The 115,343-nt window shown below is 38.4% G+C and carries 115 protein-coding genes, 2 pseudogenes and 2 riboswitches; of the genes and pseudogenes, 90 read left to right on the top strand and 27 right to left on the bottom strand.

Going from position 1 to position 115,343, the window contains the following annotated elements:
* The first annotated feature begins 188 nt into the window (after positions 1-188).
* The 6 genes from MKX82_RS06190 to MKX82_RS06215 all read left to right on the top strand — a co-directional run bounded on the left by MKX82_RS06190 (position 189) and on the right by MKX82_RS06215 (position 6,284).
* On the top strand, positions 189-1,259 hold the full coding sequence (locus MKX82_RS06190; protein ID WP_233314660.1) for an amino acid ABC transporter substrate-binding protein: 1,071 nt from the start codon (positions 189-191) through the stop codon (positions 1,257-1,259).
* Between the two features lie 87 nt (positions 1,260-1,346).
* Positions 1,347-2,519, top strand: a complete 1,173-nt coding sequence (locus MKX82_RS06195) for an amino acid ABC transporter permease (protein WP_233314659.1) — start codon at positions 1,347-1,349, stop codon at positions 2,517-2,519.
* Positions 2,520-2,528: 9 nt separating this feature from the next.
* Complete coding sequence (locus MKX82_RS06200; RefSeq protein WP_233314658.1) at positions 2,529-3,731, top strand: amino acid ABC transporter permease; 1,203 nt, start codon at positions 2,529-2,531, stop codon at positions 3,729-3,731.
* 16 nt (positions 3,732-3,747) lie between these two features.
* Complete coding sequence (locus tag MKX82_RS06205) at positions 3,748-4,527, top strand: amino acid ABC transporter ATP-binding protein (RefSeq protein ID WP_245399848.1); 780 nt, start codon at positions 3,748-3,750, stop codon at positions 4,525-4,527.
* Between the two features lie 171 nt (positions 4,528-4,698).
* Positions 4,699-5,181, top strand: a complete 483-nt coding sequence (locus MKX82_RS06210; protein ID WP_233314657.1) for a hypothetical protein — start codon at positions 4,699-4,701, stop codon at positions 5,179-5,181.
* Between the two features lie 112 nt (positions 5,182-5,293).
* A riboswitch (yybP-ykoY riboswitch) is annotated at positions 5,294-5,462 on the top strand.
* Between the two features lie 54 nt (positions 5,463-5,516).
* Positions 5,517-6,284, top strand: a complete 768-nt coding sequence (locus MKX82_RS06215; protein WP_233314656.1) for a TerC family protein — start codon at positions 5,517-5,519, stop codon at positions 6,282-6,284.
* Between the two features lie 112 nt (positions 6,285-6,396).
* Here MKX82_RS06215 and MKX82_RS06220 read toward each other — a convergent pair whose 3' ends face one another.
* Positions 6,397-6,591: an alpha/beta-type small acid-soluble spore protein gene (locus tag MKX82_RS06220; RefSeq protein WP_233314655.1), complete on the bottom strand. Its 195-nt coding sequence runs from the start codon at positions 6,589-6,591 to the stop codon at positions 6,397-6,399.
* Positions 6,592-6,792: 201 nt separating this feature from the next.
* Between MKX82_RS06220 and MKX82_RS06225 the strand changes: the two genes are divergently transcribed.
* The 3 genes from MKX82_RS06225 (at position 6,793) to MKX82_RS06235 (ending at position 8,562) form a co-directional block, all read left to right on the top strand.
* Positions 6,793-8,148, top strand: a complete 1,356-nt coding sequence (locus MKX82_RS06225; protein WP_237942267.1) for a TrkH family potassium uptake protein — start codon at positions 6,793-6,795, stop codon at positions 8,146-8,148.
* A 112-nt stretch (positions 8,149-8,260) separates the two neighbouring features.
* On the top strand, positions 8,261-8,419 hold the full coding sequence (locus MKX82_RS06230; RefSeq protein ID WP_233314654.1) for a hypothetical protein: 159 nt from the start codon (positions 8,261-8,263) through the stop codon (positions 8,417-8,419).
* A 2-nt stretch (positions 8,420-8,421) separates the two neighbouring features.
* Positions 8,422-8,562 (top strand): hypothetical protein, encoded by a 141-nt coding sequence (locus MKX82_RS06235; protein WP_233314653.1) that lies wholly within the window; start codon positions 8,422-8,424, stop codon positions 8,560-8,562.
* 33 nt (positions 8,563-8,595) lie between these two features.
* On the opposite strand, the gene MKX82_RS06240 is transcribed toward MKX82_RS06235, so the two are convergent.
* Positions 8,596-9,621 (bottom strand): acyltransferase family protein, encoded by a 1,026-nt coding sequence (locus tag MKX82_RS06240; protein ID WP_341075789.1) that lies wholly within the window; start codon positions 9,619-9,621, stop codon positions 8,596-8,598.
* A 359-nt stretch (positions 9,622-9,980) separates the two neighbouring features.
* Here MKX82_RS06240 and MKX82_RS06245 point away from each other — a divergent pair, with 359 nt between their 5' ends.
* Positions 9,981-11,852, top strand: coding sequence for a PAS domain-containing protein (locus tag MKX82_RS06245; protein WP_341075791.1), 1,872 nt, complete (start codon positions 9,981-9,983; stop codon positions 11,850-11,852).
* Between the two features lie 104 nt (positions 11,853-11,956).
* Positions 11,957-12,538 carry a DUF2087 domain-containing protein gene (locus MKX82_RS06250; protein WP_233314650.1) on the top strand — a complete coding sequence of 194 codons (582 nt, stop codon included), beginning with the start codon at positions 11,957-11,959 and terminating at the stop codon, positions 12,536-12,538.
* A 28-nt stretch (positions 12,539-12,566) separates the two neighbouring features.
* Here the strand turns inward: MKX82_RS06250 and MKX82_RS06255 are convergent, their stop codons facing one another.
* Positions 12,567-13,355: a carbon-nitrogen family hydrolase gene (locus tag MKX82_RS06255; RefSeq protein WP_341079420.1), complete on the bottom strand. Its 789-nt coding sequence runs from the start codon at positions 13,353-13,355 to the stop codon at positions 12,567-12,569.
* Positions 13,356-13,541: 186 nt separating this feature from the next.
* On the opposite strand from MKX82_RS06255, the gene MKX82_RS06260 reads away from it, so the two are divergent.
* The gene (locus MKX82_RS06260) at positions 13,542-14,714 is read left to right on the top strand and encodes a pyridoxal phosphate-dependent aminotransferase (RefSeq protein WP_233314648.1); all 1,173 of its coding nucleotides are present in this window, start codon (positions 13,542-13,544) and stop codon (positions 14,712-14,714) included.
* A 375-nt stretch (positions 14,715-15,089) separates the two neighbouring features.
* A complete protein-coding gene (locus tag MKX82_RS06265; RefSeq protein WP_233314647.1) occupies positions 15,090-15,350 on the top strand; it encodes an aspartyl-phosphate phosphatase Spo0E family protein in 261 nt (86 codons plus the stop codon).
* A 446-nt stretch (positions 15,351-15,796) separates the two neighbouring features.
* Here MKX82_RS06265 and MKX82_RS06270 read toward each other — a convergent pair whose 3' ends face one another.
* Positions 15,797-17,284: a PAS domain-containing sensor histidine kinase gene (locus MKX82_RS06270; RefSeq protein WP_233314646.1), complete on the bottom strand. Its 1,488-nt coding sequence runs from the start codon at positions 17,282-17,284 to the stop codon at positions 15,797-15,799.
* A gap of 252 nt (positions 17,285-17,536) precedes the next feature.
* Here MKX82_RS06270 and MKX82_RS06275 point away from each other — a divergent pair, with 252 nt between their 5' ends.
* Complete coding sequence (locus MKX82_RS06275) at positions 17,537-17,980, top strand: MarR family winged helix-turn-helix transcriptional regulator (RefSeq protein ID WP_233314645.1); 444 nt, start codon at positions 17,537-17,539, stop codon at positions 17,978-17,980.
* Between the two features lie 201 nt (positions 17,981-18,181).
* Complete coding sequence (locus MKX82_RS06280; RefSeq protein WP_341075795.1) at positions 18,182-19,879, top strand: M3 family oligoendopeptidase; 1,698 nt, start codon at positions 18,182-18,184, stop codon at positions 19,877-19,879.
* Between the two features lie 29 nt (positions 19,880-19,908).
* Here the strand turns inward: MKX82_RS06280 and MKX82_RS06285 are convergent, their stop codons facing one another.
* Together MKX82_RS06285 and MKX82_RS06290 are read right to left on the bottom strand one after the other, a co-directional pair.
* Positions 19,909-20,118, bottom strand: coding sequence for a DUF2642 domain-containing protein (locus MKX82_RS06285; RefSeq protein WP_233314643.1), 210 nt, complete (start codon positions 20,116-20,118; stop codon positions 19,909-19,911).
* A gap of 126 nt (positions 20,119-20,244) precedes the next feature.
* On the bottom strand, positions 20,245-21,375 hold the full coding sequence (locus tag MKX82_RS06290) for a CamS family sex pheromone protein (RefSeq protein WP_233314642.1): 1,131 nt from the start codon (positions 21,373-21,375) through the stop codon (positions 20,245-20,247).
* Positions 21,376-21,642: 267 nt separating this feature from the next.
* Here MKX82_RS06290 and MKX82_RS06295 point away from each other — a divergent pair.
* Positions 21,643-22,161, top strand: a pseudogene (locus MKX82_RS06295) (SF0329 family protein).
* A 38-nt stretch (positions 22,162-22,199) separates the two neighbouring features.
* On the opposite strand, the gene MKX82_RS06300 reads toward MKX82_RS06295, so the two are convergent.
* Positions 22,200-24,347: an ATP-dependent Clp protease ATP-binding subunit gene (locus MKX82_RS06300; protein WP_251644617.1), complete on the bottom strand. Its 2,148-nt coding sequence runs from the start codon at positions 24,345-24,347 to the stop codon at positions 22,200-22,202.
* Positions 24,348-24,594: 247 nt separating this feature from the next.
* Between MKX82_RS06300 and MKX82_RS06305 the strand changes: the two genes are divergently transcribed.
* Positions 24,595-25,635 (top strand): YkvI family membrane protein, encoded by a 1,041-nt coding sequence (locus MKX82_RS06305; RefSeq protein ID WP_233314636.1) that lies wholly within the window; start codon positions 24,595-24,597, stop codon positions 25,633-25,635.
* A gap of 27 nt (positions 25,636-25,662) precedes the next feature.
* On the opposite strand, the gene MKX82_RS06310 is transcribed toward MKX82_RS06305, so the two are convergent.
* Positions 25,663-27,024 (bottom strand): PFL family protein, encoded by a 1,362-nt coding sequence (locus MKX82_RS06310; RefSeq protein ID WP_341075798.1) that lies wholly within the window; start codon positions 27,022-27,024, stop codon positions 25,663-25,665.
* Positions 27,025-27,041: 17 nt separating this feature from the next.
* Positions 27,042-27,317 carry an ACT domain-containing protein gene (locus MKX82_RS06315; protein ID WP_233314633.1) on the bottom strand — a complete coding sequence of 92 codons (276 nt, stop codon included), beginning with the start codon at positions 27,315-27,317 and terminating at the stop codon, positions 27,042-27,044.
* A 246-nt stretch (positions 27,318-27,563) separates the two neighbouring features.
* A riboswitch (glycine riboswitch) is annotated at positions 27,564-27,639 on the bottom strand.
* Positions 27,640-27,826: 187 nt separating this feature from the next.
* On the opposite strand from MKX82_RS06315, the gene MKX82_RS06320 reads away from it, so the two are divergent.
* Positions 27,827-27,931, top strand: coding sequence for a DUF6254 family protein (locus tag MKX82_RS06320; RefSeq protein ID WP_233314632.1), 105 nt, complete (start codon positions 27,827-27,829; stop codon positions 27,929-27,931).
* Positions 27,932-27,984: 53 nt separating this feature from the next.
* On the opposite strand, the gene MKX82_RS06325 is transcribed toward MKX82_RS06320, so the two are convergent.
* Entirely contained in the window at positions 27,985-28,158 is a 174-nt protein-coding gene (locus MKX82_RS06325; protein WP_233314631.1) for a YkvS family protein, read from the bottom strand.
* A gap of 448 nt (positions 28,159-28,606) precedes the next feature.
* Between MKX82_RS06325 and MKX82_RS06330 the strand changes: the two genes are divergently transcribed.
* The 4 genes from MKX82_RS06330 to MKX82_RS06345 all read left to right on the top strand — a co-directional run bounded on the left by MKX82_RS06330 (position 28,607) and on the right by MKX82_RS06345 (position 32,379).
* Entirely contained in the window at positions 28,607-28,801 is a 195-nt protein-coding gene (locus MKX82_RS06330) for a hypothetical protein (RefSeq protein ID WP_233314792.1), read from the top strand.
* 451 nt (positions 28,802-29,252) lie between these two features.
* Positions 29,253-29,519 (top strand): phosphocarrier protein HPr, encoded by a 267-nt coding sequence (locus MKX82_RS06335; protein WP_127735011.1) that lies wholly within the window; start codon positions 29,253-29,255, stop codon positions 29,517-29,519.
* A complete protein-coding gene (ptsP, locus tag MKX82_RS06340; protein ID WP_341075802.1) occupies positions 29,519-31,237 on the top strand; it encodes a phosphoenolpyruvate--protein phosphotransferase in 1,719 nt (572 codons plus the stop codon). Before MKX82_RS06335 ends, ptsP begins: the two co-directional genes overlap by 1 nt.
* Before the next feature lie 263 nt (positions 31,238-31,500).
* Positions 31,501-32,379 (top strand): NAD(P)-dependent oxidoreductase, encoded by an 879-nt coding sequence (locus tag MKX82_RS06345; RefSeq protein WP_233314628.1) that lies wholly within the window; start codon positions 31,501-31,503, stop codon positions 32,377-32,379.
* A gap of 43 nt (positions 32,380-32,422) precedes the next feature.
* Here the strand turns inward: MKX82_RS06345 and MKX82_RS06350 are convergent, their stop codons facing one another.
* Positions 32,423-33,571 (bottom strand): aminotransferase A, encoded by a 1,149-nt coding sequence (locus tag MKX82_RS06350; protein WP_341075806.1) that lies wholly within the window; start codon positions 33,569-33,571, stop codon positions 32,423-32,425.
* A gap of 129 nt (positions 33,572-33,700) precedes the next feature.
* Positions 33,701-33,868: a hypothetical protein gene (locus MKX82_RS06355; protein ID WP_341075807.1), complete on the bottom strand. Its 168-nt coding sequence runs from the start codon at positions 33,866-33,868 to the stop codon at positions 33,701-33,703.
* Positions 33,869-34,187: 319 nt separating this feature from the next.
* Between MKX82_RS06355 and MKX82_RS06360 the strand changes: the two genes are divergently transcribed.
* Positions 34,188-35,489 carry an MFS transporter gene (locus MKX82_RS06360; RefSeq protein ID WP_233314624.1) on the top strand — a complete coding sequence of 434 codons (1,302 nt, stop codon included), beginning with the start codon at positions 34,188-34,190 and terminating at the stop codon, positions 35,487-35,489.
* Positions 35,490-35,947: 458 nt separating this feature from the next.
* A complete protein-coding gene (locus MKX82_RS06365; RefSeq protein WP_233314623.1) occupies positions 35,948-36,853 on the top strand; it encodes a chemotaxis protein in 906 nt (301 codons plus the stop codon).
* 57 nt (positions 36,854-36,910) lie between these two features.
* Here the strand turns inward: MKX82_RS06365 and MKX82_RS06370 are convergent, their stop codons facing one another.
* On the bottom strand, positions 36,911-37,378 hold the full coding sequence (locus MKX82_RS06370; RefSeq protein ID WP_233314621.1) for a YkyB family protein: 468 nt from the start codon (positions 37,376-37,378) through the stop codon (positions 36,911-36,913).
* A 395-nt stretch (positions 37,379-37,773) separates the two neighbouring features.
* On the opposite strand from MKX82_RS06370, the pseudogene MKX82_RS06375 reads away from it, so the two are divergent.
* Positions 37,774-39,784 (top strand): annotated as a pseudogene (locus tag MKX82_RS06375) (EAL domain-containing protein).
* A 97-nt stretch (positions 39,785-39,881) separates the two neighbouring features.
* On the opposite strand, the gene MKX82_RS06385 reads toward MKX82_RS06375, so the two are convergent.
* Complete coding sequence (locus MKX82_RS06385) at positions 39,882-40,589, bottom strand: C39 family peptidase (RefSeq protein ID WP_233314617.1); 708 nt, start codon at positions 40,587-40,589, stop codon at positions 39,882-39,884.
* Positions 40,590-40,798: 209 nt separating this feature from the next.
* On the opposite strand from MKX82_RS06385, the gene MKX82_RS06390 reads away from it, so the two are divergent.
* Complete coding sequence (locus MKX82_RS06390; RefSeq protein WP_233314616.1) at positions 40,799-42,016, top strand: EAL domain-containing protein; 1,218 nt, start codon at positions 40,799-40,801, stop codon at positions 42,014-42,016.
* Between the two features lie 175 nt (positions 42,017-42,191).
* On the top strand, positions 42,192-42,812 hold the full coding sequence (locus MKX82_RS06395) for a DUF3993 domain-containing protein (RefSeq protein ID WP_341075821.1): 621 nt from the start codon (positions 42,192-42,194) through the stop codon (positions 42,810-42,812).
* Between the two features lie 57 nt (positions 42,813-42,869).
* Here MKX82_RS06395 and MKX82_RS06400 read toward each other — a convergent pair whose 3' ends face one another.
* The gene (locus MKX82_RS06400) at positions 42,870-43,103 is read right to left on the bottom strand and encodes a glutaredoxin family protein (protein WP_251644613.1); all 234 of its coding nucleotides are present in this window, start codon (positions 43,101-43,103) and stop codon (positions 42,870-42,872) included.
* 265 nt (positions 43,104-43,368) lie between these two features.
* Between MKX82_RS06400 and MKX82_RS06405 the strand changes: the two genes are divergently transcribed.
* From MKX82_RS06405 to MKX82_RS06430, 6 genes are all read left to right on the top strand, one after another.
* Complete coding sequence (locus MKX82_RS06405) at positions 43,369-43,605, top strand: YkuJ family protein (RefSeq protein WP_127734982.1); 237 nt, start codon at positions 43,369-43,371, stop codon at positions 43,603-43,605.
* Between the two features lie 121 nt (positions 43,606-43,726).
* Entirely contained in the window at positions 43,727-43,870 is a 144-nt protein-coding gene (locus MKX82_RS06410) for a hypothetical protein (protein ID WP_233314612.1), read from the top strand.
* A gap of 69 nt (positions 43,871-43,939) precedes the next feature.
* Positions 43,940-44,374 (top strand): cyclic-di-AMP-binding protein CbpB, encoded by a 435-nt coding sequence (gene cbpB / locus MKX82_RS06415; protein ID WP_233314611.1) that lies wholly within the window; start codon positions 43,940-43,942, stop codon positions 44,372-44,374.
* Between the two features lie 133 nt (positions 44,375-44,507).
* Positions 44,508-45,422 (top strand): LysR family transcriptional regulator, encoded by a 915-nt coding sequence (locus MKX82_RS06420; RefSeq protein ID WP_233314610.1) that lies wholly within the window; start codon positions 44,508-44,510, stop codon positions 45,420-45,422.
* 114 nt (positions 45,423-45,536) lie between these two features.
* Complete coding sequence (dapD, locus tag MKX82_RS06425; RefSeq protein ID WP_341075835.1) at positions 45,537-46,247, top strand: 2,3,4,5-tetrahydropyridine-2,6-dicarboxylate N-acetyltransferase; 711 nt, start codon at positions 45,537-45,539, stop codon at positions 46,245-46,247.
* 96 nt (positions 46,248-46,343) lie between these two features.
* Positions 46,344-47,477, top strand: a complete 1,134-nt coding sequence (locus MKX82_RS06430) for an N-acetyldiaminopimelate deacetylase (RefSeq protein ID WP_245399849.1) — start codon at positions 46,344-46,346, stop codon at positions 47,475-47,477.
* A gap of 60 nt (positions 47,478-47,537) precedes the next feature.
* On the opposite strand, the gene MKX82_RS06435 is transcribed toward MKX82_RS06430, so the two are convergent.
* The gene (locus tag MKX82_RS06435; protein ID WP_251644612.1) at positions 47,538-48,395 is read right to left on the bottom strand and encodes a mechanosensitive ion channel family protein; all 858 of its coding nucleotides are present in this window, start codon (positions 48,393-48,395) and stop codon (positions 47,538-47,540) included.
* Between the two features lie 275 nt (positions 48,396-48,670).
* Here MKX82_RS06435 and MKX82_RS06440 point away from each other — a divergent pair, with 275 nt between their 5' ends.
* The 5 genes from MKX82_RS06440 (at position 48,671) to MKX82_RS06460 (ending at position 54,297) form a co-directional block, all read left to right on the top strand.
* On the top strand, positions 48,671-49,213 hold the full coding sequence (locus MKX82_RS06440) for a peroxiredoxin (RefSeq protein WP_237941155.1): 543 nt from the start codon (positions 48,671-48,673) through the stop codon (positions 49,211-49,213).
* A 60-nt stretch (positions 49,214-49,273) separates the two neighbouring features.
* Complete coding sequence (locus MKX82_RS06445) at positions 49,274-49,732, top strand: TlpA family protein disulfide reductase (protein ID WP_233314604.1); 459 nt, start codon at positions 49,274-49,276, stop codon at positions 49,730-49,732.
* Positions 49,733-49,931: 199 nt separating this feature from the next.
* Positions 49,932-51,677 carry an ABC transporter ATP-binding protein gene (locus tag MKX82_RS06450; protein WP_237941156.1) on the top strand — a complete coding sequence of 582 codons (1,746 nt, stop codon included), beginning with the start codon at positions 49,932-49,934 and terminating at the stop codon, positions 51,675-51,677.
* 22 nt (positions 51,678-51,699) lie between these two features.
* Entirely contained in the window at positions 51,700-53,526 is a 1,827-nt protein-coding gene (locus MKX82_RS06455; protein ID WP_233314601.1) for an ABC transporter ATP-binding protein, read from the top strand.
* Between the two features lie 111 nt (positions 53,527-53,637).
* Positions 53,638-54,297 (top strand): potassium channel family protein, encoded by a 660-nt coding sequence (locus MKX82_RS06460; RefSeq protein WP_233314599.1) that lies wholly within the window; start codon positions 53,638-53,640, stop codon positions 54,295-54,297.
* Between the two features lie 40 nt (positions 54,298-54,337).
* On the opposite strand, the gene rnjA is transcribed toward MKX82_RS06460, so the two are convergent.
* The 3 genes from rnjA to def form a co-directional block, all read right to left on the bottom strand.
* Entirely contained in the window at positions 54,338-56,005 is a 1,668-nt protein-coding gene (gene rnjA, locus MKX82_RS06465) for a ribonuclease J1 (RefSeq protein ID WP_233314598.1), read from the bottom strand.
* Positions 56,005-56,217 carry a DNA-dependent RNA polymerase subunit epsilon gene (locus tag MKX82_RS06470; RefSeq protein ID WP_233314596.1) on the bottom strand — a complete coding sequence of 71 codons (213 nt, stop codon included), beginning with the start codon at positions 56,215-56,217 and terminating at the stop codon, positions 56,005-56,007. The genes rnjA and MKX82_RS06470 overlap by 1 nt, the downstream gene beginning before the upstream one ends.
* A gap of 669 nt (positions 56,218-56,886) precedes the next feature.
* The gene (def, locus tag MKX82_RS06475; RefSeq protein ID WP_251644610.1) at positions 56,887-57,441 is read right to left on the bottom strand and encodes a peptide deformylase; all 555 of its coding nucleotides are present in this window, start codon (positions 57,439-57,441) and stop codon (positions 56,887-56,889) included.
* Between the two features lie 299 nt (positions 57,442-57,740).
* On the opposite strand from def, the gene MKX82_RS06480 reads away from it, so the two are divergent.
* The 6 genes from MKX82_RS06480 (at position 57,741) to MKX82_RS06505 (ending at position 64,384) form a co-directional block, all read left to right on the top strand.
* On the top strand, positions 57,741-58,427 hold the full coding sequence (locus tag MKX82_RS06480; protein WP_237941157.1) for a YkyA family protein: 687 nt from the start codon (positions 57,741-57,743) through the stop codon (positions 58,425-58,427).
* A gap of 589 nt (positions 58,428-59,016) precedes the next feature.
* Positions 59,017-60,132, top strand: a complete 1,116-nt coding sequence (gene pdhA / locus MKX82_RS06485) for a pyruvate dehydrogenase (acetyl-transferring) E1 component subunit alpha (protein ID WP_233314593.1) — start codon at positions 59,017-59,019, stop codon at positions 60,130-60,132.
* A 3-nt stretch (positions 60,133-60,135) separates the two neighbouring features.
* Positions 60,136-61,113 (top strand): alpha-ketoacid dehydrogenase subunit beta, encoded by a 978-nt coding sequence (locus tag MKX82_RS06490; protein ID WP_233314591.1) that lies wholly within the window; start codon positions 60,136-60,138, stop codon positions 61,111-61,113.
* A 69-nt stretch (positions 61,114-61,182) separates the two neighbouring features.
* Complete coding sequence (locus MKX82_RS06495; RefSeq protein ID WP_233314590.1) at positions 61,183-62,502, top strand: dihydrolipoamide acetyltransferase family protein; 1,320 nt, start codon at positions 61,183-61,185, stop codon at positions 62,500-62,502.
* 4 nt (positions 62,503-62,506) lie between these two features.
* Entirely contained in the window at positions 62,507-63,916 is a 1,410-nt protein-coding gene (gene lpdA / locus MKX82_RS06500) for a dihydrolipoyl dehydrogenase (protein ID WP_233314589.1), read from the top strand.
* A 213-nt stretch (positions 63,917-64,129) separates the two neighbouring features.
* A complete protein-coding gene (locus MKX82_RS06505) occupies positions 64,130-64,384 on the top strand; it encodes a hypothetical protein (RefSeq protein WP_311315869.1) in 255 nt (84 codons plus the stop codon).
* Between the two features lie 139 nt (positions 64,385-64,523).
* Here MKX82_RS06505 and MKX82_RS06510 read toward each other — a convergent pair whose 3' ends face one another.
* Complete coding sequence (locus MKX82_RS06510) at positions 64,524-64,883, bottom strand: hypothetical protein (protein ID WP_233314571.1); 360 nt, start codon at positions 64,881-64,883, stop codon at positions 64,524-64,526.
* Positions 64,884-64,977: 94 nt separating this feature from the next.
* Complete coding sequence (locus tag MKX82_RS06515) at positions 64,978-66,447, bottom strand: aminotransferase class I/II-fold pyridoxal phosphate-dependent enzyme (RefSeq protein WP_233314568.1); 1,470 nt, start codon at positions 66,445-66,447, stop codon at positions 64,978-64,980.
* 407 nt (positions 66,448-66,854) lie between these two features.
* On the opposite strand from MKX82_RS06515, the gene MKX82_RS06520 reads away from it, so the two are divergent.
* Complete coding sequence (locus MKX82_RS06520) at positions 66,855-67,127, top strand: UPF0223 family protein (protein WP_233314565.1); 273 nt, start codon at positions 66,855-66,857, stop codon at positions 67,125-67,127.
* A gap of 41 nt (positions 67,128-67,168) precedes the next feature.
* Here MKX82_RS06520 and MKX82_RS06525 read toward each other — a convergent pair whose 3' ends face one another.
* Positions 67,169-67,783: a YktB family protein gene (locus MKX82_RS06525; protein WP_341075851.1), complete on the bottom strand. Its 615-nt coding sequence runs from the start codon at positions 67,781-67,783 to the stop codon at positions 67,169-67,171.
* Between the two features lie 313 nt (positions 67,784-68,096).
* Here MKX82_RS06525 and MKX82_RS06530 point away from each other — a divergent pair, with 313 nt between their 5' ends.
* The 3 genes from MKX82_RS06530 (at position 68,097) to typA (ending at position 71,301) form a co-directional block, all read left to right on the top strand.
* Positions 68,097-68,291 (top strand): hypothetical protein, encoded by a 195-nt coding sequence (locus tag MKX82_RS06530; RefSeq protein WP_233314562.1) that lies wholly within the window; start codon positions 68,097-68,099, stop codon positions 68,289-68,291.
* Positions 68,292-68,476: 185 nt separating this feature from the next.
* Complete coding sequence (locus MKX82_RS06535) at positions 68,477-69,277, top strand: inositol monophosphatase family protein (protein ID WP_233314560.1); 801 nt, start codon at positions 68,477-68,479, stop codon at positions 69,275-69,277.
* 188 nt (positions 69,278-69,465) lie between these two features.
* A complete protein-coding gene (typA, locus tag MKX82_RS06540) occupies positions 69,466-71,301 on the top strand; it encodes a translational GTPase TypA (protein WP_233314557.1) in 1,836 nt (611 codons plus the stop codon).
* Between the two features lie 211 nt (positions 71,302-71,512).
* On the opposite strand, the gene MKX82_RS06545 is transcribed toward typA, so the two are convergent.
* Together MKX82_RS06545 and MKX82_RS06550 are read right to left on the bottom strand one after the other, a co-directional pair.
* Entirely contained in the window at positions 71,513-71,713 is a 201-nt protein-coding gene (locus MKX82_RS06545) for a YlaI family protein (protein ID WP_233314545.1), read from the bottom strand.
* Between the two features lie 79 nt (positions 71,714-71,792).
* Positions 71,793-72,383, bottom strand: coding sequence for a YhcN/YlaJ family sporulation lipoprotein (locus MKX82_RS06550; RefSeq protein WP_233314542.1), 591 nt, complete (start codon positions 72,381-72,383; stop codon positions 71,793-71,795).
* A gap of 170 nt (positions 72,384-72,553) precedes the next feature.
* Between MKX82_RS06550 and MKX82_RS06555 the strand changes: the two genes are divergently transcribed.
* Positions 72,554-73,894 (top strand): PhoH family protein, encoded by a 1,341-nt coding sequence (locus MKX82_RS06555; protein ID WP_233314536.1) that lies wholly within the window; start codon positions 72,554-72,556, stop codon positions 73,892-73,894.
* A 198-nt stretch (positions 73,895-74,092) separates the two neighbouring features.
* Here the strand turns inward: MKX82_RS06555 and MKX82_RS06560 are convergent, their stop codons facing one another.
* A complete protein-coding gene (locus MKX82_RS06560) occupies positions 74,093-74,584 on the bottom strand; it encodes a peptidyl-prolyl cis-trans isomerase (RefSeq protein ID WP_341075858.1) in 492 nt (163 codons plus the stop codon).
* A gap of 215 nt (positions 74,585-74,799) precedes the next feature.
* Here MKX82_RS06560 and MKX82_RS06565 point away from each other — a divergent pair, with 215 nt between their 5' ends.
* The 12 genes from MKX82_RS06565 (at position 74,800) to coaD (ending at position 83,512) form a co-directional block, all read left to right on the top strand.
* Complete coding sequence (locus MKX82_RS06565) at positions 74,800-75,081, top strand: YlaN family protein (RefSeq protein ID WP_233314534.1); 282 nt, start codon at positions 74,800-74,802, stop codon at positions 75,079-75,081.
* Positions 75,082-75,270: 189 nt separating this feature from the next.
* Complete coding sequence (locus MKX82_RS06570; RefSeq protein ID WP_233314532.1) at positions 75,271-76,494, top strand: FtsW/RodA/SpoVE family cell cycle protein; 1,224 nt, start codon at positions 75,271-75,273, stop codon at positions 76,492-76,494.
* Positions 76,495-76,886: 392 nt separating this feature from the next.
* Complete coding sequence (gene cyoE, locus MKX82_RS06575) at positions 76,887-77,813, top strand: heme o synthase (protein ID WP_233314531.1); 927 nt, start codon at positions 76,887-76,889, stop codon at positions 77,811-77,813.
* Between the two features lie 309 nt (positions 77,814-78,122).
* Entirely contained in the window at positions 78,123-78,590 is a 468-nt protein-coding gene (locus MKX82_RS06580; RefSeq protein ID WP_233314530.1) for a DUF420 domain-containing protein, read from the top strand.
* A 106-nt stretch (positions 78,591-78,696) separates the two neighbouring features.
* Positions 78,697-79,755 carry a CAP domain-containing protein gene (locus MKX82_RS06585; protein WP_445738840.1) on the top strand — a complete coding sequence of 353 codons (1,059 nt, stop codon included), beginning with the start codon at positions 78,697-78,699 and terminating at the stop codon, positions 79,753-79,755.
* Positions 79,756-79,906: 151 nt separating this feature from the next.
* Positions 79,907-80,329: a YlbD family protein gene (locus MKX82_RS06590; protein WP_233314528.1), complete on the top strand. Its 423-nt coding sequence runs from the start codon at positions 79,907-79,909 to the stop codon at positions 80,327-80,329.
* Positions 80,330-80,341: 12 nt separating this feature from the next.
* A complete protein-coding gene (locus tag MKX82_RS06595; protein WP_233314527.1) occupies positions 80,342-80,581 on the top strand; it encodes a YlbE-like family protein in 240 nt (79 codons plus the stop codon).
* Between the two features lie 88 nt (positions 80,582-80,669).
* Positions 80,670-81,083, top strand: coding sequence for a hypothetical protein (locus MKX82_RS06600; RefSeq protein ID WP_341075866.1), 414 nt, complete (start codon positions 80,670-80,672; stop codon positions 81,081-81,083).
* Positions 81,084-81,181: 98 nt separating this feature from the next.
* Positions 81,182-81,628: a YlbF family regulator gene (locus tag MKX82_RS06605; RefSeq protein WP_233314524.1), complete on the top strand. Its 447-nt coding sequence runs from the start codon at positions 81,182-81,184 to the stop codon at positions 81,626-81,628.
* Between the two features lie 139 nt (positions 81,629-81,767).
* A complete protein-coding gene (locus tag MKX82_RS06610; RefSeq protein ID WP_233314523.1) occupies positions 81,768-82,043 on the top strand; it encodes a YlbG family protein in 276 nt (91 codons plus the stop codon).
* A 386-nt stretch (positions 82,044-82,429) separates the two neighbouring features.
* Positions 82,430-83,002 carry a 16S rRNA (guanine(966)-N(2))-methyltransferase RsmD gene (gene rsmD, locus MKX82_RS06615; protein ID WP_233314790.1) on the top strand — a complete coding sequence of 191 codons (573 nt, stop codon included), beginning with the start codon at positions 82,430-82,432 and terminating at the stop codon, positions 83,000-83,002.
* Positions 83,003-83,512 (top strand): pantetheine-phosphate adenylyltransferase, encoded by a 510-nt coding sequence (coaD, locus tag MKX82_RS06620; RefSeq protein ID WP_233314522.1) that lies wholly within the window; start codon positions 83,003-83,005, stop codon positions 83,510-83,512.
* 24 nt (positions 83,513-83,536) lie between these two features.
* Here the strand turns inward: coaD and ylbJ are convergent, their stop codons facing one another.
* Positions 83,537-84,763, bottom strand: a complete 1,227-nt coding sequence (gene ylbJ / locus MKX82_RS06625) for a sporulation integral membrane protein YlbJ (RefSeq protein ID WP_341075869.1) — start codon at positions 84,761-84,763, stop codon at positions 83,537-83,539.
* Between the two features lie 140 nt (positions 84,764-84,903).
* Here ylbJ and MKX82_RS06630 point away from each other — a divergent pair, with 140 nt between their 5' ends.
* Positions 84,904-85,695 (top strand): patatin-like phospholipase family protein, encoded by a 792-nt coding sequence (locus MKX82_RS06630; RefSeq protein ID WP_341075870.1) that lies wholly within the window; start codon positions 84,904-84,906, stop codon positions 85,693-85,695.
* Between the two features lie 28 nt (positions 85,696-85,723).
* Here MKX82_RS06630 and MKX82_RS06635 read toward each other — a convergent pair whose 3' ends face one another.
* Positions 85,724-86,938, bottom strand: a complete 1,215-nt coding sequence (locus tag MKX82_RS06635) for a nucleotidyltransferase (protein ID WP_341075872.1) — start codon at positions 86,936-86,938, stop codon at positions 85,724-85,726.
* Positions 86,939-87,271: 333 nt separating this feature from the next.
* On the opposite strand from MKX82_RS06635, the gene MKX82_RS06640 reads away from it, so the two are divergent.
* The 28 genes from MKX82_RS06640 (at position 87,272) to MKX82_RS06775 (ending at position 115,292) form a co-directional block, all read left to right on the top strand.
* The gene (locus MKX82_RS06640) at positions 87,272-87,781 is read left to right on the top strand and encodes a YceD family protein (protein WP_233314518.1); all 510 of its coding nucleotides are present in this window, start codon (positions 87,272-87,274) and stop codon (positions 87,779-87,781) included.
* Between the two features lie 96 nt (positions 87,782-87,877).
* Positions 87,878-88,051, top strand: a complete 174-nt coding sequence (gene rpmF, locus MKX82_RS06645) for a 50S ribosomal protein L32 (RefSeq protein WP_016200993.1) — start codon at positions 87,878-87,880, stop codon at positions 88,049-88,051.
* A gap of 136 nt (positions 88,052-88,187) precedes the next feature.
* On the top strand, positions 88,188-88,646 hold the full coding sequence (locus tag MKX82_RS06650) for a DUF523 domain-containing protein (protein ID WP_233314517.1): 459 nt from the start codon (positions 88,188-88,190) through the stop codon (positions 88,644-88,646).
* Between the two features lie 198 nt (positions 88,647-88,844).
* Positions 88,845-89,411 carry an RsfA family transcriptional regulator gene (locus tag MKX82_RS06655; protein WP_233314515.1) on the top strand — a complete coding sequence of 189 codons (567 nt, stop codon included), beginning with the start codon at positions 88,845-88,847 and terminating at the stop codon, positions 89,409-89,411.
* Positions 89,412-89,662: 251 nt separating this feature from the next.
* Positions 89,663-90,586, top strand: a complete 924-nt coding sequence (locus tag MKX82_RS06660) for a 2-dehydropantoate 2-reductase (protein WP_341075906.1) — start codon at positions 89,663-89,665, stop codon at positions 90,584-90,586.
* Positions 90,586-90,978, top strand: coding sequence for a DUF3397 domain-containing protein (locus MKX82_RS06665; protein WP_233314513.1), 393 nt, complete (start codon positions 90,586-90,588; stop codon positions 90,976-90,978). Before MKX82_RS06660 ends, MKX82_RS06665 begins: the two co-directional genes overlap by 1 nt.
* Before the next feature lie 187 nt (positions 90,979-91,165).
* On the top strand, positions 91,166-92,800 hold the full coding sequence (gene bshC, locus MKX82_RS06670; protein ID WP_233314512.1) for a bacillithiol biosynthesis cysteine-adding enzyme BshC: 1,635 nt from the start codon (positions 91,166-91,168) through the stop codon (positions 92,798-92,800).
* Between the two features lie 238 nt (positions 92,801-93,038).
* Positions 93,039-93,470, top strand: a complete 432-nt coding sequence (mraZ, locus tag MKX82_RS06675; RefSeq protein ID WP_233314511.1) for a division/cell wall cluster transcriptional repressor MraZ — start codon at positions 93,039-93,041, stop codon at positions 93,468-93,470.
* A 38-nt stretch (positions 93,471-93,508) separates the two neighbouring features.
* Positions 93,509-94,441 carry a 16S rRNA (cytosine(1402)-N(4))-methyltransferase RsmH gene (rsmH, locus tag MKX82_RS06680; protein WP_233314510.1) on the top strand — a complete coding sequence of 311 codons (933 nt, stop codon included), beginning with the start codon at positions 93,509-93,511 and terminating at the stop codon, positions 94,439-94,441.
* Between the two features lie 20 nt (positions 94,442-94,461).
* On the top strand, positions 94,462-94,818 hold the full coding sequence (ftsL, locus tag MKX82_RS06685; protein ID WP_233314509.1) for a cell division protein FtsL: 357 nt from the start codon (positions 94,462-94,464) through the stop codon (positions 94,816-94,818).
* 3 nt (positions 94,819-94,821) lie between these two features.
* Positions 94,822-96,981, top strand: a complete 2,160-nt coding sequence (locus MKX82_RS06690) for a penicillin-binding protein (protein ID WP_237941161.1) — start codon at positions 94,822-94,824, stop codon at positions 96,979-96,981.
* A 140-nt stretch (positions 96,982-97,121) separates the two neighbouring features.
* A complete protein-coding gene (locus tag MKX82_RS06695) occupies positions 97,122-99,035 on the top strand; it encodes a stage V sporulation protein D (RefSeq protein WP_237941162.1) in 1,914 nt (637 codons plus the stop codon).
* Between the two features lie 217 nt (positions 99,036-99,252).
* Positions 99,253-100,725: a UDP-N-acetylmuramoyl-L-alanyl-D-glutamate--2,6-diaminopimelate ligase gene (locus tag MKX82_RS06700; protein WP_233314503.1), complete on the top strand. Its 1,473-nt coding sequence runs from the start codon at positions 99,253-99,255 to the stop codon at positions 100,723-100,725.
* Positions 100,722-101,144 (top strand): hypothetical protein, encoded by a 423-nt coding sequence (locus MKX82_RS06705; protein WP_233314501.1) that lies wholly within the window; start codon positions 100,722-100,724, stop codon positions 101,142-101,144. Before MKX82_RS06700 ends, MKX82_RS06705 begins: the two co-directional genes overlap by 4 nt.
* Before the next feature lie 2 nt (positions 101,145-101,146).
* Positions 101,147-102,121, top strand: coding sequence for a phospho-N-acetylmuramoyl-pentapeptide-transferase (gene mraY / locus MKX82_RS06710; RefSeq protein WP_341075919.1), 975 nt, complete (start codon positions 101,147-101,149; stop codon positions 102,119-102,121).
* A 2-nt stretch (positions 102,122-102,123) separates the two neighbouring features.
* Positions 102,124-103,476: a UDP-N-acetylmuramoyl-L-alanine--D-glutamate ligase gene (gene murD, locus MKX82_RS06715; RefSeq protein ID WP_233314499.1), complete on the top strand. Its 1,353-nt coding sequence runs from the start codon at positions 102,124-102,126 to the stop codon at positions 103,474-103,476.
* 140 nt (positions 103,477-103,616) lie between these two features.
* Positions 103,617-104,717: a stage V sporulation protein E gene (gene spoVE, locus MKX82_RS06720; protein ID WP_233314498.1), complete on the top strand. Its 1,101-nt coding sequence runs from the start codon at positions 103,617-103,619 to the stop codon at positions 104,715-104,717.
* A 465-nt stretch (positions 104,718-105,182) separates the two neighbouring features.
* Positions 105,183-106,274, top strand: a complete 1,092-nt coding sequence (gene murG, locus MKX82_RS06725) for an undecaprenyldiphospho-muramoylpentapeptide beta-N-acetylglucosaminyltransferase (RefSeq protein WP_233314496.1) — start codon at positions 105,183-105,185, stop codon at positions 106,272-106,274.
* A gap of 237 nt (positions 106,275-106,511) precedes the next feature.
* A complete protein-coding gene (locus MKX82_RS06730) occupies positions 106,512-107,309 on the top strand; it encodes a cell division protein FtsQ/DivIB (protein ID WP_341075924.1) in 798 nt (265 codons plus the stop codon).
* The gene (locus MKX82_RS06735; protein ID WP_233314494.1) at positions 107,299-108,000 is read left to right on the top strand and encodes a DUF881 domain-containing protein; all 702 of its coding nucleotides are present in this window, start codon (positions 107,299-107,301) and stop codon (positions 107,998-108,000) included. The genes MKX82_RS06730 and MKX82_RS06735 overlap by 11 nt, the downstream gene beginning before the upstream one ends.
* Before the next feature lie 50 nt (positions 108,001-108,050).
* A complete protein-coding gene (locus MKX82_RS06740; RefSeq protein ID WP_341075925.1) occupies positions 108,051-108,779 on the top strand; it encodes a DUF881 domain-containing protein in 729 nt (242 codons plus the stop codon).
* The gene (locus tag MKX82_RS06745; protein ID WP_233314492.1) at positions 108,779-109,147 is read left to right on the top strand and encodes a small basic family protein; all 369 of its coding nucleotides are present in this window, start codon (positions 108,779-108,781) and stop codon (positions 109,145-109,147) included. The genes MKX82_RS06740 and MKX82_RS06745 overlap by 1 nt, the downstream gene beginning before the upstream one ends.
* A 144-nt stretch (positions 109,148-109,291) precedes the next feature.
* Positions 109,292-110,581 carry a cell division protein FtsA gene (gene ftsA / locus MKX82_RS06750; protein ID WP_233314490.1) on the top strand — a complete coding sequence of 430 codons (1,290 nt, stop codon included), beginning with the start codon at positions 109,292-109,294 and terminating at the stop codon, positions 110,579-110,581.
* Positions 110,582-110,692: 111 nt separating this feature from the next.
* Entirely contained in the window at positions 110,693-111,841 is a 1,149-nt protein-coding gene (gene ftsZ / locus MKX82_RS06755; protein WP_233314489.1) for a cell division protein FtsZ, read from the top strand.
* A gap of 279 nt (positions 111,842-112,120) precedes the next feature.
* A complete protein-coding gene (gene spoIIGA / locus MKX82_RS06760; RefSeq protein WP_233314488.1) occupies positions 112,121-113,062 on the top strand; it encodes a sigma-E processing peptidase SpoIIGA in 942 nt (313 codons plus the stop codon).
* A 43-nt stretch (positions 113,063-113,105) separates the two neighbouring features.
* The gene (gene sigE, locus MKX82_RS06765; protein ID WP_233314486.1) at positions 113,106-113,825 is read left to right on the top strand and encodes an RNA polymerase sporulation sigma factor SigE; all 720 of its coding nucleotides are present in this window, start codon (positions 113,106-113,108) and stop codon (positions 113,823-113,825) included.
* A gap of 257 nt (positions 113,826-114,082) precedes the next feature.
* On the top strand, positions 114,083-114,862 hold the full coding sequence (gene sigG / locus MKX82_RS06770; RefSeq protein ID WP_233314485.1) for an RNA polymerase sporulation sigma factor SigG: 780 nt from the start codon (positions 114,083-114,085) through the stop codon (positions 114,860-114,862).
* A 166-nt stretch (positions 114,863-115,028) separates the two neighbouring features.
* Complete coding sequence (locus MKX82_RS06775) at positions 115,029-115,292, top strand: YlmC/YmxH family sporulation protein (RefSeq protein ID WP_233314484.1); 264 nt, start codon at positions 115,029-115,031, stop codon at positions 115,290-115,292.
* Positions 115,293-115,343: the final 51 nt, after the last annotated feature.

The raw sequence follows: 115,343 nt of genomic DNA on the forward strand, positions 1-115,343 counted from the left end.
ATAATAAAACCATGTTGTAATAAATAGTAACAAACCTATGTTATATATATTAACATTTGAAGAGAAGGACAATTTTGGTATGAGTATCATTTTAATTAAGGGAAAAGTCTCGGATAGTAAGGTTAATTATCTGAATATTCTTTTAAGTTAAGATGATATTTTTATAAAAAAATATAGGGGGAACAAGGATGAAAAAGAATCTATCAGTAATATTCAGCATGCTGTTAGTGCTTATATTAGCATTGGCAGGGTGCTCGGGGAATTCGGAAGAATCCAATACGAATGCAGATGAGAATTCAAAGACGTCAAGCTTGTTAGATACGGTCATTAAGAGGGGAACGCTGAAAGCTGGAGTCAATGACGCCCTTCCTGGATTTGGATACATAGATTCTGATGGGAAAAACACTGGATTTGATGTTGATTTTGCGAGAGCAATTGCAGCAGGTGTCTTAGGAGATGCTAGCAAAATCGAATTCCGTCCATTATCAGCGACGGACCGGTTTACAGCATTACAATCGAAAGAAGTTGATGTGTTAATCCGCAATTCTACTTGGACAACAAACAGAGACGCTGAAGTTGGGTTAAGTTTTGCACCGGTCACCTTCTATGACGGTCAAGGAATTATGGTTCCGAAAGACAGCGGCTGGACTTCTTTAGAAGATTTAGAAGGAAAAACAATCGGTGTTGAAACAGGAACTACAACTGAATTGAATCTTGCGGATCAAATGAAGGCTGCTGGAGTAAGCTATACCCCGCAAACATTTGATAATGCAGATGCAGTCATTGCCGCATACGAATCTGGCTCTATTGATGCGTGGACTACAGATAAATCTGGTCTAGTGTCACGTCAATCAATGCTGCAAGATCCTGATGCACATATCATTTTAGATGCTACTCTTTCGAAAGAGCCTTTAGCACCAGCAGTCCTTGATAATGATGAAAAATGGAAAGATGCTGTAAGCTGGATTGTTTATGCAACAATTCAAGCAGAAGAGTTTGGTATCACTTCTGAAAATGTCGATGAATTCCTGGAGAGTGAAAATCCTGAAATTCAGCGCCTGCTCGGTGTCGGCGGTAATAATTTAGGAGAACAGCTAGGATTATCAAATGATTTTGCGTACCAAGTAATCAAGCAAGTCGGCAACTATGGAGAGATTTATAACAGAAACCTTGGCCCAGACACTGTGTTCAAGCTTGAAAGAGGGCAAAACGCATTATACAGTGATGGCGGACTGTTATATTCTATCCCATTCCGTTAAAAAGATGATGATTTTATAACAGTTTGGAAGGCCTGCTGATATTGCTTTTCTAGCAGGCCTATTCTTTTAGCTAAGGGAGGCATACAAATGGAGAATAAAAGAACTGCAGCAACCCCCCTGTGGAGAAACAAAAAGATGTTACCAATACTTATCCAATTACTATTTGTGGTAATTGTCGGATTTGCTATTGTCTTTATGGTTCGGAATGTTCAATCTGGCTTAGAGCAAATCGGATTGAAGATAGGGTTGGATTTTCTAAATCTGAAAGCTTCTTTTCCGATTGCAGAATCGCTGATTTCCTATACACCTGAGGACCCTTATAGCCGAGCAATTGTTGTTGGCTTGTTAAATACCCTGAAAGTGTCATTTTTTGGAGTAATTATTGCATCTATACTTGGAGTTCTTATGGGAATTGCCCGGCTATCCTCTAACTGGCTTATTCGTAGTCTTGCAACTGTATATGTGGAGGTGTTCCGTAATACACCATTATTAGTGCAAATTTTCATTTGGAACTTTGCAGTATTCTTACCAATGCCCAAAATTGATAACGCAGCGTCAATCGGTTCCTTCTATTTTTCAAATAGAGGTGCAGCTATTCCTTGGTTTACAACCTATGATAATACACTCATATGGATTGGTGTAATTGTCGTATTGGCAGCAGTTTCCATTTTCTTGTTTAAAAAATTGACATCGTTAACTATTAATAATGGTAAAAATACACATCCACTCTTAACTGCTATTGGCTTTTTAATTTTCGGCTTTATCATCTCTTATTTCTTATTAGGCAATGGGCCATTTGGTATTTCCGTTCCGGAATTTGATGGCAATGCTTTTGTCGGAGGTACATCCTTATCTATAGGTTTCTTGTCCATGCTTGTCGCCTTGTCCATTTATACATCAACATATATAGCCGAAATTGTACGTGCCGGTATCCTAGGTGTTCCGAAAGGACAGACAGAGGCAGCCAAAGCCCTTGGCTTTAAGAGCCCTACAGCATTAAGATTAATTATTTTTCCGCAAGCAATTCGCATTATCATTCCTCCGTTGACGAGCCAGTACTTAAACTTAATCAAAAACTCAAGCTTAGCGATGGCTGTTGCTTATCAGGATATTGTTGGAATCGGCAATACAATCATTAATCAGACAGGGCATACATTTGAAATCATCCTTATTATGATTGCTGTTTATTTACTGTTCAGCTTAGGGACTTCACTGTTTATGAACTTCTTTAATAAAAAATTCCAGTTGGTTGAAAGGTAGTGATGCAAATTGGATAATGTACAGCTTAATAACAGTGAAAGAAGAGTAGAATCAACTTCGCTCAGCAGGCTAGTAAAAGTACAGCTTTGGCTGAAATCAAATCTCTTTAAGGATTGGAAAAATGCGATACTCACCATAATTGCTGCGATGTTTACGGGTGCGATCATCGTCAAAGTTGTTGGATTTCTAGCAAGCAGTGACTGGAGTGTAGTAAGTGCAAATCTGCGCCTCTTAATGGTTGGTCAATTTCCGATGGAGGAGATTTGGAGACTTTGGGTCGGAGTAATCCTCATCTCGATATTATTTGGGACATCATGGGGATTATGGCGAGGTGTCATTGGGCATGTAGCCATTACCTTGTCAGTTATCATGCTTATTTTTGCGGTTGTCCCTTACACAGAACCTATTACAAAGGCCTATTTAGGTGCCAGCATCGCTGCCATTTATTTATGCTATGCCCTTGGCAGAAATCTTTCTGTTTTAAAAATACCAGTATTAATTCTTTGGATTCTCATTATACCGATAGCAGTTGGAATTATTAACGGATTTGGCATCCTTGAGCCGGTGAGCACGAATGTTTGGGGCGGGTTTTTGCTTACACTCGTGCTCGCGTCGGTCGCAATCATTTGCTCCTTTCCAATAGGACTTTTACTTGCTGTCGGCCGAAGAAGCAAGTTGCCTGTCATCAAATATACATGCATTGTTTATATTGAAATCATCCGTGGCATGCCGTTGATTATGGTGCTGTTTATTGGGCAATTGCTGCTCCCGATGTTTCTTGGCGGCGAAATCCAAATGGATAATGTTTTACGAGCAATGATTGCCTTCACACTTTTTAGTGCTGCGTATTTGGCAGAAAATATCAGGGGCGGGTTACAGTCTATTCCCCGCGGCCAGTTCGAAGCAGCTCAAGCATTAGGATTAAATAATTTTAAATTGATGGTTTTTGTCATTTTACCGCAAGCCTTAAAGGCGGTAATCCCCGCAATGGTCGGTCAATTCATTTCTATATTTAAAGATACATCATTAGTTGCCGTTATCGGTTTAGCAGATTTTCTTGGTATGGCCAAAAAAGTCGCAGCAAATCCAGAGTACTTAGGTAAGTACATGGAATTATATGTGTTCATTGCATTAATGTATTTCATATTCTGCTACTTAATGTCACATGTCAGCAAAGCTTTGGAAAAATCACTAGGGGCAGGCAGCCGCTAATAGGGGAGGACTAACAATGGAGAGTGTATTTTCTGTAGAAAAGCTTTCGATACCGGTAGAGCAAAGAGAAGATATCATCAAAGTGAAGGGTTTGAATAAATGGTATGGCGACCATCATGTTTTAAAGGATGTTGATCTGCAAGTAAAGCAAGGAGAGGTGATTGTTATCCTCGGACCTTCTGGCTCTGGCAAGTCTACCTTTATCCGGACAATCAATGCGTTAGAAGAGTTTCAGAAGGGTTCTATTATGGTGGATAATATTGCCTTGACAGATGATTTGAAAAATATTGAAGAAATAAGAAAGGAAACAGGCATGGTTTTTCAGTCCTTTAACCTATTTCCTCATATGACAATATTAAAGAATATTTCTCTGGCACCGATATGGGTGCGGAAATGGAAAAAGAAAAAGGCAGAGCAAATTGCGATAGAGCTTCTCGAAAGAGTAGGTATACCAGAGCAGGCACAAAAATATCCTGGTCAGTTATCCGGCGGGCAGCAGCAGCGTGTGGCTATTGCTAGGGCATTAGCGATGCAGCCAAAGATTATGCTGTTTGATGAACCGACATCAGCACTTGATCCAGAGATGGTAAAAGAGGTCCTTGATGTTATGAAGACACTAGCAGAATCTGGGATGACTATGCTTGTCGTTACACATGAGATGGGTTTTGCTCGTCAGGTGGCTGACAGAATCATTCTTTTTGATAAAGGGGAAATCGTCGAAATGGGCAAACCGGAGGATATTTTCGATAATCCACAGCATGACCGCACAAAACTATTTCTTTCACAAATCCTGTAAAAAGAGCCAAATACGGCTCTTTTTTTTCGGTTATTTTTATCGTTTCAGCTGACAGTTTATTGCTCTTGTAAATTTCTTTTCAGCAACATGAACGGATACTGTATAAAAAAATGCAGTTTAGCTAAAAATGAAAAAATGAAAAGGTATATAAGAAGTAGATGGTGATAACCTATGAGGGACCTAAGTAAATTAGAGGCTGTTATGTGGAGCATAGCACTCCCTGGCTTCAGTCAACTATTGATGAAACAGTATTGGAAAGGTACTCTTTTAGTGGTGCTGGAATTTATTATTAATGTGCAAAGTAATTTCAATTATGCAATCATGCAAAGCTTTTTAGGTAATTTTGAATCTTCCATAGAAGCCCTTGATTTTCAATGGATCATGTTTTATCCCTGCTTATATTTGTTCGCAATGTGGGATGCATATAAGTCGACCATGAAAGAACAGGATGAATATGCATTTTTGCCGTTTGTATTTTGTGCTTATTTTGTTACAGTAGGGGTTATGTATTCGACGCGGTTTAAGATATTTGGTATTTTTCCAGGTCCTATATTTACACCGATGCTCTTTTTGATTCCAGGTATTTTAAGCGGTTTTTTAGTGAAGTATGCAATATTGTATTTTAAAGGTCAGTTCAATCCGAATAAAGAATAAACAACGATACTAACTTTCGAAAGTAAAAAATAGTCAGGTCTTGTTTATTTTTTTTCGGTTTTTGATTGTCAAGAAAGAATCTTTCGTATATAATAAGCTTATATCAATCGTATATCTACTCAAAGGGGAGTAGCTTTTAGGATATTTTATCCTAAAACAAAGTCGTCAGTTCGTGGTCTAGTACCATCGGCTTTGTTGGCACTATTAAAAAGTGCTTAGCAAGACCTTTGCCTATTGGCAGAGGTCTTTTTTGCGCTTTTTTGTACATATAAGACAATCCTGTCAATAGGGGGATACCTGTGGGTATACAAAAACTATTGATAGGAGGAGAAAATATGGATTTTGCATTACTGTTAGAGTATGGTTGGGTGCTCCTGATTCTAGTAGGGTTAGAGGGGATACTGGCAGCTGACAATGCGGTTGTTATGGCAGTTATGGTTAAGCATTTACCGCCAGAGCAGCAGAAAAAAGCATTGTTCTATGGTTTGTTCGGTGCATTTATATTCCGTTTCGCGAGTTTGTTCTTAATTTCTGTTCTAGTAGACGTTTGGCAGGTTCAAGCGCTTGGTGCTATTTACTTACTGTATATTTGTATCCACAATTTATATGGAAAGTTCTCACCAAAGGAGAAACAGGAGAAAGAAAAGGAAAGGAAAAAATCTGGCTTCTGGATGACTGTTTTGAAAGTAGAACTTGCTGATATTGCCTTTGCAATTGACTCTATGCTAGCAGCAGTTGCATTAGCAATCACGCTGACACCAACAGGCTGGTTTGATATTGGAGGCATTGACGGAGGACAATTTACAATCATGCTATTAGGTGGGATCATCGGACTAGTTATCATGCGTTTTGCAGCAAACTCGTTCGTAAAACTTCTGCAAACAAGACCTTCCCTGGAGACAGCAGCCTTTTTAATTGTCGGCTGGGTAGGTGTGAAGCTGGCTGTATTTACATTGGCACATCCAGAAGTTGGTCTTCTTGATCAGCATTTTCCTGAGTCGAAAGTTTGGAAATTCTTCTTCTGGTCTGTATTGTTAATCATTGCAGTAGGCGGCTATATTATCTCTGGTCGAAAAGCACAGAAAACGGTGGAAGATAACTAAATGTTAAAAAGGAAATAATGTTTGCTTTAAAACTTTGCAGGTGCCAAAGTGAGCAATCATTATTTCCTTTTTTATTTTTTCTTTGAGCATTGATAATTTTAAGGTATAGTTATTATTGAGTTTTGCCAGACAGCTCTGCTTGAGCTTGCTGAACTAGGCGTTTTGTAATCTCTCCGCCAACAGAACCATTGGATCTGGCAACTGTTTCAGAACCTAAATTAACGCCGAACTCTTGAGCAATTTCATATTTAATACTATCTAAATATTGTTCAATACCAGGAACTAATAATTTGTTTGAACTAGCCATAATGTCAGGGACCTCCTTGATAAATAAAATACAGAACTTATATACCGTTAACAAAAGGCTATTATGCTGATAATAGGTAAGTTGTTTGGCAATATTAATTTCTGTACTTATAATATGCGGGGTTTTCATTCATTTCATGAGTGGTAATGTTTGTGTAATGGGGAGATAAGAGGAAGAGCAATAGAAGGGATTTGTATGGACATGAAAAGAACGGTAAGGGATTTGCTGAATAAATTTACCCCGGCCCAAATTATTACAGGATATTATTTGCTGGCGGTCAGCGTATCTGTCTTGTTGTTAAGCATACCAGCTGTTCATAAAGAAGGTGTGCATGTTTCCTTTATGGACACTGTTTTTACGGCAATAAGTGCAGTGAGTGTCACTGGTCTGACTGTAATAAATATATCCGATACTTATAGCACATTAGGCATTTTCATATTGATGTTTGTCCTTCAATTCGGCGGAATTGGAGTCATGACTTTAGGAACGTTCTTTTGGATGCTGCTCAGGAAAAAAATCGGTTTAAAGGAGCGGCAGCTGATAATGCTTGACCATAACCAATCACATCTTTCTGGACTGGTCCAGCTTATCAGGGAAATCATCAAGCTGATCTTAATTATAGAGCTTGTTGGGGCAATCGTGCTGACACTGCAGTTTCATCAATACTTCCTATCATGGAAGGATGCAATCATTCATGGACTGTTCGCCTCGATTAGTGCAACAACGAACGGGGGATTCGACTTAACAGGGACCTCCCTAATGCCTTATAAAGATGATTATTTTATTCAGTTGGTACATATTATTCTAATCACCCTTGGTGCGATTGGATTTCCAGTTTTAATTGAAGTGAAGAATTATCTATTCCCGAAGAACCCTGGAAAAGTTTTCCGGTTTTCTCTATTTTCGAAATTGACATCTTTAACATTTGGACTGCTGTTATTTTTTGGTACTCTCAGCATTATTTTGATTGAATCAACAAATTATTTTGCAGGAATGACTTGGCATCAAATCTTTTTTAATGCATTTTTTCACTCGGCTTCAACTAGAAGCGGTGGGCTTGCGACAATGGACTTGAATGACTATTCACTCGGAACACTGGTGATTTTTTGTATTCTGATGTTTATCGGTGCATCCCCAAGCTCTGTCGGTGGGGGAATTCGGACAACTACGTTTGCATTAAACTTAATGTTCATTTATCATTACGCGAACGGCAATCGGCATATTAAAATTTTTAAAAGAGAAATCCATGAAGAGGATATTATTAAATCGATGGTCGTCACAATTTTAGCTTTTGCCTTATGCTTTACCGCAACAGTTATTTTGTGCATCACCGAAAGTGCTCCGCTCATAAAAATATTGTTCGAGGTTTGTTCTGCATTTGGAACAACAGGCTTATCACTTGGTTTAACTCCTGATTTGTCCAATGTAGGCAAATGTGTCATCATGGTACTTATGTTTATTGGAAGAATAGGGCTAACTTCCTTTATCTATATTATTGGAGGAAAAGAGAAAAAGGATAATTTCCATTATCCAAAAGAGAGAATAATCATTGGCTAAGGCGTATTCCGCCTTGGCTTTTTTTATGGTTGGATTGTCATATCATGGTACGGATACGTTCCTGTAATTTGCAAAAAATAGGTTTGTACCATCCATTAAAGGAGACGATCATATGGCGAAAAGAAAGGCAGAATTCAATGCTGTTGAAAAATACAGCAAAACTCCTAAAAAGAACATCCAGGAAACAGAGTTCTCCGCTGAATTCATTCGCGGCGAGGACCCGATGAAGAATGCTAATCGAAACTCCAAGCATGGAAGAGAGGGGAGATAATTATGGCAAAAAAAGCGAATAAAAATAAAAAAGAACAAGCTAATGTAGAATTTGGCCAGGAGTTTGGCGATCTTAATGCAAGCAAACTTTATGATACAGGGGCTTTGACTAAAGACAAAGTAAAAAGCGGCAAAAGAAAATAACGGTATTGTCATAAGCTAAAAAGAGAAGCCTCTTTAAAAGAGCTTCTCTTTATAGCTTGTTTTTGTAGACCATTTTTGCATTTTAGTTGTCCTGAATTCTATAAATGGCTGTGCTAGTGATGCTACCAAGTTGGTTGACAGTACTAATGTTAGCAGAAAAGCCATTAGCACGATGAGAAAATAAGATTTCGGTGTAGTGAACGCTTCCTGCAAATCAGTTGACCGAAAAATCCGGATAAAGAAACCGTGTAATAAATAAACATAAAGCGTGTTTTTACCAAATCGAGTAAAGAAATATTGCTTCTGCGGCACACAGGCAAAAAAGCAGAAAATCATTAAAAAGCTCAATAAGTAGAAACCAAGTCTGACTAGTATTGCTTCAAACGAAGAAGAAGCTAACACATCATATGGCTTCGATCCTAATAGCCATTGGTGATTTATGTCTGGGAAATTGTAAAATACAGCAAAACAACTCACGAAAATAAGAATGGATCCTATTTTGAAAGGCTTTGCTCTGACCCACTCAAAATGTTTTTTGTTCATATAATAGCCTAATAAAAACAAGGGAAAGAATACAAATGTTCTTGTAAGGCTCAAGTAGCTGGAAGTCCAATCAACAAATCCGATTGCAAGGCCGAAAAACATTGCTATTGACAAGCCATAAATTGGCTTCAGCTTGGAAAAGCCCAGCAATAGCATATTCCAGAAAAATAAGCTGATTAAAAACCAAAGTGACCAATGCGGACTTAATGGATCAACCGTTAAGCTTGATTTTCCGTAAAGATAAAAATAAAAGATACTGTATATAACCTGAAAGATAATATATGGTAATATCAGCTTCTTTACATACTTTTGTACATAACCTTCCTCGTAAATCCCTTTCGCAAAAAAGCCGGAAACTAAAATAAATGCCGGCATATGGAAAGTGTAAATGACTTTATACAAACTATAAATACTATTGCTGTCACTATTAAAAGATTGAATAAAATGACCGAATACAACGAAAAAAATCAACAGAAACTTTGCATTATCAAAGTAATAATCTCGGGTTTGCTTCATATTGTTCTCCCTTCTTTGCAAGCTAACCTTTTAGCAGCAATGCCATTTCCAAATATAGTCAATCGGAAAACGTTTCAGGCAGATGATTGGCTGTTTAGCCACTATTATTTATAGCACATATAAACAATAGCTAAACTGTTTTTCGCAAGTTGTTAACTAAATATCTACTTATTAATAAAAGTGAAATATTTTTGTAAATAAACTTTTTTAATTGTAAATTTAAGGTTAATACAAGCATCTGAAATTTTCCTTAACTTGGTTGACTAACTTTATGATTAATTTATTTTGTAACTGTAAAGGATTTTCTCGAATTTTGTAGAATAAATAATGCACCAAGTTTTACGAGAGGCGGGAAATCCTTGTCTGGTGAAATCTATACAAAAGAAATGCAGCATATCCAGCAGCTGAAAAAGAAAATCAGCTTTTTGGAACAAGAGAATAAGCGGCTGAAGGATGAAAAGAATTGCAGAGAAATGGTCGAGGAGCTGAAAACAGCGGCCTTTGAGAATTCCAGTGAAGGAATGGTCATACTGGACGAAAAGGGAGTAATCCTGGAAGTAAATTATGCAATAAAAGATATATTTCACATCCACAAAAAAGATATGGTTGGGCGTAACCTTACTCACTATCTTCCGCAAGAGTACAGAGATGATTTGAGGAACTGGATCAGCTTACAGTCTTTCGAAAAAGACGCAAAAACAGCTGTTCTGTCAATGGCAAATCCCGCGAGAGACTCCTTTTCTGAAATCCATATATCCAGAATAACTAAGTATCCATATTTTTTAGCTGTTTTAAAAGATGTCACGTATTTGCGCTATTTAGAAAGAAGGCAACGAAAGGATGCTGCTTTATTTCACGATTTCTTTACAGAAGCACTAGATGGAATCGTTCTATGGAAGGAAAACGGCGAGATTGTCTCAGCAAATAAGGCAGCTTTGGCTATCTTTGAAAGCAGTCTGGAAGAAATGAAACGGAAAAAAATCAGTGATTATGTCTATAAAAAGGACGACAGCTATATTCATATTATTAAAAGCTTATGCAGCAAAAACTCCCATCGGGATGAGCTGATGTTTTTGATGCCGAATGGGCAAAAAAAGCTGCTAGAGTTCACAACAAAGCTTCATTCTGTTGAAGGTCTTCATATGAGTATTTTTCGCAATATTACAGAACGCTATAATATGGAACTGGAGCTGCTTGACAGCAAAAGCATGTTTGAAACAATTTTTGAGGAAGTATTTGATGGTGTTATTCTATGGGACAGGGATTATAACATAAGTGATATTAATAAAGCCGCATTGCGAATGCTTCAAAAGGATAAAGAAAGTTTGCTTGGCTTAAACCTGATTGATTATTTGCCAGAAGGGAAATCAATTGGAGAAGAGATTAAGCCAAAACTTCTTTCATTAAGAGAGGAAGGGCAGAACAGAGGTATCTATACTGCCTCCTTTAACGGAGATGATTGGACACAGCTGGAATTTCGGAACAAGTATAATATATATTCTGGCTTTAGCATAACCGCTCTAAGAGATATAACAGAGAACGCGATACTCGAGGAGCAGATAAGAAAGTCCTCCACCCTTCATGTTATCGGGGAGCTTGCAGCTGGAATTGCCCATGAAATCAGGAATCCAATGACTGCATTAAAAGGATTCATACAATTACTAGAAAGCAGCAATGACAGTGAAAAGCATCCGATGTATTTCACTGTTATTAAATCAGAGCTCAGCAGGATTGAGACGATCATCAATGAATTCCTACTGCTGTCAAAACCGCAAAACGTTAAGTTTGTTAAAGCGGATTTGCAGCAGATTATGAATGAGACACTAGACCTTCTCAATGCACAAGCGGTCTTATATAATGTTCAATTTACAAGAAATTATACAAATTCCCTTACAGAAATGTTTTGTGAACCAAACCAATTAAAAAAAGTCTTTATTAATATTGTCAAAAATGCGATTGAGGTGCTTGAAGTAGGAGGAGAGATCAAGACAAGCATAAAGTCCACTCCGGAATATTTTCATATCACAATTGAAGACAATGGCAATGGGATGAGTAAAGAGAAACTAGCAAAGCTCGGAGAACCATTTTATACAACGAAGGAAAAGGGCACAGGCTTAGGCTTGATGGTTTCCTTCAAAATTATTAAAGAGCATGCTGGGAAAATTGAAGTAGAGTCGGAAGAGGGGGAAGGTACGAAATTTCATATTTATCTTCCGCGTAAAAAGCAATGAAGCTCAAATCAACATAATTTTACGTAATAAAAAGACTTCTTGACAGCACAGAAGTCTTTTTATTATTATCTAATTAGATGATTATCTAATTTAGGAGTGGTTATATGCAGTTAGACAGGCTGGTCGCTTTCCACAAAACAATCGGTGATCCAACAAGAATCAGAATTATTGCTTTACTAGCAGCAAAGCCGTGGAATGGTACTGCTCTTGCAGGCAAATTAGGATTGACAGCACCTACTATCACACACCATTTAAAGAAACTGCGAGAAATAAATGTAGTGTATGAACGAAGAGAAAAAAACACGATTTATTTTTATTTAAATAAATCAGTCATTTCCCAACAGGCAGAAGCGCTTGTTAAATTGTCTCTATTGGAGAAAGGAGAGCAGTCGTTGGATATGAATAGGAATAATGAAGAAGCAGCTAAGATTATCGAGAATTTTATCGGTTCAGACGGAAGGCTCAAGAATATCCCTGCACAAAGAAAGAAGAAATTAATCATCTTTCGCCATATCATAAAGGGGCTTAAAGAAGGCATAAAATACGAAGAGAAAGAATTAAATGAATATATCAAAAGGTTTTTTGATGATTATGCGACGATTCGCAGAGAATTTATCATTAACCATTTCATGTATAGGGAAAATAATATTTATGAATTGAACCCGGAGGAAATGTGGGCAAAATGATAGGGATAGAATCATCTATCCCTATTTCTTATCCATAATATTCTGGTCTTCTATCAGAGAAAATTGGAATCATGTTTCGTACCTCGGATACTTTAGCTAGGTCGATGGTCCGTGCTAGGATTTCACTGTTTTCTCCTGCTTCTCCGACAATTTCTCCCCATGGGTCAATTATCATACTATGGCCTGCGAAAACATTTGCAGGATCAGAACCGCTTCTATTGCATGCGACCACATAGCACTGATTTTCAATAGCTCTGGCAATTAAGAGTGCTCTCCAATGAGCAAGCCTTGCAAGCGGCCATTCTGCTGATACAAACAGCACATTAGCTCCTTTGGAAGTGTGTGTACGGACCCACTCCGGAAATCTAATGTCATAGCAAATCAGACCTGCTGCCGTTTCTCCATTCAGCTGAAAGAGCCCAGTTGCTGTTCCGCTTTGTAAATAAAGATGTTCATCCATGAGTTTAAATAAATGGAGCTTGTCGTAAGTATGTATTAACTCTCCTTCTTTATTAATGACAAGAAGTGTATTAAAAATCCCATCCTCCTTTTTATTGGCAACAGAACCTCCGATAATGTGAACTTTATAGCTCCTAGCGAGATGTTGCAAAAAGCTGATTGCCTTCTCTGCATGTTTATCTGCAATAGTGTCAAGATGTGGCAAATCATAGCCTGTCGTCCACAATTCTGGCAGAATGACAATATCTGTCTGCTTTCCTGCACAGGCTTCTTTAATCCATTTTTCAGCAGCAAGAAAATTCTGCTTTGGATCACCAAAAACAATATCCATTTGAATGATGCTTATGTTCCATTCCAGAAAAATCACCCTCTATTCATCTTGAATTTTATCGCTTATAATGAAAAACAACATTTACGTTTACTTCCCTTGCTTCTTTTATAACATAAATAATTTGAATATTATATATTTTCTAGGTGAAGTGCATCAAGAAAAAAGACGACTGTATTAAAATACGTGTATTAATTTAGAAAGAAGGTAGAAGGAATGAAGGAATATCGTCAATCAGCCTTGTTAGACAGACTCCCAGTTCAATTTTTTGCATCTCTTGTAGAAAAGGTAGCGTCGTACACCGAAAAGGGCTGTGATGTAATTAATTTAGGTCAAGGCAATCCTGACCAACCAACACCTGAGTATATTGTTAAAAGCCTGCAAAATGCTGCAGAAAAGCCAATCAACCATAAATATTCCCCTTTTAGAGGTTATCCTGCCTTAAAAAAAGCGGTTGCTGAATTTTACAAGCGAGAATACGCCGTAGATTTGGACCCGGAAACAGAGGTGGCTGTTTTGTTCGGAGGAAAAGCTGGTTTAGTGGAAATACCTCAATGTCTTCTTAATCCAGGTGATACGGTGCTGCTGCCAGACCCTGGCTATCCTGATTATTTGTCAGGTGTGGCACTTGCACAAGGTGAGATGGTTATGCTGCCTCTTGAAGAGAAGAATCAATTTCTTCCAGATTATAGTAAGCTTTCTAATTCTGTGCTGGAGAAAGCAAAATTGCTGTTCTTAAATTATCCCAATAATCCGACTGGGGCTACGGCGACGAGTGAATTCTTCCAAGAAACAGTATCTCTAAGCCTTGAACATGATATTTGTGTAGTTCATGATTTTGCTTATGGAGCAATTGGATTTGACGGAAAAAAACCAATCAGTTTTCTCTCCACCCCGAAAGCGAAGGATGCCGGCATTGAAATCTACACCTTATCGAAAACATTTAATATGGCAGGATGGAGAGTAGGCTTTGCAGTAGGAAACAAAAGTATAATCTCTGCACTAAACCTTTACCAAGACCATCTGTATGTCAGTTTGTTCGGAGCAGTACAAGAAGCAGCTATCACAGCTCTGACCAGTTCCCTTGAGGAAGTAGACAAGCTAAACAGCATGTATCAACGAAGAAGGGATGTCTTCATCAATGGATTAAAAAGTATCGGCTGGAAGGTGGAGGCGCCGAGCGGCTCGTTTTTTGCATGGCTGAAGGTACCTGACGGCTATACTTCTGAGCAGTTTGCAGACTATTTATTAGAGAAGGCTCATATTGCTGTAGCGCCAGGAACAGGATTTGGAGAATATGGAGAAGGATATGTCAGAGCAGGCTTGCTCACATCAGAAGAACGGCTTTTAGAGGCTGTAGAACGGCTCAGAAAGCTGGCTAATGAATAACTTGCAAAAACCCGTCGTAAAGTAAAGCAGGCGGGTTTTTCCTTTTCTGAAAGAAAACGTCGAAAATAAAGGCTAAATAATGTAAAATTTTGTATGGTGATTTAGCGATAAAAAGCACTTAAACAATAATATTTTTCAAAAATAAAATGAAAGCGCTTCATGTTTTTGGGGGGTTATGGAGGTTTTTGAAGGTTTATTTGTCGAAAATCCAGTTATTTTTTGACTATTCTAATTCCAAATACCTATTTTAAAGAAAAAAATGTCTAATATTGCGATTCTATTTACTTTTATTTATTTTCTTGTAATAATTCATCAAGTAAACGTGAATTTGTCTTTACAAATAATTAATATAAATACGATTAGGAGGAAAAGAAAGTGCAACCGAGGAAACAAGAATTACTGCTTGCTATCCAAAAGAAGAGAGAGGTGATGATTGAGGAAGCACAACGTTCAGGGTATACGAGTGAGGAAACAGTCCGATACAGTCAGGAACTCGATGAGCTGATTTTTCAGTATCAATTGCATGTTCGGCTGCAAAAGACAAAGATGAATTTTGTGAAAAAATCCTATAAATCAATGATCGTATGGCCAAAGCATCTCGTCTACCAGCACAAAAAGATTTCAGAGATACTATGAAACATTTACAACATTGCCTTCCATTTAAAAAAGAATACGTTAATGGCTGAAAGTCAATATCCTTTCTTCTCGCCTCCTTGGGACAATCTGTTATATTCCAAATATAAAAGACAACGAGAGTTTCTTGTAACAAATCAGGTAAAGTCATTTCGATTTTGCGCCATGCATTATTTTATCTGGAAAAGTAACGATGTTTTTGTACATAAGGAAAGTTTTCTTTTATTAAGAAAAACAGCATGAAGGATGATGACAAAACAAAACCTTCGATTAATGCTGAAGGGTTATGGACAGTTTACGCATTTAAGATTAGCATCTATCACTATATCCCTTCTAAGAGTTTTTAATAAAGTATGAAAGCAAGAGCCATCGTCGCCTCGCCTCATTAAGAAATGTAGAAAGCCCTTATATAGATAAGGACTTTTTGCTAAAGGCTCTGATATGTTTTGTTATGAATTTAACGGCAGGATAATATCCACTTTCGTACCTTTGTTTTCCACACTTGAAAGATATATCTCCCCATTGAATGATTGAATAATTCTTCTGCATACGACAAGACCTAAGCCTGTTCCAGATGACTTGGATGTATAAAACGGTTCAAACAGCTTTTTCAGTTCTGTTTCAGGAATACCTACACCAGTGTCATATACCGTAATGCTGACACGATTATTCAATTCTTTTAATTTAATTGTCAGTGTACCGCCGTTTTCCATTGCTTCTAATGCGTTTTTCGTAATGTTTAGAATGACCTGTTTCATTTGATCAGCATTGCAATATACAAACAGCTTTTTTTTGGCAATTTCAAAATGACATTCTACGTTATAAAGATTTGCCTCTGAGAGGATCAGGGGCTTTAATTCTGTAACAATGTTTTCAATGTTTAAAAGCTGTTTTTTAAGTTCTGTCGGTTTGCCCAAAATCAGAAACTGGCTGACTATTTCATTAATTCTATTAATCTCTTTTTGAATAATCGAGAAGTAGAATTGATCTTCCGCATCCTTATGCTTTTCACTTAACAGCTGTACGAGGCCCTTGATGCCAGTTAAAGGATTTCTAATTTCATGTGCAGAACTAGCGGCCATGTTGCCGACCAGTTCGAGCTTATGCAGTTCATTTTCTTTATTTTCTTGGTCTGCTTTCTTTTTGTGATGATAAAGAATGATGACAAAATACAGTAAATGAAAACATATAAAGAAGATGAGCAGTAAAGGCCAGTTCTTTGTTAAGATTTTTTCGGTTTTAATTTCTTTTTGCTCTACAATTATCTTCCAAGGTAAGCTGTTCATAGGCAAGGCAATTGTGGAGCTGCTTAGAGATATTGGTTTATTCATACTTAATATAGTTTCTTTTTCTTCGCTAATAACGGCAATATTGCTTTTGGGTGTGAGCATTTCCATCACATTCGATAAATAATCGACCCTTAAATAAGCAATAATTAAGTTCACCACATGCTGCTGATCATCTAAAACTGGCTTGGCAAGACCGATTACTTTTTGTCCATCGACAAGGTAATCTGTTTTGTTTGAGACGGTTGCAATTTTTGCTTTAATGGCTTCTTTTACATAATCTTCTTGAGGGATAGCCATTTCTTCAATTTTCCTGTCTGTTCCAGCAATTCTATTGCCAGCAGGATCGAGTATGTAAATTCCTCCATACATTTGCTCCTGTAACAGGAGCTTTTTCAGGAAGATATTTTGTTTAGCTTTATCCCAATTACCTGAAGAGGATTCCAGCATGATGCTGACAGTATTCAATGAGTTAATCGTTTTATTAATAAAATTATCCCATTGCCTTTGATGAACAGAAGCAATTCTGTATGCATTTCTCTCATGCTTTGCGACTTCTTCCTTTTCTTTTGTAAACAATAATATCCCTGCTGCCAGAAGAAACGGGAAGATGGCAACAGTTATATATATTAATAATTTTTTAACAATCATACACATCTTCTCCATTAAAAATAACCAATTTATGTTTTAAGTAGATTTGTTTCTAAACTTATAATATACCATAAATTCCAAAAGAAGTAAGCAACTAGATGCCTATCTTTCGATTAAACAAATTGTCTGTAAACAATCCTGTTGATTCATTCGGAAAAAAAGGGTATGGTAAGAAGAGAAATTGACAAATACAAGGAAAAAAAGTATAATTAATTTGAATTCGAGATATTTTTATATAAAGGAAGAATAAATATGGGCAATGAAGAAACAAATCAATCATTAAAATTATTTATTGTGCTGTCAAGAGCATATCGAGCAATTAACGAAAACGTCAATAAACTTATTCACACATATGGATTGAATCCAACAGAATTTGCTGTTTTAGAACTGCTGTATCATAAAGGTGATCAGCCTTTGCAGCAAATTGGTGGAAAAATTTTATTGGCAAGCGGAAGTATCACGTATGTTGTGGATAAACTTGAGGAAAAAGGCTATTTGAAAAGGGTTGCCTGTCCTACTGATAGAAGGGTGACATTTGCATCCATTACCGACAGCGGAAAAGAAATGATCGAAACAATCTTTCCAAGCCATGAACAAAGAATTCATGATCTAATGTCTGAGCTTTCCACTGAAGAAAAGGAAACCGTCATACAGCTTGTAAAAAGATTAGGTCTTTCTGCCAGCGGAAAAAAATAACCAATTTGTTTAAAGAGGGGAGATACCCCTCTTTTTTTTATACTAATAATATATTAGTATAAACAAGTTTTACTAAGAATGCAGGAATATAGAGGCTCGCTGTATAATAAGAATAGTTGGATAAGAAATTAGATTTATTTCCGTTATACAACTATAATTATGAAAGCTTTGCGAAAAATAAAATAGCTTGGAGGAACATACGTGAAATTTTCAGCATTTACATACGAAAGACCAGATGTAACTAGCATAAAAAAAGAGATGGGTGCATTATTAGAAACCTTTAAAACTGCTGAAAATCTCGAACAGCAGATTGCAGTAATTGAAAAAATCAATAAGATCCGCAACAATGTTTCCACACAGTTTAATATTTGCTATATACGCCATTCGGTTGATACTGCTGATGAATTCTATCAACAGGAGCAGGATTATATTGACGAAATCTCTCCTGAAATAGAAGGGTTAGAAACGAAGTATTACGAGGCACTTGTGCAATCGAAATTCAAGGATGAGCTTGAAGCGAAATGGGGCAAACAATTATTCGCTTTAGCAGACGCTCAGCTGAAAGTCTTCTCCGAAGAAGTAATGTCATTGCTGCAGCAGGAAAATAAGCTGTCAACAGAATATACAAAGCTAATGGCTTCTGCAAAGATTCATTTTGAGGGTGAAGAAAGAACATTGGCACAAATGGAGCCTTTTACTGAATCGAAAGACCGTGCTGTCCGGAAGGATGCAAATGAGAAGAAGTTTGCCTTTTTAGCGGAAAATGAAGCACAGCTTGACCGGATTTATGATGATATGGTTAAGGTCCGCACCGAAATCGCAAAGAAATTAGGATACAATAATTTTGTTGAGCTTGCTTACTACCGTATGTATCGCACAGATTATGATGCAGAGATGGTTGCTAAATTCAGAGAGCAGGTAAAGGAGCATATTGTTCCCCTTGCATCTAAGTTAAAAGAAAGACAGAAGAGCCGAATTGGCGTAGAAGAACTAAAATTTTATGATGAGCCGTTCAATTTCTTATCAGGTAATGCAGCGCCTAAAGGTGATTCAGAATGGATCCTTGAAAATGGCCAAAAGATGTACAATGAATTGTCAAAAGAAACAGGCGAGTTTTTTAAACTGTTAAATGAAAATGAACTGATGAATTTAGTCGCTAAAAAAGGAAAAGCCGGCGGAGGGTACTGCACTTTTATTGAGGATTATAAGGCGCCGTTTATCTTTTCTAACTTCAATGGAACTTCCGGTGATATCGATGTATTGACACATGAAGCAGGACACGCATTCCAGGTGTATTCAAGCGGTGCTAATTTTGATATCCCAGAATACTACTGGCCGACATATGAAGCGGCAGAAATACATTCAATGAGCATGGAGTTTTTTACATGGCCGTGGATGGACCTGTTCTTCCAGGAAGATGCAGATAAATATAAATTTTCCCATTTAAGCTCCTCCTTGCTTTTCCTTCCATACGGAGTGTCTGTTGATGAGTTTCAACATTGGGTTTATGAAAATCCGGAAGCAACACCGAAGGAAAGAAAGCAGGCCTGGAGAGAAATTGAACAAAAATACTTGCCGCATAAAGATTATGATGGAAATGACTATCTAGAAGGGGGCGGCTTCTGGCAAAGACAATCCCATATTTACACATCTCCGTTCTATTATATTGATTATACGCTTGCCCAGATTTGTGCCTTCCAATTCTGGAAGCGATCAAGAGAGAATCAGGAGGAAGCTTGGGCTGATTATGTGAAACTATGCCAGCTGGGGGGAAGCCTGCCTTTCACAGAACTGGTGAAGGAAGCAAACCTGATATCTCCATTTGAAGATGGCTGTGTGGAATCAGTAATTGGAGAAATTGATGCATGGCTTCAATCTGTTGATGACAGCAAGCTTTAAAGAGGAAAAGAAGACGTTTTAGAAATAATTTATGGCTTTCCGACAAAGTAAACGATGTGCGGATAGCGAATATGATAATGAGCATCGCCGGCAGTTAATGGAATATGGTCAATCGCGACCCCGCTCCATACTTCATCTAATGCTCCCATTGTTATAATAACGCGCAGGTTTTTGTCTAATAGGTGATCAAGAAACACAGGCTCTGCTGAGACAGTATAAGCAGGGGATAATTGCTTCATTATATCGGGAAATTGTTTAGAAAATGTATAATGGAAAAGGGCAGTTTCGTTTAAAGGTGCTAAAGTCAGAGAATGAAATATAGGCAAAAAAAACCGGCAAGGAATACTCCTTGCCGGTTTTTTCGTTTACTCATATATTTCTGTTTTAATTTCTTTTTCAGAAGGGTCCCATATCATAATTGCTTTTGATTCTTCATTTGTTCCAGACAGTTGAACAGTAATCGGTAAATAATCCGGAAGTATTTGTGATTCAATTTTGCCGCCGACATACTCTATCATGGCTGTTGTTTCAGAAGAGGTGATATTAGGTGCTTCAATATCAAGGGTAATATTGGACAGCTCGTCTTCTTCATAGAGAAGCTTTCCGGTCATGATAATGTTCAATGATTTAAACTGTGTTTGTATATCTTCTTCCAGCGTCGAAAGAACATTCGATAACGAGCGGTCTAAGCTTTCAAATGTACTCGAAGGGAAGGCGATATACTTTCTGTTAATGTCATTCCATTTAGCAATAGTATTGTCGTTTTTGTCAATATAAGAGGAAGCTAAAAACTTACCTGGCACGATATTGCCTTTATTTGTTTCTTCATAAAGAGTTAAAAATATTGGAACATCTGGGATATCGCTGTTCGCTCTTATTCTCTTCAAAATCGTTTCTGCAATTTTTTTCCCTTGTTCTTCGACTTCGTTTTTACCGTTTTCTGTTTGATCTACCTTTATTTCGTCTGTATAAACCAATCCTGCATCATCTGTTGCTCGAATATAATAGATTTTATTTAAGGAAACAGCTAAAGAGATGCCTTGAATCTTTCCTTTGCTATTCACATAATCTTGTTCGAGCACATGTGAAAGCACCTTCGGATTTTTCTTTTCGTCCTTTAATATGTCGCCAGTATCTGTTAACGATGGGTTTAAGCCATTTTTGTCATCTGACTTTCTTGCAATCCAGCTGTTTATCGTTGCTGAATCCAAATATTGCCCTTCTTGCAGATAGTAGTTATCTGTTGGGAATTGGTCTGTTGATAAATCCATCAAGCCCATTTCCAACTCTTTAATGTCGACTAGATTATCGACATTGTTTACTATTGCGCCTCTTGCAATATTTACTTTAACAGGCTCTGCAATTCTGTAAATTTCTTTGTTTTGTATGACAGTAGTTGGAACAGTTTCTTCTGTGCCTCCATTGCCAGTGTCGTTATTACAAGCAGCGAGCAGTGTCACTAAAACCGTACTCAGTAATAATTTCTTGTATTTCATTAAAGTAGCTCCTAACCAAGTAAAAATATGTAGAAAAAATGAATACCATTTATATGGTAACATGTTAATGTCTTATTAAATTACAAAAATATAGAGTGTAAAGCCAATGTTTATTCTACCATGTAGATTTTCTTTAGTAAAATGATGTCTGATTTGTAGGGGAGCTAAATGAAAATAGTATCTCACCTTCTGGATATTACAGCTCTGTTTTTGTTGTATTTGTTAAAATGAAGGAAAAAGATGTAAATTATCCGTTGGAGGTTTAATATGTTTGCACCGAAATGGAGTAAAGTAAAAAAGCATTTACAAAGCTTTATATGTCCATCCTTAATAAACAGAGTCGATTTTTTGATTATCAATTATCGTAAAGTCCATGATAACTTAGGAAGAGCGGTTATTACGGTGGATAAAAAAGAAGTATGGAATATGTGTACAATAACAGCTGAGCGAAAAAAATTAGAGAATGTCAGAACATAAGTTTACGTAGATGATTTAGATGGTTTTGTCAAAACAACAGCGAGAGGGGACTTTGCTCATAAACGCATGTAGGAGGAGAGCTTTGCCCAAGCTGATTTTTTTGATGGGCTGCAACAATACTTCAGTACACAAATTCACGTATCCTTGCAATCAAGCAATATGCTGATAAAAATCTTAGCTCTGCTTGATAGACGTGTCGGTAAAAGGACGTTAATACGCCTTTTTGACTCTATCCAAACAGAATCGGAACTTGTGCAATTCTTTTACAAGCTAAGATGTGAAGCTTGTGGGATAAATGTTTATAAGTAAAAAAAAAACGCTCAGAAATGTTCTGAGCGTTGAAGCATTTATTGGACAACCGTGCTGCTGTTCACTTGTTTAATGATGATGTTATCATCTTCTAATACGGCAGTAAGTTCGCCAGCCTCTGGTTCATCTAAGATAAAGTCAGCAAGGCTGTCTTCAAGATGCTCTTGAATGACTCTTCTTAGCGGGCGTGCACCAAAGTCTGGGTGTGTTCCCAGTTCTACCAGTTTTTCTTTTGCTTCAGCAGTAACAGTTAAAGTGATATGCTGTTCTGCCAGTGCATCTGAAAGGTCTTCTAATAATAAATCAGTAATTTTTAGCAAATGTTCTTTTTCTAATGATTTAAATTCAACGATTGCATCAAAGCGGTTTAAGAATTCCGGTTTAAAGAAATTGCCTAATGACTGAAGCAGAGTGCTTTCTTCTAATGCAGCGTTATTCTCAAAACCAACGACGATGCGTTTATGGCCGATGCCGGCGTTGCTTGTCATGATGATAACACTGTCTTTAAAGCTTACTGTTCTGCCTTGGCTGTCAGTCAATCTGCCATCCTCTAAAATTTGCAGGAAGATTGACTGAACGTCTGGATGTGCTTTTTCAATTTCGTCTAACAGAATGATGCTGTACGGATTGCGACGTACTTGTTCTGTTAACTGACCTGCTTCTTCATGGCCGACATAACCGGGAGGAGAGCCGATGATTTTGCTGATGCTGTGTTTTTCCATGTATTCACTCATATCTAAGCGAATCATGCTGTCTTTGCTTCCGAATAATTCATTCGCTAATGTTTTTGTTAATTCCGTTTTACCAACACCAGTCGGTCCGACGAATAAGAAGCTTCCAATTGGTCTGTTTTTAGATTTCAAACCTGCACGGCTTCGTTTAATTGCTTTCGCCACTTTTAGAACAGCCGCTTTTTGACCGATGACTTTAGCTTCTAAATTATCTGCCAAGTTTTTCATTTTTTGCTGTTCATCCTGTTGCAGCTTGCCGACAGGAATGCCGGTTTTCTTCTCAATCAGCTCTTGAATCAGCGTAACATCTACAACAGGTTTTTCTGTATTTGGATTATTTAATGCTTTTTCAAGCTCCTGTTCCTCTTTGCGCAAGCTTGCAGCTGCTTCATAGTTTTCTTCTTTTAACACAGCCTCTTTTTGTTTAGCAATCTCTGCTAGACGGTTATCAATTTCCTCTGTATTTGTGTAGCTTGAAGCTAAGTTCATTTTAGAGCCGGCTTCATCAAGCAAATCAATTGCTTTATCTGGCAAGAAACGGTCTTGAATGTAGCGGTGTGACAATTCTACACATGCTTTAATTGCTTCATCTGTGTAAGCTACTTCATGGAATTTTTCGTATTTATCTTTAATTCCCTCTAGTATGGCAACAGCTGCCGAAACAGTTGGCTCAGCCACTTGGATCGGCTGGAATCTTCGTTCAAGTGCAGCGTCTTTTTCAATTTGGCGATATTCCTTTAACGTTGTTGCACCAATGATATGCAGTTCGCCCCTAGCAAGAGCCGGCTTAAGGATATTTCCAGCATCCATAGAGCCTTCAGCTGATCCAGCTCCCACCAGCTGATGAATTTCATCAATAAAGACGATAACATTTTTTCTTTCTTGGATTTCCTGAATAATTTGCTTCATACGTTCCTCAAACTGACCGCGTATGCCTGTGTTTGTTACTAAGGAAGCGACATCAAGCAAATAGATTTCTTTGTTTTTTAATTTCTTAGGTACATTGCCTTCTGAAATTTTAAGCGCCAAGCCCTCTGCGATTGCTGTTTTACCAACACCTGGCTCACCAATCAGGACTGGGTTGTTTTTATTTCTTCTATTTAATATTTCAATCACTCTGTCGATTTCATTCTCGCGGCCGATAACTGGATCAATCAGACCTGCATGAGCTAAATGATTTAAGTTTTTTCCGAATTTATCTAAAATACCATTTGTTTTATGAGATGGAGCTTCTTGATTTTCTTTGCTTGCCCCTGATTGTTGAAAGTTTTGATTAAATGATTTAAACAATTCATCAAAAGGGGAAGATTGTTGGAAAAACATTTGGTTAGATGTCATTTTTTGTTTTTCTTTTTGATAGCAGCTGTGGCATAGATTTACATTGTTTTCTTCATTATTTAGAACAAAACGCAGGCTCACATTTGCATGGTTAGTTTGGCATATTTGACATTTCATATAAAAATCCTCCTTTTGGAATTTGATCAATTTTGACCTTTTGTAATTATGATTATACTTTGACCTTTTTTGACTTTCAACTATTTTGCCTGATGAAATTATTGGAAATTTAATGGTCCTTTTAAAAATCCACCTAAGAAAAAGGAAAGATTACAGACACTTTAGCGGAAATAAAAGCAGATTACAAAGAAAATGCTCGTCATTGTTTGTCCATTTTGTCATATAGATTAGATAAGGAGGGAAATATGTGAAAAACAAATGGAGTGGAGCCTTTCAGCTTGCAGCTGTATATGTAGGTACTGTTGTGGGAGCTGGTTTTGCAACAGGTAAAGAAATAGTAGAATTTTTCTCTCAGTTTGGCATGATCGGTTTGTTTGGGATACTTGCCTCTGGTCTAATATTCTCTTATTTAGGCTCAAAACTAATGAGAATATCGGTAAAAATAAAAGCGAGATCATATCAGGAATTTACAATATTTCTGTTCGGCAGAATAGCAGGAAGTCTAGTCAATGTCTTAATGCTTATCATGCTTATTGGAGTATGTGCTGTCATGCTGTCAGGGGCAGGAGCTGTCTTTGAAGAGCAGCTTGGGTTAAGCAAATCTTTTGGAGTTATCTTTACCATAATTCTTTCATTAATTGTTATGCTTGTTGGTATGAAGGGATTATTTGCGGTTAATACATTTGTAGTACCTATAATGATAACTTTCAGCTTCATTTTGTTTTCTTTGTCGATTCAGCTGCCTGGCTTTATGGATCGTATTGATGATTACACAATGGTGGATTGGAAAGGGCTGACATCTCCATTTTCTTATACAGCATTAAATCTTTCTTTGGCGATTGCTGTACTTGTTCCGGCAGCTTCAGAAATAGGGGATGATGAAACAGTAAAATGGGGTGGGATAATCGGTGGTATTGCTTTAATGTTTATCCTTCTTTCGAGTCATTTTACGTTAATTATGCTCGAGAATATCGACAGCTACGCGATTCCGATGGCGTCTATTATGAGAAATCTGGCTCCAAATCTTTCTTGGATATATATTCTTGTCATATATGGGGAAATCTTCACTTCTGTCATAGGCAATGTTTACGGGTTGGAAAGGCAATTGAACCAGTATATAAAAATCCCGGGCATCCTCATTATTGCCTTAATCTTTGCAGTATCTTATTTGATCAGTTTCATTCACTATGGAACACTGCTGTCTTATCTATATCCGCTTTTTGGGTATATAAGCCTTGTTTTTTTACTGCTGTTATGGGCAAAGCCGATTCCACAAAAAAATGTCTGACTCCAAAGAGCCAGACATTTTTACTTGTTAGTTAATAAGCGCTTGCAGTGGGGAAGGGATGCGGCCGCCGCGGTCAACAAGCTTTTGAGAGCTGTACGGATTAACACCCATAACTGGAGCTCTGCCAAGCAAGCCACCGAATTCAACCATTTCGCCTTCTTTTTTACCAGGTACAGGGATTACACGAACAGCAGTTGTTTTTTTGTTAATCATTCCGATTGCTGCCTCATCAGCGATAATTGCCGAAAGGGTGGCAGGTGAAACGTCTCCTGTAAGTGCAATCATATCAAGTCCAACAGAGCAGACACATGTCATTGCTTCTAGTTTTGACAATGTTAAGCTGTCATCAAGAATTCCGCGAATCATACCATTGTCTTCGCTGACAGGAATGAACGCTCCGCTCAAGCCGCCAACATAGGAGCTTGCCATTGCGCCACCTTTTTTCACAGCATCGTTCATAAGTGCAAGTGCTGCAATCGTTCCGTGTGTACCGACACGTTCAAGACCGATTTCTTCCAATATATCAGCAACACTGTCATTAATAGCATTCGTCGGTGCTAAAGACAGGTCCATAATTCCAAATGGAACCCCTAGGCGTTCTGCTACCACTCGACCAATCAGCTCACCAGCACGGGTAATCTTGAAAGTTGTCTTTTTAATAATGTCAGAAACCTCTCCTAAATCTGCATCAGGATATTTTCGCAATGCATTAAGCACAACACCAGGTCCGCTGACGCCAACATTAAGAACAACTTCTCCTTCACCAGCTCCATGGAAAGCACCAGCCATAAATGGATTGTCCTCAACAGGATTACAAAAGACAACTAGTTTTGCACATGCTAATCCGTTTTGGTCTTTCGTCCGTTCCGCTGCGTTTTTAATGATAATTCCCATTTGTTTCACAGCATCCATATTGATTCCAGTCCTTGTAGTAGCAACAGAGATAGATGAGCATACTCTTTCTGTTACAGCAAGCGCTTCAGGCAGTGCATCAAGCAGTGTTTGATCACCTTTTGTGATGCCTTTATGAACCAATGCAGAGTAGCCGCCGATAAAGTCAACATTCAAGTCTTTTGCTGCTTTATCCAAAGTTTTTGCCAGCTCAATTGCTTGTTCTACTGTTGCATTTCCAAGAATTTCAGCAATTGGAGTAATAGAAATCCGTTTGTTGATGATAGGGATTCCATATTCTTTTTCCGCTGCTTGGGCAACCTCTGTAAGCTTGCTTGCATAAGTAGTGATTTTGTTATAAACAGCGCTGTTCATTTTATTGAAATCAGAGTCAGCACAATCATACAGGCTTATCCCCATTGTAACTGTACGGATGTCCAAATTCTCCATTTGGACCATATTAATGGTTTCCATCATTTCATTTAATGCAATTTTCACTTTTTTTCCCTTCTTTCTTAGACACGGTGCATGGATTGGAATATGTCTTCTAATTGGATATTAATTTTTAAACCAAGCTGATTGCCCAATTCATCCAGCTGCTGGCGCAACTCATCGAGATTTTCTTTTTGAGTAATATCGACTATCATCATCATCGTAAAAAAGTCCTGTAAAATCGTTTGGCTAATATCCAAAATGTTGACATTGTTTTCTGATATGATTGTAGTCACCTTGCTGATAATTCCTACTTGATCTTTACCTACTACACTTACAACTGCACGTCGTTGCTGCATGATATCACCTCATTATAATGATGGTCTTTTGTTAAGAACGCCTTACAAAGTTTTAGTTGTTACTGCATATTCTGCTGCTACCCCCTAAAATTATGTAAGCTTAAGGTAGTGGTTCTTATAAAAAAGACAATTACAATTTGTACACGTTAAAAGAGAGAAAACGTTCCTTCCTAAAACAAAAAAGAGATTGGAATTCCTCCAATCTCTAGTCCAAAGAATAACGAATACACTATAAAAGTATAGATCAGTTACTCTCCTGTCCTTTTACCTGAGATTGTGAATCCTTCGGTGCCTTGAAAAAGGTCTCTCCAGAAGCTGCTCCTGCCATAGTGTAATCCATGACATTCAACGCACGCTATTCGTATATAAAATTATATTTGTGATGTTATCAGTTTTTTTTGATTTGGTCAACAACATTTCTTCCAGCAAGAATTACTGGCAAATAGGTTGACGCTGGATAATTTAAAAAACTCCGCTCATGCTAACAATAGCAAGAAAGGAGGTGCACTATGTCTAAGGCAAAACGAGAAGAAGAAAGAGAGTGGACTGTCCGTAAGCAGAAACAGAAGCCGCACGGAAAGGTTAAAACAAAAAAAGAGCTTGCTGAAGAGTAGAAGCTATTTATACTTAGAGTAAATAACAAGAAGCCGGCATAGCCGGCTTCTTGTTATTTAATTATTTTATAATTTTTATGATTAACGACCGTACGTTGTTCCAGCTCAAGGTCGCGATAATTATCCATATATGTCAAATCTACTATTACCGAATTCTCATTTACTTTTTCTACAATTCCTTGCAGGCCTCTAAATTCAATGATATTGCCAACCTCAGCTCTCTTCATTTGTACTCTCTCCTTATACGCCAAATTTATATAATTCTGTATTTTTAGTTTGCACTAAAAAAACTTTCCCGTAAAGAAATATGGATATATGATGAACAAAGAAGGCATTTGTTTATATCCATTTCGTGCAGTTTAAAATTAAACCGCTTACCTTTTGGGGTAATCCATTAATCGATGCAGTTAATCTAGGCTAACTTTTGCATCTTAGAAGTAGGATATTAGGCTTATGCACACGTTCAACAGCTTGGACAAAAGTTTATTCGTATGAATGAAGTTATTATAACATAGTTTTCAGTAATTGGTAATTATATGCACATTCATATCTTATAGACATTGTATGCAAGGATGAACAAATTTGTTTCCAGCAATCATGTGTGATAATAATATTTATATGTGCATTGTTTAAAGAAATGATAGGTAATAATGAAAAGGCAGGTAATTGGATTATATGTTGCAGGAAGAAGTTATACATGTGTTAGAGCAATTAAAATCTGGAGAACTTAAGGAATATAAAGTAAGCAAAGCCGATTTTCTCGCTTTCCGTCTCGAACTCGTTAAGAGGGAGGATTTTAAGCATTACCGGGGAATTGCTCAAAGAGGCGGCGATGTTATTTATCAATACCTCGAAGAACCGAGAAGCTAGTTGGTAGGAAAAGACTAGTTGTAGGTAATTGGTATGAGGTATGTGCGTACAAAGCTTTTTTAAGTTTGTGCGATATTTTTCATTGTCTCATCGGAAAAGAAATGCTATCCTACTTTTGAGATGTCTTTTTTAAAAATAACTTAAATGCCTGATAATTATCATTAATTTACATTTTTTCTTATGCTTTTGGAAAAAACTATAATGGTCAAATAATATATATAAAAATGTTGATTTTACAGTAAACACAACAATCCAGCAAGTCTTGTACGCTTGATGGCTATTCGGACAAGTTTAAAATTTACATCTTTTATACTTTCAGTTTACAATAGTAGCTATTAAATTATATATTAGTTATGGATAAACAATTTTCTTGACTATTATATAGGGTTGTTTAAGTTGAAAAGGCTTAATGCATCTTATTTATTATTTGAATGAAGGAGTTTGATTTTTAATGGTAGAAAAACAATTTAAAGTTATCGCAGATACAGGGATTCATGCCCGTCCAGCAACTCTTTTAGTACAAGCTGCAAGCAAGTTTGACTCTGAAATTAACTTGGAGTTCAAAGAAAAAAAGGTTAACCTTAAATCTATCATGGGTGTTATGTCTCTTGGAATCGGCCAAGGCGCTGACATTAAAATCATTGCAGAAGGCAGTGACGAAACAGAAGCTATTAACGGTTTAGAAGAAACATTGAAAAAGGAAGGACTTGCTGAATAATGAGTTTTTTACAAGGAATTGCTGCCTCTAGTGGAATCGCCATTGCTAAAGCATATCGTTTAGTAGAACCGGATTTATCTTTTGAAAAGAAAACAGTAGAAGATGCTGCTGCTGAAATTAACCGTTTCCAAGCTGCTCTTTCTACTTCTAAGCAAGAGTTGGATGCTATTCGTGAAAAAGCGAACAAAGAATTAGGTGCTGATAAAGCAGCGATCTTTGAAGCGCATCTTTTAGTATTAAGCGATCCAGAATTAATCGCTCCAATTGAAGACAAAATCAACACAGAATCTGTAAATGCAGAAGTTGCTTTGAAAGAAACAACAGATATGTTTATCAACATGTTTGAATCAATGGATAATGAGTACATGCAAGAGCGTGCTGCTGATATCCGTGACGTTACTAAAAGGGTTCTTTCTCACTTGCTAGGTGTACACTTGGCTAACCCAAGCATGATTTCAGAAGAGGTTGTAGTGGTAGCGGAGGACTTAACTCCATCTGATACAGCTCAGTTGAACCGTCAATTTGTTAAAGGCTTCACAACAGATATCGGCGGAAGAACTTCTCACTCTGCTATCATGGCTCGTTCTTTGGAAATTCCTGCAGTAGTTGGAACGAAAAAAGCGACAGAAGAAATCTCAAACGGTGATTTAGTAATCGTTGACGGATTGAAAGGTGAAATCCATATCAATCCAACTCCAGAAGTAGTAGAAAGCTACAAAAAAGTTGCTGCAGAATATGAAGAGCAAAAAGCTGAGTGGGCTAAGCTTGTTAACGAGCAAACTGTCAGCGCTGATGGTGTGCATGTAGAATTGGCTGCAAACATCGGTACTCCAAACGATTTAGAAGGTGTTACTTCTAACGGTGGAGAAGCAGTAGGTCTATACAGAACAGAATTCCTTTACATGGGCAGAGATCAGCTTCCAACAGAAGATGAGCAGTTCGAATCTTACAAAGCTGTTCTTGAAGGAATGAAAGGTAAGCCGGTTGTTGTTCGTACATTGGACATTGGTGGAGACAAAGAGCTTCCATACCTTGAACTTCCTAAAGAAATGAATCCATTCCTAGGATTCCGTGCAATTCGTCTATGTCTAGAAGAAACTGGAATCTTCCGTACGCAATTAAGAGCATTGCTTCGTGCAAGCTCATATGGAAACTTGAAAATCATGTTCCCAATGATTGCAACATTAAATGAATTCCGTGCTGCTAAAGCATTGCTTGAAGAAGAAAAAGCAAACTTGACTGCTGAAGGTATAACAGTTGCTGATAAAATCGAGCTTGGAATTATGGTTGAGATTCCTTCAACAGCTGTATTGGCAGACCAATTTGCGAAAGAAGTTGATTTCTTCAGTATCGGAACAAATGACTTGATCCAATACACAATGGCTGCTGACCGCATGAACGAAAGAGTTTCTTACCTGTATCAGCCTTACAACCCATCCATTCTACGTCTTGTTAAGATGGTTATTGATGCTGCGCATAAAGAAGGCAAATGGGCTGGAATGTGCGGAGAGATGGCTGGAGACGAAACAGCAATTCCGTTATTGTTAGGTTTAGGATTGGATGAATTCTCTATGAGTGCGACATCTATCCTTAAAGCAAGATCACAAATTCTTAACCTGTCTAAAAAAGAAATGGAAGAGCTTGCTGAAAAAGCATTGCAAATGTCCACAACAGAAGAAGTTATGGAAGCAGTTAAAGCTGCAGCAAAACTTTCTTAATCAGGCAGAAAAAATAAATAAATTTTTTAATAAAAAAGTGAGGATTCATGTTTAGAATTGCTCACAGCGGGTAAAAATAAACTAAGCACAGGCACTTAAAGTTTTTTAAGTTTGCTAAGCTATTCTCATTTTCCCCTTATTGACTGACTAGTAGCCTAGTCAGTCCTTTTTTTGCTTCTTTTTCTCATGTCCTGTTAATGAAATATTTTAAGCCTGTATGGTATGATTGAGGAGCAAACGAAGAAATTGGGAGGGAGAATGGAATGCTTTCTAAAGAAAATACGGTAATTGGATTTATCGGCATCGGTGTAATGGGAAAAAGCATGGCGCGCAATCTCATGAAAAAAGGGTATTCTGTTGTGGTGTATAACCGCACGAAGGAAAAAGCAGCAGATTTGCTGCAGGAAGGCGCAGCTTGGGCTGCAAGTCCGAAAGAAGCAGCGGAAAAAGCTAATGTTATCATTACGATCGTTGGCTACCCTAAAGATGTGGAAGAAGTGTATTTAGGGGAGAATGGAATCATAACAAACGGCAAAGAAAATACATATGTGATTGATATGACAACATCAACTCCAAGCTTGGCTAAAAAGCTTTTTGAAGAAGCTAAGAGCAAAAAGATGCATGCATTAGATGCACCTGTTTCTGGCGGCGATATTGGCGCTAGGGAGGCTAAGCTGTCGATAATGGTCGGAGGAGACAAGGAAGCCTTCCATGATATGCTGCCAATTTTCGAAATCTTGGGAACAAATATCGTTTACCAAGGTCCGGCAGGCTCTGGACAGCATACGAAGATGTGCAATCAGATTGCCATTGCTTCGAATATGATAGGAGTTTGTGAAGCGATTGTTTATGCTGAAAAAGCAGGCTTAAACCCGGAAAATGTTTTGAAAAGCATTTCGACAGGAGCAGCGGGCAGCTTTTCGTTGACTAACTTGGCTCCGAGAATGATTAAAGGAGACTTTGACCCAGGTTTTTATATTAAGCATTTTATTAAAGATATGAAAATTGCCATGGAAGAAGCAGAAAAAATGGGCATGGAAACACCAGGCTTGACGCTGGCTGAAAGCTTGTACAGCAGACTGTCTGCTTTAGGTCAAGACGAGTTGGGCACACAGGCATTATATAAATACTGGCAGCAATAAAAAAAGGAACTCTCCTTAAGCACAGGAGAGTTCCTTTTTTTGTTTAATGGGAGGCTAAATATGCTGCAAGTCTGTCACATGCCTCTTTTAATGTATCAAAAGAATAAGCGAAGGAAATGCGGAAATAGCCTTCTCCTAAAGCTGAAAAAGCGCTGCCTGGAACAACTGCTAAATTGGCCTTTTCCACTAAATCCAAGCAAAAGTCAAAGGAGCTTGTGCCTGCTACAGGTATCTTAATGAAAAAGTAAAAGGCGCCGTCAGGGTTTATCACTTCTAAGCCCATATCTGCCAGGCGGGAGTAAAGATAGTCCCGTCTTTTTTTATACTCCTCTTTCATTTCTAAACTGTCATTAATGCCGACAGTTAATGCCTGTAATGCTGCTCGCTGGGAAACAGATGACGCGCATGTCACGTTGTATTGATGAACTTTCAATATTTGCTGGCAAATGCTTTCAGGAGCAAACAGAAAACCAATTCTCCAGCCTGTCATGCTGTGAGATTTAGATAGACCATTAATCACAATCGTTTTTTCTCTTAAAAAACTGCCAATGGATATATGATCAGCATCAAAGAGTAGTTCGCTGTAGATTTCATCTGCCAGTACGAATATATCTTTGTCTTTAAGCAGTTCAGCTATAGCCAAAAGTTCCTGCTTGTTAAGGCTGACACCTGTCGGATTGCTTGGATACGGCAAAACGATGCATCTAGTCTTATTTGTTATGTATGGTGCAATAAGCTCTGCAGTAAAGCGAAACCCATTGTCTTTAATATCCACATAAACTGGATCTGCCCCGCAAAGGCGAACTATCGGCTCATATCCAGGATAAACAGGTCCTGGAAGTATCACTTCGACACCTTCGTCTAATATGGTCCGGAAGGCTATATCGATTGCTTCACTTGCGCCTGCAGTTACAATAACCTCTGATTGGGGATTATAGTTTAAGCCGTATTTTTGGTTGACAAAGTTACTTGCTGCCTCTCTGAGTGAAAGATCTCCTGCATTATGAGTATATGTCGTAAAATCCTCATCAATTGCTTTTTTGGCAGCTTCTTTAATATGATCTGGTGTAGGAAAATCAGGCTGGCCGATTGTAAGGGAAAGCATGTCTTTTTTGCCTGCAACCATGTTGGAGAATTTACGAATTCCGGATATTTCAATATCCTTTACTTTTTTGTTTATCAAATATTCCATGTTTTCCACCTTATTTTTTATTTTCTGCTTATTATTAGTATCATAACAAATCCGTGTTATCTTGAAAACATTAGCCTGACCATAAAAAAAGAAGCACTTTGAAAAAAGCGCTAAAGTTTATTGCAAAGATTAATAACCGTAGTCCCAATCTATATCATTTTTGAGAAAAACAATGTCTCCATCCGCGGGCGTAAGAATGAAATTTAATTCCTCTGTGACAGAAGTGTCTGCAATTTGTATATTTTCAACAATGATGATAGATGAATCAAGGTTAAAGAAAATGGCTGTACTATTCATCGGTTTACTTCCCCCCTTATACGCTCCATCTTAAGTTACTGATGCCCTATACAATATCCTATTCGCAAAGGATATTTTCGATTAGATTTTAGCTCGAAATTCACAAAGTTGTGCTTTTTTAAAGCGTATGGCAGAACACTTAAAGTTTTACGATTACAGTTTATTTACATAAAAAGGGTTGTTTCCTTTAATTTCAGCAGATAAGATGGAAAAGGAGGAGGTTATTACCATAAATGTATGGATAATGGGGGTAATCTTCATTTCCTTTCATATAATGATAAAACAAGTTCTGTTTGATTGAAGGAGGTCAATTTATAGAATGGAACAACGAAAAATCCAAACGAAAGATTTACGAGGGCCCGCACTGTATTTTTCATTGCCAATACTCGCTTGGGCTCTATATGATGCAGCAAACACGATATTTTCTTCCAATATTAACACGATATTTTTCCCTTTATATTTAAAAGAGGTAATTGGCTCAAATGAGGTTCAAGACCAAATAGCCAGCACGTTAATATCGTATTCTAACGCACTAGCTAGCTTTTTGTTAGTTTTATTCTCCCCTTTGTTTGGCGTGCTTATGGATAGAACAGGGAGGAAAAAGAAATATATTATCATTTTTACGATCATAACAGTTATTTCAACTGTTCTGATGGGAGTTTTCGGAGGAATCACATTCCAAGACTCTATCATAGGCATACCTATGTCATTATTTATCGTTATATTATTATTCGTTTTTGCAAAGTTTACTTACCATTCTAGTCTTGTATTTTATGATGCGATGATTTCAGATCTTGGCACAAAAGAACAGCTGCCGCTTATTTCTGGATTTGGTGTGGCAGTTGGATATATGGGGACATTGATTGGCTTGCTTGTATACATATTTGTTGGAGATGATAACTTTCATCAATCATTTATCCCGACAGGCTTGCTGTTTTTATTATTGTCTCTACCGCTTTTCTTTATTATTAAAGATACTCCAAAACAGACTGCAGAAAAACAATCCTTTCTGTCTGGCTATAAGGAAATCTATGAAACATTTAAGCAAGCAAAGAGCTACCGTAATATCTTTACTTTTATGATTGCTTATTTCTTCTTAAATGATGCAGTGGCTACGACAATTGCGATGATGGCTGTTTATGCACAAGCCATAGTTGGGTTTTCTACGGGCAAGTTTATTGTTTTATATTTAGTCTCGACACTATCAAGCATAATAGGCTCTTTTATTTTTGGTTACATTGCAAAAAGAATCGGTGCTTATCAATCAATCAGAATTGTGGGGTATCTATTAGTTGCTGCCTTAATTATCGCAACAGCTGCTTGGAATGAGCTGATGTTCTGGATTGCTGGAAGCATGTTTGGTATTGCTCTTGGCAGCATGTGGGTTACTTCTAGAACGTATATCGTTGAAATTACCCCCGAGGAAAAAAGGGGCCAGTTTTTTGGTTTATTTGCCTTCTCAGGTAAAGTTTCCTCTATTGTTGGTCCGCTTCTATATGGAAGCATCACCTTAATTTTTGCTGATTTAGGAGATACTGCGAGCAGGATGGCATTAGGGTCACTAATCATCCTAACTATAATAGGTTTGATCGTGCACGGAAAGGTACAAACAGATAAATAACGAACAAATAGGCTGAAACATAAGGACGTCAATCTCTAATCAAAACCAAACTATTAACGATTAATAGTTTGGTTTTTTGCATGAATATAATAATGAAAAGTCTTAGCAGAATGGAGCGGAGGATACTAGACTTCTGCGGGTAAAAGAGGACACTTTAGCTTCCTCCCCCCCGAAAAAAGCGATTGGACGAGAGCTAATGAACCGAACAATTTATTCGTATTTAGATAGGCTATCTTTTGTTTTGTCTCATCTCCTGTTGGGTTTATGAGACACATCTGTGCAAATTATTTTTTTAGCACTCTTCATAGATTTTAAAAGCGGCCGATATAAAAAAAGAATCAAGGCAAAGCTTTCATCTGAACAAACTTTTGCCAATTATAAAATAAATGTTTAAGTTTACAATAATTGCAACGATATAACGAGTAAGCAGATTATGTTTAGTAGGAAGGACGAAAATAATGAACAACGATAAAGGAATCTTACTAGAGACAGGTACAAATGAATTAGAGATTGTAGAATTTGGTGTAGGCAAAAATAAATTCGGGATAAATGTTATTAAGGTAAAAGAAATTATTAACCCTGTACCTATTACGTCAATTCCCCATGCCCATCCTAATGTTGAGGGCATTATGGAATTGAGAGGAGAAGTGCTGCCAGTCGTAAACCTTGCAAATGCTTTAGGTTTGCCGCCTTCAGAGGAGCCGGAGAAAGATAAATTTATTGTTTCTGAGTTCAACAAAACAAAAATTATCTTTCACGTACATAATGTCTCCCAGATACATCGTATCTCTTGGGAAGACATTGAAAAGCCTTCTGAAATGTACCAAGGTGCAGAAAGTCAAATCATTGGTGTAATTAAGCTGAATGGCGAAATGATTTTGCTTCTTGACTTCGAACGGATTGTTGTTGATATTAATCCAGATTCAGGTATTAATGTTCAGCAAGTGAAAAGATTAGGAACACGTGAAAGAAGCAATAAACAGCTTATTGTAGTCGAAGATTCACCATTGCTACGAAAACTGCTTGAGGATACGCTAGCAGAGGCAGGCTATGAGAAGGTGCATTTCTTTGAAAATGGCCGAGAAGCATTGGAACATTTGCAAGGAGTCATTGATTCTGGCAAAAAGATAGAAGATGTTGTCCAATTGGTGATTACAGATATTGAAATGCCGCAAATGGATGGACATCATTTAACAAGAAAGATTAAAGAGGAAGCTAAGCTTAGCCATCTTCCAGTTATCATTTTCTCTTCCTTAATTACGGAAGATTTAAGACATAAAGGGAAACGTGTCGGAGCGAATGCACAAGTAAGCAAACCAGAAATAGCGGAATTAATTCTGTTAGTTGATGAGTATATTATCTAAAAAAGAAAGACTGCATGAATGATGAATTCTTGCAGTCTTTTTGCTATATGCATTTAACTAATAGCTTTCCCCAAGTCTTTTGAAAACAGGCTTAACATATCGTTTGCTTGGCGGCTTGTTTTGATCTTGGTTGTCTTCTTTTAAACCAGTATATGCAATCAACAGCTTTTTTGCCTGATTAAGAGAGAGGGTAGATTTTGGATTCCTGACGTTTTGGTTTAAAGAACCAAGATGAGGCAATTCTTCAAAATCTTTTTTTGTTGGCGGCAAGTGAAAGGTATATTCCCCGCATTGAACCAGGATATCAGACTGCTGCTGGCTGTTTCTTGGATTGCTGGAAAAGTGAAGCCCTACCTTTTTTGCTTTCCCTTCACTCAGCAGTTTTTGCAGACTTGCCTGTTTCAGCTTATAAAGAAATTTCGGATCTGTTGCTGTTTTAGCATGGCGATTTACTACTGAAATGGATTGAGAGAGGTTTTCGATCGTTGGATGCAGTTGCGGCATTTTTGATGGATGCTTGTGCATTATCTATAAACTCCTTTCTAGTAGAGAATGAATACAAGCTATTATACTATTTTTCCAATAGAAAAGGAATCCTAATCTAAAAGCGTCTTCTATAATGGAATGATTCCTTTTTAAAAGGTTATTATAAACATTTCTTACTAATTGCCGATAATTATACTAAGAAAAACGTAGATATATTATTGATTCCATTATTGTAGACGAACAGCCTGGGATTTATACATTTTAGCGCATGGCTAATTTTGAACGAAAAGCAATAAAAGAAGTAATTAAGGATGATACAAATGAACGGATTTTTTGAGAGTATTAAGGACGAACAGCATCTAGACCCTAATATGAAAATAGAGAGAATCATATTTGAAATCATTTTTAATCATGTTAATGATCTGGTATATATCATGAAGGCAGAGCCTGGTCCTGTTTTTCGCTATGTATTTGCCAATAAGGCAGGCTATATTCACGCGAAGCTCACACCTGATTATATCGGGAAATCATTGCAGGATGTTCTGCACCAAGGTGTATATGGTGGCCTGCAGCTAGAATATGAAAAGGTGTATGCGGAAAAAAACATCCATGTATTCTCTGATGAAGTTATGTTGCCAGAAGGAATTAAAAGATATGGTGAATCTGTCTTAACACCTATACTGGATAAAAATAGGGATGTTAAATTCATCGTTTCTGTTACTAGAGATGTGACAAAACTGCAGGAAGAAAAGCAGAGACTGATTGAAAGAGAGCAGGAAATTCGTTCCATCGTCGATCATAATCTAGACGCCATTTTAGGGATTGATTTAAACGGCTTGGTCCAAACGATTAATCCGGCAGCTGAAAAGTTAATGGAATATCCTTTAGACAAAATAAAAAACAGGTCAATCTTTGATTTAATAGAAGAAGTAAGCCATACATCCTTTAAGGATCAAGTTAGGAAATGCAGGTTGACTCACCTATCTCAGTCACTCGACAGCATGCTGAAAATGAAGAATGGCCAAGTACTTAATGTTCATATTAAAATCATCCCCATTCTAATTAGTAGTACTGCAAAAGGGATGTATATCATTTTAAGAGATATGTCTGAGAAAACAGAGACTGCCGAGAAAATTAGATATATGGCTTTTCATGATCAACTGACAGGTCTGTATAACAGACGCGCTCTTCTGGAAGATTTAAATATTGAAATAAACAAGGCGACTAAAACCGGCCAAGAAATCGCGCTATTGACAATTGACCTTGATCGGTTTAAATACATTAATGACACATTTGGCCATATTGTCGGCGACCAGATATTGATAAAGGTTGCTGAAAGGCTGTTAGAATTCAATAACCAAGATTGCCATGTTTACAGGCAAGGCGGAGATGAGTTCATTATTATGCTATCTAACACAACAAGGCAGAAAACGAGCGCCTTTGCTCAAGCAATTTTGTCGAGGTTTGCCAGCTCTTTTTATCTAAATTCACAAGAATATTATATAACGCCAAGTATCGGCATCAGCATGTATCCTAACGATGGGAAGGATGAAGATACACTTATCAAAAATGCGGATGAAGCACTTTTCCGAGTGAAGGAAAGAGGAAAAGCTCATTCTCAATTTTACCGGTCTGATATGAATGTCGCTTTAACAAATATCGTAACATTGGAAACTAACTTGCGAAAAGCGGTGCAAAATAAAGAACTGACCCTTTTTTATCAGCCGCAGATTGATTTAAAAACTCAGAGTATTAAAAGTGTTGAGGCGTTGCTGCGCTGGGATAGCCCTGTCCTTGGAATTATTTCTCCAGGTGAATTCATCCCTCTTGCAGAGGATACTGGACTTATCATCCCAATTGGCAACTGGGTGATTGAAACAGCTTGTCAGCAAATCAGCAAATGGTTGAAGTCATTTAATGATGGTATTCGAATTGCCGTCAATATTTCACCAAAACAGTTTGAACAGCCGAATTTTGTTGACATTATCAAAACAGCCATTATAAAAAATGATATTCCGCCGCACTTGCTGGAAATTGAAATAACAGAAGGGGCTATGCATAATTCTAAAGATGCTATTCCTATCCTTCGGAAATTAAAGGAGCTTTTCTGTTGATGATTTCGGGACAGGATACTCCTCACTCAGTTATTTAAAACAATTTCCGATTGATATTTTAAAAATTGACCAATCATTTGTCAGAGATGTGCTAAAGAATGTAAAGGATGCGGCTATAATTACAACCATTATCCACTTAGGAGAGAATCTGGGCATGGATGTCATTGCAGAAGGAGTAGAAAGCCGGGAACAGGCTGATATTTTAAAGGCAGCTAACTGTCATAAAGCGCAAGGATTTTATTATTCCAAGCCGCTCCCTGCTGAGGAAGTTGAACGTTTTTTACAAACAAAAATCAGCATTAATAACAGGAATGAACTACCTGGTTTGTGAATAAAATGATAGTGGATTATAGGAAACATAGGCAGGGAATCTGGCTATTCTCTTGTTTTTAACGGCCATCCTTGGATATTTCCGAGGATGGCATTCTTTATCTATAGCTGACAGCTCTATGCTTTAATGCTGCCCAAGATTCAATAAATCGTGACTTGCTTACTTTTACTTTTTTTCTTCCTGACAGTGGATCGTTTAAATAAACATATTTATCATCATACCCAACGAGGACAACAGCGTGCAAATCAAGTGGTGTTTTGATTGTTCTGCCATTATGCTGCCATGATTCCCATCTGTCTGGTAGTCGGTAGTCTCCAGTAGTCCATACTACAACGGGGTATCCGTCAGAAACATGCTTTTCAACAGCGGAAAAAGAAAGGTTAGTTAAATTAACGGCCCTTTCAGGCAAATAATTATTTACTAAATCTTCTATTGGCTGGTCAAACACAGCGTAGCCGCTCGTTTTGCCTGTCATATCTCCTACAAACCCTACAGCCGGGTCACCCCAGCTTATGATGTCCCCTCGTTTTTTAACAAGAGGGTCAGTATCCTTAGATACCTTTTTATATAAATCCATTTTCGTTACTTTCACCCCAGCATATTGCAGTACCATAGCAAGACTTGTGACTTCACACCCATATTTAAGCTCAGGGTTTTGCTTGATCAGCGGCACATTAAGCATGATGGACCTTTTCTGCGTGGAGGCAGCGTGTGTTTTTTGACTTAAGGCAAATTCCATTCCTATTTGTGATTGTTGGAAGCAAGTGATAAGCACCAACAGAGATAAAAGTCTAAATATACGCATTAGCAACCTACTTTCGATTGCCGGCTCCTATGGTAATTAGGATATGTGTTTATTTCCTGTTTATAAGTATCAACACTTTCCAGTTGAATGAACGATTTGCTTATATGCTCAATATTCAAAATAAATACGTTTCATGGCTATATTAAAGGGAAAAAGTCTAATTTTTTATGGTATAATAAGTCATTATTTATAGGGAGGCTGATCAAAATATGGACGCTTTAGATATTTTGACAGATCTAGATAATGTCATCCCTTATTTCCAAGCCATTTTTAGTGCTGACGAACATACCGTTATTGGATATGAAGTATTAGGAAGATATACTGGAATAAATGGAACAGAAAGCTTAGGCCCGTTTTTTTTAGATGAGTCGATTCCAGAAGAGTATAAAAATGAAGTAGACAAAGTAGTGCTAACAAAAGCATTAGACAGAGCGATAGAGCTTGATGATAATTTCCTGCTATTTATCAATCGTGATGCAGATCTTCTTATGTATGATGACGGCGAGGATTTCTTGCAAATGCTTATGTCTTATGAAGAAAAAGGCTTTGATTTAAATCGGATTGTACTGGAGATATCGGAACGAAATTATACCGGACAATCAGAGCATCTCGATCATTTGCTTGTCTACTATCGAACATTTGGAATTAAAATCGCTATTGACAAAATGGGAAGCGAAAGCAGTTATGTTGACAGAATTGGAGAACTGGCTCCTGATATCCTGAAAATTGACCTTTTGGCTCTTCGTTCCACTTCCACTTCCCATATGTACCAGAATGTTCTCTATTCCTTATCAATGCTTGCTCGAAAAATAGGGGCGAACCTTTTGTTTGAGAATATTGAAATGGTACATCAGCTGCAATTTGCTTGGAAAAACGGCGGCAGATTTTATCAAGGCTTTTATTTGCATCATCCAGAAGAACATTTTGTGGAACCAACCATCCGGCAAGCCAAATTAGGGGCAGAGTTTCATGAATTTATCTCTTATGAAAAGAAAAAGCTGACATCAATTCTTCAATTAACAGATAAATTTCAAACGAAACTTCATGAGTTGCTGCAGAAATATCGTAAATATTCAAGCTATGAAGAACTGTTAAAGAACTTGTCTAACGAGTTGACAGATGTAGCCTTTAGAATGTATGTCTGTAATGAAGATGGATTTCAAAAATCAGCCAATATTTTTTATGATAACAGCAATTGGGTACTGCAAAGGGAGTATGTTAATAAAAACTGGAGCTGGCGCCCATATTTTCTCGAAAATATCATTAAGATGCAAAATGAAAAAAAGGGCATCTTATCGGACTTGTACAGTGATATTGAAACAGGCGGGACAGTCAGAACATTCTCCTATCCTCTTGATGCTAACGAATTTCTTTTTATTGATCTGTCCTATAACTTCCTTGATAAGATGGAAGTGCTTATTAATTAGACCCGCTATGGGTCTTTTTTATTTTGGGTGTCAATCTTTAGTTATTTCGGTTGTTTTTCGGGTATATGTATAATATCGCAGAAAATTGTCAAAGCATTACAGAATTTAACGAACGAAAAATCGAATACTGTGAATAGATTATTGTTATCATTAGAAAGAGAAAGGGGAGACGGCAATGAAGAAAACGATGCTTTGCATTTTTTTATTAATACTTGCCTTTGGAAATGCCCAATTTACCTATGCTATGGAGAAGGACAAGCTGTCTGAAAGAAAGGATGTACTCTTATTTTTAGAGGAAGCCTTTCATGCACAGGTACATTTAAGTGAAAAGCACAGAGAACTCTCTGAAGTTAACTCATTGTTAACACCGTATTTTTCTGACGATTATATTAATAAGTTTCTAAAAGCAAATCTAGTCAAAGAAAACGGAAAGTATATAATCTATGGCAGTGATTTTGCACCATACTATATTCCGTACTTTCAGTTTTCAGAAAATACAGAAATAGATATTCATTCTCAAAAGATTTATGTATACGAATATTTTGAATCACCAGATGATGGCCCCCTATATTATGAGGACCACTATGAAGGAATGCTACTGGAGAAAATAAATGGTCAATGGAAAGTATCAAAGCAGCTTTCCGATGAAGAAATAACGAAGTATTTGTCAAAGAATGCGAAGAATGAAAATAGTGAAGTGGAAAAAGTGTCTAGGTTGAACAAACTTGCAGACTTACAAGTTTTCGCACAATTAAAAGTCATCTTTAGTCTTCCTTTTGCACAAAATGGACGATAAATAATGGGAGTTGTTTGCATATTAAAAGCTGTACCTTGTTGGTACAGCTTGCTTTCTTTAAAATTTAAGAACCTCTTGCAGCTTGTCATGGTCAAAACCGGCAATAACTATTTCACCGATTACAAAAGTAGGAGTAGAAAAGCATTGATATTTTTGCACAAGCTCTTTTCTAGCTTTGGCATCTTTCTGAATATCCCTCAAATCCAGTTCAAATCCCTTTTCCCGTAAAAACGTCTTCGCATATTCACAAGGCGGGCAATCAGGCTGTGTATACATCGTTATTTTTTTCAAAAAAAATTGCCTCCATCTATCTGAAAATTTCGCTATCTATAATATATATATTGCCTAATCATAGCACATTTTAAGGGTCTGAGAAAAAAGATTTGCTCATTCTTCAATTTTACTTGGACAAACACTCCGCAATATTTTATTCTGTTATTATTGGCATTTACACAAAGCAAGAACGCTTGCTTTAATTTAAAGGGAAAGTGTATAGAAACATGCTAATAGTTAAACCTATAAGTAATATATGGGTTTGTTTGAAAGGAGAGAGAGCATGTCACAGCTTCAAGGCATATTAACACGTTTAAAAAATTTACAAGAACAATCAACAGGGGGAGAACCTTCCCAACGTTTTTTTGAGGTAAACGGCGAAAGAAAATGTCAAGTTACATTCCATCCTAAAACAGAAACGTATGAGTTGGAAGTATACAATGATAAAGAAAAGCCAAAAAGATATCAATTTGACAATATCGATATGATTACAATCGAAATCTTTGATCTTATTCAATAATCACTAAAAAGGAGCCGTATTCTTACGGCTCCTTTTTCTGTCATTAATCCTTGCATAATTGCTTAAATAAATTAACAGTCTAATAACAGAGTCACTCTAAAAGAAAGGAGATGGAGTTTGCATGCAGATTGCAGTAACATGCCCTGAATGTCAGCAACAGGAGTTGTTAGAGAATGTACTGACAGCCCAATCAAATCAGAATGTCATCTACACTTGTCCTAACTGTGGTTTTAATCAGCGCAATATCGAAACGAGCAAGGGTTAAATGAGCAAATGGCCGAAAACTATGGTAAGATAGTGGAGTAGAAAATAAACTATTGAGGAGTTTTCGGCTATGACCAGCATACACAACGGAGAATTTTTAGACATTACGGTGAAAGAATTAATGATTCCTTCAGAGCGTGTTGCCCATGTGCAAGTTGGTAATAATTTAGAACATGCCCTTTTAGTACTGACAAAAAGCGGCTATTCTTCCATACCGGTTTTAGATCCCTCCTACAAGCTCCATGGTTTGCTGAGTACGCCCATCATTATGGACAGCATACTCGGACTTGAGCGGATTGAATTCGAAAAGTTAGAGAGCATAAAAGTGGAAACAGTAATGAACACAGTTGTTCCTAGAGCAAATTCAAATACATCATTCAAGGATATGATGGAACTTTTAACGGATAATCCCTTCATTTGCCTGGAGGATAATGAAGGCTATTTTGATGGCATTTTGACAAGAAGGTCTGTGTTAAAAAGGCTGAATACGTTTTTGGAAATATAGAGAGTTTTTTCATGGCTTCGTTTTAAAGTGCTTCCTTAAAGTTATTCCCCCTACGTAACACATCTGTTTATTCCATCTAATTGCAATACTGCTTACCCGGCAAAAAGAACAACAGGAAAAAGAAGGGAAATATATGTCAACAATATCTGAGCTGCAACTATTAAAGGTCCTTGCCCAAGAGATGAATATGAGAAAAGCTGCAGAAAAGCTGTTTGTGTCTCAGCCTGCCCTTTCGCAGCGGCTGCAAAATATTGAGAAGGAATGGGGCGCCAAATTGTTTATCCGATCCCAAAAAGGGCTTTCTTTAACGGCAGCAGGAGAACTTGTTGCGCAGTTTGCAATAGAAACAATAAGCAAGGAAGATAGTGTAAAAGAGTCCATCCATGCGTTAAAGGGAGAAGTTCATGGAACTTTAAGTATTGCAGCCGCCAGCATTGTCGGACAGAACTGGCTGCCTGGAGTGCTGAAGGAGTTTATTAAGACATATCCCCAAGCTAAAGTATCATTGATCACTGGCTGGAGCAGCGAGATTTTAAAATCGATGACTGACGGCAGCATTCATCTTGGCATTATCCGGGGAAGTGCTGATTGGAAAGGGGCCAAAAAGCATTTGTTTGACGATCCCCTATATTTGGTTGACAGCCAAATTTCCAGTTTGGATCAGCTGATGGATACTGACAGGCCGTTTATTCAATTTAAAAGCGATTCGAGCTATTATGAGGAAATCCAGGAATGGTGGCACAGACAGTTTCCTGCGCCTCCCAAAAATACAATTTATGTCGATCAAATCGAAACATGCAAGCAATTGACCTTTAACGGAATAGGCTACAGCATACTTCCAGCCATCGCTCTTAAAGAGGCGAATCAAAACCTCTTTCAAGTGCCTTTGCTCGATGAAAAAAATCAACCGATTTTCCGAAGCACGTGGCTGATTGGCTATGAGGCGGCGTTTCAATTAAAGCAAGTGCAGGCATTTTTTGAAATTATTGAAGAGTATGTAGCTGGAGAAAAGCGGGCGATAAGAGAAGGAAATATTCACCCGCAGTGAATGGCTAAAAGGCAGGCAGAAAGATAGACTAACCGTTATTTTTGCTTGTCTTCTATGCTTTTGTTTGGTAAAGTAATGCTTAGTGTTATATATACATATTGGAGGTAACTAACAATGAAAATGATGGATGCAAATGAAATTATTTCATTTATTGCAAATAGTACAAAATCTACACCTGTAAAGGTTTATGTTAAAGGAAACTTATCTGAAGTTAACTTTGGCGAAAAAATTCAATCTTTCATCAGCGGAGATGCAGGGGTTGTATTCGGTGAGTGGTCTGATATCAATGAAGTGATTGAAGCTAACAAAGACAGCATCACTGATTTTGTAATCGAAAACGACCGCCGCAACTCAGCGATTCCTCTATTGGACATGAAAAATATTAAAGCTCGTATTGAGCCAGGCGCAATTATTCGCGACCAAGTAGAAATCGGTGATAATGCTGTTATCATGATGGGTGCTGTAATCAATATCGGCGCAAGCATCGGTGAAGGTACAATGATCGATATGGGTGCGATTCTTGGTGGACGAGCTACTGTCGGAAAAAACAGCCACGTAGGTGCAGGCGCAGTTCTTGCTGGTGTTATTGAGCCGCCATCTGCTAAGCCGGTTATCGTTGAAGACGATGTTCTTATCGGTGCAAACGCAGTTGTAGTTGAAGGTGTTACAGTTGGAAAAGGTGCTGTCGTTGCAGCAGGAGCAATCGTTCTTGAAGACGTTCCGGCAAATACATTGGTTGCAGGAGCTCCAGCACGCATCATCAAAGAAATCGATGAGAAGACAAAATCTAAAACAGAAATTATGCAAGAGCTTCGTAAACTATAATGTTAAAAAAAGCGTGGAAACTTCATTCCGCGCTTTTCCTTTTAGCCTGCAATTTATAAGCAGGAGCTATAATTTACATTAAGCTGGAGGAGAGAAATGGTGGCAAATACAGACTATGTACAAATCAGAAGAGAGCTGCACCAAATCCCTGAACTTGGGTTTCAAGAATTCAAAACACAAACATATCTGTTAAATTATATTCATGCATTACCTAGCGAGCGGATTGAAATAAAGACTTGGAAAACCGGGATATTTGTAAAGGTGAAAGGCAGAAAGTCTGCAAGACTTATCGGTTATCGTGCGGACATTGACGGTTTGCCGATTACCGAAGAGACAGGCCTTCCCTTCAGCTCTAGTCATGAGCAGGCAATGCATGCATGCGGACATGATTTTCATATGACAATTGCCCTCGGTGTATTAACAAATATAGTGGAAATTCCAATTGATGATGATATGCTGTTTATTTTCCAACCGGCAGAGGAAGGGCCCGGCGGTGCTGAACCAATGCTGAAAAGTGACATCATGCAGGAATGGATGCCTGATATGATCATGGCCCTGCATGTGGCACCAGAGTATCCTGTCGGCACCATTGCAGTGAAACCTGGTCTCTTGTTTGCCAATACTTCAGAGCTTTTCATCGATCTGAAAGGTAAAGGCGGGCATGCTGCCTATCCGCATCAGACGAATGATATGGTTGTAGCGGCTTGTTCCTTAGTAACACAGCTGCAATCAATTGTAGCAAGAAATATCGATCCTCTAGACAGTGCTGTCGTCACAATCGGTAAGATTACTGGAGGCACAGTTCAGAATGTTATCGCAGAGTCAGCGCGATTAGAAGGGACGATGCGGACGCTTTCTGCTGAATCCATGACCAAGGTTAAGGATAGAGTTAAAGCGCTCGTTAAAGGAATTGAAGCAGGGTATGAATGTGAATGTACAATCGATTTTGGAAGCGGATATTATCAAGTTTATAATGAAGAAGCAGTCACGAAAGAATTTATGGACTTTATTAGACAAAACACAACGATTGAGCTGATTGAATGCAAAGAAGCAATGACAGGTGAAGACTTCGGTTATATGCTGAAGGAAATCCCTGGGTTTATGTTTTGGCTTGGTGTCCATTCTCCATATGGTCTTCATCACAGCAAACTGAACCCAGACGAAGATGCATTGCAAACTGCTATTACTATGATTACTTCCTACTTACAGTTTAAAGGCAATAACAACTGAGCAAAAAAAATCCTCAAAGACTAAAGTGTGCATTTCAGTCTTTGAGGATTTTTAGTTTATTTACTTATTGCCGTTTTCTAAAGCTAAACTTGCCGGTGATGGCAATTTAACTCCTTTTTCCTCCAATGTTTCCTGAACTCTTTGCCGCAGTATTCTTTCGACACCCCATTGCTCATTATTAAGTGTTTTGGCAATAATGCGGATAGTCAAGCTTGTCCCAGCAAACGATTGAATACCAATAACATTCGGACCATCTGTGATTACATCACTTTCCTTACGGATAGTATCACAAACATCCTGGAGTATTTCCAAACAAGCCGGGATGTCATTGTCATTAGAAATAATAACGTCAACAAGTGCCTGCATATCTCCCCTAGAGTGGTTACTTAAAATTTTAATTTCCCTGTTAGGTATGAAATGAAGGGTGCCATCTGGAGAACGGAGCTGTGTTGTTCTTAGTCCGACTTGTTCCACAGTGCCTGAGAAGGTGCTTGTAGTAATAGAATCACCGACATCGAGCTGTTTTTCTAATAAAAGAAAAAAACCTGTGACAATATCACTGACAAGTCCTTGGGCACCAAAGCCGACGGCAAGACCAACAATACCAGCACCAGCAAGGATAGCAGTAGCATCAATCCCGAATGTTTGAAGAACAGTGACTGCCAAAATAAAAATAAGGATATAGGACAAAATATTCTTGGTTAAACTTTCTAATGTTGAAGCTCTCCCTGTTGAGATGGAATGCTTCTTCATATAAGAATCAAAAAGCTTGGATATAAATAATAAGCAGATTTTTTTGATGATAAAATAGAGACAGAATATCAGCAGCAGCTTAAGTAAAATTAATCCTGTGCTGACAAGGAGATTTGCCCAATTAAAGTTTATAAAATAATCTTGCATATCTGTAATTGTATTCATACTGCACTTCCTTTATATGTATTGCTGCCATTAAAAACTTTTTTAATGTATTCCCTAAAAAATAAATTGTAAACTTTTTGGCTGACTAATTATTCCTAAGTATTTTAACCGATTTTTGTAAAAATATTATTAATAATTATTATTAATTTATATTTAATATTATGTGTATTTGACTGGTGAAAATATAGTGTTTATAATTAGAATAATAAGATTATTCTGTTCGTCTCGTTACTAAGTATTCTCAATTAAATCAGTTTTTTTGGAGGTAATTAATAATGCCGGAACGTATGGTAGGCAAGCAAGCACCAAAATTTGAAATGGAAGCAGTATTAGCAAATAGAGAATTTGGAAAAGTTAGTCTCGAAGAAAATATGAAAAATGACAAATGGACAGTACTGTTTTTTTATCCAATGGACTTTACCTTTGTATGTCCCACTGAAATCACTGCACTTTCTGCCCGTTATGACGAGTTTGAAGATCTTGATGCAGAAGTAATTGGTGTTTCTACAGATACAATACATACTCATTTAGCGTGGATTAAAACAGATCGTAAAGAAAATGGGCTAGGGGACGTAAACTTCCCGCTGGCAGCAGATACGAATCATGTAGTATCAAGAGAATACGGCGTTCTGATTGAAGAGGAAGGGATTGCTCTGCGCGGTTTATTCATCATCAGCCCTGAAGGGGAATTGATGTATTCAGTTGTGAATCATAATAATATCGGCCGAGATGTAACTGAAACATTGCGCGTACTCCAAGCACTGCAAACAGGCGGACTTTGCCCGGCTAATTGGAAGCCTGGCCAAGCTACTCTATGATCTGGTTAAAGAATAAGAGAATATATACTTAATGGAGAACCAATTGGGGGAGAAATCAAAATGAAACTACGAGAGCAGATGCCTGAATTAACAGGTGCCACAGCATGGCTGAACAAAGAACAATCAAAAGCCGATTTGATTGGTGACAAACCAACTTTGATTCATTTTTGGTCTGTAAGCTGCTACTTATGTAAAGAAATAATGTCCCAATTCAATGCGTTTAGGGACGAATACAGTGAAAAGCTTCATTTTATCGCCGTGCACATACCAAGGGTAGAGCAGGATTTAAATATGGATACAATCAAAGCAACAGCTGAAGAATATGGCATAACACAGCCAATTTTTATAGATAATGAGCATAAACTTGCTGATGCCTTCGAAAATGAGTATGTCCCTTCCTATTATGTATTTGATCTGACCGGTGAATTGAGACATTTCCAGGCTGGCGGAAGCGGTATGAAAATGCTGGAGAAACGTGTGAATAGAGTGCTTGATGAGCCGATTAAGAAGGGTGATTAAGCAAATTTAAAAAGCATAGATTTTAATCTATGCTTTTTATTATGCAGTAAAAAAACTTTGAATCATTTTGTTTTCAAAAAATTGCTAAAAATCTTATAAAAGCAGTAGATTAATATTTCGAAAACCGTTATATTAATAGTGCAACTTTTTTTGCTCTTAAAAAATGGAGTCTGTTAGGGAAGAAGAGGGGGAGCGGTATTTGGAGACATTTCAGAAGTTAAAGTCGTATTATTTGCCGTTTAAAAAGTATTTTATGGTTTCGATTTGTTTTTTAATTGTGGTGACTGGCATTACCGTTGTGTATCCGATTATTTTGCAGATCACCATCGATGAAGTCGTATTGCAAGGCAAGTATGATTGGATACCGTATTTGTCAATCGGATTTATCGGGGTGATGATTATTAAAGGAATTGCAACATATATTTACCAGTACACAGGTGATATGTTCGGTATCAGCTCTGTGTACTTATTGCGGAATGGGTTATACAAAAAGCTGCAGTATTTGCCTTTTTCCTATTATGATAATGCAAAAACTGGTGATCTGATGTCGAGGCTGACAGCAGATGTAGAAGGATTCCGCTTTTTCTTATCAGCAGGCTTCTCTGAGCTGATCCGTTTTATCTTGTTAATCGCAGTAAGCTTTACTGTAATGCTGAATTACTCTGTATCTTTAACGTTTGTAACTTTGGTAACGCTTCCGTTTTTAGCTGTAGTTACATACAAGTTCGATAAAGCAGTTCATCCTGCGTTTAGAGGAATCAGGAAATCCTTCGGTGTCCTCAATACAAAGGTGCAGGAAAACATCAGCGGCATTAATACAGTGAAATCACTTTCCAGAGAGGATTTTGAGGTCGGAAAGTTTAATAGAGCAAACGGTGACTATAAAGATCAATATTTATTCACTTCAAGTATTTGGTCAAAATACTTCCCATTAATGGAGTTTCTGGGAAATGCCAGCATTGTCCTGCTTATTTCTTACGGCGGATATTTAGTTATTGAAAACAAGCTGCAGCCAGGTGAACTTGTGGCATTTTACAGTCTGCTTGGGTATATTATGTGGCCAATTATGAACTTGGGATTTGTTGTTAATCAGTTTTCCCAGGCAAAGGCCTCTGGTGAAAGACTTTTAGAAATTTTGGAAAAGGACTTTATTATCGAAGATAAACAGGATGCTAAATATGCACAAAAGCTGGTTGGGGAAGTGGAATTCCGCAATGTCAGCCTTAAGTATGCAACAAAAGAAGGTTTTGCTCTACAGGACATCAGCTTTTATGCACAACCTGGCAAAACAATCGGCCTGATCGGCGGAACAGGCTCCGGCAAAACAAGCATTACCCAGCTGCTGACAAGATTTTATGAAGCAACAGAAGGCGTTGTTCTTGTTGACGGGCATCATGTGGAAGAGTATGAGATTGAGTCGCTTCGGGGCAATATCGGATTAGTGTCACAAGAATCGTTTTTATTCTCCTCTTCTATTAAGAGCAATATTGCATATGGCAAACCGGAAAGTACAATGGAGGAGATTATCCATGCTGCTAAACGGGCTCAAGCACATGATTTTATTATGGAGCTGCCAGACGGCTATAATACAATGCTTGGGGAGCGCGGTTTAGGACTGTCTGGAGGGCAAAAACAGCGTATCGCTATTGCGAGGGCTATTTGTATTAACCCTAGTATTCTTATTTTAGATGATGCAACAAGCGCAGTTGATATGCAGACGGAATTTACTATTCAGAAGGAACTGAAAGAAGTAATGGACAATAAAACGACCTTTATTATTGCCCATCGGATTTCGTCTATTAAGCATGCTGATGAAATAATCGTGCTTGATGAAGGGCGGATTGTAGAAAGGGGCTGTCATGAGGAGCTAATTACCCAAAATGGGCAGTATCGAAGAATATATGATATTCAATTCCAAGATAAAAAAAAGATAATAAATGCTTAGGGAAGCAAGGGGGTAAGAAACTTTGAGTAAACAGAAAACGGAAAATAAAGATACCCTAATTTTAAACAGGTTTGAATATACGACAGAAGAAGTAATTGAAAAGCCGTTTAACTGGAAGCAAATGTGGCGCTTGCTGAGCTATATGAAACCATATCAAAAAAATCTATTGCCGTTGTCCATTATCACTGTTTTGATAACAACAGCTGTAAGGCTGATAATTCCAATCCTGATTGGTGTTTATGTCCTCGATCAAGCTATCACAAATAAGGATGGCAGCCAGTTGACAACATTTGTACTGCTAATCGGAGCGATGTATGCCGTTTCCTATGCAGCCAATTTCTATCGAATCAAATGGATGAACGAATTAGGTCAAAAGGTAATCTATGATTTGCGAAAAGGCCTATTTACACATGTGCAAAAGCTGTCACACCGGTTTTTTGATGAGCGGTCTGCCGGTTCTATACTTGTTAGAATATTAAATGATATTAATTCCCTACAAGAGCTATTTACAAATGGTGTTATCAACCTATTAATGGATATCATCTTACTGATTGGAATTTTTGTAATCCTGCTAACATTAAGTCCAGAATTGGCTTTAGCTGTATTAGTGGTCATTCCTGTCATGTTCTTTATCTCTACAGCGTTAAGACGGAAAATCAGGAAATCATGGCAAATTGTTCGGCTTAAACAATCTAAGCTGAACTCGCATTTAAACGAGAGCATTCAAGGAATTAGGGTTACCCAAGCTTCTACTCAAGAAAAGCCAAATATGATGTTCTTCGATGGCTTGAACAATGAAAACTTTGAGAGCTGGAAAGATGCTTCTAAGCAGAATGCTATGTTCCGTCCGTTTGTGGAAATTACCAATGCCATTGGTACAGCAGTACTCATCTGGTATGGAGCCTATTTAATCCAGCACGGAATGACAATAGGTGTTTTTGTTTCCTTTGCGTTTTATTTAGGAATGTTCTGGGAGCCAATATCCCGACTAGGCATGGTATATAACCAGCTTTTAATGGGAATGGCTTCCTCGGAGCGGATATTTGAATTTTTGGATGAGAAGCCAAATGTTTCAGAGGCGGACGATCCTGTCACCCTTCCAGAAATGAAGGGGCAAGTTTGCTTTAAAGAGGTGGAGTTTGCTTATACAAGTAATCGCAAAGCTTTAAATGGAATTAATTTGACCATTCAAGCTGGTCAGACAGTTGCTCTTGTTGGCCATACAGGTTCTGGAAAAACCACTATTGCCAATTTAATCAGCCGCTTTTACGATCCGACAAAGGGAGAAATTTTCGTAGATGGTATCGAAATAAAAGACATCTCACTGAAATCGTTACGAAGTCAGATCAGCATTGTGCTGCAAGACACGTTCATCTTCTCAGGAACCATTATGGAAAATATTCGCTTCGGCCGACCTGATGCAACAGATGAGGAAGTGATTTCTGCGGCGAAGGCAATCGGAGCTCATTCATTTATAGAGGCATTGCCTAAAAAGTATGAAACAGAAGTAGAAGAACGAGGGAATATCTTATCTGTCGGCCAAAGGCAGCTTTTATCCTTTTCAAGAGCACTTTTGGCAAATCCACGCATATTAATTTTAGACGAAGCGACAGCAAGCATTGATACAGAAACGGAAGTCAAAATCCAAGAAGCATTAAAGACCCTACTAAAGGGAAGGACTGCCATCATGATAGCACATAGACTTTCTACGATTCGAGATGCGGATAAAATAGTTGTTCTTGACCACGGCAGCATAATGGAAGAAGGCTCACATGAACAATTGATGGAACAAAACGGTATATATTATCATCTCGTAGAAGCGCAATTTAAGATGTTAAATGCAGTATAGATTTTAAAACGAAAATGGTATTCCTTTTAGTGACAGTATGGGTATAGCTGGTAAAATAGTAGCTGTTCCTTTATTATTATAGAATAAGGTACTAAAACTGGAGGAAATACAGTGAAAAAGGAATTTGCAGTAATCGGACTTGGCCGCTTTGGCGGAAGCATATGTAAAGAATTAATGGAGCTTGGTATGGAAGTGATGGTCATTGACAAAAATGAGGAACGTGTCAATGAGTATGCTAATATTGTGTCACATGCAGTTGTCGGCAACTCTGTAGATGAAAATGTACTGAAAAGCCTAGGCATTCGAAATTTCGAGCATGTGATTGTGGCGATTGGCGACGATATCCAGGCGAGCATTTTGACGACGCTTATCTTAAAGGAGATGGGTGTCAATAACATTACCGTAAAAGCCCAAAATGATTATCATGAAAAAGTGCTAAAGAAAATTGGCGCAGATTCAATTATTCATCCAGAGCGGGATATGGGGAAAAGAATTGCCCATAATATCGTTTCTAATAATGTCCTCGATTATCTCGAGCTGTCTGACGAACATAGTATTGTCGAAATCAAATCAAGCAGCCGTTTGGCGGGACATACAATGGTTGATCTTGATATCCGTGCCCGCTACGGTATTACAATTGTAGCTATCAAGCGAGAAAATGATATCATTGTTTCTCCGCAAGCGAATGAACCGATAAAAGAGGATGATGTTCTCATCGTAATTGGGGCCGATTCTGATATTAACCGGTTTGAGAAAAAAGTAATGTCCTAAATAAAGAAAAGAGGTCAGCGATTAAGCTGGCCTCTTTTTATTAAACTTCCATAATGATAGGAAGTATCATTGGTCTTCTTTTTGTTTTTTCGTATAAGAATGGAGATAGGGTATCAATAATCTCGTTTTTAATTTCAGACCATTGCGTTGTTTTACGCTCCATTACTTTGTTTAAATGCTTGTTAATCAATGATTGCGCATCGTTGATTAAGTCGCCAGATTCTCGCATGTATACAAAACCTCTGGAAATAAGGTCAGGTCCAGCGGAAATCTTGAAGTCCTTCATATTAATGCTCACTACGACAACAACAAGGCCTTCCTCTGAAAGAATGCGGCGGTCGCGCAAGACGATATTGCCGATATCCCCGATGCCGCTTCCATCAATGTAAACAGAACCGGACGGAATTTTCCCTGCTACCTGTGCTGTATCGCTTGAAAGAGCAAGCACTTCACCATTATCCATGATAAAGCAGTTTTCTTCTTCCACACCGCAGTCAATTGCTGTTTGTGTGTGGATTTTTTGCATTCTGAATTCTCCGTGAATAGGCATGAAGAATTTAGGTTTAATTAATCGCAGCATAAGCTTTTGCTCTTGCTGTCCACCGTGACCTGATGTATGAATATTGTTTAAAGGTCCGTGGATAACTTCGGCACCAGCGCGGTAAAGCTGATTAATTGTTTTATTGACACTTAATGTATTCCCAGGAATCGGGGAAGATGAAAAGACAACTGTATCTCCAGGTATGATCTGGATTTGGCGATGTGTGCCGTTGGCAATTCTAGACATCGCTGCCATCGGTTCTCCCTGGCTTCCTGTACATAGAATCGTTACTTGATTTGCAGGTAAACGATTGATATGGTGCGGTTCAATAAACGTTTCTTTCGGAGCTTTAATAAACCCAAGCTCAAGACCAATATTGATTGCAGCTTCCATGCTACGTCCAAACACGGCAACTTTACGGCCAAATTCTACTGCTGCATCTGTAACTTGCTGCAGTCTGTAGATATTTGAAGCGAAAGTCGCGAAAATCAAACGTCCGTCTGCTCTGCGGAAAATATCTTGAATGCTTTCGCCGACTTTTCTTTCAGACATAGTGAAATTCGGCACTTCACTGTTTGTGCTGTCAGATAGTAGGCAAAGCACGCCTTCTTTTCCAATTTCAGCCATTTTTGTTAAGTTCGCAGGTTCGCCGACAGGAGTAAAGTCAAATTTAAAGTCTCCTGTATGAACGATTTGCCCTGGCGGTGTCTTAACGACAATCCCGTAAGAATCAGGGATGCTGTGTGTTGTCTTAAAGAAGGAAACAGATGTTTTTCTAAACTTAATCACATCATCTTCTTTAATTTCATGCATAGTTGTTTGTCTTAATAATCCATGCTCTTCAAGCTTATTGCGAACAAGAGCAAGAGCAAGCTTTCCGCCATAAAGAGGAATATTTACTTGTCTAAGCAAGTAAGGAATACCGCCAATATGGTCCTCGTGACCATGTGTAATGAATAATCCTTTAATTTTATCTGCGTTTTTCACAAGGAAACTATAATCAGGAATTACATAATCGATACCGAGGAGCTCGTCCTCAGGAAACTTAATTCCAGCATCAATAAGTATAATTTCATCTTGGAATTGCACACCGTATGTGTTTTTACCGATTTCCCCTAGTCCACCTAGAGCAAATACAGCTGTTTGATCGTTTTTAACAAATTTCATTATTCAATCTCCAATACTGTAAAATCTTCATTTTGTTTTTCATAGTCTAGGTAAGCTCCATCTACTGGGCGTACAAATTCAATATTGTAAGGTTTTTCAGCTAGTTTAGTACGGACATCTCTTTCTGATATACCTTCAACGTAAATTGTTTTTGTTTTTTCTCTTACTGGTACCTCTGTTTTTAATTCTTGGAAGTAAACTTTATAAACCATTTGAATCGCTCCTTAAAAAAATATTATCTAATTTTTATTATATAAAAGATTAACATGTTTTTCATGTTTTTCTATATAGAAATCGCTTTAATGTAAAGATATGTAAATTTGTAGGTTTCAATCTTTCCTGAAATCCTGCTTATTTTAGAACAATGATAATCGTATCATAGCATTATTTTCCCATAAATAATATAGATGAAACAGATGTTCACAAGCAAGTCCATGAAAAAAATAAAAGGCCCAACCCTCTGATAAGTGTACATGCATATAAAGGGCCATTCGACAGCCGTGCTTTATATACGTGTTGGCAAAATGAGGTCAGACCCTAATGGAACAATCGGTTAGTTTTTAAGCAATTGTTTTTTTACGCAACAAATCTTTCCACTGTCTACGAAGCTTTTGACGAAGCTTTTTTAACATAGTGGATCATCTCCTTACTTCCTATTTTAAACCATTCTTGTACAAAGTAAAGCCTTGCTTCTTAGTATATGGTGTATTTTGTCCTGAAAAGAGAAAATTATGTCTATAGTGGAGAATATTATAGGAGGAAAATTAGTAATGACTCTATATTGTTAGTATATGTAACACTAGTTAAATCTTTTATGTCAGGAGAGGTTTTTTTGAAAATGGGCGACAGAAGGCACTGCCTAATAGCAGCGCCTTAACCCATTATCTATCAATTGGAATCGCGTTTTCAACCGGTGTATACGGAGCTTCTAAATTGATATGGTCATAGAACATTACACCGTTCAAATGGTCAATTTCGTGCTGGAAGACGATAGCAATAAGTCCCTTAAGACGCAGCTTTATCTCCTTATTATCAAGGTCGACTCCCTTAACAGTGACTCTAGCATAACGCGGCACGAAACCAGGGATGGTCTCATCCACAGACAAACAGCCTTCGCCGCCAGTTAAATAAGACTTTTCAACAGAATGACTGATTATTTTAGGATTAAACAAGCAATAGCTGTAAAGTTTGCCATCCTCATCTTTAGCATGAACGGCAATCATGCGTTTTGGAACATTAATCTGTGGTGCTGCAAGGCCCACACCGCCCCTTAAGCCATACTTTTCAGCTTTTTCAGGGTCTTGGCTATTTATTAAATACTCCATCATGCTTTGTAAAATCTGTTTGTCTTCCTCGCTGGCAGGCAGAGAAACTTCTTCTGCTACATTTCTTAATGTCGGATGACCGTCACGAATGATATCCTTCATCGTTATCATACTGATCACGTCCTTTTGCATACATAAAATGATAAATACGAATATAAGTCTAACAGACAAATGCTAAAAAGTTAATCTTTTGGAATTCATCCAAAATTATATGAAAAATAAAATACTAGAATAAGTAATATAAAAGAAGAGAACGGAATAGCTTTTAATAGAAGATTACTATTTGGGTTTTCGTAAAGGTATTTGCCCTTATGTTTCACAAATGGCAGAATAGAGTGGTTATATCATAAAACCATACAGCATTATATTTATACTTAATAGCAAATGAAACGAGAGTGGGGAGGATATAATTGAAAAAAGCGAAAAGACTGGCAGCAGCAGCACTTATGATTGTCATTATTACCAGCTTGTCCGCTTGCAAGGGCTTCGAATCTTCTGGTGAAAAAATGCATGGCAAGCTGGAAAAGGTAGTAGAGCTAGAGAAAGAGTTTGAGGATCAGCAAGATCCGCTAGTAAAACTAGAAAAGAGTGAACAAGAGATTTACGCCAACATCATCTCGTTAGGGCTCGAAAAAATGGATGAAATAAAAAGTCTCTCAGATGAGGCACTTGCCTCAGTAGCCAAACGGGAAGAATATATGAATAAAGAGGAAGAAAGCATCCAGAAATCAAAGGAAGCTTTTAAGAAGGTTAAACCAATTATTGAAGATATGGATGAAGATGAAAAAGACCTTAAAGCAAAAGCAGAGGAGTTATACAATGTCATGATAGACAGGTATGAAGTGCATGACCAATTGTATGCAAATTACACTACCGGCTTAAAGTATGATAAAGAGCTGTATGAAATGTTTAAAGACAAAGATGTAAAAATAGATGCGCTTGAAGAGCAGATTAATAAAATTAATGAAGTATATCAAAAAGTGCTTGCCAATAATGAAGAGTTTAATAAATTGACGAAGCAATACAATGAACAGAAGCTCGATTTTTATAAAAAAGCGGGAGTCGAAATTAAAGTAGAAGAAACACAAAATAAATAGACTAAAGTAAGCGTCTTAAGAGATTGGATGCCAGATAGGTATTGGATGTATATTCATTTACTTATCTGGGCATTCATTACACTAGGGCGCTTTTTGTTTTACATAGGCGTTTTTTAGGATGTTTTCGACAAAATGGCGAGCTGGAAAAAAATGTTGATATTATAATACAGATTCGGATAGTGTTATTTTTATAGTACAGATATATAACAGCTGATAATACAGTTTAAATAAATTTTTTTTAGCAAAATAAAAAAATACACAAAAAACATAGTACTTTAAGATTGACGGATAATATTTATGTATATTAAACTTATACATGTATTAAAAAGTTGTATTAATATATTTTATTGTACTTATTGATACAGAACATACGGATACCGAATTATTTATAAAGACGTTTTTTCTAGCGGATTTTGTGGAAAACTGCATAAGTATGGTTTTTTTTAAGTTGAAAAACAATGTGGAGGATAAACTAGAAAGCGCTGTCTAACTAGGTTACCACATTTTCATTACCATGAAACAACGAAAAGAAAATGCGTTAGATTTTTTTTGATGCGTCTTTTTAAAAAGAAAGGAAAGGGTGGCTTAAATGGCTTCTAAAACGAAGAAGGCTCAATTAGATGTGCAAGCACAGCTTGAACAAGTAGAAAACCAATTTCAAACACTTCAGATTCTAAATGAAGAGGGCGAAGTGGTAAATGAATCTGCAATGCCTGATTTAAGTGATGAGCAATTACAAGAATTGATGACTCGCATGGTGTACACTCGTATTCTTGACCAACGCTCAATTTCTTTAAACAGACAAGGTCGTCTAGGTTTCTATGCACCGACTGCAGGTCAAGAAGCTTCTCAATTAGCTTCTCAATTTGCATTGGAGAAAGAAGATTTTATTCTTCCAGGATATCGTGATGTTCCTCAGTTAATCTGGCACGGACTTCCTTTATACCAAGCATTCTTATTCTCTCGTGGACATTTCAAAGGTAACCAAATGCCTGAAGGTGTTAACGTAATTTCACCGCAAATCATCATCGGTGCACAATACATCCAAACTGCTGGTGTAGCACTAGGTATGAAAAAACGCGGAGCGAAATCAGTAGCTATCACATACACAGGTGACGGCGGTGCTTCACAAGGTGACTTCTATGAAGGTATTAACTTTGCTGGTGCCTTCAAAGCTCCTGCTATCTTTATCGTACAAAACAACCGTTTCGCAATCTCTACTCCAGTTGAAAAACAATCTGCTGCAAAAACGATTGCACAAAAAGCAGTTGCTGCTGGTATCCCAGGTATCCAAGTAGACGGAATGGATCCATTGGCTGTTTATGCAGCTGTTAAAGATGCTCGTGAAAGAGCTGTTAATGGTGAAGGTCCAACATTGATCGAAACACTTACTTATAGATATGGTCCACATACAATGGCTGGAGATGACCCAACTCGCTACCGTACATCAGATCTTGATAGCGAATGGGAAAAGAAAGATCCATTGGTTCGCTTCCGTAAATTCCTAGAAAACAAAGGAATCTGGAACGAAGAAAAAGAAAACGAAGTAATCGCTCGTGCTAAAGACGAAATTAAAGAAGCAATCAAACTTGCTGATGCTGAACCACAGCAAAAAGTAACTGACTTGATCAACAACATGTTTGAAGAGCTTCCAAATAACTTGAAAGAACAATATGAAATCTATGCAGCAAAGGAGTCGAAATAAGCCATGGCGCAAATGACAATGATTCAAGCAATCACTGATGCGTTACGCACAGAATTACGTAATGACCCGAACGTTTTAGTATTCGGTGAAGACGTAGGTGTTAACGGCGGTGTATTCCGTGCAACGGAAGGACTTCAAAAAGAATTCGGCGAAGATCGTGTATTCGATACTCCGCTAGCTGAATCCGGTATTGGTGGTTTGGCTGTAGGTCTTGGTCTTCAAGGCTTCCGTCCAGTTCCTGAAATCCAATTCTTCGGTTTCGTATATGAAGTAATGGACAGCATCAACGGTCAAATGGCTCGTATGCGTTACCGTTCAGGCGGACGTTACAATTCACCTGTTACTATCCGTTCTCCATTTGGCGGTGGTGTTCATACTCCTGAGCTTCACTCAGACAGCTTAGAAGCACTTGTAACAACTCAACCTGGTTTGAAAGTTGTTGTTCCATCAACACCTTACGATGCAAAAGGTCTATTGATTGCTGCGATCAGAGACAATGATCCAGTTGTTTTCCTTGAGCATTTGAAATTATACCGTTCATTCCGTGAAGAGGTACCTGAAGAAGCGTACACAATCGAAATCGGTAAAGCAGACGTTAAACGTGAAGGTAAAGACCTATCATTGATCGCTTACGGTGCAATGGTTCACGAATCACTTAAAGCTGCTGAAGAACTAGAAAAAGAAGGATACTCTGTAGAAGTTGTTGACTTGCGTACAATCAGCCCATTGGATGTTGATACAATCGTTGCTTCTGTTGAAAAAACAGGAAGAGCTGTTGTAGTTCAAGAGGCGCAAAGACAAGCAGGTATCGCTGCACATGTTATCGCAGAAATCAACGAGCGCGCTATCCTTAGCCTAGAAGCTCCAGTATTGCGTGTAGCTGCTCCTGATACTGTTTATGCATTTACACAAGCTGAGAACATTTGGCTTCCAAATTACAAAGATATCATTGAAACAGCTAAAAAAGTCCTTACTTTCTAATAAAGTAGTTATTAGTCAGGGATAATAAGAAGCAACGTAAATAATGGAAATGTAGGAGGTTGAATTACTTTGTCTTTTCAATTCAGATTACCGGATATCGGTGAAGGTATCCATGAAGGTGAAATCGTAAAATGGTTTGTTAAACCAGGCGATAAAGTTCAAGAAGACGACGTTTTGTGTGAAGTACAAAACGATAAAGCAGTAGTAGAAATTCCGTCTCCAGTTGACGGTACAGTAGAAGAAGTACTTGTAGAAGAAGGTACAGTTGCAGTTGTAGGTGATATCCTAATCACTTTCGATGCTCCTGGTTATGAAGACATTCAATTTAAGGGCGACCATGGACATGACGCTCCTAAAGAAGAAGCTAAAACAGAAGCTCAAGTACAAGGCACAGCAGAAGCTGGCGATACTGTAGCTAAAGAACCAGTCCAAACTCCTGCTGCTGCAGAAGAAGTGGATCCAAACAGACGCATTATCGCTATGCCATCTGTACGTAAATATGCTCGTGATAAAGGTGTGGAAATCCGCACAGTATCTGGTACTGGCAAAAACGGCCGTATTTCAAAAGAAGATATCGATGCATTCTTGAACGGTGGAGCTGCTGCACCTGCTGCAACAGAAGCTGCTGAAGCTACTCCAGCTGCAGAACAAGAAGCACCAAAACCACTTGCGATTCCAGAAGGCGACTTCCCAGAAACTCGCGAAAAAATGAGCGGTATCAGAAAAGCAATCGCTAAAGCGATGGTAAACTCTAAACATACAGCTCCACACGTAACACTTATGGATGAAGTAGAGGTTTCAAACCTTGTTGCTCACCGTAAGAAATACAAAGAAGTTGCTGCTGCTAAGGGCATTAAATTAACGTTCTTGCCATATGTTGTTAAAGCATTGACAAGTGCATTAAAAGAATTCCCAGCACTTAACACTTCTTTAGATGATGCTACAAGCGAAATCGTTCACAAGCACTACTACAACATCGGTATCGCTGCTGATACTGAAAAAGGACTTCTAGTTCCTGTTGTAAAAAATGCTGATCGTAAAGGAATTTTCAATATTTCTAACGAAATCAACGAACTTGCTGGTAAAGCTAGAGACGGTAAACTTGCTCCAGCTGAAATGAAAGGTGCTTCTTGCACAATTTCAAACATTGGATCTGCTGGCGGACAATGGTTCACTCCAGTTATTAACCACCCAGAAGTGGCTATCCTTGGAATCGGACGTATTGCAGAAAAAGCGATCGTTAAAGACGGAGAGATTGTTGCTGCACCAGTATTAGCTCTATCTCTAAGCTTCGATCACCGCATGATCGACGGAGCTACTGCTCAAAATGCAATGAATCACATCAAGCGTTTGCTAAACGATCCAGAACTATTGTTAATGGAGGCGTAAAAACATGGTAGTTGGAGATTTTCCTATTGAAACAGATACTATAGTCATTGGTGCTGGCCCTGGTGGGTATGTAGCTGCAATCCGTGCGGCGCAACTAGGACAAAAAGTAACAATCGTTGAGAAAAATGTATTGGGCGGAGTTTGCTTAAACGTAGGCTGTATCCCATCAAAAGCATTAATCACAGCAGGTCATCGTTTTGAGACTGCTAAGCATTCTGACGATATTGGGATTACTGCTGAAAATGTAAAAGTAGATTTCTCAAAAGTTCAAGAATGGAAAGCAAGTGTTGTTAACAAGCTTACTGGCGGTGTAGAAGGCCTTCTTAAAGGAAACAAAGTAGATATCGCTTATGGCGAAGCATACTTTGTTGATGCTAACACACTAAAAGTAATGGATGATAAGTCATCTCAAACTTACACTTTCAAAAATGCAATTATTGCAACTGGATCTCGTCCAATTGAAATTCCTGCATTCAAATACTCTAAACGTGTTCTAGATTCTACTGGTGCACTTTCTCTTAAAGAAATTCCAGAGAAAATCGTTGTTATCGGTGGAGGTTATGTAGGTACTGAGCTTGGTGGAGCATACGCTAGCTTCGGAACTAAAGTAACTATTCTAGAAGGTGCTGACGATATCCTTAACGGTTTCGAAAAGCAAATGTCTTCATTGGTAGTTCGCAACTTGAAGAAAAAAGGTGCGGAAATCATTACTAAAGCAATGGCTAAAGGTGTCGAAGAAACAGATACTGGCGTTACTGTAACATATGAAGCAAAAGGTCAAGAGCAAAAGATCGAAGCTGACTATGTATTCGTAATGGTTGGAAGAAAACCAAACACAGACGAACTAGGTCTTGAACAAGTAGGAATTGAACTTGCTGAACGCGGACTTATCAAAACTGATAAGCAATGCAGAACTACTGTAAGCAATATCTTTGCAATCGGTGATATCATTGAAGGACCACCACTTGCACATAAAGCTTCTTATGAAGGTAAAATTGCTGCAGAAGTTATCGGTGGTCACAATTCTGAAATCGATTATCTTGGAATTCCTGCTGTTGTGTTTGCTGAGCCAGAATTGGCTACAGTTGGACACACAGAAGCTTCTGCTAAAGAAGCTGGAATCGAAGTTACAGCTGCTAAATTCCCATTCGCTGCTAACGGCCGTGCACTTGCACTTAACCAAAGCGAAGGTTTCATGAAGCTTGTTACTCGTAAAGAGGATGGCCTAGTAATCGGTGCTCAAATCGCTGGTGCAAACGCATCTGATATGATCGCTGAACTTGGTCTAGCAATCGAAGCAGGTATGACTGCTGAAGACTTGGCAATGACTATCCATGCTCACCCAACATTGGGAGAGATCACTATGGAAGCTGCTGAAGTTGCAATTGGTAGCCCAATTCATATCATTAAGTAATAATAAAAAAACCTCTCTTTATAGAGAGGTTTTTTTTGTATTATTTAACAGTTTTCTATGCTTGGGTGCTGAGAATGGTTTGCAAGTTTGAGGGGACTATATAATGGAAGGAAAAATCGTTATTATACGGCATGAATTGTGAGGACATGCATAAATATAGTGTATCATACTTACATTTCATAATGGACGAACTTAAGCGGAATGGAGAGTGGGGTGTTTTCCTTGAAGGTTTATACGACAATTCTACTGCAACTTATGTTATGGAGCGGTTACTCTATCATTGAATGGCTGTCAGAACATGACCTTTTCATTTATAAAGTGGTGATGTTTGGCGTGTTTTTATACTTGGCTGTTATACTAGGGAATTACGTAAATAGGTCGCAAAGGAAAACCATGCTGGCTACTGCCATAAGTCTTTCTATTTATGGCTCCTTTCAGATGATTATGAGTATCATAGCAGTCGTTTAAGAGTGAATAAGGGTTCCTATCAATGTTTAGCATAACTTCTTGCCTTCCAGTCATTGTGGGCGTCTCACACAACATTATATACAAATAAAAAAAGCCTTCTATAATAGAAGTCTTTTTTCATATAGTAGATCTTTAAAAATTAAAGTTCATCTTTTTTATCTTTTTTTCTGCCATTTTTATTAATTGCTTTTGTGCTGAAGCTTGCAACTACTGTGTATACACTGAAAATTAATAAGAAATAACAGATGAATGTAAACACAAGTGGAAATGGTTGAAGCTTTGTTTCCGTTTCTAAAGGTGATTGGAAAGTGAATTCAGCAGGGTAGGCATTTTCCTCTTCGGGTAATTGCACCTTTTGTTCAGCAAAGGGGATAGGTCCGCCAAAAACCAATGTTTCTTTCTGTTCTAACGGTTTTTTCTCTAAGTAGTTATGAAAGATGAACGGGGAACTTAAGCTGACGATAAGACTGATAATTGCAACTATAATAACTCTCTTCAATGAATAATTCTCCTATCTTTATCTATCTTTTCCCGCAAATAAATATATACGGATGCAGGTAGTTGCATCCGTATATGATTATGCAAATTTAAATTTAGCGGATAGCTTTATGTTCTTTAATAACGCGCAGTTTTTTGAAATCATAATCCTCAGGACCTTGCACAGGTAGTCCTGCTTCCATATTCCTGCGAATGTATTCCAGATTGTCCTCTGTAATAATTTCTCCAGGAATGAAAATAGGAATTCCCGGTGGATAGACCATGATGAATTCAGCAATAACTCTTCCAACAGAGTCATTAAAATCAACAAGCTCTGTTTCCGAATAGAACGCATCACGAGGAGTGACGGCAAGCAACGGTATATTAGGAAGCATTACTTTTGCTTCTACCTTGCCTGCTTTACTATGACATTCTTTGGACAGTTCATTTAATGCATGAAGGAGCATGTCTGCTTCTTTTTTTGTATCTCCTGGTGTAATAATACAAAGGATATTATATAAATCAGACATCTCTACTTCAATATTATAATGCTTACGCAGCCATTCTTCCACATCATGGCCTGTTAAGCCTAAATCCTTCACAGAAATAACTAGTTTAGTCGGATCAAAGTCGAAGGCCATAGATGAACCAACGATATCTTCACCTAAGCAATAAAGATGTTCGATTTCATTCACTCGTCTGCGAATGTTTTGGGCAAGCTCAATCGTATTATCAAGAAGTTTTTTTCCTTCTGTTGCTAAACGTTTTCTTGCTACATCTAATGATGCGAGCAATAAGTATGATGTGCTCGTTGTAGTCAGCATGCTCATAATCGCTTGGACGCGTTTATAATTAACAAGATTGCCCCTCATATTCAAAATGGAGCTTTGCGTCATCGAACCACCTAGCTTATGAACGCTGGTTGCTGCAATATCTGCGCCTGCCTGCATTGCTGACATTGGCAGCTCGTCATGGAAGTGTATATGCACACCATGAGCCTCATCGACGAGGACTGGTATATTATAAGAATGGGCTAAATCCACAATTTTTTTTAAGTCTGCAGCTATGCCAAAGTAAGTAGGATTTATTACTAATAAACCTTTTGCATCTGGATGTAAATCTAGGGCATGCTGAACAGCTTCCACTGTTATACCATGCGAAATGCCAAGCTCTTTATCCACTTCTGGGTGGATGAATATTGGAATAGCACCAGCAAAAACAATGGCAGACATAATAGATTTATGAACATTTCTTGGTACGATTATCTTATCTCCTGGACCACAAACGCTCATAATCATGGTCATAATGGCGCCGCTGGTTCCTTGTACCGAGAAAAAGGTATAATCAGCACCAAATGCTTCCGCTGCCAATTTTTGCGCTTGTTTAATAATTCCTTTCGGTTGATGAAGATCATCAAGTGGACCAATGTTTATTAAATCGATGGAGAGGGCATTTTCTCCAATAAACTCTCTAAACTCTGGGTCCATTCCATTTCCCTTCTTATGTCCAGGAATATGAAATTGAACAGGATTTTTTTTTGCATGTTCCAATAAACCGTGGTATAACGGTGTTTCGTATTGTGACAATTTATTACCACACCTCTTTAAGTTAGTATTTTGTTTGCCGTTTTCATAACGGATTTTGATCCTCCTAAAAATAGAAGTTTTCCACTGTTTGTAAAAACAAATGGATATTGGGTTTTACCCTTAAAAACTTATTAAATTCATAAAACAAAAGAATTATAGCACTTTTTATTTTTTTTGCATACAATTAGTTTTTACTATAAAGGAAAGAATTATTGTAACGAATTTATAAAATATATATTTGCCTTGTAATAACAGCCTAATTTCCGCAGTGAATTAAAGCTGGAAAGCATGTAGAAGTGTTTTAAATTGCGGCAGAATGCGTATAGTAGGAAGGTGTTTTACAATTTGTTTTTATTCCACTAAAATAAAGAGAACTAAAAATTTTAAAAAACAAAAGAGGTACTTATATGGAATATCAATACCCGATAGATATTGATTGGTCAACAGAGGAAATAGTTGAGGTAGTAAAGTTTTTTGAATGCATCGAAGCAGCATATGAGAAGGGGATTGAAAAGGAAGCACTTATGGAACAGTATAAGTTGTTCAAAAAAATTGTCCCTGGTAAAGCACAAGAAAAAAATGTATGTGATGAATTTGAAGAAGTCAGCGGCTATTCTACGTATCGCACTATAAAGAAGGCGAAGGAAGCGGAAGCTGGAACTAAAATAAAAATGCCTTAATAGAAAAGAGGAAGAAAACATATTGTTTTCTTCCTCTTTTCTTAGATGGATAGTTTATAAAATGGCAGCAACGTTTCATATGTGTTGTCCACTAATTCAGCAAACTTTTCTCCGTCTTGTAAGATTGGATCATTTGCATCGAAATGTCTGCCAACAAGGAATTCTGCTTTTTTGACATCTCTGAATCTTTCCAATGCCTTTTGTAAGTCAATTTCAGCTATTGGGAAAGACTCTTTTTTCATATGATCCATTGATACTACAAAATCTCCAGGGATTTCTGTAGAGAATCGCTCCATATTCTCTAAAAATACATTTGCGATGCTGCTTTTGTTTGGAAGCTCGTAAATATAGGCAAGCCATATAAATACATGATCATCAAATAATCCTAGCTGGAAATGCGGATGCTGCTTATAGCCTCGTTTGTTCCCTGCAATTGCCATCCATGTATCCTTCGGAGGATTTACGGTGCGGCGTGCATGCTTCGCAATATGCAGATGCATTTCGATTCCTAGCTTGCTTGAAAGGCTGTCAGTCAGCTCTTGACCAATCTCCTTAAATTTCGGCTGTATGCGAGTTTGGATTGCTTCCATTCTTTCCTCTAAACCATCTATTGTAAATGTTTCGAAATCGTTTTTGTTAAAACCAGCAAATTTCATAATTTCTAGAAACTCCTTTACTCGTTTATATCTTAGCTTTTTGGGTAAACAGATTGTAAGAAGGAAAGCAAGTTAGTTAGAGAGCGTGTGATCATTTCTCTAAAACTTTTCTTAAATTAACTATCTGCTTACAGTAATTCCTAATTCTGTACCGCTATTCTGTATTTTAGCATACATATTGCTGACAAGAGAAATGATTAGGACTAAAGGTTAGGTAATAGCACATATTTGTACCACTGATAAGGAAAGCGACATATTATATAAGAAATAAAAGAAGCAATCCACTAAAGTCTATGGAAGGGGTGTACTGTCCGTGAAACAATTAATGAATTCATCAAAAAGAAATAGACTAGAAAATGAGAAGAAAGCTGTTTTGCGATTAGAAATGGATTATGAGCTTGCTACATTATTTGATGCAATTAAGGAAAACAATGAAATGCAGAAAAAAGCTAGCAAACAGAAGCTTGAAAAGATTCGACAGGAACTTCTGAGACTTAAGGCATTATAGGTAGCGGTTTAAAAATCATAAATAAAACCCTTCTCCCGGTTTTATTTATGATTTTTTCCGTTGTTGTCATTTTGTTGGAATTTATTTCTTCATGCATGATAAAATAACGATAAGCAAAAATATAAGAATAGCATACGGAATAGGGCAGCCTGAAAAAATTATTTCAGTACGAGAAGGATGAGAATATGACAAATTGGCAAGAGGTCGATACATATGCGAAACTTTGGATTAAAGAAGCGGGGGATAGGATAAAAAAATCCTTCACCAAAGAATTAGTAGTAGAAACAAAATCTAACAAAAATGACTTAGTTACAGAAATAGACAAAGGGACAGAGCAATTCCTAATAAGTAAAATAAAAGAGGTATACCCGGAACATCATATTCTAGGCGAAGAGGGCATGTCATCAGGAGTTAATGACCTGAAAGGGGTTGTCTGGATTATTGACCCGATTGATGGAACGATGAATTTCGTCCATATGCAACGGGACTTTGCCATATCAATCGGAATATACGAAGATGGAGTCGGCCAAATCGGACTTATTTATGATGTAGTCGCTGATGAACTTTATCATGTGAGAAAAGGGAACGGCGTATATATGAACAAAACGAAATTGAAGCCGTTAAAGCCTACTAAAGTGGAAGAAGCTATCATCGGCTTGAATGCAACATGGGTAACGGAGAATAAAAGGATTGATCCTAAATATCTTGCTCCGCTTACGAAGGATGCAAGAGGCACCCGCTCGTTTGGTTCAGCTTGTCTGGAGCTTGCCTATATCGCAGCAGGACGAATGGATGCCTATATAACGTTAAGGCTGTCTCCGTGGGATTATGCTGCAGGCAAGATAATGGTCGAGGAGCTCGGCGGTAAAGTAACCAGTCTCAAAAATGAAGAACTTGATATGCTGACGCAAAATTCATTCTTTGCCTCAAAACCAGATCTTCATGAAGAGATATTGCAAAACTATTTAAATAATGGAAAATGGTGAGACAGCAAATAATTGCTGTCTTTTTTAAATGTAAATAATGTTTCCGTTTACATTTATTTTTTTACTGTTTTTTTTGTTTTAAGAGAAAAACCCTTTAGGTTATTCTCATTTTCTATGGTATAATGACTCAGTTATAATGTGTAAACTAATGATAAACGAGATAGACATTTCAGGTAGGAGTGAAATTTTTGAAGATTAGAGAAGATATTCGTAATATCGCTATTATTGCCCACGTTGACCATGGGAAAACAACGCTAGTTGACCAGCTGTTAAAACAATCTGGTACATTCCGTACGAATGAACATGTAGATGAGCGTGCAATGGATTCAAATGATTTAGAAAGAGAACGCGGTATTACAATCCTTGCAAAAAATACTGCAATTCAATATAAAGATACAAGAATCAACATCTTGGATACTCCAGGACATGCTGACTTCGGTGGAGAAGTAGAACGTATCATGAAAATGGTTGATGGTGTGCTTCTTGTTGTCGATGCATATGAAGGCTGTATGCCACAAACACGTTTCGTTCTTAAAAAGGCGCTTGAGCAAAACTTAACGCCAATCGTCGTAGTTAACAAAATTGACCGTGATTTCGCACGTCCAACAGAAGTTATCGACGAAGTACTTGATTTGTTCATTGAACTTGATGCATCTGAAGAGCAGCTTGAATTCCCAGTTATATATGCTTCTGCAATTAACGGAACTGCAAGCACAAACCCAGAGCAGCAAGATGAAAACATGCAATCATTATATGATGCAGTTGTTGAGCATATTCCAGCTCCAGTTGATAATAGAGATGAGCCGCTTCAATTCCAAGTATCTCTTCTTGACTACAATGACTATGTAGGACGTATCGGAATTGGCCGCGTATTCCGCGGAACAATGAAAGTAGGTCAGCAAGTTGCTTTAATGAAGCTTGATGGAACGGTAAAACAATTCCGTGTAACAAAAATCTTTGGTTTCTTCGGTCTGAAAAGACAAGAGGTAGAAGAAGCTTATGCTGGAGACTTGATTGCAGTTTCTGGAATGGAAGACATCAACGTAGGAGAAACAGTATGTCCTGTTGAGCATCAAGAAGCATTGCCTGTATTGCGCATTGATGAGCCGACATTGCAAATGACATTCCTAGTGAATAACAGCCCATTTGCAGGTAGAGAAGGTAAATACCTGACTTCAAGAAAAATTGAAGAAAGACTTCGTGCACAATTAGAAACAGATGTAAGCTTGCGTGTAGAAAACACAGATTCTCCTGATGCATGGACAGTATCTGGACGCGGTGAATTGCATTTGTCTATCTTGATTGAGAACATGCGCCGTGAAGGTTATGAACTACAAGTTTCTAAGCCAGAAGTTATCGTTCGTACTATCGATGGAGTTCGTTGTGAGCCAATCGAGCGCGTACAAATCGATGTGCCAGAAGAGCATACTGGAAGCGTTATGGAGTCTATCGGTGCCCGCAAAGGTGAAATGCTAGATATGATCAACAATGGTAACGGCCAAGTTCGTTTGATCTTCAACGTACCTGCACGCGGACTAATCGGATATACTACTGAGTTCTTAACACTAACTCGCGGTTACGGAATCATCAACCACACATTTGACAGCTACCAGCCAATGGCTTCAGGTCAAGTAGGCGGAAGACGTCAAGGTGTGCTTGTCAGCATGGAATCTGGTAAAGCATCTACTTACGGTATCATGCAAGTAGAAGACCGCGGTATCATTTTCGTAGAAGCTGGTACAGAAATCTATGAAGGAATGATCGTCGGAGAACACACTCGTGAAAATGACATCACTGTTAATATCACGAAAGTAAAACAAGCGACAAACATCCGCTCAGCAAACAAAGACCAAACAGCTACAATGAAAAAACCAAGAATCATGACTTTGGAAGAATCTTTAGAATACTTGAATGACGATGAGTATTGTGAAGTAACGCCTGAATCTATCCGTCTTCGTAAGAAGATCCTTGATAAATCAGAGCGTGAACGTGTAGCGAAAAAGAAAAAGCTTGCTGATCAATAATAAATAAAAAAGGCTGTTCCTTTAGGGAACAGCTTTTTTTTGTGTTTGATTTTTGAGTTCTGTTGAGATAGGTACTAGCGCTTTTATAGGGGCGTGTGATTGTTTGGGGAGGAGGTCATAGGTAAATAAAGCCAAGGAGGTGAAAACCGCACCTCCTTGGCTTATTCGTCTTATGCTAGTCGCCGATAAGCAGGCGCTCTGCGCTTTTCTTTTACCATTCTTCTTCTTTTATTTTGCTTCTGTAGAGTACGAATTTTCCGGAGTCGATTCGTTTTTGTGTGTTTTCGGTTATTCTTGTTTCGCATTCTTTGCACATATATGTGTGAATGGGTCTGTTTCTAAGTCTTTTTGCTTGAAAGGAGTTTTCTTCAATATCTTCGATTTTGTCGCATATTACACATTTCACTCTCAATACGTGCACCTCTAATCAATCTTTGTTATTTATTTGATTATAGGTTTATTATAATAAAAAATGCTGTGGAAATCGAATGTTAGTCTTTCAAGTGATTGTTTGATTGTTCGTCTTGGTCTTTTTTGAGCTGATTCTTTTCGTTTTCGTTCAGTTTATTGTCAGGTGTTTTCAGATTGCTGCCTGGGTCGTTATTCAGGATATCTGCTGGTAATTCTGGGATAATTCTGCCGGTAATGTCGGCGAGTTCATTGAATATGCCTTGTACTGGTTCACCGTCCTGGATGTCTTCGGCAATTTCTGCTAGGCGCGCATTGATATCAGGATCTGCGACAATCATCGCATTTGCGCCATTTGGGTCGTTTTTAAGGCTTTCTGCTACAGCATACTTAATGGAGCCAACCTCTGATCGGTCTAAGTTAGAATTTATATCAATTCCGACAATAGCATATCTTCCTATTACTACGGCTGTGGCATCATTCACATTAGGAATGCTTGTTGCTAAATTTACAAGACGCTCGGAAATTTCTTGGCCGGATTTTCGATTTACATCATCTATCGTTGAGTTTTTAACGTCCGCTAGATCGTTGTCTGTTTGTGCATCACGATTACCGTTAGCGGCACAGCCAGCAAGCAATAGTACAAGACAAGTACATAAAATGCTTTTTTTCATGCAGGATTTCCTCCTTTTATGATGATTCCTCTAAAATTTTTTTACACTTCTAATGTTTATTGTGCAAAATATCTTCTATCTTTATTCGATAAAACATATATTTTATCAAGGTTCTTTCCGATATCGGAGAGTAGGGCAACTCATGACGTTTTAGAGCAGGAGGCATCAGTTTGAGTAAAATTTATGTTTTAGATACAAATGTCTTGTTACAGGATCCTTATTCCATTTTTTCTTTTGAAGAAAATGATGTAGTCATTCCAGCAGTAGTTTTAGAAGAGGTAGACAGCAAAAAAAGGTATATGGATGAAATAGGGAGGAATGCAAGACAAATATCCAGACTAATTGACAATCTAAGAGAATCAGGAAAGCTACATGAAAGAATACCACTCGAAAATGGCGGCACATTACGAATCGAATTGAACCATCGCTCTTTTCACCAGCTGCAGGAAATTTTTGTGGAGAAAACAAACGATAACCGCATTCTGGCAGTTGCAAAAAACTTGTCTTTAGAGGAAGAGAAAAAAGAGGATGGACGAACTGTCATACTGGTTAGTAAGGATACGCTCGTCCGAGTGAAGGCAGATGCAATCGGCCTTGAATCAGAGGATTTTCTGAGCGACCGGGTGGTGGAAAACGATCATCTTTATACTGGTTTTACGGATGTACAAGTAACCTTAGATATATTAAATAAGTTTTATGAAAAAGGGCAGCTGCTTATTTCTGAATTGGGAGCTGGCTATAATACAGGAGCTTTTTATCCAAATCAATTTATCCTCCTGAAGGATGTACTTGGTTCGTCCTCATCAGCGTTAGCAGTGGTGGATGCAACTCGTAAGTATGTGAAGAAGCTCATTTTTGATCATGAACATATATGGGGAATTCGTCCGAGAAATGTTCAGCAGACGATGGCGATTGAACTGCTGCTGAAAAGAGACTTGCCGCTTGTCACATTGATTGGCAAGGCTGGAACAGGTAAAACTTTGCTTGCATTAGCATCAGGTCTGATGCAGACAGAGGATTATGGAGATTATAAAAAACTGCTTGTTGCAAGACCGATTGTACCAATGGGGAAGGACTTAGGTTTTCTTCCTGGAGAAAAGGAAGAGAAGCTGAGACCTTGGATGCAGCCTATCTTTGATAATCTGGAGTATCTTTTCAATACAAAAAAACCAGGAGAGCTGGAAGCAATACTAGCTGGAATGGGGTCTATTGAAGTAGAGGCGTTAACCTATATAAGGGGAAGAAGCATACCAGATCAGTTCATCATCATTGATGAAGCGCAAAACTTAACAAAGCATGAAGTGAAAACGATTCTGACACGAGTGGGAGAAGGCAGTAAAATAGTACTCATGGGAGATCCGGAGCAAATTGACCATCCGTATCTTGATGCTTTCAATAATGGTTTGACATATGTAGTCGAAAGGTTTAAAGACCAGCAGATTGCAGGGCATGTCAAGCTTGTCAAAGGAGAGCGGTCTGGTTTAGCCCAATTGGCTGCAGACCTGCTGTAATAAAGTATGTGCATCTATTTCAGGCTGTTGTGACAGTATATCCTTCTGAAAGTGTGTCTGATAAAAACGCATCTCGATTGACAGCTTGAGACACATTTAGAAAGATAAGCGGTTTTAAACAGCCTGGCATAGTTGGATTTAAAGTACTTTAGTTAGTAACCATAAAAAGGGCAAGCTGATATAACTAAAAAGCAATGTTTAAGTAAGTTCAAATCCTGTGATGGACGTTAACGGCGTTTGGTCTTTTCCTTTGTTTTTAAAAAATAAATGAATAGGTCCGCTGTCCGTTAGCGGCTTTCCGTTTTTGCAGAAAAGCAGCACCATCTCATCTACAACGCTTAGTGGGTAAGTAAGCTCCTTTTCTGCAGATTGGATCACAATTTGCTCTGCTTCTTTTAATGGCTCGGCATTTTTTATAAAAGGAGCAAGCGGCATGTAAAATGTACCTGTTATTATCTCTTGTTTTTTAAATTTTTTTCCTGCAGCTTTTTCAGGCAAATGTGCACCTTCAAGCAATTCCCGGTCCCAGTGCTTCGAAACCTCTTTCGTATATGCTTCCAAATCAGACTCAGATTGCGTCAAAGCAAATATTTCCTCACTTGTTTTTTTTCGGTCATCAAAAATCCAAACACTTGGATCGATAGTAATTGGAAATGCAACTAATCCCTTTACTTGCATGATTTGGTTCATATTTTTATCTCTCCTGTCTGTATGACTGCAATTAGTATGTATGTTTTTAGTATATCTTTTCTATGTTTCTTTGTCAGTTTTTAACTTTCGGCAGGTAAGGAGAATTCTAGATTAGCTTTCCTGTAAATAACTTTCTTGTGATAGTTCTTGCAATTTTCCTATGTTGAGTTTAAACTTTATAGATAGGATAATCGCTCGGAAACGGGGGGATAGGGTTGACTTCTGATATGATCATAAACCATAAAGAGAAAGCAAATGCACTGTTAAAAGCAGATGCTGACAAAATACTAAAGCTTATAAAAGTTCAAATGGATAACTTAACAATGCCGCAATGTCCTTTATATGAAGAAGTTCTGGATACACAAATGTTTGGATTATCCAAGGAGATAGATTTTGCTATTCGGTTAGGGTTAGTGGAAGAAAGCGTCGGCAAGAAGATACTAGACGAATTAGAAAAAGAACTCTCAGTATTACATGAAGCGTCTATAAGAAAATAATAAGCGAACTCAAACAAACGAACTTATTGTTTGAGTTTTTTTATTGTTGAAATCCATGTGATATTTTTTATATCATGTTAGAATAGTAAAAGCAGCAAAAGAAAAACTTCCAAGCTAATAGGCAGGAATTGAAACAAATGGCAGCGAATGTATTGTCATTGCTTAAACTTTAGTAAGGGGTAGCAGCGGATGTTCAAAAAAATCTTAAAATCATATGATTATACACTGATTGTTGCAATGGTATTACTTTCTCTATTTGGAGTAATTATGATATACAGTGCCAGTATGGTATCATCTGTCCAATATTATGGGGAAGACAGCAGCAGTTTCTTTTATAAGAAACAGATTCTTAACTTGCTTGTGGCGGGAGTGGCCTTTATTGTTGTCGCCCTTTTTCCTTATAAGGCATTTATGAGCAATAGATTTCTCGTTCCCATGGTTTTTATATCGTTAATTGGTCTTTTCGGTGTTTTTGTTCTTGGTCATGTGGCAGGAAATGCACAAAGCTGGTATAAGCTTGGAACTGCAAGCCTGCAGCCTGCGGAATTCGTTAAGCTGTCGGTGATTGTTTATCTCTCCGCCATCTATGCGAAAAAGCAATCTTACATAAACGAATTTAACAGAGGGGTTGCACCGCCGCTCGCATACTTATTGCTTGTATGTATGCTTGTCGGCTTACAGCCTGACTTTGGAACAGCAGCGATAATCTTCATGATTGCGGCAACGATTATTATCTGTTCCGGAATGAGTTTGAAGAACTTGTCAAAGCTAGCCGGCATCGGCCTTGCTGTAGTGGCAATTGCTGTAGTAGTTCTTCAGCTTTTTGGCAAAGATGTCTTGACTGAAAAGCAGCTGAGCAGGATTTTCGTATTTATGGATTCGCCTTTTGCTGAAGATATGGTCCAATCCACCGGCTACCAAATGAGCAACTCGCTTATTGCCATAGGCGGAGGAGGCTTAAAAGGTCTTGGATTAGGACAGGGTATACAAAAGCTCGGATATTTAACAGACGGCCACACAGACTTCATTATGGCGGTAATTGCAGAAGAGCTCGGTATTTTTGGGGTAGGCTTTGTAGTCGTATGCTTAAGCTATATTGTGTTAAGAGGTATATATATTGGATTGAAATGCAAAGATCCTTTTGGCAGCCTCCTTGCAATCGGGATTTCAAGCATGATTGGCATCCAGTCTTTCATTAACATCGGCGGTGTGTCAGGAGTGATACCTCTAACAGGTGTTCCGCTCCCTTTCGTAAGCTACGGAGGGTCATCGCTTGTACAGCTCGCCATAGGCATGGGAATATTGCTGAATGTTTCGATGTTCACTAAATATGAAAAAGTGTATAAAAATCGAGAAGAGGCTGTTCCTGAGGTTCCTTTGAGAAAAAGAATCGCACAGCAGGAAAGAATCTAGCATAAAGAAGATGCCCTAGTGGATTAGGGCATCTTCTTTAATTTTCCTATGTAAGTGAAGTATATCCATTTCAGTTATTTTATTTGGCTAACGGGGCAATTAGATTTATAATAGATTGTGGGTCGAAGGAATCTATTTCGCATAGAGAGACTTTTATTTTTTTGTAAAAAAATGCGGAAAAAAAGATTGAAATATGTTTTAATTATAAAAGGGCCTTTTTTCATCGTTTAAATGTTGTTAATAATTGTGAAATTGGGCACAAACAATCATTTACCTTTATGTTTATATAAAGGAAAGATGAGTTTAAGTGGGAATGAACAGTAATTCCAATTGCACTTTTAAGCTTTTTATAAAGGATATAGATTTGGTTTTAAATAAGGGAGGAAACATCTATGGCAAATTATAGAGCGTATCCTGAAGCTCAGGTTGACGGGGAAGAATCACTGCCAAAAACATCTGCGTGGAAGGATTTCTTAGCGCTGATCAAAGTAGGTATTGTAAATTCTAACCTAATTACAGTCTTTACAGGATTGTGGCTGGCGCTGCATTTTTCTGGAGAGAAATTTTTGGTGAATATCGACACAGTCTTGTATACATTAATTGGTTCAGCCTTAATTATTGCAGGATCTTGTGCACTAAACAATTATATTGACAGGGATATTGATCCGCTGATGGAAAGAACTAAGGAGAGACCGACTGTTACTGGGAAAGTCACACCAGGCAAGGTTGCAGTTCTCGGATTCGGTTTGCTTGCAATCGGAACATTCTTTATGCTTCTAACGACTATCTCTGCAACTGTGATTGCATTGGTAGGAGCTTTCAGCTATGTGGTTGTCTACACAATGTGGTCTAAGAGAAGACTTGTTTCAAACACAGTTATCGGTAGCTTTTCCGGTGCTGTTCCGCCTTTAATCGGTTGGGCGGCAATTGATCCGAATCTTGATATTATGGCATGGAGCTTGTTCTTAATTATGTTCTTCTGGCAGCCACCGCATTTCTATGCATTGGCAATTAGAAGAGTAGAGGAGTACAGAGCAGCAGGAGTGCCGATGCTTCCTGTAGTAAAAGGCTTTGAAGTAACAAAAAAACATACGTATGCATGGGTTATCGCTTTACTTCCATTGCCATTCTTATTAGTGAAACTTGGTATTCCTTTCTTAATTCTGGCAACATTGCTTAATATCGGCTGGATTATCACAGGTATTATTGCAAGCAAGAAAAAGGACGAGATTAAATGGGCGACTGCTATGTTCGTATATTCTCTTCAATATATGACCATTTTATTCGTTGCCATGGTCCTTGTCACATTCATCATCTAAGTAAGAGGATATTCTATCAATGGATAGACACGATCATTCAACATAACTCCAATACTTAAGGCAGACTTACTTAACAGTAATTCCTAAAGCAGGCACAGTATACTTGATTCTTGCTTTAGGAAGCCGTTAAGATGAAAGGGAAAGCTAGACAAACTTTGGAGAGATTGTCGAATAGAAGTGTTATCCTTTTGCTAGAATATCCTTTTTTTGTCTTGCTTGTTTCGTACATATTTTTATTGTGTGCAAGGTACACTTGTTAAAAGCTTAGGGAATTCCCTTTAAAAATACTTATTTAGAGAGGGTTTGAAAATGAATTATTCACTACCGGTTTTACCTACTATTAGCACTGCATTTATTGTATTGAGTGCGATTTTTGTCGCAATTGGCTGGGGCTTAATAATCAAACGAAAATTGGAAGCACATCAAAAAGCAATGCTTATTGGCGCAATCTGTGCGGTTATTTTCTTTGTCATCTACGCTTCCAGAACTATTTTTATCGGGAATACTGCATTCGGTGGACCAGATGATATTAAAATATACTACACAATATTTCTGATTTTTCATATCACTTTAGCAACAACAGGCGCTGTGTTAGGAATTACGATGCTTGTCACAGGTTATAAGAAGAAATATGAAATTCACCGTAAGATTGGCCCAACTACGAGCATCATCTGGTTCTTCACTGCCATTACCGGTGTTGCGGTTTATTTACTGCTTTATGTAATCTATCATGGCGGAGAGACTACCTCTGTTATTAAAGCTATACTAGGATTTTAATTTCTAAAAAGTTCAGTCTATCAGATTTTATTTTAATAATGCTATACTATTTAGTAAGCAGCAAACATATAATGATAGAAATGATGGTAGAGAGGGGGTTCAGCCTCTGAAGACATTACTCAGAATTGTAATTATTATTTCTATATTGCTAGCGGTCTGGTTTTACATGAGTATTACTGATACAAGTGAAAACTCTGATGCCCTTGTAGATGACGGCACGAACTCAGCGAAAGTCGATGAAGGTCTTTCAGAAGAAGCGGACGAAGACACATCGATTTCAATGCCTAAAGAGGGGCTTGGAAGCATGATCGGCAGCAGTGCAAAGGACCTTGTCAAAAAATACGGAGAACCAGCAAGAAAAGACCCATCCAATTACGAATATGAATGGTGGATATACAATCAAGATTCCTCTAAATATTTTCAGGTTGGTGTGCTCGATGATAAAGTGGTGACGATTTTTGCAATTGGACAAGATGTGAACATAGCTCCGTACAAGATTGGCGAAGAAATCGGCAATATATATGAAAAGACACCAATCGAGACAAATATCAGTTTGAATTATGAGGACTCCTCCTACCGGTTTGAGCTTTCAGAAGATGAAATTAACAACAGGCCTCTTGTGAAAATGGGCGATTATTATGTGCAGCTGTACTTTGATAAGTTTACAGGAACACTCTCAAGCGTCCGTTATATGGATGCACGAACATTGCTTCAAATCAGGCCGTATGAGCTTGTATACAGAGGAGAGCTTTTGGAAGCAGATTTGGTAGTGAAGGAAAATGAAGCTGTTGAGGATGGAAATGAACGTCAAATATTAGATATTACGAATGTTATTAGAAGCAGGTTTAATTTAGGGAAGGTTCAATGGGATGAAGACACAGCAACAGTAGCTTTAGGTCATAGTGTAGATATGTATGATACGAAGAATTTTTCCCATACATCTGATAAATATGGCGACCTGGAGGAACGGCTCAAGACAGGAGATGTTTTTTATCAGCTTGCAGGGGAAAATATAGCAGCGGGATACACAGATGCAGCTGCTGTTATGGAAGGCTGGCTGAACAGCAAGGGGCACAGGGAATGCCTCTTGAATGAAAGCTTCACCCATTTAGGTGTAGGAGTATATAATAAATACTACACGCAAAACTTTATTGAAAAATGGTAAAAGGTTAACTGCAGCACTTTTATTGCTAAGAATCCACTTAACAATAAAAGTGCTTTTTTATGCCCAATTTTCTTTTGCCAACTAGGCACCTTTTAAGGAAGTTAACATATAGTAAGGTAGGCAAATTCAGCGTAATAGAGGTGAAAAAAGCATGTCAGGTAAACAACTTCATCCTTCAGTCCAACAATTTAAAGAGTTTGTGAAAGAGAATCCCCACATTATTCAAGAGGTGAGAAGTGGCGAAGCAACATGGCAGCAGTTATTTGAAGATTGGTACTTGCTGGGAGAAGAAGACGCTCGCTGGAGCAGTGAGCAAAATACAGGGCAAAGTACAGAAAAAACCGAAGAGACAGGAACAAATACAAGTAAATCATTATGGATGTCTTCTATTATGGATTCCATAAAAAATATGGATCAAAATCAGCTGCAAGGCTATATCGCTAATATCAACCAAGCGCTTGGTACAATTCAAGGTGTCATTGCGCAGTTTTCTCCAAACAGCAGCCCCTCTCAAGAGGCCAGCAAAGGTAAAGTGCAACAGCCGACAGGTCCTTTTGCATTTAGAAAAGATTAAGGAGGCAAATCTTTGAGGAAAAACGTGAAAGAGTACTTAGAGGAAAACAGGGAATTGCAGCAATTTATCCGGGAACAGCCGCTTTGGTACAGACAATTAAGCAGAAATCCAGGTGAATTACAGAGTTTTGAAGTTGCTTCATTACATTATTATAAAAAGACTATTCCTCATCATGTGGAGAAGTTTTCCAATGGTGTCCAAATGGCCTCGATGATGGTCGGGATGTTCCAAGCAATGAACTCACAATCGTGATGGTAAATTTTCGGCACTCTGTGTGAGTAAAAAGGGAAGCAGCAGCGAATACTAAACGAAAAGAATTCATGTTAGGGAGCTGTTCCTTATGAAAAAAATTCTAATGTTTTGTATTCCTGCTTTATTCCTTTTGAATGGCTGCAACAATGACGTTCCAGATCCTCAAGTGAAGGAGGAAGGACAAGCAGCAATGAATTCAGGAAGTGAAACAGCATTAGCATCAGCATACGTTCAGAGTCAAGATATTACCGTGCATTACCTCATTAAGGGTAATAATGTTTATATTGATTGTAAAGCACCATCTCTTTCTTTTCGCGAAGACAGTGGCAAGGAAACAGGGAAAATTATATTAGAAATGGACGGCAAGACTGTAGGGGAATACCAAAGCGCCGCATTTGTTGTCAGGAATGTAGAAAGCGGCCAGCACCAAGCTCTTCTTAAAATTATTAATAACAAAGGGATAAATTTGTTTCAAAAAGAATTTACCGTGACAATCAACTAAGTCCTGTTATGGCAGGTTTATGTACAGCTGTTTTCGTAACAGATTGCTTTCTTTTCTCGTATTTATCAGTTAAAATGAGAATTGGAGGTGAGCTAATCGTGCTTGCTACAACTGAAATGCTTATGTTACAAGAAGAGGCAGAGTCCATAGCGGAAATGATATTGGAATCAGATGTGGCAGAACAATATCGTATGCGCATGGCAAACCTTATAACTGATAAAGAAACACAGGGGAAAATCATTTCTTTTAATGAAATGAAAGAACTGTACGAAGAAGTGCAGCGCTTCGGCAAATATCATCCTGAGTATAAGAGAGTTATGATGGAAATCAGACAGCTCAAAAGGGATATGGATATGGACGAGAATGTTGCTGCATTTAAGATAGCAGAAAATAATCTGCAAAAATTGCTCGATGAGGTCAGTGTTATCATCGGAAGATCTGTTTCTGAATTCGTAAAGGTACCAACAGGAAACCCATTCTTCGATGAGCTTTCCGGCTGCAGCGGAGGCTGCGGAAGCGGAGGCAGCTGCAGCTGTTCGGCATAAATGATAGAAGGCGATGATGATTGCTTCATCGCCTTTTTTATGGATTAATGAAGGCGGAACCTTTCTAAAATTTACATAATTCATATGAATTTTTTTATTGCTATGCTAGAATATAAAAAAATAGAAGCGGGGGAATATCATGCTAGGGCAGAGACAAGGCATCATCGTGTACCTTTATTCGTTGAAGCAGGCGAAAATGCTGCGCAGATATGGAAATGTCCACTATATTTCCAAACGATTAAAGTATGTTGTGCTATATACTAATTTAACGGAAACAGAAGCTCTAATGGAAAAGTTAAACTCCTTTTCATTTGTGAAAAAAGTAGAGCCTTCGTATAAACCGTTTTTAAAAATGGAATTTGAAAATTCTAAACCGGACAAAGCAAAAGAATATGATTATAAGATGGGCATATAAAAAAACTAAGAATACATCTTGGTTTTTTTATTTTGAAAAAAAAAACCTGCAAGCTATTTGCTTGCAGGCTCCTTCTATATCCTCTTACAGGAAAGAAGGTAAAGGGAGAGGAGAAACCGGAGGAAGAACTTATGGGGAAACGTAAGTCTTCTCCGCGGTTGGCAACAACATCCTCGAATAGATGTTGTTAATTACAGTATTGCCAAGGAAGCGCACCTTATACATCAAAGTTTGCTTTTTTGTGAAAAATTAAAAACAGCTTGAGATTTGTGTGTGCCGATATCTGATTCTTTATAGAAGTGTAAATGAGTGTTGGAATCCCGGGAATGTTTATGATAGGATAGTCAATGATAAACTATCAACTAATAAATCAGTGGTGATGTATGATGAGAGTCGTTTCAGGAACGAATAAAGGCATTTCATTAAAGGCGGTGCCTGGCAATTCGACAAGACCGACTACGGATAAAGTGAAAGAAGCAATCTTCAATATGATTGGCCCGTATTTTGAAGGCGGAATTGGTCTCGACCTGTTTGCCGGCAGTGGTGGATTAGGGATTGAGGCGTTAAGCAGGGGGCTTGAAAAGGTCATTTTTGTTGATAAGGATGGAAAAGCTATACATACAGTTAAGACGAATATCGCTGCTTGCAAATTGGAAGCTAAAGCAGAGGTTTATCGCAATGAAGCAGACAGGGCGCTTAAAGCGCTAATAAAAAGAGATGTAGTTTTTGATTACATATTTTTAGACCCGCCTTATAAAAAACAGCAATTGGAGAAATTAGTCCTGATTATTAATGAAGAGGGCCTCCTTGCTGATGATGGTGTAATAGTTTGCGAACATGGTTCAGAAGTAGCACTCCCGGAAAAAATCGGCAGTTTTCAGCAAATTAAATATGAAAAGTATGGAATCATTGCTGTATCGATTTATTCAAAACAAACAGATATGGAGGAAAATGCATAAATGGCTAGTATTGCAGTATGTCCTGGCAGTTTTGATCCAATCACAAATGGTCATATCGACATTATTAAAAGAGGGGCAAAAGTTTTTGATCAAGTTTATGTTTGTGTTTTAAACAACTCATCGAAAAAGCCGTTTTTTTCTGTGCAGGAAAGACTTGAGTTAATAAAGGAAGTAACAAAGGACATTCCTAATGTAACTGTCTCCTCTTATGAAGGTCTTCTTATTGAATATGCGAAAAGTGTCAATGCAACTGCCATCATTCGCGGCCTTCGTGCTGTTTCTGATTTTGAGTATGAGATGCAGATCACATCTATGAACAGAGTCTTATCAGATGAAATTGAAACTTTTTTTGTGATGACAAATAACCAATATTCATTTTTGAGCTCTAGTATTGTGAAAGAGGTCAGTAAATACGATGGAGATATATCTGAACTCGTACCGCCATCGGTTGAGAGTGCGTTAAAGGAAAAATTTCGTCAGTTAAAAAGTACAGATAAAAAGGGATTGTGAAGATTTTTCACAATCCCTTTTTTGTTAAACTGTCCGTTTCTTTCCTGGAAGCCGGAAGAAAAGGATGACAACATAAACGGACAAGCAAATAATGGTAAATGTCGGACCTATCTCCATCCATTTTTGCGTAGCTTGGCTAATCCATCCCTGGTCTTCTAAAAACGCGGGCATCGCAAACGCTGGTTTATCATCATTAAGGAAATTCGCGCTGAAAACATCCCAGAACAAATACGTGTAAATACTTGCAAAAATAGCTTGCAGAATTCGTGCGAAGAAGAACGGCTTAAAACCAATATCTGTTTGTGCTAAGATACTTGCAACCTGTGCTTGCACACTCAATCCGCAAAAGCCAAGAATCATGCTTGTCACAATTGCTTGTTGCATTAAAGTGCTCGATTCTACTCCGCTTGTTAATTTACTTCCCAGCGTAATCTCGAAAATCCCGGCAATAAATGGGATAGACAAAGCGGTGGAGAAGGAAAAAAGCTCAAAGAATTTATCTATGAACCCAGCCAAAAGGGAAGTTACCTGTAAGTGAAACAGCAAGCGATTAATAACAGAAAAAAGAATGATGAACCCGCCTACCATTAATAGAGACTGTATGGAAGATGTTACAGCATCACCTAGCAGCTTTCCTAATGGACGCTTATCCTTCAAGCGGGTGTGATGAAGTTCCCGCAATGCACGCTTCAAAGAAGGAACTTTGCTGCTCTTTTTATCTTTCGGAATCTTTTCATCTACTCCGTAAAATCTCATACAAAGACCGACAGTAAAATTCGCTAAGTAATGGGCTCCTGCCAGCAGAAATCCAAGCTTCGGATTATGAAAGAAAGCAGCAGAAACGGCGCCGATAATGAACATCGGGTTAGAAGCATTTGAAAAGGAGACGAGCCTTTCAGCTTCAACCTTCGTAACTTGCTTTTCTTCTCTTAACCTGGCTGTTAATTTTGCTCCTGTAGGGAAGCCGGATACCATCCCCATCGCCCATACAAACCCGCCGACACCTGGAACTTTAAAAAGTGGGCGCATTACCGGTTCTAGTAAAACCCCTAAAAATCGAACAACTCCAAATCCGATTAAAACTTCAGATAAAATGAGAAAAGGAAGCAATGATGGAAAGACGATTGTCCACCATGTGTTTAGACCGTCCTTGGATGCTTCGACTGCTGTTGCAGGGAATGTAACTAGTGCAAAAGCTAAAAAAGATGCAGTGCCAGCTAGAATTATGGTTTTCACTTTCGAACGATACAAGAATATATTCCCTCCCCTTTATAAAACATCTATTTCAAACTCGTCCTTTTAGCCCTCTACCAAACAATATACTCATAAGCAGAAAAAAAAGACCATAAGATTACTATGACCAAATTAAATAATTGGAGGGTTTTCCTTTAATGAATAGACCGAAGATTGGATTAGCACTTGGTTCCGGCGGTGCCAGAGGGTTTGCGCATATCGGCGTCATCAAAATATTAAAAGAGGCCAATATTCCGATAGATTATATCGCAGGAAGCAGCATTGGAGCGATAGTTGCTTCCCTTTATGCGGCAGGCTCAGATATTGACAGACTTTATTTCATCTCTAAATTTTTTAAACGAAAATATTATCTTGATTTCACACTCCCGAGAATGGGTTTTATAGCAGGAAACAAAGTGAAAGAGCTTATTCATTTGTTTACGTATGGAAAAAATATTGAAGATTTGGATTTCCCTATTGCGATTGTCGCAACAGATTTGTCGTTGGGAGAAAAGGTTGTCTTTAAAAAGGGACCGATTGCAGAGGCTGTCAGGGCAAGCATTTCGATTCCAGGCATTTTTGTGCCGGAAAAAATGGACGGGCGGCTTCTAGTGGACGGAGGAGTAATCGACAGGATTCCTGTTTCTGTCGTGAAAGAAATGGGGGCAGACTTAGTGATTGCCGTTGATGTAGCAAATGTAGGCAATGATGCCGAGATAAGCTCTATATACGATGTCATCATGCGCAGTATTGACATTATGCAGCGGGAGCTTGTTAATTATCGGGAAGAGGCGAGTGATTTTATGATAAGGCCCCAAGTTGAAATGTTTAACAGCAAGGCTTTTACCGATTTAGAGAAAATAATTGAAAGAGGAGAAGCGGAGGCAAGACTGCATACAGCTAACATAAAAAAAGCGATAGCAAAATGGAAAAGAGAAAAAAAGGAATGACCTGTTTTTACTTGGTCATTCCTTTTTTTTATTCATCTACCATGATAGGAACATGACTGTATTCCATCGCTAATAGCTCCTTCTGGTTTGCAGGGTGTGCACCCAGTGCATAAATAGATGCTGCTCGTATGTCTAAGTCAATTTGATGATGTTGTATGGAAGAAAGCTTGCTGATAAGTGGGAGTTTAAGTGTCTTTTTGTGCTTCTTCAAATAAGCTCTCCCTAGTTTTGTGCTGCCTAACAGTCGCAAGTATGCAGGTGTGTCGTTCTTTTGTATTTCCCCTTTTGTTGTGTTTGTCAGAATATGGACACATATTCGCTGGAGCCTTGTCCAAGTGTAGCGTTTCGTTTTCAACAAGGACATGAACTCCTGAAAGGAATCTGCTTTTTGACAAATCGCCAAAATTCGGTTCTCAATACCTTCCTCCACTTCATAAATCGTTTGCAGTTCACTAGGTGACATTTGTATAAGCCTAAACTTAAGATATGGCCAGTAATTTTCCCATTGATGAAAAATAGAGAAGGTTTGTTTGTAGTCTTCTAAGATCTTCAGAGTAGTGGTATTCACGTAGGGTGCAATCGTTTGAACGCTATGTTTTTCCAAAATTTCCTTGCGGATGCTCGTAGCGCTGGCAATAGTCTCGGAACTAAAATATGAATCATGATAATTTGCTTTAATCCGCGGAATTGTATAAAGACCCATCTGCAAGCCTTTTGACATTACTGCTTTTACATACTCAAAGCCCAAAATATTGTTTGGCAATGTTAAGTCGGCAATATTATCCTCACCTGTTGTTAAATCCGTAAAGGCAAGTGACATTGCTTTTGGATAACTGCAGCCTTCCTGCAGATGCTGCTTGATCCTTTCAGCGAATAAAGCATTCTTGCTAGTCAAGATATGGTATGCATTCATAAATTCATTAATTTTTCCAGACTCGCTGCCAAAGCAAACAGCATGACAGTGTAAACTGTCCAACAACTGTACTGCTCCTTGTGCAAAAATGGTTGCATGTTGTACGCTAAACGCATAGGGAAGTTCAATGACAAGATCAGCACCGCCAGAAATCGCCATCTCTGCTCTGTGCCATTTGGAAACTAATGCAGGTTCGCCCCGCTGCAGGAATGGTCCACTCATAACTGCTATGACAATATCTGCATCTGATAATTCCTTTGCTTTTTGGATATGATGTAAATGTCCATTATGAAATGGATTATATTCGACAATTATCCCAACAGCTTTCATTTCAAATCTCCTTACAAGTTTCTTTCAAGAATGATTGGCATTGCTTTCGTAACTATATCGATTAAAGCTCAATTTCTTATCCTAGAATACATGATAAAGAAACGATAAGCAAAGCTTATAAAGCAAGGATTCTTTTTGCGAAAAAAGGTGCAGCCATAATATTTGCAATTCCGTCTATTCGAGGTAGAATAGATACAGTGCTATTGCATTAGAATTGCAAACCCATCATGCTTTTAAGTATAAAAGGGAAAAGCAAAGATAGTGTAAAGAAAAAATATTGACAAATAATTATATGAAAGCTATAATTACCTTTGTTGCCTTGGGGTGATATATATGAAATGGACGTTAAGCCAGTTACAAAAATACCGAAGTAAGGGACTATCTATTGATGAAACAATCAACGCAGATGGAATTAAGGAAGTTGATTCCTCCATCAGGCGTGTATCTCCTATGCATATTACAGGAAGAACAGATATTGATTCAAAGAAAGTGACTTTTCATTTAAAAATACAAGGTCATTTAGTATTACCTTGCTCTCGTACTTTAGTAGACGTGGATTATCCAATTAATGTAGAAACGACTGAAACTTTCCTTTTGAATGTTCCGGATTATGAAACAGGAGAAGAGGAAGTTCATCAAGTAAAGGGCGATGTAATTGACTTATTGCCAATTATAGAAGAAATACTTTTACTTGAAGTACCAATGCAAGTCTTCTGTGAAGACAGTACAGAAGAGGGTGCTCCTCAATCCGGTAAGGACTGGGAAGTTATCCATGAGCAAGAGAAGAAGGAGAAAGTTGATCCTCGGCTTGCAGGACTTGCGAAATTTTTTGAAAATGAGTAAAGCTCCTTGCTTTATGCTTGGACAAACAAGAAAACCTGAGAATGGATTGTATCTGCTCTCAAGACTTTCTTAATACTCTTTAAGGAGGTGGGAAGAATGGCTGTACCTTTTAGAAGAACATCTAAAACTGCAAAAAGAAAACGTCGTACACATTTTAAATTACAAGTGCCTGGTATGGTAGAATGCCCTAACTGTGGTGAAATGAAACTTGCTCACCGCGTATGTAGCGCTTGCGGAACATACAAAGGTAAAGAAGTTGTAAGCAACTAATTTTCCTTTGAAAAAAGCACCGGACAAATAGTCCGGTGCTTTTTTTTGTGCTTAAGTTAATCTTAGGAGAAAAAAGCACTTAGTTATTTGTATAATAGAGGTATTAAATAGTAGTGACGAAGGAGGCAGCTTTGGCGTGATTGTGGTCAGTTCCTGTTTAGCAGGGTTGAAGGTAAGATATAACGGGTCGCATAGTCTTAATGAAAAGATTAAAGAGCTGATTGACAAAAAAGAGGCGATTGCCGTTTGTCCAGAATTGCTGGGAGGTTTTCAGACACCAAGAGAGCCCTGTGAAATTAAAGGCGGCAATGGCTATGATGTGCTCGATGGTCATGCAATTGTAATAGATAAAAGTGGGAATGATGTTACAGATTTATATGTAGATGGTGCCTTTAAAACACTGGCTGTTGTGAAGCAGCTGCAGGCGAGTACAGTCGTTCTTAAAGAGTCTAGCCCATCTTGTGGTAGCAGCTATATATACAATGGTAATTTTGAAGGGATACAGCATGAGGGAGCAGGAATTACAACAGCGCTATTAAGAAGGGCAGGAATTAAAGTTATATCAGAGAACGAACTCGCAAAAGCGTTGCTGTGATAGACTAGCTTTTTAGAAAATTTCAGAGTAGATTCTTTGTGAAATGCAGGTTTAGGCCAATAACTAGTCTAGTTAAGACAAGTCTTGTTTTGTTCTAGTGTGATTTTAAATATTTTTTTTCTAAAAGACTAAATATCAGTCTATCTTTTCTAGTATACGCATATGTATGAATAAAAAACACTAGGAGGGATTTAGCTGATGTCAACAACAAGACAAGATGCTTGGTCAAAAGATGAAGATATACTGCTAGCAGAAGTAGTACTCCGTTTAATTAGAGAAGGTGGAACACAGCTTCAAGCGTTCGAGGAAGTAGGAAAGCTATTAACAAGAACAAGTGCAGCATGCGGATTCCGCTGGAATTCATATGTGCGCAAACAATATAAATCAGCTATTGAATTAGCAAAGAGCCAAAGAAAGCAGTTAAAAAAAGGTTTTGTTCTTGTGGAAGAGCCAGTGGAAGAAGTTTCTTTCATAGGCGGTCAGCCAGAGCCTGTTGAAACGAAAAACTTTGAAGAAATTTTAGAATATTTAAAAGATATATATCAAAAATCTTTACAGCTTGAAGAACATCATAAGCTTGATAATGCAGCTGTTAAAGAGACTGCTGAACTTGAAGCAAAAATTAGTGAGCTGCACAATGAGAACCAAAAGCTCCAAAAGGAATTGCAAACAATGGATGAAGCCTATAAAGCGCTTGTTGATTTGATGGAAAAGGCTCGTAAAATGGTTGTATTTAAAGAAGAAGAAAAACAACAAAACGCTTAACAAAAGCAACATGGTCTTGCCCCCTTGAACCTTTCTTTGCAAAAGGATTCAAGGGGGCTTTTTCGTCTAAACGGATATATCGCCCTATAAAATTTTTCATTCATAATTATTTTTTCTGATCATATGGAACTGTTTTTGCTTTACACCTTTTATATTTATAGGTACTTTGGTCTTAATTGCTACTAATTTAGCTGGAAAATGTTAAGATGGTACTACAGAATAATAAAGAATACAGGGGAAAAGGTGTTGAAATGAAAATAAGCATTATCGGCGGTGGGGCTATTGGCTTGCTTTGTGCAGCTTATTTAGCACCAAAACATGATGTAACCGTATTTGTCCGCACACAAAGCCAAAAAGCACAATTAAGGGAAAAGGGACTGACCCTCTTTTTGGCGAATAAAGAAGAACAGCATCATTTTACGGTAGAATTATTTGAAAATTGGGATGGAGCAGGAGATCTGTCCATCATAACTGTTAAGCAGTATCAGCTTTTGCCTGTGATGAAAAAAGTGACGGAACTGTCATCCGAAATCAGAGGGCTTTTGTTTCTGCAAAATGGAATGGCTCACCTGGAAGCACTAAATAGTTTGGCAGTGGAAGAATTATATGTTGGGATTGTAGAGCATGGTGTGATGAAGCTCGACAGCACTTCTATTAGACACACCGGAATCGGGGCGATTCAAATTGCTAGTCTACCATTTAAAGACCAAGTCCGTTTGAATCTGACAGGCACTATTCTAGAGCAGGACAGTATTCCAGGATTTTTGGTGCAGATTCAGCCAGACCCGATATGGATGATGCAAAAAAAACTGGTAGTAAACTGTTTGGTTAATACATTGACAAGCATTTTGGAAGTGACTAATGGCCAGCTACTCGAAAATCCTCACTATAAACGACTTCTAGCACCTTTTTTAGCAGAGATAACGGATACCTTCGGCTGGAATGAACAAAAAAAAGAGACATGCAAACAGTACGTTTGGAAGGTTATTAAGCAGACAGCTGCAAATAAGTCTTCTATGCTGAAGGACATAGAGGCAGGGAGAGAGACAGAAATTGATGCTATCTTAGGGTATGTGTTGAAGATTGCTGCACAGACAAATAAACATCTGCCGTTATGCGCTGCCTATTATGCCATGCTAAAAGGCAAAGAGCAGGAAAGGAAAGGGGGGATATAATGTTTCAATTTACGTCTGCAGTCATTAGTTTTTTCGTTGCATTCCCAGTTATTTGCTATCTTTTAATATTTATCCTCAGTAAACAAATGACGAAAAAACATAAATTATCTGTACATATTGCGTTAGATATAAGCACGCTCTTTTTTATCATTTCTGTCCATTTTTTAATTATATCTATTTGGGGAAAGTCCATGCTGTCTTATATATTGTTAGTGATCCTTTTTATTGGTGTCTTCATTGTGATCCTTCATTGGAAAGTGAAACAAGAAATTATTTATAAGAAAGTCTTCCGAGGATTTTGGAGAATTAACTTTCTGCTCTTTTTTTGTGCCTATCTTTTTTTAATGGCATACGGACTCGTCTACTATGTAATGAAACAGTTTGGCATATAGCTAATGAGCATATCTGAAAGAAAAAGACAATTTTTAAGCAAAGTCTTTTTCTTTTTTTTAAAGAGAATGCTATACTCTCTATGTATGTAAAGTATAGGTTATTTTCTTTAAGCAATATAATAATCACGGACGACATAAAATAATAAATAAAAATGAAAACTTTTTTGATGAGAAAGGAAGTACATAAATGGAGATGGTAAATCTCTCGTTGCCAGCGGGGAATCAGTTTGTGACAGATTATTTATCACAGGACGATAAAGTGAAAGGTTTTTATCATTATAATCATGGTGATAAAGATAGTTATTTTCAAAGGGTGAAGGAACTGGAGAAGAGACAGTTCATGAGAAATGAATTAGCTGATCATATTGCTGGTTATATGAGAGCTTTTCCGCAATCAGAGAAAGTCCAGCAAAATATCGCCAATTTAAGAAAGGACAACAGTGTTGTTGTCATTGGTGGACAACAGGCTGGTATACTTACAGGCCCGCTCTATTCTGTACATAAAATCATCAGCATCATTCTCCTTGCAGAAAAAAAGGGTAGTGAGCTTGGAATACCTGTAGTTCCTGTATTTTGGATTGCTGGTGAAGATCATGATTATTTGGAAGTAAACCATGTATTTGTGCCTGGAGCAGAGAAAATGGAAAGAAAAACATTCCCGCAAAGGGTAGTGGAAAAGAAGATGGCTTCCGATATTGAGCTCGATAAAGAAATTTGTTATGCATGGGCAGAGAAGCTAATCAAGGCTGATGGCGAAACAGAGCATTCAAAAGAGCTCTTGGTATTAGTGAAAGAGGCAGTTGATGCATCCCATACTTTTGTTGACCTGTTCAGCTATTTAGTGATGCACTTATTCCAGGAGTTTGGTTTACTGATTGTTGATTCAGGTGATAAAGCATTACGTGTTCTCGAAAAAGAAATTTTCTTAAACCAAATAGACCAGTTTAAAGAAATAGGAGAAGCTGTTCAAAAACAGCAAACGATTGTTAAAGAAAGCGGCTATTCTACAGTTATTGAAATGAGTGATAATCCTGTCAACTTGTTCTATTATGATGAAGAAAATTCAGAGAGAATACTGCTTACATATGATGAAGAAAAAAGTCTGTTTGTCGGTAAAGACCAGACAGTACATTTTACGTTAGAGGAATTAAAGGAAATCGCAAGTGAATTCCCTCATAAGCTTAGCAATAATGTGGTGACAAGACCAATCATGCAGGACCTTCTTTTCCCGACACTTGCGTTTATTGGCGGTCCTGGGGAAATCGCTTATTGGGGCGAACTGAAGCAGGCTTTTGAACAAATGAATATTAAAATGCCGCCAATTGTACCGCGTCTAAATATCACCTTGCTTGAGAGATGTGTGGAAGCTGATATGGAAGAGCTTGGTTTAACGCTCGCAGATGTATTACAGTCAGGCACAGAGGAAGCATGCAACTCGTTCCTTGCAGCTGTTAGCAATGATAAGGTGGATGATCTTATTGTTCAGCTGAAATCCGACATTGCCAATAAATACAAGGATTTGCAAAGTGAAATGGAAAAAACCATGAAAGGCATGCTGCCATTGCTTCAAAAGAATGAGAATCTCCTGCTTAATCAAGTGGATTTCCTCGCTAAAAAGGTGGAAATGGACCTAAAGACGAAGCATGAGGTGATTTTAAATAAGTATGCACGAATTGAACGATGTATCAGGCCAGACGGGATACCGCAAGAGCGTGTATGGAATATTTTCTACTTTTTGAATCACTTTGGTCTTCATTTCCTTGAAGATGTACTGAAGCTGCCGATGGAGTTTGACGGCAGCCACAAGGTTGTTAAATTGTAATATTTGTAGCTGTCCTGTTAAAAAGGGCAGCTTTTTTTGCGTTTATCAGGCAAAATCAAACATTTTTCCTCAAATGTTCAGTAAAACAGCCGAAATAAAAGGCGAAACCGCAAAATTTGCTTATAAAAATACAGGGATATCTCTTGCAGGAAATGCATAATACAGATAGAATTTATGTATCAGTGGTGGAAAGTGGGGGAATGTGGTACATTGAGGTTAGAAAGTGGGGGTTGCAGGTATGTTTATGGGCGAATATCATCATAATGTTGACGCCAAAGGTCGTTTGATCGTACCTGCGAAATTTAGGGACCATTTAGGGGAAACCTTTATACTAACCCGCGGACTTGATCAATGTTTATTCGGTTACCCGCTCTCAGAATGGGAGATAATAGAAGAGAAGCTGAAGGCGCTGCCTTTAACGAAAAAGGACGCTCGGGCTTTTACACGTTTTTTCTTTTCTGGAGCCACAGAATGCGAGCTCGATAAACAAGGGCGCATTAATATTGCTTCCCCGCTTGTGCAGTATGCAAAGCTGGAAAAGGAATGCATAATTTTAGGTGTATCCAATCGCATCGAAATCTGGAGTAAATCACTCTGGGAAGAATATTTTTCAGAATCTGAGGATTCTTTTGCAGAAATTGCAGAAAATATGATTGGCTTTGATATTTAAAAATGGTTTTTAGAATAATCTATAGACAGGTGGACAACATGTTTAAACATACTACAGTATTGCTGAATGAGGCCGTTGACGGCTTAAATATACAACCAGATGGCATTTATGTCGACTGTACGCTTGGTGGAGCAGGACATAGTGAACTGATTCTATCCAAACTATCTGACAAAGGCAGACTGATTGCTTTTGACCAAGATGAGACAGCTATCATGAATGCAGAGAAAAAACTTGAACCCTATAAGGACAAGCTGACAATCGTCAAAAGCAACTTCAGCAATTTAAAGGAAGAAATACATAATCTTGGAATTACAGGTGTGGATGGGGTGCTTTACGATTTAGGTGTTTCCTCACCTCAGCTAGATACACCAGAAAGAGGCTTCAGCTATCACCATGATGCCCCTCTCGATATGAGAATGGACAGTGATGCAGATATATCTGCATACGAAGTTGTTAATAATTGGAAGTATGAAGATTTAGTGAGAATCTTTTTCCGTTATGGGGAAGAGAAATTTTCAAAGCAAATCGCCCGCAAGATTGAAGCGGCAAGGGAAACAAAGCCTGTAGAAACGACTGGGGAGCTTGTTGAATTAATTAAAGACGCAATTCCAGCACCTGCAAGACGAAAAGGCGGACATCCGGCAAAAAGAGTATTCCAAGCCATCAGAATTGCTGTAAATGATGAATTGGGTGTTTTTGAAGACTCCATTGGACAAGCTATTTCATTGTTAAATAAGGGCGGAAGAATAAGTGTCATTACCTTCCATTCCCTTGAAGATAGAATTTGCAAGGCTGCATTTAAAAAGGCGAGCGATTTACCTGACTTACCGCCAGGTTTGCCAATCATTCCTGATGAGTTTCAGCCAGAGTTAAAGCTAATCACTAGGAAACCGATTGTTCCGTCTGAAGAAGAGCTTGAAGAAAATAACAGAGCAAGATCTGCGAAGCTTCGCATTGCAGAGAAATTATAAAAACTTTAGGAGGTATACAAATGAGCAATTTAGCGCGAAAGCTGCAGCAGGAACAGTTTCAGCAAGAAGAAAAACAAACATTTAAAAAGGTAATAAAGCAAACTAAATCATTATTATCTCCTGGAGAAAAACTGCTTGGAATTGCTTTCGTTGCATTGCTGTGCATTGGCGGTGTGAAGATTGTCAGCAACCAAGCAGAGATTTATCAAGTGAACAAGGATATCCAAGTTGCCGAAGGCTCGATTTCTAAGCTTGAGAAGTCCAATAAGGAATTGGATATTGAAGTGAAGGATTTGAGCAGCTTTGAAAGAATTAGGGAAGTGGCAGAAAAACTTGGCCTTGATTTTAGCAAAGATAATGTAAAGGTTGTGCAATAAAAAATGATTCGAAAGCAGCAGAATATTAACCTTGGAGCAGCCATCTTGTTTTTATTTTTCTGTCTGCTCTTTTTTATTTTAATCGTCCGGTTTGCCGTCATTCAATCAACAGGGAAAGTCTCTGGTGAGGTGCTGGCAAAAGAAGCTGAAAAAAAATACAGCTCCTCTATGGTATTAGAAGCGTCGAGAGGGACGATTTATGACAGAAATAAAGATGTGATTGCAGAGGATGCGTCATCCTATAAGCTTGTAGCAGTTACAGACAGTTCTTTGAGCAAGAATGATACTGAAAATCCAATTCATGTGGCTGATCCAGAAAAAACGGCTAAAGAGCTTGCTAAATATATTGATATGGAAGAATCAGAGATATATAGAATCTTGACAAAAGAAGGAGCTAAGCAGGTAGAATTCGGATCTGCAGGTAAAAATCTTTCTTATGAAACAAAGAAGAAAATTGAAGACTTAAAGCTTCCTGGTGTTCTCATAGTGGAAGGGAAAAAACGCTTCTATCCTAATGGAACATTTGCTTCCCACGTCATCGGGTATGTAGAGGAAAAGGAAGATGAGGCAACAGGTAAATATACAGCTACAGGAAAACTGGGCATTGAAGAGAGCTTGAATAATCTTCTCACAGGTAAAGACGGTTACTTAAATTATAAGCGGGATATTTGGGGATATATACTGCCAGATTCAGAGGAAGATATAACACCTGCTCAGAACGGTGATGACGTCTATTTGACATTGGATAAAAAAATTCAATCCTTCCTAGAAGATACGATGTCGAAGGTGCAGGAGAAGTATAATCCGAAAAAGATGATTGCGATTGTGGCAAATCCAAAAACTGGTGAAATTTTAGCTATGAGCCAGCGGCCTAGCTTTGACCCGGAAACATTGGAAGGAATCAATGCTACTTGGCATAATGAAGCAATCGAAACTTCCTATGAGCCTGGGTCAACGATGAAAATCTTCACATTGGCAGCGGCGATTGAAGAGGGCAAGTTTGATGCAAACGCAAAATATCAATCAGGTTCATACAAAGTAACAAAAAATTCGCAGACAATCCATGACCATAATGGAAGCGGCTGGGGATCAATAACTTATTTAGAAGGAGTTCAGCGCTCATCTAATGTGGCCTTTGCAAAAATTGCGAAAGAACAGCTTGGCTTTGAAAAGCTGCGAGAGTACATCACAAACTTTGGACTTGACCAAAAAACAGGGATTGACTTGCCGCATGAAGCGAACAGCTCGATTGCCTTTACTTGGCCTGTTGAGAAAATTACAACTGCATATGGACAAGGAACAGCCTTGACTCCTATTCAGCAAATCCAAGCGGTAACTGCCATTGCCAATGACGGCAAAATGGTCAAGCCACATGTAATTGACAAGATTGTTGATCCGAATACGAATAAAGTGGTAAAACAAGTGAAAACAGAGGTTGTCGGAACTCCTATTTCAGCAGCTACAGCAAAAGAAGTTCGCGACATTTTAGAAACAGTAGTGACAGATCCTAAAGGGACAGGCTATAAAAAATATAATGTTGATGGGTACAGTGTTGCCGGTAAAACGGGCACGGCCTCCATTCCGAAAGCAGGCGGCGGCTATTTAACAGGAAGCAGCAATTATGTTTTCTCCTTTTTAGGAATGGCGCCGAAGGACGACCCAGAACTTGTTATGTATGTGGCAGTTCAGCAGCCTGAATTGAAAGAAACACAAACAGGTTCTGACCCTGTTGCTGAAATCTTTACATCTGTTATGAAGAGCAGCCTTCAATATATGGAGATTCAGCCTACTGCTGACAGTTCCCTGCAAACAGTTGATGTCCCAGATCTTGCTGGTATGAGCACATCTGTAGCGGAAAAAGAACTGAAGAAATCTGGTTTAGAACTGGTAGTAACAGGTGAAGGTAGCACGATTACAGACCAGCTCCCTGCTGCAGGGGAAAGTTATCTCGAAGGAGAAAAAATTGTCGTGAAGACAGACGGAAAAGGAACTGTGCCAGATATGATTGGCTGGTCATTGCGAGATATACTAAAAGTGACAGACTTGCAGTCCTTAAAGCTGAAAACGAACGGCAACGGCTATGCGACAAAGCAAAGCATAAAAGCAGGTAAAACAGTCAAGGAAAATGATACATTAACGATACAATTGAAAAAACCAGAATAAAAAATAAGGTCCGCATGCAGCGGGCCTTATTTTTTTGTAAAGGGATGGTAAATGCCTGCAACTTCTATAGTCTTTGATTCTAAACAGAGGTGTACAAGCATATATTGGAACGAGCCATAGAAAAAGGAGGTTCTAAATGGATGCGGGTTTCAAACGTAACCGTTCGTAAGCGGTTGACGATTGCTTTAATTGTAGGCATTGCTATTTTTTTTATCATTGACTTGAGACTTGGGTATGTGCAATTTTTTCTTGGGGATGAATTGACAAGCAAAGCGAAAAGCTTATGGAGCAGACAAATTTCCTTTGAGCCGGAACGAGGCGAAATTGTTGACAGGAACGGTGTTGCATTAGCGACAAATATCAGTGCTCCAACCGTGTATGTTGTTCCACGGCAATTAAAGGACCCAGCAGATGCTGCTGAAAAGCTTGCGGCAGTCCTAGAAGCGGACAAGGAGAAGATATATAAAGAGTTAATTCAAAAAGAAATGAGTGTCAGATTGCCTGAGGGCAGAAAGATTTCTCACGAAAAGGCAAAAAAGGTAAGAGCGTTAGATATTGACGGTGTGTATATAGGAGAGGATTCTAAAAGGTCTTATCCTTACGGAAACTACTTGTCACATGTTTTAGGATTTGCAGGGATAGATAATCAAGGCTTAATAGGTCTTGAACTGGAATATGATGATGAATTAAAAGGCTCGAAGGGGTCTGTGCAATATTATTCTGATGCTAAAGGGCAGAGGATGAATGATATGGCAGATGATTACGAAGCCCCTGTTAACGGAAACGACTTGAAGCTGACAATTGACACGAGAGTGCAGACAATTATAGAGCGGGAGCTGGATATCGCCGAACAGACTTACAATCCAGACAGCATAATCGCCATTGCGATGAATCCGAATACAGGTGAAATTATGGGGATGTCAAGCAGACCTGGCTTTGACCCGGCAGATTTCCGTAATGTTTCATCAGAGGTTTTTAACCGAAACTTGCCGATTTGGAGCGCATATGAGCCGGGATCGACATTCAAAATTATTACCCTTGCTGCAGCCTTAGAAGAAGGCAAGGTAGACTTGGAAAAAGACACATTTACAGACCCAGGTTATGCTGATGTCGATGGAACGAAGCTGAAATGCTGGAAGCGCGGCGGGCACGGTGCACAAACCTTTTTAGAAGTTGTCCAAAACTCCTGTAACCCTGGATTTGTATCGTTAGGGCAAGAGCTGGGTAAGGATACTTTGTTTAAATATATTCGCAGCTTCGGATTTGGCGAAAAAACCGGAATTGATCTTCAGGGAGAATCGAAAGGTATCCTTTTTAACTTAGATAGGGTCGGACCTGTTGAGCTTGCGACAACTGCCTTTGGACAAGGTGTTGCTGTAACGCCTATCCAGCAGGTGACAGCATTATCAGCAGCCATCAATGGTGGCACATTGTACACGCCATATGTGGCAAGCGAGCTGATTGACCCAAACACAGGTGAAGTCATTATGAAGAAGGAGCCAGTTGCAAAAAGGAAGGTAATATCCGAAGATACTTCGAAAAAAATCAGGGAAGCGCTGGAAAGCGTCGTTGCCCAAGGCTCAGGGGGGAAAGCCTTTGTAGATGGGTACCGTGTCGGCGGGAAGACAGGAACAGCCCAAAAAGCTTCTGGCGGAAAATATTTAGAGAATAACTTTATTGTTTCCTTTATCGGTTTCGCACCAGCAGACGATCCTGAGCTTGTCGTGTATGTGGCGGTCGATAATCCGAAAGGTACAGTCCAATTTGGTGGAGTAGTAGCAGCTCCGATTGTAGGAAGCATCATGGGTGACAGCCTTCGCGCACTTGGAGTGAAGGAAAGGAAGGATCAGCTGGAAAAAGAATATAAATATCCAGAAAATCCTTTAATCGAAGTTCCAGATTTAGTAGGCCTGACGAAAAAAGAAATCAGTGAAGTTTTCCTTAACCTCAAGATTGAGCCGAGCGGAAGCGGAGACACTGTTATCAAGCAGTCGCCAGAGCCGGGAACAAAGGTAAAAGACGGCTCAACCATTCGTTTATACTATAATAATTAACCACACCTTTTAAGATAAAGGCGGCACAATCGCCGCCTTTATTTTTCATTATTACGGAGAAAAAACCGAACACGATGGCACAATTCCTTTTTATCATGTAAAATATAAACGCTAAGAAAAAATGCATTTTCTAACATTGGTCATGCATTTGATATAATATTAGTATTTATGAATAAAATGAGTACATATGGATTTATTAGAAAAGAGGATTTGAATCATGCAGTTAAAACAATTATTAAAAAGCTTAGGGCCATATGCTTTATATAATGGAACAGATGCAGAAATCACTTCAATTGAAAATGATAACCGCAAAGTGGGTCAAGGCAGCTTGTTCATCTGCATCAAAGGATTTACTGTCGATGGACATGATTTTGCTCATAAGGCTTATGAGGCAGGTGCCGCTGCTATCCTTGCAGAAAGAGAATTAGCGGAAGACTTTGACATACCGGTCATTATTGTGAAGGACACAAAAAGGGCGAGCAGCATTCTTGCTGACGCGTTCTATGGTCATCCAACACAAAAGCTAAAGCTTATCGGCATAACAGGAACAAATGGCAAAACAACAACAAGCCATCTGATTGAGACAATCCTGCAAAAGGCTAATAGACGTACAGGTATCATTGGAACAATGTATACAAAAATAGACAATGAAATTCAGGAAACAAAAAACACTACACCAGAAGCAGTAACTTTACAAAAGATTTTTCATCAAATGACAGAAAAACAGGTGGATACTGCCGTGATGGAAGTTTCTTCCCATGCCTTATATGAAGGCAGGGTGTTTGGCTGCGATTATGATGTGGCAGTGTTTACGAACTTGTCACAGGATCATCTAGATTTCCATGGCACGATGGATGAATACAGAAGAGCAAAAGGCTTGTTATTCACAAGGCTGGGCAATGTTTATTCAACAAAACATCCGAAATATGCTGTTTTGAACAAGGATGATGCTGCAAGTGAAGAATATGAAAAACTGACAGCAGCAATTGTCGTTACGTATGGAATTGACAAAGATGCAGACATCATGGCGAAGGATATACATATCGATGCAGGTGGAACGAAGTTTGAATTAATAACACCTGCAGGAAGCTATGCCGTTTCCCTGCAAATGGTCGGCAAATTTAGTGTATATAATGCTTTAGCGAGTATTGCAGCAGCGTTTGTGAGCGGCATTCCAATGGAAACGGCTATTTCCGCCCTTGAATCAGTAAAGGGTGTGTCAGGCAGATTTGAGACAGTTGATGCAGGTCAGGATTTTTCTGTTATCGTCGACTATTCTCATACACCAGACAGTCTTGAAAATGCCCTTGTAACCATTAAAGAGTTTGCAAAAGGTGATATTCATGTTGTTGTCGGCTGCGGCGGTGACAGAGATAAAACGAAGCGTCCTTTAATGGCAGAGATAGCGTGCAGATATGCCGACCATGCTATATTTACAAGCGACAACCCAAGAAGCGAGGACCCGCTTGAAATATTGAAAGACATGGTTTCAGGCGTTCCTGGCAAGGAATATAACGTCATTGCCGACAGAAAAGAAGCTATTGATCATGCGGTTAAGACTGCAAAAGCAAATGATGTTATTTTAATTGCAGGTAAAGGGCATGAAACGTATCAGCAAATAGGAGCACAAACTTTTGACTTTGATGACCGCCTTGTAGCGAAAGAGGCGATATTAGGAGTGAAAAAATGACACTGTCCTATAAAACTATTCTGCAGGCAATTCCTGATGCGAAAGGATACGCAAATGAAGAGATAAACTTTTTGACGGTTTCTTTTTTCAGTGATGAACAGCAGACTAAAGGACTGTTTGCGCCCTTGTATGGCAAAGAGTCCGGGGATTTGTCCACAGCAATTGCAAATGGTGCAATAGGAGCAATATGGGACAAAGAAGAAGAAATACCATCCTATACACCAAATCATTTTCCAATATTCTATACAAATGATATAAAGAAAGGCTTATACAAAATGATCGAACTATATGAACAAAACTTAAATGGACAACAACAAGCTAAATTTATTTATGCAAAAGACAAAAGCGCGAAGGCCTTGGAAACATACGACGGAGCTGTAATCAAAAATGTGCTTGGCGCTGTGAAAGGAGGGGAATGAACATGATGGAGAAAGTTATCTTTTTTACAATAATATTAGGGTTTTTAATAACGGTTCTTACTTCACCAGTTTTTATTCCCTTCTTGAGAAGGCTGAAATTCGGACAAAGCATTAGAGAGGAAGGCCCAAAATCCCATCAGAAGAAATCAGGGACGCCAACAATGGGCGGTCTGATGATTTTATTATCTGTTGTCGTAACAACACTCGTAATGACTTATAAGTTTACAGAGCCGACTATGAAAACATACATGCTCCTTTTTGTTATGTTAGGATTCGGATTGCTTGGCTTCTTGGATGATTTTATTAAAGTTGTGATGAAAAGGAATTTAGGATTAACTTCCAGACAAAAGCTTTTAGGTCAAATTGTTATTTCCGTTATTTTCTATTTTGTGCTGATGCAAAATGATTTCTCAACAAGCATCAATATTCCGCTGATTGATAAATCATTTGATCTCGGTTGGTTTTATGTTATATTCATCGTCTTCTGGCTTGTAGGTTTTTCAAATGCAATCAACCTTACAGACGGTTTAGACGGACTAGTGTCCGGAACCTCTGCCATAAGCTTTGGTGCGTTTGCGGTACTTGCATGGAGCCAGTCACAGTTTGAAATCAGCATTTTTTCTGTGGCAATTGTCGGTGCTGTTTTAGGCTTTTTAGTATTCAATGCCCATCCTGCGAAGGTATTTATGGGAGATACAGGTTCATTAGCTTTAGGAGGAGCAATTGCGGCAATCGCTATTTTAACGAAGCTGGAAATTTTGCTTATTCTAATCGGGGGAGTCTTTGTTATCGAAACATTGTCAGTTATCCTTCAAGTAATTTCCTTTAAGTCAACAGGAAGAAGGATTTTCCGAATGAGCCCGCTTCACCATCATTATGAGCTTGTAGGCTGGTCAGAATGGCGCGTTGTTGTGACATTCTGGAGTGTAGGATTGCTGTTTGCAGTATTAGGAATTTATATTGAGGTGTGGTTATAAAAATGAAACATATCACTGATTATCATCATAAAAAGGTACTTGTATTAGGTCTTGCGAAAAGTGGCGTTAGCGCTGCTTCTCTTTTGCATAAATTAGGGGCGTTTGTGACTGTGAACGACAGCAAGCCACTTGGAGAAAATCCTGAGGCGCAAGAATTGCTGGAGCAGGGGATTACGGTTATATGCGGCAGTCACCCTGTGGAGCTATTAGAGGAAGGATTTCAATTAATTGTGAAAAATCCTGGTATTCCATACTATAACCCAATGGTTGAAAGAGCTGTAGAAAAAGGGATTCCTATCATTACAGAAGTGGAGCTTGCTTATAAGGTTTCTGAGGCTCCTTTTCTTGCGATTACTGGTTCAAATGGCAAGACAACGACAACTACCCTATTGTTTGAGATGCTTGAGGCTGCCAGCAAAAAGCCACTGATTGCGGGGAATATTGGAACTGTTGCTGCAGATGTCGCACAAAAAGCAGAAGCCGACAATCAAATTGTTATTGAGCTTTCATCATTCCAGCTGATGGGGATTGATCAATTCAAGCCGAAAGTCGCGATTATTACGAATATTTATGATGCCCATCTGGATTACCATGGCACTAGGGATGAGTATGCAAAAGCGAAGGGTAATATTACAAACAACCAGGATGAGCATGATTACCTTATTGTCAATGTGGAGCAAGAAGTGGTAATGGATATTGCCCGCAGAAGCAAAGCAACCATCATTCCTTTTTCAACAGCAAAGCCCCTTGAATTCGGAGCATTTGTAAAAGATGGTTCTATTTACTTCCATGATGAAAAAGTGATTGAGGTTAAGGATATCGTATTGCCTGGCGCTCATAATTTGGAAAACATTTTGTCTGCCATTGCGGCAGCGAAGCTGACTGGTGTTGACAATAACAGCATTCACCGTGTATTGAGCTCATTCAAAGGGGTAAAACACAGATTGCAGTTCATTGATGAGATCCAAGGGAGACGCTTTTATAATGATTCAAAAGCAACGAATATCCTTGCGACGGAAAATGCGCTTGCAGCGTTTACGGCACCGACCATTCTTCTTGCTGGAGGCTTAGACAGAGGCAATGAGTTTGATGAGCTCATTCCGTCCCTTAAAAATGTCAAGGCGATGATTACGTTTGGCCAAACTGCTGAAAAACTGGAGCGAATTGCCAAAGAGGCAGGAATAAAAACTATCCAACGTGTCGATAATGTGGACAAAGCTGTACCGGCTGCTTTCCAGCTATCTGAGGAAGGCGATGTTATCCTTCTGTCACCAGCATGTGCAAGCTGGGATCAATACAAAACTTTTGAAGTCAGAGGAGACATTTTTATTGAAGCGGTGCATAAGCTTAAATAAGGGCTTGTTTACATCCATCGTTTCAAATTAGGAAAATGATGATTAAGGTGATTTTATCACTTTAAAAGGGATAGGAATGTCACCCTTCATTCTAAAGTCCGATGCAAGCCCTAATACTTGCAACTCGAGGTGTGGAAAAGGTGCCGACAAAAAAAACAACTCCCGACATATTCCTTATTATCATCACGTTTACATTACTGGCGATAGGACTGATCATGGTGTACAGTGCAAGTGCTGTATGGGCAGATTACAAGTTTGATGATTCTTTCTTCTTTGCAAAAAGACAGATGCTTTTTGCCGGAGTCGGGATTGTCGCCATGTTTTTCATCATGAATATCGACTATTGGACTTGGAGAACATGGGCGAAAATTATCGTTATTGTATGTTTTGTTCTGTTAGTATTTGTACTTATACCGGGAATTGGGAATGTCCGTAATGGATCGCGCAGCTGGATTGGAGTGGGAGCATTCTCCATTCAGCCATCAGAATTTATGAAGATGGCGATGATTGCTTTCCTAGCAAAATTTCTGTCAGAAAATCAGAAAAAGATTACTTCCTTTAAAAAGGGGCTTGTGCCAGCATTAGGCATTGTATTTTTAGCGTTTGGGATGATTATGCTTCAGCCTGATTTAGGGACAGGCACCGTCATGGTTGGGACAAGTGTTGTGATGATTTTTATCGCTGGTGCAAGAATACGGCATTTCGTGTTTCTCGGTTTGATTGGACTAGCCGGCTTTGTCGGACTGGTTGCCTCAGCGCCGTACCGGATAAAAAGGATAACTTCTTTCCTTGATCCGTGGTCAGACCCTCTTGGAAGCGGCTTTCAAATCATTCAGTCTTTATACGCGATAGGACCAGGAGGATTGTTTGGCCTAGGGCTTGGAGAAAGCAGACAAAAATTCTTTTACTTGCCAGAGCCGCAAACGGACTTTATTTTTGCGATTCTTTCAGAAGAGCTTGGATTCATTGGAGGCTCTTTGATCCTGCTGCTGTTTTCCTTACTGCTGTGGAGAGGCATTAGGATTGCCCTCGGAGCACAAGATTTGTTTGGAAGCTTGCTAGCTGTAGGAATTATCGCAATGGTTGCCATTCAAGTTATGATCAATATCGGAGTTGTAACAGGCTTAATGCCAGTTACTGGGATTACACTGCCGTTCTTAAGCTATGGCGGATCTTCCTTGACATTAATGCTTGTGGCAATAGGGGTTTTATTGAATGTGAGTCGCTATTCGAGATATTAAATAAAGAGAAGCAGCATTACACGGAGAGGATGGCTTAAAGCCTTCCTTTTTTTATGCGTTCAGCAGGTAATTTTATTTAAAATCTTCATATAATTCACTAATATAAACAAATGATAACAATTATTTCACTACGAATGTAGGGAGAGGGGAGGGGAAGGGGGAGGATGCTCAAATAAAATGCTTGTTTGACAAGGGGTTATTAATGCAAGCCCCGCAAATGAAGCTCTTTTTATCCTTCAATAAATGTATTACAATTTGTTTTCAATTTTAGTAAATTACACGAATAGGTTTAAAATATAGTACAATAGGGAACATCTAGTTTTGGGCTTTAAGAAAATCCTCCAAAATATTCAAAGAAGATAGTTTCTGTTTTTCATAAATAAAGCTATAATAAAGAAGATTTGAAAATCGTAAATAAATGCTTAAATAAGCAGCTAGAACAAGTACGTGTTATGAGGTGGGAAAATGAAAATAGTGGTTAGCGGCGGTGGTACCGGAGGACATATTTATCCAGCACTTGCCTTAATCCGTGAAATACAAAAAGAAGTCAAGGATGTCGAGTTCTTATACATAGGAACAGAACAAGGGCTAGAGAGTAAACTAGTGCGCCGTGAAAATATTCCATTTAAAGCGATACATATAACTGGTTTTAAACGAAAGCTCTCACCTGAAAATGTGAAAACCGTTTGGAGATTTATTTCTGGTGTCAATAAATGCAAGAAAATCTTGAAAGAATTCCAAGCAGATGTGGTAATTGGAACAGGCGGTTATGTTTGCGGACCTGTAGTGTATGCTGCCGCAAAAATGGGGATTGCTACGATTATTCATGAACAGAACAGTGTGCCTGGATTGACTAATAAATTCTTGAGCAAGTATGTCGATAAAGTGGCAACATGCTTTGCCGAAGCCGAACAGTTTTTCCCGAAGGAAAAGGTTGTTCTAACAGGCAACCCTCGTGCATCGGAAGTATTAAACCAGGATGCAATTAAAGGAAAGCTTTCTGCCGGACTTAAACTTAATAGCCCAGCTGTGCTAATCTTTGGAGGCTCAAGAGGAGCGAGACCGATTAATGATGCGGTTATTGCTGCATTGCCTGAGTTTGGGAAGAAGGATTATCAGATCCTTTATGTAACGGGAGAAGTCCATTATGAATCAGTGAAGAAGGAAGTCGAAAAAGTCGGCAATCCGGAAAATGTGATTATCAAACCGTTTGTGCATAATATGCCAGAGGTGCTTGCAGGAATTGACCTGACAGTAGCAAGGGCAGGAGCTACAACATTGGCTGAGCTCACGTCCCTTGGAATTCCAAGCATTTTAATCCCAAGCCCTTACGTGACGAATAACCATCAAGAGAAAAACGCCCATTCACTTACTAATAACGGTGCAGCAAAACTATTGCTTGAACGTGAATTGACTGGTGATAGCCTGGTGAAAGACATCGATGATATTATGCTGCAGCCTGAAAAGTTGAAAAGCATGAAAGCTGCTTCATTGGAATTAGGGATTCCAGATGCTGCGATGAGACTTTTCAATGTTATGAAGGATGTCACAAAATAATCAGTTGGGTGGGAAAAGTTTTCCGTTTCCCATCCAGACTTTTCTTCAATTAATGTAATCAGGATGCTATAATCAAACATTAGAAGAGTTAAGTCTATTATATTTGTAATAGACAAGCTTTATCACCTTGAAAGTCATGAAAAAAGTTTCAAAACAAGACATTTTCTGCTTTAAATAAAACAGATATATTCCGATATATATTAAGTGATTATGAAACGGCAGCTTACATACTGTTGCTTGTTTGTTAGAGGTGGTTATTTGGATAAAGGGAAGATTGTTTCCATTGAAGATAGAATTCCTAAATTGAAACAGCAGCGAAAAAAGAAAGCAAACAAACGCCTCATATTTCTGCTCATGCTATTTTTTCTCCTCATTGGATGCATTATTTACTTTCAGTCACCATTAAGCAATGTGAAAGAAACAATCGTGACAGGAAACATCTTGTATACGGAAGGGGAGATAGAGGAAATCAGCGGAATCAGCTCTTCGACAAATATTTGGACTATAAAAAAGGACAAGATTGAAGAAAAACTGAATGCACTGCCTGAAATCAAGTCATCCTCTGTTTCTTTAAAGCTTCCAAACAAAGTGAATATTGAAGTGGAAGAATATAAACGGATTGCTTACATGGTAAGCGGCAATAAGTATATTCCCATTCTGGAAAGCGGAACTGAATTAGAGGGAAGAAGCTCTGAATCAACACCGTATGATGCTCCGCTCATTATGGATTTCGATAATGACAAAGCGTTGGAGAAAACAGTCAAGGAGCTGAAAAAACTCCCAGCTGGTGTTTACAATGCTATCTCTGAGATCCATTACACACCGAAAAAAACGGATTCATACCATATTAATGTATTTATGAATGATGGATTTGAAGTGGCAGCCTCTTTAAGCACTTTTGCAGAGAAGATGGAACACTATCCATCGATTATCAGCCAATTGAATCCAAAGAAAAAGGGTGTTATTGACTTAGAAGTCGGCTCTTATTTCAAGGAGTATGGATCATCAGAAGGAGAGGGAAATAGTGAAGAATAAACGAAAGGGGAGCCACGTAATCTTTTCTTTTGTTTTTCTTGTACTAGGGTTCATTGTTGCCTTTGCCTTCCAAATGGCCAATGCTGAAGACGGTCCGAAAAGTTTGAGTGACAGCCAGTTTGATCGGGATCTTGCATTGCGAAATGAGCTGATCGAACAAGAAGAAAGAAATAATGAGCTTTATAAAGAGCTCGAACAAGTTCAAAAGGATCTGTCCGATTACGAAAAAGAGCTCTCCACAAAAGCGGATGCCTATTACAATCTTGCTGAAGATGCCAATAATTACCGCATGTATTTAGGCAAGGTTGGCGTTGTGGGACAAGGAGTGCAGGTTACTCTAGAAGATGGGAATTATGATCCGAATGATGATAATGTTAATAATTATCTTGTTCATGAACATCATATCTTTGAAGTGGTGAATGAGCTTTATGTTTCAGGCGCAGCAGCCGTTAGCATTAACGGCCAGCGCTTAAGCCATGATTCTTATATTCTATGTAATGGACCTGTGATTGAAATTGACGGAAATCAGTATCCTGCTCCATTTGTGATTACTGCCATTGGAGACAGTGAAGTAATGGAAGGTGCATTAAACATTAAAGGCGGAGTGAAGGATACATTGGTGAATGAAAACATCAAATTCACACTCGAAAAGAAAGAGACCATTACAATGGAGGCACTTAGAACAAATTAGGTGAAAAGAGATGTGCTGCCGAATATTTATTATGGAAGTATGGTGAAGGCATGAACAAAAAACTTTTCACTATGACAATAATCTTGCTAGTAATCGGGTTTATGCTTGCCGTTCAATTCCAAACAGTCAAAAAGCCGAAGGTGAGAGACACAAGGGATACTTGGGAGTTAAAGCAAGCCCTTCTCAAGGAAAAAGAAACGGAGCTTAAGCTGTTAAGCGATATTCGTGCAAACAGCCAAAAAGTCGACGAGTATAAAAGCGACAGCTCACAGACGAAAGAAGAGCTCCTTCAAGAGACAATTGCTGAGCTGAAAGATGATATTGGTCTTACAGAAAAAGCTGGATATGGAATCGTTATATCCATTCAGCCTGTCAGCTCAGATTTGCTGATGGGTGATGAGCAAGGCGCCATTACAGCCGATCTTTTGAAACGGCTCATTAATGAGTTGAATTTGTACGGCGCAAAGGAAATAGCCATTGACGAACATCGTTACATTAATACTTCTGTCATTAGGGATATTAATGGGGAGACAAAGCTGAACGGTTATTCTGTCAACAAATTTCCTTTGACGATAAAAGTGATTGCTGCAGATAAAAACAGTGCCGAGCAGCTGTATAATCGCATGAAGGTTTCACAATCAGCGGATGATTTCTTTATGGACAATCTGTTGCTGGATGTTAAAAAGCCGCAGCAAACAATAACCATTCCAGCATATGAAGACAATATCCGGATTCGGTATATGAAGCCTGCAGGAGATGAAGAAGGAGGCGGTGCTTAATGTGGCTGCCTATATTTGGCCTTATTATCGGCATATCACTTGGTCTTATGACAGATATTACAGTCCCGGATGAATATGCCAACTATTTGTCAATTGCAGTACTAGCAGCACTCGATACGCTGTTTGGCGGCATCAGGGCGCATTTGCAGAACATATATGATGAAAAGGTGTTTGTATCAGGTTTTTTCTTTAATATTCTCCTTGCTGCAAGTTTAGCTTTTCTCGGTGTTCATCTTGGTGTAGACTTATACTTAGCTGCCATATTTGCCTTCGGTGTAAGGCTGTTTCAAAATATCGCAGTCATTAGAAGAATCATCTTGACAAAGTGGGAAAATAAACGAGAAAAAACTGAAAAAAATCAATCATAAAAAAGGGAATATATTAGTTTTGGCGAATTATTTAATAAATAATATATTAATAGGGAATTTTATTCATTAAAATTTAACATTCGCTAAATAAGCAGGATAGCTGTTGTTCACTTATTTTTAAAAAGCAAAAGGAGGTGCCCGAGAATGAACAGCAATGAATTTTATGTAAGTCTAGACATCGGTACATCCAGCGTGAAAGTAATCATCGGCGAAATGATTAATGAGTCCTTAAACATTATTGGAGTAGGCATCGTACCTTCAGAAGGGTTGAGGAAGGGTTCTATTGTCGATATAGATGAAACCGTTCATTCCATACGAAGAGCTATTGAACAGGCGGAAAGAATGATTGGTGTAGAAATTAAACAAGTTATTGTTGGCGTTTCGGGAAATCATGTAAGCTTGCAGCCCTCACATGGAGTAGTGGCAGTTTCAAGTGAAAATCGTGAAATAACAATAGAAGATGTAATGAGAGTAAAGGATGCAGCACAAGTTGTTTCCATTCCGCCTGAGAGGGAGATAATCGACATTATCCCAAAGCAGTTTATCGTGGATGGTCTTGATGAAATTACAGATCCTCGCGGGATGATAGGCGTCCGCCTTGAAATGGAAGGAATCATTATAACAGGCAGCAAGACAATATTACATAATACGCTTCGCTGCGTGGAAAAAGCAGGCCTTGAGATTGTTGATATTACATTGCAGCCTCTTGCCGCTGGTTCCTTCGCGCTGTCAAAGGATGAAAAAAATCTTGGAGTGGCACTGCTTGATATTGGAGGCGGGTCTACTACAATCGCTGTTTTTGAAAATGGCTTCTTGAAAAAAACAAGCGTCTTGCCAATCGGAGGAGATCATATAACAAAAGATCTGTCCATTGGCTTGCGAACAACAACCGAAGATGCAGAAAAAATCAAAGTGAAATATGGCTATGCCTATTACAATCACGCATCAGAGGAAGAAGTATTCAGCGTTCCGATTATCGGAAGTGACCAGCATCAGCAGTTCAACCAACTGGAAATTGCCGATATTATTGAAGCAAGATTGGAAGAAATGTTTGATTTAGTGATGGACGAGCTAGAAAGACTAGGTGTGTATGATCTTCCAGGCGGTTTCGTACTTTCTGGAGGAGTCGCCGGAACAAAAGGCATTTTGGAATTGGCCCAGGAAGTTTTCCAAAATCGGGTCCGCATCGCGATACCTGATTATATTGGTGTAAGGGAAGCTCAATATACAACTGCTGTCGGCTTGATTAAATTCTCATACAAGAACAACAAGCTGCAAGGCGGCAGTATTCAACAGGCTGAGCCTGTTGCAGTTGGGGAACCAAAGGAAAAAAGAGCACCAAAACAGGCTCCACCAAAAGCTTCATACGAAAAACAGCCTGTCGAAAAAGGACCTTCCAAGCTAAAGAAATTTATGGGATACTTTTTCGATTAAAAGATAAAAAACATAAGAACTATTAAAATGGTATGTTTACTCCATATCACCAAGATTTGAGACGCGGACAGTTCGATACTGCTGAATATCGACGAATTAGGAGGATTTGTCATGTTAGAATTTGATACAAATATAGATTCATTAGCTGTAATAAAAGTTATTGGTGTCGGTGGCGGCGGGAACAATGCTGTCAATCGAATGATTGAACATGGTGTTCAAGGAGTAGAGTTTATTGCAGTAAATACGGACGCACAAGCGTTGAACTTATCAAAAGCTGAAGTGAAAATGCAAATCGGCGGCAAACTGACAAGAGGTTTGGGTGCCGGTGCTAACCCTGAAGTGGGTAAAAAAGCTGCAGAGGAAAGCAAAGAACAAATCGAAGAGGCTCTAAAAGGAGCTGATATGGTATTTGTTACTGCAGGTATGGGAGGCGGAACAGGTACTGGTGCAGCTCCTGTTATCGCACAAATCGCAAAAGACATCGGCGCATTAACAGTTGGTGTTGTAACAAGACCGTTCACATTTGAAGGAAGAAAGCGTTCAACACATGCAGCAAGCGGTATCTCTGCTCTTAAAGAAGCTGTAGATACTTTGATTGTCATCCCGAATGACCGCTTGCTTGAAATTGTGGATAAGAGCACTCCGATGCTTGAAGCATTCAGAGAAGCAGATAATGTACTCCGTCAAGGTGTACAAGGTATCTCTGACCTTATTGCAACACCAGGGTTAATCAACCTTGACTTCGCTGATGTGAAAACAATCATGGTTAACAAAGGATCTGCATTGATGGGAATCGGTGTTGCATCAGGAGAAAATCGCGCGGCAGAAGCAGCGAAAAAGGCAATTTCATCTCCGTTGCTTGAAACATCTATCGATGGAGCGCAAGGTGTGTTAATGAACATTACGGGCGGATCTAACTTAAGCCTATATGAAGTTCAGGAAGCAGCTGACATTGTCGCTTCTGCATCTGACCAAGATGTTAACATGATCTTCGGTTCTGTTATTAACGAAAACTTAAAAGACGAAATTGTCGTAACAGTAATTGCAACTGGATTTAACCAAGATGCGATTCAAGTATCTGCTTCAAGGCCATCTTTAAATAGCATGAAGCCTTCAAGCAACCCTAGCAGCTCACGTGAAGTGAAACGCGAGGAAAATCCAAACAGTGCAAAAGAGCCTGTACGCGGAAACTCAATCCAAACAGGTGAAGATACATTGGATATACCAACATTCTTACGTAACAGAAATCGCAGAAGATAAAAAAAGCGGGATAATTTCCCGCTTTTTTTTTATGCTTTCATAGCCTGGGAAATAATTTCATTTTAAAAAAACTGAAAATTTACCATTAGAACAAACTTATAGCAGAAGGCAAGAAATAGTGACAAAATCTGTTGTTAATAGAGAAAATTTCTGATTTTTTGATTACAGGAAGTGACACACTTTCCTCAAGCAGTAGGTTATACTTTTTCGTAACAGATTAATAGAGTTAGATGAGCAAGCAATCATGCCATAAAACTTTAGGAAGGAGGCTCAAACTACTTGGCCGTTTATTTAGATGTCATATGGCTGCTAAATTTCTTGTTTGACAGCTTGCTGCTCTACTTGACAGCCATCATCTTAAAAAGAGACGTAAAGCTTTGGAGAGTGCTGTGCGGCGGCCTGATAGGATCGATAATCATTCTTTTGGCAGTTACTCCATACCACATCTATACAAGTCACCCGATTTCAAAGCTAGGCTTCTCTTGTGTGATGATTTTGACTGTTTTTGGCTTTAAAAGACTGCGCTATTATCTTAGTGGATTAATGACCTTTTATTTTGTCACCTTCCTGATTGGAGGGGTCCTGATTGGCAGCCATTATTTTGTTCAGTTTGATTTTCAATTATCTTCTTCTGTTATGCTAGCTAGTGTTAAAGGTTTTGGTGATCCAATCAGCTGGCTGTTTGTATTGCTTGGCTTTCCAGCAGCCTGGCATTTTTCTAGAAAGAATGTAGAAAGCATTGAAATAACAAAAATCAAATATGAAGAGATTGTCCAAGTGAGCTTTCAAATAGCCGGTAAGGCTTTTACTTTAAAGGGGCTCGTTGACAGCGGCAACCAAGTATATGATCCAATTTCAAGAGTTCCCGTCATGTTTGTATCTATTAATGGAATGGGCGATGATCTGCCAGCTGAGTTATGTGAAATTGTTGATGACTCGGAAGCGATTATTCATGGGCAAAAGCAGCTAAGTGATGACTGGCAATACCGGATGCGCATTATCCCCTATAAGGTGATGGGGAAAGAGCATCAGCTCATGATTGCCATTAAGCCAGAACAGCTTGTCATTGAACAAAAAGATGACAAATATTTAGTGGAAAAAGGGCTGATTTCTTTTACAAGACAGCAGCTTTCATCAGATGATGCTTTTTCATGCATTGTGCATCCTAAAATGCTGACAGGCAAAAAAATCAATGTGGTAAACGAAGGAATGGTTAGTTAATATACTATACTCTTTTGATACATCATTTAGAAGGAGGACAATTATGAAAAAACTAAAGCTTCGCTTAACTTACTACTGGTATAAGCTATTAATGAAATTAGGTTTGAAAACAGATGAAGTTTTTTATATTGGCGGAAGCGAAGCATTGCCTCCACCGTTAAGCAAAGAAGAGGAAGAAGAACTGCTTCTGAAGCTGCCAGAAGGTGATCAGGCAGCAAGATCTATTTTAATTGAACGTAATTTGCGTCTTGTTGTTTATATTGCCAGGAAATTTGAGAATACGGGCATCAATATTGAAGACTTAATTAGTATTGGAACCATCGGACTAATAAAGGCTGTCAATACTTTTAATCCTGAAAAGAAAATCAAGCTTGCTACATATGCATCAAGATGTATCGAGAATGAGATACTGATGTATTTGAGAAGAAACAATAAAATACGGTCAGAGGTTTCCTTCGATGAACCGCTGAATATTGACTGGGATGGCAATGAACTGCTGTTATCAGATGTAATGGGTACAGAGGAAGATATCATCACGAAAGACCTCGATGCAAGCGTCGATAAAAAACTGCTCATAAGGGCATTGCATCAGCTTTCTAAAAGAGAGAAGCAAATTATGGAGCTGCGCTTCGGCCTTGGAACAGGCGAAGAAAAGACGCAGAAGGATGTAGCAGATATGCTTGGCATTTCTCAGTCCTATATATCCAGATTGGAAAAAAGGATTATAAAAAGACTGCAAAAGGAATTTAATAAAATGGTGTAGAGTGATCTGTCAGCTAAACTTCAACTAACAAGGATGAATTAATTCTTCTTTCTTGTTAGAAAGTGCGGCTGGCATTTTTTGTCGAATAAAAAATTTTTTTGTGTGAATTATTATTGCAGAAAAACATTGTACTGATAGTTTTTTGAAGAGAAAACGGTAGTGAATTTGGATTAGGATGGAAAATCACTTATGCATATTTTTCCTTCTCAAGGAGATACTGTTTTTTGTACAGCAGCTCCTGTGAGGAGGGAAATAGATTGACTCGAAATAAAGTAGAAATTTGCGGTGTGGATACATCTAAGCTTCCAGTATTGAAAAACGAAGAAATGAGAGAGCTCTTCAAGCAAATGCATCAGGGAGATATTACCGCAAGAGAAAGTCTCGTTAATGGAAATCTCCGCCTTGTATTAAGTGTGATTCAAAGGTTCAACAATAGAGGCGAGTTTGTCGATGACTTATTTCAAGTTGGTTGTATCGGTCTAATGAAATCTATTGATAATTTTGATTTAAGTCAAAACGTAAAGTTTTCCACCTATGCTGTCCCGATGATAATTGGTGAAATTCGCCGTTACTTGCGTGACAATAACCCGATAAGGGTGTCCAGATCCTTAAGGGATATAGCTTATAAAGCATTGCAAGTCAGAGAGCGATTAATGAGCAAGACATCAAAGGAACCAACAGCTGAGGAAATTGCAAAAGAGCTTGATATTCCCCATGAGGATATCGTCTTCGCATTGGATGCAATTCAAGATCCAGTCTCTCTTTTTGAGCCGATCTATAATGACGGTGGCGATCCAATCTATGTGATGGATCAATTGAGTGATGAGAAGAACAAGGATATACAATGGGTGGAAGAACTCGCCCTCAAAGAAGGAATGCGAAGATTGAACGATCGGGAAAAACTTATTTTAAGAAAGCGTTTTTTTCAAGGGAAAACGCAAATGGAAGTTGCTGATGAAATAGGTATCTCCCAAGCTCAAGTATCAAGACTGGAAAAGGCTGCTATTAAACAAATGAATAAAAATATCCAAAGCTAGTAGTGAGCTTGTACATGAGAACTGCCGAAAAAATGTTTCGGCAGTTTTTTTATGGGCAATTATCTTCCTGACGTACGAGAATTTGTACTAATTATCGTAATTGGCAACATATATTTTTATAAAGGCTATCCTTGCATTCAGTGATTATTATATAGGAGTGGGAGCAATGCTTAAAATTTCTGATTTTCAAATAAAAGATGTCGTCAATGTAGCGAATGGGAAAAAGCTTGGTAATATTGGAGATATAGATATTAATTTGCAGACAGGAAAGATTGAATCGATTATTATTGGCGGGCCAGGAAAGGTGTTAGGATTCTTCAATAGAGAAGCAGATATTGTGATTCCATGGAGCAATATTTTAAAAATCGGAGAAGACGTAATCTTAGTTAAATATACAAAGTCGCTCGAGCTCACAGAAGTGGAAGAATAGGGCGAAATATTATTGGTTTTTTTATGACCAATGCACAAGTCTATGGTAAAC

Source organism: Niallia sp. FSL R7-0271 (genome assembly GCF_038005785.1).
In the GTDB taxonomy this organism is placed as follows: Bacteria; Bacillota; Bacilli; order Bacillales; family Cytobacillaceae; genus Niallia.

Bases quoted from the DNA above. Each gene is read 5' to 3' on its own strand.
- MKX82_RS06600 (WP_341075866.1), top strand. From the start codon at position 80,670: ATGAAAAAAATTCTAATGTTTTGTATTCCTGCTTTATTCCTTTTGAAT.
- MKX82_RS06205 (WP_245399848.1), top strand. From the start codon at position 3,748: ATGGAGAGTGTATTTTCTGTAGAAAAGCTTTCGATACCGGTAGAGCAA.
- MKX82_RS06360 (WP_233314624.1), top strand. From the start codon at position 34,188: ATGGAACAACGAAAAATCCAAACGAAAGATTTACGAGGGCCCGCACTG.
- mraZ (WP_233314511.1), top strand. From the start codon at position 93,039: ATGTTTATGGGCGAATATCATCATAATGTTGACGCCAAAGGTCGTTTG.
- MKX82_RS06660 (WP_341075906.1), top strand. From the start codon at position 89,663: ATGAAAATAAGCATTATCGGCGGTGGGGCTATTGGCTTGCTTTGTGCA.
- MKX82_RS06350 (WP_341075806.1), bottom strand. From the start codon at position 33,571: ATGGAATATTTGATAAACAAAAAAGTAAAGGATATTGAAATATCCGGA.
- rnjA (WP_233314598.1), bottom strand. From the start codon at position 56,005: ATGAAATTTGTTAAAAACGATCAAACAGCTGTATTTGCTCTAGGTGGA.
- bshC (WP_233314512.1), top strand. From the start codon at position 91,166: ATGGAGATGGTAAATCTCTCGTTGCCAGCGGGGAATCAGTTTGTGACA.
- MKX82_RS06250 (WP_233314650.1), top strand. From the start codon at position 11,957: ATGCAGTTAGACAGGCTGGTCGCTTTCCACAAAACAATCGGTGATCCA.
- coaD (WP_233314522.1), top strand. From the start codon at position 83,003: ATGGCTAGTATTGCAGTATGTCCTGGCAGTTTTGATCCAATCACAAAT.
- ftsA (WP_233314490.1), top strand. From the start codon at position 109,292: ATGAACAGCAATGAATTTTATGTAAGTCTAGACATCGGTACATCCAGC.
- MKX82_RS06370 (WP_233314621.1), bottom strand. From the start codon at position 37,378: ATGCACAAGCATCCATCAAAAATGCCGCAACTGCATCCAACGATCGAA.
- MKX82_RS06230 (WP_233314654.1), top strand. From the start codon at position 8,261: ATGGCGAAAAGAAAGGCAGAATTCAATGCTGTTGAAAAATACAGCAAA.
- murG (WP_233314496.1), top strand. From the start codon at position 105,183: ATGAAAATAGTGGTTAGCGGCGGTGGTACCGGAGGACATATTTATCCA.
- MKX82_RS06405 (WP_127734982.1), top strand. From the start codon at position 43,369: ATGTCACAGCTTCAAGGCATATTAACACGTTTAAAAAATTTACAAGAA.
- MKX82_RS06435 (WP_251644612.1), bottom strand. From the start codon at position 48,395: ATGAATACAATTACAGATATGCAAGATTATTTTATAAACTTTAATTGG.
- MKX82_RS06260 (WP_233314648.1), top strand. From the start codon at position 13,542: ATGAAGGAATATCGTCAATCAGCCTTGTTAGACAGACTCCCAGTTCAA.
- pdhA (WP_233314593.1), top strand. From the start codon at position 59,017: ATGGCTTCTAAAACGAAGAAGGCTCAATTAGATGTGCAAGCACAGCTT.
- MKX82_RS06190 (WP_233314660.1), top strand. From the start codon at position 189: ATGAAAAAGAATCTATCAGTAATATTCAGCATGCTGTTAGTGCTTATA.
- MKX82_RS06335 (WP_127735011.1), top strand. From the start codon at position 29,253: ATGGTAGAAAAACAATTTAAAGTTATCGCAGATACAGGGATTCATGCC.
- MKX82_RS06385 (WP_233314617.1), bottom strand. From the start codon at position 40,589: ATGCGTATATTTAGACTTTTATCTCTGTTGGTGCTTATCACTTGCTTC.
- MKX82_RS06300 (WP_251644617.1), bottom strand. From the start codon at position 24,347: ATGAAATGTCAAATATGCCAAACTAACCATGCAAATGTGAGCCTGCGT.
- MKX82_RS06430 (WP_245399849.1), top strand. From the start codon at position 46,344: ATGGTGGCAAATACAGACTATGTACAAATCAGAAGAGAGCTGCACCAA.
- MKX82_RS06570 (WP_233314532.1), top strand. From the start codon at position 75,271: ATGTTCAAAAAAATCTTAAAATCATATGATTATACACTGATTGTTGCA.
- MKX82_RS06470 (WP_233314596.1), bottom strand. From the start codon at position 56,217: ATGGTTTATAAAGTTTACTTCCAAGAATTAAAAACAGAGGTACCAGTA.
- ftsZ (WP_233314489.1), top strand. From the start codon at position 110,693: ATGTTAGAATTTGATACAAATATAGATTCATTAGCTGTAATAAAAGTT.
- MKX82_RS06740 (WP_341075925.1), top strand. From the start codon at position 108,051: ATGAACAAAAAACTTTTCACTATGACAATAATCTTGCTAGTAATCGGG.
- MKX82_RS06640 (WP_233314518.1), top strand. From the start codon at position 87,272: ATGAAATGGACGTTAAGCCAGTTACAAAAATACCGAAGTAAGGGACTA.
- murD (WP_233314499.1), top strand. From the start codon at position 102,124: ATGAAACATATCACTGATTATCATCATAAAAAGGTACTTGTATTAGGT.
- MKX82_RS06535 (WP_233314560.1), top strand. From the start codon at position 68,477: ATGACAAATTGGCAAGAGGTCGATACATATGCGAAACTTTGGATTAAA.
- MKX82_RS06195 (WP_233314659.1), top strand. From the start codon at position 1,347: ATGGAGAATAAAAGAACTGCAGCAACCCCCCTGTGGAGAAACAAAAAG.
- MKX82_RS06655 (WP_233314515.1), top strand. From the start codon at position 88,845: ATGTCAACAACAAGACAAGATGCTTGGTCAAAAGATGAAGATATACTG.
- MKX82_RS06440 (WP_237941155.1), top strand. From the start codon at position 48,671: ATGCCGGAACGTATGGTAGGCAAGCAAGCACCAAAATTTGAAATGGAA.
- MKX82_RS06580 (WP_233314530.1), top strand. From the start codon at position 78,123: ATGAATTATTCACTACCGGTTTTACCTACTATTAGCACTGCATTTATT.
- MKX82_RS06365 (WP_233314623.1), top strand. From the start codon at position 35,948: ATGAACAACGATAAAGGAATCTTACTAGAGACAGGTACAAATGAATTA.
- dapD (WP_341075835.1), top strand. From the start codon at position 45,537: ATGAAAATGATGGATGCAAATGAAATTATTTCATTTATTGCAAATAGT.
- MKX82_RS06690 (WP_237941161.1), top strand. From the start codon at position 94,822: ATGATTCGAAAGCAGCAGAATATTAACCTTGGAGCAGCCATCTTGTTT.
- mraY (WP_341075919.1), top strand. From the start codon at position 101,147: ATGATGGAGAAAGTTATCTTTTTTACAATAATATTAGGGTTTTTAATA.
- MKX82_RS06215 (WP_233314656.1), top strand. From the start codon at position 5,517: ATGGATTTTGCATTACTGTTAGAGTATGGTTGGGTGCTCCTGATTCTA.
- MKX82_RS06490 (WP_233314591.1), top strand. From the start codon at position 60,136: ATGGCGCAAATGACAATGATTCAAGCAATCACTGATGCGTTACGCACA.
- def (WP_251644610.1), bottom strand. From the start codon at position 57,441: ATGATAACGATGAAGGATATCATTCGTGACGGTCATCCGACATTAAGA.
- ftsL (WP_233314509.1), top strand. From the start codon at position 94,462: ATGAGCAATTTAGCGCGAAAGCTGCAGCAGGAACAGTTTCAGCAAGAA.
- MKX82_RS06525 (WP_341075851.1), bottom strand. From the start codon at position 67,783: ATGAAATTTGCTGGTTTTAACAAAAACGATTTCGAAACATTTACAATA.
- MKX82_RS06695 (WP_237941162.1), top strand. From the start codon at position 97,122: ATGCGGGTTTCAAACGTAACCGTTCGTAAGCGGTTGACGATTGCTTTA.
- MKX82_RS06320 (WP_233314632.1), top strand. From the start codon at position 27,827: ATGTCTAAGGCAAAACGAGAAGAAGAAAGAGAGTGGACTGTCCGTAAG.
- MKX82_RS06775 (WP_233314484.1), top strand. From the start codon at position 115,029: ATGCTTAAAATTTCTGATTTTCAAATAAAAGATGTCGTCAATGTAGCG.
- MKX82_RS06395 (WP_341075821.1), top strand. From the start codon at position 42,192: ATGAAGAAAACGATGCTTTGCATTTTTTTATTAATACTTGCCTTTGGA.
- MKX82_RS06240 (WP_341075789.1), bottom strand. From the start codon at position 9,621: ATGAAGCAAACCCGAGATTATTACTTTGATAATGCAAAGTTTCTGTTG.
- MKX82_RS06210 (WP_233314657.1), top strand. From the start codon at position 4,699: ATGAGGGACCTAAGTAAATTAGAGGCTGTTATGTGGAGCATAGCACTC.
- MKX82_RS06315 (WP_233314633.1), bottom strand. From the start codon at position 27,317: ATGCAGCAACGACGTGCAGTTGTAAGTGTAGTAGGTAAAGATCAAGTA.
- MKX82_RS06630 (WP_341075870.1), top strand. From the start codon at position 84,904: ATGAATAGACCGAAGATTGGATTAGCACTTGGTTCCGGCGGTGCCAGA.
- MKX82_RS06275 (WP_233314645.1), top strand. From the start codon at position 17,537: ATGGGCAATGAAGAAACAAATCAATCATTAAAATTATTTATTGTGCTG.
- MKX82_RS06635 (WP_341075872.1), bottom strand. From the start codon at position 86,938: ATGAAAGCTGTTGGGATAATTGTCGAATATAATCCATTTCATAATGGA.
- MKX82_RS06290 (WP_233314642.1), bottom strand. From the start codon at position 21,375: ATGAAATACAAGAAATTATTACTGAGTACGGTTTTAGTGACACTGCTC.
- MKX82_RS06330 (WP_233314792.1), top strand. From the start codon at position 28,607: ATGTTGCAGGAAGAAGTTATACATGTGTTAGAGCAATTAAAATCTGGA.
- MKX82_RS06665 (WP_233314513.1), top strand. From the start codon at position 90,586: ATGTTTCAATTTACGTCTGCAGTCATTAGTTTTTTCGTTGCATTCCCA.
- MKX82_RS06745 (WP_233314492.1), top strand. From the start codon at position 108,779: ATGTGGCTGCCTATATTTGGCCTTATTATCGGCATATCACTTGGTCTT.
- MKX82_RS06225 (WP_237942267.1), top strand. From the start codon at position 6,793: ATGAAAAGAACGGTAAGGGATTTGCTGAATAAATTTACCCCGGCCCAA.
- MKX82_RS06235 (WP_233314653.1), top strand. From the start codon at position 8,422: ATGGCAAAAAAAGCGAATAAAAATAAAAAAGAACAAGCTAATGTAGAA.
- cyoE (WP_233314531.1), top strand. From the start codon at position 76,887: ATGGCAAATTATAGAGCGTATCCTGAAGCTCAGGTTGACGGGGAAGAA.
- MKX82_RS06345 (WP_233314628.1), top strand. From the start codon at position 31,501: ATGCTTTCTAAAGAAAATACGGTAATTGGATTTATCGGCATCGGTGTA.
- MKX82_RS06705 (WP_233314501.1), top strand. From the start codon at position 100,722: ATGACACTGTCCTATAAAACTATTCTGCAGGCAATTCCTGATGCGAAA.
- rsmH (WP_233314510.1), top strand. From the start codon at position 93,509: ATGTTTAAACATACTACAGTATTGCTGAATGAGGCCGTTGACGGCTTA.
- sigE (WP_233314486.1), top strand. From the start codon at position 113,106: ATGAAAAAACTAAAGCTTCGCTTAACTTACTACTGGTATAAGCTATTA.
- rpmF (WP_016200993.1), top strand. From the start codon at position 87,878: ATGGCTGTACCTTTTAGAAGAACATCTAAAACTGCAAAAAGAAAACGT.
- rsmD (WP_233314790.1), top strand. From the start codon at position 82,430: ATGAGAGTCGTTTCAGGAACGAATAAAGGCATTTCATTAAAGGCGGTG.
- MKX82_RS06420 (WP_233314610.1), top strand. From the start codon at position 44,508: ATGTCAACAATATCTGAGCTGCAACTATTAAAGGTCCTTGCCCAAGAG.
- cbpB (WP_233314611.1), top strand. From the start codon at position 43,940: ATGACCAGCATACACAACGGAGAATTTTTAGACATTACGGTGAAAGAA.
- MKX82_RS06590 (WP_233314528.1), top strand. From the start codon at position 79,907: ATGTCAGGTAAACAACTTCATCCTTCAGTCCAACAATTTAAAGAGTTT.
- MKX82_RS06610 (WP_233314523.1), top strand. From the start codon at position 81,768: ATGCTAGGGCAGAGACAAGGCATCATCGTGTACCTTTATTCGTTGAAG.
- lpdA (WP_233314589.1), top strand. From the start codon at position 62,507: ATGGTAGTTGGAGATTTTCCTATTGAAACAGATACTATAGTCATTGGT.
- MKX82_RS06700 (WP_233314503.1), top strand. From the start codon at position 99,253: ATGCAGTTAAAACAATTATTAAAAAGCTTAGGGCCATATGCTTTATAT.
- MKX82_RS06445 (WP_233314604.1), top strand. From the start codon at position 49,274: ATGAAACTACGAGAGCAGATGCCTGAATTAACAGGTGCCACAGCATGG.
- MKX82_RS06355 (WP_341075807.1), bottom strand. From the start codon at position 33,868: ATGAATAGTACAGCCATTTTCTTTAACCTTGATTCATCTATCATCATT.
- MKX82_RS06220 (WP_233314655.1), bottom strand. From the start codon at position 6,591: ATGGCTAGTTCAAACAAATTATTAGTTCCTGGTATTGAACAATATTTA.
- MKX82_RS06550 (WP_233314542.1), bottom strand. From the start codon at position 72,383: ATGAAAAAAAGCATTTTATGTACTTGTCTTGTACTATTGCTTGCTGGC.
- MKX82_RS06410 (WP_233314612.1), top strand. From the start codon at position 43,727: ATGCAGATTGCAGTAACATGCCCTGAATGTCAGCAACAGGAGTTGTTA.
- MKX82_RS06390 (WP_233314616.1), top strand. From the start codon at position 40,799: ATGGACGCTTTAGATATTTTGACAGATCTAGATAATGTCATCCCTTAT.
- ptsP (WP_341075802.1), top strand. From the start codon at position 29,519: ATGAGTTTTTTACAAGGAATTGCTGCCTCTAGTGGAATCGCCATTGCT.
- MKX82_RS06270 (WP_233314646.1), bottom strand. From the start codon at position 17,284: ATGATTGTTAAAAAATTATTAATATATATAACTGTTGCCATCTTCCCG.
- MKX82_RS06325 (WP_233314631.1), bottom strand. From the start codon at position 28,158: ATGAAGAGAGCTGAGGTTGGCAATATCATTGAATTTAGAGGCCTGCAA.
- MKX82_RS06285 (WP_233314643.1), bottom strand. From the start codon at position 20,118: ATGAAGCAATTATCCCCTGCTTATACTGTCTCAGCAGAGCCTGTGTTT.
- MKX82_RS06560 (WP_341075858.1), bottom strand. From the start codon at position 74,584: ATGAACCAAATCATGCAAGTAAAGGGATTAGTTGCATTTCCAATTACT.
- MKX82_RS06520 (WP_233314565.1), top strand. From the start codon at position 66,855: ATGGAATATCAATACCCGATAGATATTGATTGGTCAACAGAGGAAATA.